This is a genomic window from Streptomyces sp. NPDC107575, from assembly GCF_055657265.1.
In genome coordinates this window covers 112,756-225,674 of sequence record NZ_JBVKBG010000006.1, presented here as the reverse complement: position 1 = coordinate 225,674, position 112,919 = coordinate 112,756, and the positions used below count along the sequence as shown (strand labels likewise).

The following is a 112,919-nucleotide window of genomic DNA, read 5'->3' as shown; positions in this document are numbered from 1 at the left end:
GTCCGGTCCGGTCCCCGCTCCCGGTGAAGCCGGGCACCGGCCGGCTCCTCGTCCTCGCCGGAGTCTTCGTCTGCGCGGCCTGCGGTCTGGTCTACGAGCTCGAACTGGTGGCGCTCGCCTCGTACTTGATGGGCGACTCGGTCACCCAGGCCTCCGTCGTGCTCTCCGTCATGGTCTTCGCGATGGGCCTCGGTTCGCTCGCCGCCAAGCGGCTGCGGCTGCGTGCCGCGGTCGGCTTCGGGATGATCGAGGCGCTGCTCGCGCTCGTCGGCGGCTGCAGCGCCATGGCGCTGTACGCGGTGTTCGCGTGGACCGGGGACTGGGGCGGGGCGTGGGCGGACGGGCCGCGCTGGCTGCTCGTCGGGTTCTCGCTGGCCATCGGGGTGCTGATCGGGGCGGAAGTGCCGCTGTTGATGGTGCTGATCCAGCGGATCCGGCGGCAGGACGCGGGCGGGGCGGTCGCCGATCTGTTCGCGGCGGACTATGTGGGCGCGCTGGTGGGAGGCCTGGCCTTTCCCTTCCTTCTGCTGCCGCTGCTCGGGCAGTTGACCGGGGCGCTGCTCACCGGGGCGGTCAACGCGGTGGCGGGGGCGGTGCTCGTCCTCGGGCTGTTCCGGCGGGACCTGAGCCGGCGGGCCCGGTGGCTGCTGATCGTCGCGAACGTCGCGGTGCTCGGCGTGCTCGCCACGTCCTGGGTGCTCGTCGACGACTTCGAGCGGGCGGCGCGGCACGCGCTGTTCGGGGCGGATGTGCGGGTCGCGGTGCAGACCGGGGTGCAGGAGGTCGTGCTCACCGGCGGTGGGCGGCGTCCCCCGTCGCTCTTCCTCGACGGGCGGCTGCGGGCGGACGGGCAGGAGCGGGGGCGCCCCTACCGGCAGTTCGTCGGGCCCGCGCTGCACGGGGGGCCGCGGGCGCGGGTCCTGATCCTCGGCGGGGGCGACGGGCTCGCCGCGCGTGAGGCGTTGCGCGCCCGCGGGGTGCGCAGGGTCGACGTCGTCGACCCCGACCCGGAGGTGGTGCGCCTCGCCCGGACCGATCCGGGACTGCGCGAGCTGAACGGGCGGTCGCTCGGGGACCCGCGGGTGCGGGTGGTGACGGGGGACGTGTTCGCGTGGCTGCGGAGCGCTCCGCGGGCGGTGCCGTACGACGTGGTGGTGTGCGATCTGCCCGACCCCGGCAGCACGGCGAGCACGAAGCTGTACTCGCAGGAGTTCTACGGGTTGGTGGGGCGGGTTCTCGCGGACCGGGGGCGAGTGGTGGCGCGGGTGGGCGGTGGGGCGGGGCCGCTGGGGACGGCCGCCGCGACGGTGCGCTCCGCGGGGTTGCGGGTGGTGGCGTATCGCGGCGAAGGGGGTGTGGGGTTCGTGCTGGCGGGCTGGTCCCGGCCGGGGCCTCCGGCGGGTGAGCGGATGGTGCGGACGGGGTCCGGCTTTGCCCCGTCGACGCTGGTGCATCCCCGCTTCTCCGACTGACGTCTGGCGGGTGTGTTGTTGCGCGGCGGCGGGGGTGTGGGGCGGTGCCGGGGGCGGCGCCTGCGGTGTCGGTTCGCGGGGACGGGGTTGTGGGGCGGTGCCGGGGCGGCGCCTGCGGTGCCCGGTTCGCGGCGTCGTGGCTGCTCCGGCTGCGCCGGGCTTCGCTGGTCTCCCACCCGCCCGCCCCCTCCGGGGGCTTCGGCCTCCCGGGGTGAGTCGGCCGGGCGGTGTTCGGCCCCCGGGCGTCGAGGTGGGCGTACGGCGGGGCTCAGCCCTCGGCGCCGAAGCAGGCACGGCACCGTGTTCGGCCCCCGGCGTCGAAGCAGGCACGCCACGGGGCTCGCCCCCCCGGCGTCGAAGCAGCCACGCCACCGTGTTCGGCCCCCGGCATGGAAGCAGTGCCCCGTCACGGTGACCCGGGCCGGGGCAGGGCGCAGGCGTGGAGTGGTAGCACAAGGAGGGCGGAGTACGCCGGAAAGTCGAAAGGTGGGGCGTGAAGGGGGTACACGTGAGCGATGGGGTCGCTAGGCTCGGCGGCATGGAGCATGAGGTGTTCGTTCCGGTTCCGGCGGAGTCCCTGCGGGCGGTGCTCTGCGATTCCCAACGTGTCGACCGGGCCCTGCCCGGCTACCAGCGTGACGCCACCGGCGGCGGAGGCCGCCTGAAGGTACGGATCGGCGGGCACACCATCACGTACCGCGGCAGCGTCACCGTGGCGCAGTCGGCGGACGGGTCGTTCGCCGTGACGGGTGACGGCAGCGAGGCCCGCGGCGCGGGCGGCGTGAAGTTCGCCCTGACCGCCCGGGTCGCCGCGGTGGCGGGCGGCTCCTCGGTCACCTTCTCCGGCACGGGATCCGGCGACGGCCGGGTCGCGGAGCTGCCGCGCGAGGCCGTGGAATCGGCGGCCCACCGCCTGCTGAACCGTTTCGCGGAGAACCTGGGAGCGACCGGCCAGGAGCCCGGCTCGGACCCCGATGAGGACGCCCACGACGCCCAGGACGGCGAGAGCGACGGGAGCGGTGAGGACGTCGGCGCGGCCGCGGGGCCCGTCGATGACACCGTCGGGGGAGCGGGGAGCAGCCCGGTCGGCGATCCCGCCGACGTCGACCCCCGCGAAGGCGGGGAGGAGGAGGCCCACGTCGCCCCCGACCACTCCTCCGTCTTCGACACCGAGATTCCGCCGCCGTCCCTCGACCCCGCCGCCGGAGCCGAGACCGAGCTCCCGGCGGAGCCGGTCGCCGCGCACGCCCGGCGCACGATGATCGGCCGCAGCGCGGAGGAGGTCGACCACGCGCCGCCGCGCGGCCGGTACGCCCCCGTTCCCGCCCCCGAGGGCGTCACGACCAGCGCCACCCTGCGCTGGGCCGCCCCCGCGGCCGCCGTCGCGCTCGCCTCCGCGATCGTCGTCGGCCGGGCCCTGCGCAGGCGCCGGTAGCACCACCCCGCATAGGCTCAGGACCCGTGACGACACAGGAAACGACGCTGACCGCGGGCGACGCGGAAGTGACCGTGGCGCCGGGCAACGGCTGCCGTATCAGCAGCCTGAAGATCTCCGGCACAGAGCTGCTGCGGCAGGGCGAGAAGTACGGCTGCTTCCCGATGGTGCCGTGGTGCGGACGCATCAGGGAGGGACAGTTCCGCAACGGCGGCCACGTCCACCGGATGCCGCTGAACTCCCCGCCGCACGCCATCCACGGCTTCGGCCGGAACGCCGAGTGGACCACCGCGCGCGAGACCCGCACCGAGGCCGCCTTCACGTACGACCTCACCGACCCCTGGCCGTACAGCGGACGCGTCACGCAGCTCGTCTCGCTCTCCGAGGACTCGCTGACGCTGTCGCTGGGCATCGAGACGTACGGCGACTCGTTCCCCGCGCAGGCCGGCTGGCACCCCTGGTTCAACCGGACCGTCACCGACGGCGGCAGCAGCGTGCAGATCGCCTTCGACCCGGCCTGGCAGGAGGAGCGCGGCGCGGACCACCTGCCGACCGGCAAGCGCATCGAGGCCACCCCGGGGCCGTGGGACGACTGCTTCGGGATGCCCGACGGCGTCGACGTCACGCTGAACTGGCCGGGCGCCCTCCAGGTCGAGGTGACCAGCCCCGAGCAGTGGGTCGTCGTCTACGACGAGCAGGACGTGGCCGTCTGCGTCGAACCTCAGACCGGTCCGCCGAACGGGCTGAACACGGCGCCGCGCCTGGTCACCCCGGTCGAGCCGCTCGAAGCCAGCACCACCTGGACCTGGCGCCACCTGTAAAACGCGCCCTTTAAGCTCGTAGGCATGACGACGAACGACGTGCGCGACGCGCTGCTGACGCAGATCAAGAACAAGGCCGTGGTGCACGGCAAGGTGACGCTGTCCTCCGGCATCGAGGCCGACTACTACGTCGACCTGCGCCGCGTCACCCTCGACGGCGAGGCCGCCCCGCTGGTCGGCCAGGTCCTGCTGGACCTGACCAGTCAGCACGGCCTTGAGTTCGACGCGGTCGGCGGTCTCACCATGGGCGCCGACCCGGTCGCCGGCGCGATGCTGCACGCGTCGGCCGCGCGCGGCGAGCGCCTCGACGCGTTCGTCGTCCGCAAGGCCGCCAAGGCGCACGGCATGCAGAAGCGCGTGGAGGGCCCGGAGATCAAGGGCCGTCGCGTGGTCGTCGTCGAGGACACGTCCACGACCGGCGGCTCCCCGCTGGAGGCCGTGCAGGCGGTGCGCGAGGCTGGGGCCGAGGTCGTCGCCGTCGTGACCATCGTGGACCGGGCCACCGGCGCCGCCGAGAAGATCACCGAGGGCGCCGGGGTCCCGTACCTCTTCGCGTTCTCGAAGGACGAGCTGGGCCTGGACTGACCCCTTCGGCCACCGGGCTGGAGCATTCGCACAAGTCTGGAAAGATGGGGTCGACGATGATGTCACCCCTTGACGCTTGGTGAGGGTCACGAGAACGACACCCGAGCCCCCGCAACCCGCGCTTTACGAGGAGACGGCAGATGGCCATCGCAACCCCGGACCAGTACAACGAGATGCTCGACCGGGCCAAGGCGGGGAAGTTCGCCTACCCGGCCATCAACGTCTCGTCGACGCAGACCCTGAACGCCGCGCTGCAGGGCTTCGCCGAGGCCGAGTCCGACGGCATCATCCAGATCTCCACCGGTGGCGCCGAGTACCTCTCGGGCCAGGGCGTGAAGGACATGGTCGTGGGCGCCGAGGCGCTCGCCGAGTTCGCGCACGTCGCGGCCGCCCGCTACGGCAACAAGATCGCGCTGCACACCGACCACTGCCCCAAGGGCAAGCTGGACGGCTACGTGCGCCCGCTGCTCGCGATCTCGCAGAAGCGCGTCGAGGCCGGTGGCCTGCCGCTCTTCCAGTCGCACATGTGGGACGGCTCGGCCGAGACGCTGACCGACAACCTGGAGATCGCGCAGGAGCTGCTCGCCAAGGCCAAGGCCGCGAACATCATCCTCGAGATCGAGATCACGCCGACCGGTGGCGAGGAGGACGGCGTCTCGCACGAGATCAACGACAACCTCTACACCACGGTCGACGACGCGCTGCGCACCGCCGAGGCCCTCGGCCTGGGCGAGAAGGGCCGCTACCTCCTCGCCGCGTCCTTCGGCAACGTCCACGGCGTCTACAAGCCGGGCAACGTCGTGCTCCGCCCCGACCTGCTCAAGGAGCTGAACGAGGGCGTCGCCGCGAAGTACGGTCAGCCGGCCGGCTCGAAGCCGTTCGACTTCGTCTTCCACGGCGGCTCCGGCTCCACGGTCGAGGAGATCACGACCGCGCTGGAGAACGGCGTCGTGAAGATGAACCTCGACACCGACACCCAGTACGCCTTCACGCGCCCGATCGCCGGCCACATGTTCGAGAACTACGACGGCGTCCTGAAGGTCGACGGCGAGGTCGGCAACAAGAAGACGTACGACCCGCGCGTGTGGGGCAAGAAGGCCGAGGCGAGCATGACCGCCCGCATCGTCCAGGCCTGCGAGAACCTGCGCTCGACGGGTACGCGCATCAAGTAGGGCGCAACGCACCGAGCAGGCGCGACGCGTCAACGCAGGCGACGGGCCCGGCTCCCTTCGGGGAACCGGGCCCGTCGCATGTCGTGACCGCGTACCGCCGCGGCAGGACCTACCGCTTCAGCGTCGTGTACGCCTCTTCGCTGCTGTCCTGGAGGAACTGCCAGCACCGCTCGGTCTCGTCCTTCTCGTCGATCGCGCCGGCGGCGCGGGCGAGGGCGGCCAGGCAGCGCAGGAACCCGCGGTTGGCCTGGTGGCTCCACGGGATGGGGCCGTGCCCCTTCCAGCCGGCCCGGCGCAGGGAGTCGAGCCCGCGGTGGTAGCCGGTGCGCGCGTACGCGTACGACTCGACCACGCGCCCCGCCTCGAAGGCGTCGTCGGCGAGCATGGCCCAGGCGAGCGAGAAGGTCGGGTACCTGGCCACGACGTCGACCGGGGCCTGGGACTCCTCGCCCAGAAGCCGGTACGCCTCTTCGTTCTCCGGCAGGTACGTCGGGTCCGGTCCACCCAGCAGGTTCTTGTGCGTCGTCATGCCGCCAGTCTGCCACTTGTGGCCGGCTGACCGAGACGGACGGATGCCGGGCGGAAGCCGGGCCCCGTGCGTCACTCGGGGACGGGGCTCAGCTCGTCCCGAGCCGCCTGCATCGCCTCCACCAGCGTCCCGAAAATGCGGAACCGGCCCGCCGTCCCCGTCACCGACAACCGCCGGTCCACATGGAAATCCAGCGGCCCGGCCAGCCACGGAAAGGGCTGGGCCCGCCGTCCCGGCAGCAGCAGGGCACTCAGGGTCCCGCCGCCCATGTACGTCACGCCGGACAGGTCGACGACGACCTGCTTGCCCGTGCTCTCGCCCGACCGCACCGCCCGGTCCACGAGATCTGCTTCCTCCGTCTCGTCCAACGCCCCTTTCAGGAGCACCAGGACGAGGTGCGATCCCTCCGTCACCACCTACACCGAACTCTTCCGCGGAGCATCCGGCATGCCGCTTCGACCTTCCGTACTGTGCTTCCTTGCACGGCAAGTCTGTGCGGTGGGGTGCGGGCCGGACGTCGGTAGGACGACCCATCTTCCGTACCCAATTCGGGCACGGGCCACCGAAACGGGATACGGATACGCTCCTCCGTATGCGGACATGGTGAACAGGCGGGCCTTGCCGTTTGCGGGGACGATTGCGGAGGATGCACGTGGGGACCGGGGCCCCGTGTCGGTAACGGCAGGGCGGACCGCTACCCGGAGTACAAAACAGGAGACAGCGATGTCCCACGACGCGGATCACCGGTCGGGTCGCGACACGGAGGCACCCGACGCACCGCATCTCGACTTCGCGGGCACCACGCCCTACGAGGACTACGTCCAGGCCGACGTCCTCACCCACCTCCAGCACCTTCGCTCGGACGATCCCGGCGAGATGGTCTTCCTGGTCACCACCCAGGTGATGGAGCTGTGGTTCACCGTCATCGTGCACGAGTGGGAGACGGCGGCCCGCGCGCTCGGCACGGACGACGTGCCGACCGCCGTGGCCGCGCTGAAACGGTCCGTCAGGGAACTGGACGCGCTCAACGCCTCGTGGCGGCCGCTCGGTCAGCTCACCCCGGGCCAGTTCAACTCGTACCGCTCCGCGCTCGGCGAGGGCAGCGGCTTCCAGTCGGCGATGTACCGGCGCATGGAGTTCCTGCTCGGCGAGAAGTCGGCGTCGATGCTGGTGCCGCACCGCGGAGCGCCGCGGGTCCACGCCGAGCTGGAGAAGGCGCTGCACGAGCCGAGCCTGTACGACGAGGTGCTGCGGCTGCTGGCCCGGCGCGGACACCCGGTGCCGCGCGCCGTCCTCGACCGCGACGTGTCGCAGAAGTACGTGCCGTCGCCGGAGGTCGAGGCGGTGTGGACGCGCCTGTACGCGGGCGACGAGAACGACGAACTCGCGCGCCTGGGCGAGGCGTTGACGGACGTCGCCGAGCTGGTGTGGCGCTGGCGCAACGACCATCTGGTGGCCACGCGGCGCGCGATGGGCGCGAAGGCGGGCACGGGTGGCTCCGCCGGTGTGGCGTGGCTGGAGAAGCGCGCGCAGAAGAACGTGTTCCCCGAGCTGTGGACGGCGAGGTCCCATGTCTGACCTGTACGAGCGGGCGAAGGAACTGGACGCCGCCGATCAACTCGGCGGTGTGCGGGACGAGTTCGTACTTGGCGACGACGGTGGCGTCTACCTCGACGGGAACTCGCTGGGCGCGCTGCCCGCGAACGTGCCGGGGCGGGTCGAGGACGTCGTGCGGCGGCAGTGGGGCGAGCTGCGGATCAGGTCCTGGACCGAGTCGGGGTGGTGGACGGCGCCCGAGCGGATCGGGGATCTGATCGCTCCGCTCGTCGGCGCGGACAGTGGCCAGGTCGTGGTCGGCGACTCCACAAGTGTCAATGTTTTCAAGGCACTTGTGGGTGCGGTGCGGCTCGCGGGCGGTCCTGAGGCCGGGCGGGACGAGATCCTGGTCGACGCGGCGACGTTCCCGACGGACGGGTACATCGCCGCCTCCGCGGCCCGGATGACGGGCTGTTCGGTGCGGGCCGTGGAACCGGGGGAGGTGCCGGGCGCGCTGTCGTCGCGTACGGCGGCGGTGCTCCTGAACCACGTCGACTACCGCAGTGGCCGGCTGCACGATCTGCCGGGGCTTACGGCGGCGATCCGTGCGGCGGGGGCGGTCTCGGTGTGGGACCTGTGCCACAGCGCGGGTGCGCTGCCGGTCGGGCTCGACGCGCACGGGGTCGACCTCGCGGTCGGCTGCACGTACAAGTTCCTGAACGGGGGGCCGGGTTCGCCGGCGTACCTGTACGTGCGCAGGGACCATCAAGCGGCCTTCGACTCGCCGCTGCCGGGGTGGAACTCGCATGCCGAGCCGTTCGGGATGCGGTCCGAGTACGAGGCGGCGGACGGGGTCGTGCGGGGGCGGGTCGGGACGCCGGACATCCTGTCGATGCTGGCGCTTGAGGCGGCGCTCGAGGTGTGGGCGCGGCCCGACGTCTCGGTCGACGCCGTGCGGGCCAAGTCCCTCGCGCTGACGGACTTCTTCCTGGAGTGCGTCGAGGCGTACGTTCCCGGGGGCCGGGTCGAGGTCGTGACGCCGGTCGGGCACGGGGAGCGGGGGAGCCAGGTGGCGTTGCGGTGCGCGGACGCGGGGGACGTGATGGGGCGGCTGATCGGGGCCGGGGTCGTCGGTGACTTCCGGGCGCCGGACGTCCTGCGGTTCGGGTTCACGCCGCTGTATCTGTCCTTCGCGGATGTGGAGCGGGCGGGGTCGGTGCTGGCGCGGGAACTGTCCTCTTAGCGGCGGCCGTTCTTGGCGGATGTGGGGGCGGGTGGCCGGGTCGGCGCGGTTGTCGCCGCCGCCGACTCGGTCGACCGGCTCCTGGGGGGCTTTGCGGGGGTGCCGGGCTTGGCGCCCGTGGTGACGGGTGCGCGGCACCGGTGCTGTGCCGGCTGCGCCGTTGCCCGCTCATCTCCCACCCACCCGCCCCCTCCGGGGGCGTAGGCCCCCCGGGGCCCGGGGCTGTGCCGGGCTTGGCGCCTGCGGTGATGGGCACGCGCCACCGTCGCCTCGCCGCCTGCGCCGCCCTTGGCTGATCTCCCATCCGTCAGCAGGTCCGGGGTTCGGGGCCGTGCCGGCTGTGCGGCACCGGTGTCTTACCGGCTGTGCCGATGCCCGCTCGTCTCCCACTGCCCGCCCCCTCCAGGGGCTCCGGTTATCCGGGCCCCGGCCGCTCTGCCGTGGCCGGGGCCGTCGTGAGCGTTGCGCGGCACCGGGGGCCGCCTTGCCGACCCTGCCGCCCGGTGGGGTCTCCCCGGCTCGGAGCTTGTCGCAGAGCTTGGGGAAGGCAGATTGCCCAAGTCGGGTCGGGTCGTCGTTACGGGTGGGGAGCCTGGCCTGGGCGGCAGATCGCCTTCGGCAGTGGGCCGGTCGTTACGGCCGCGGTGCGGGCCGAGGCAGCCGGGTCCGGAGGCCTCGGGGCTGGAGCCCCCGGAGGGGGCGGGTGGGTGGGAGATGGGCGGGCAAACGGCCCGACCGGCGGCTCACTCGGCGATCCGGTCGAGAGGCGATCCGCTCGAGAAGCCATCCGGTCGAGAGGCCATCCGGTCGAGGGGCCGCCCGCCCCCTCACCCCGCAAAAACCCCCGCCATCCCCGCCGCCACGGCCGCCGCTGCCGCGCGGTCCGCGTCGGATGGGGACGGGGCCGTGCCCGAGGTCAGCAGGCGGTAGTACAGCGGCGCGGAAACGGAACGGACGACCTCCGCCGGGTCCGTGTCGCGCGGCAACTCGCCGCGGGTCACCGCCTGTTCCACGCAGGGGGCCCACTCGGCCACCCGGACCTCGTAGAAGCGGGCGAGGGCCGAGGCCGTGCGCGGGTCGCAGGCGGCCGCGGCGATCACCGCGCGGAAGAGGGGGCCCTGCCGGGGGTCCGCCAAGGTGCGTTGCACGAGGTGGGCGTTGGCGGTCAGGTCGCCGTGCAGCGTGCCCGTCTCGGTGCGGGGGACGGACTCCTGGGCCATCTGGTCGAGGAGGTCGGCGACCAGGCCCGTGGGCGAGCCCCACCGCCGGTACACGGTCGTCTTGCCGACGTCCGCGCGCCGCGCGATGTCGCCCAGGTCGAGCCGGTCGAAGCCGTGCTCGGCGAGGACGTCGCCCGCCGCCTGAAGCACCGCCGCGCGGACACGGGCCGTGCGCCCGCCGGGACGGAGCGTGCCGGGTTCGTGCGCTTCGGTCGGGTTACCGGTCATGACCGCCAGGGTAACGGTACGAACGAACCGTTTGTGTGGTCACTGTACGTGTTGACGCACGTCACGGGCCTGGTAGCGTCCGCATACCCGCGACTCATCGGCTGTCCGCCGGTTCGCTCGCATTTCATCAAGTTCCGCACGATGTCGAGAGGTTGGAGCATGCCAGACCCCGACAAGTCCGGCGCCACCCGCGAGGAGGCGGAGGAGGCGTCGGCCTTCTCGCATCCTGCCGTGCCGCCGGACGTCAGCGCCGCGTACGGCGATCACCCGGACCAGGTCGTCGACTTCTACGCCCCGAGGGACGGTTCGACCGCGGCCCCGCTGGTCGTGGTCCTGCACGGCGGGGCGTGGCGAGGGCCGTACGACCGGCAGTACCTGACCCCGTTCTGCGACTTCCTCGCGCGGCGCGGGTTCGCCGTCGCCAACGTCGAGTACCGGCGTGGCAGTTCCGTGCCGCACCAGGGGGTTGAAGGGCCCGTCGCCGGGCGCTGGCCCGAGACCTTCGACGACGTGGCGGCCGCGCTCGACGCGATGCCCGCGCTCGCCGCCGAGCACCTGCCCTCGGCCGACCCGCGCCGCACCATCGTGACCGGGCACTCGGCGGGCGGTCAGCTCGCGCTGTGGGCGGGGGCCCGGCACGTGCTGCCGGAGGGCGCGCCGTGGCGCACGCCGAACTCGGCGGCGCTGCGCGGCGTCGTCGCCATCGCCCCGGTCGTGGGCTTCGTGCTCGCAGAGGAGCTGGGTGTCTGCGACGGCGCGTGCGTCCAGCTCCTGGGCGGCATGCGGGAGCTGTTCGACGAGCGCCGGCCGTACGTGGACCCGGTGGAGCTCCTGCCGACCGGTGTCGCGACGACCGTGGTCCAGGGGCGTACGGACACGACCGTGCCGTTCGAGCTGGCCGAGGCGTACGCGGACGCGGCGGCGAAGGCGGGCGAGGTCGTGGGTGTCACGTTCCTGGAGGAGGTCGGCCACTTCCCGGTGATCGACCCGGCGGCGGACGCCTGCGCGGTGGTCGCGGAGGAGATCGCGCAACTGGCCTGGTGAATCCGTGCGGCAGGGACGCGTAGTCCTTGCGACGGACGCCGTCGAACCCTCCTCCGTGCGGACGCGGGGCACCACCCCCGCGACCTACCGTGAATGCCATGACCGACACGACCATCGTCCAGGGCCCGCGGGAACACAGCCCTGAGATAAATCTGGCCAAGGCGGCGCTGCGGGGGCTGCGCGAGGACCTGTTCCGGGACGTCCTCGCGTACCGGCCGATGCCGCGCGCCGGTACCGACGGGCCCTGGGCCCGGCAGTTCCCCGGGCGATTCCGCCGGCGTCTGGGACTTCTGCCGCACGCCGTCGTCCTCGGCCTCGCCGGGCTCACACTGATCACGGGCATGGCGAGCTACGGCGCCCTCGACGACGGCTTCTTCGCGCTCGTCGCCGGGCTGATGGCCTCGGTCCCCGTGGCGCTCACCCTGCTCCGCCCGGTCCTCGCCTTCTGGCTCTCGCTGGGCGCCGCCCCGCTCCTGGTGTGGGCGACGAGCGACGACCTCTACCCGTGGTCGGGCGGCAGCATCCTGGGCCACACGGTCGTGATGATGGTGGTCGCGGCGCGCACCCGGCCGCGTACGGCGGCCTGGATGTGGGTCCTGTCCACGCTGTACTCGCTGCTGTCCGCGGCGGTCTTCGGCGGCCTGAACGGCGGCATCGCCGTCCCCATGACGGTGCTCTCCGGCATGGGGGTCGGGATCGTCGCGCTCGTCCAGGTCAACCGCAACGCCCGGCGCGAGGTCGTCCAGGAGCGCACGGTCACCGCCGTCGAGCGGGACCGGCGCACGCTCCTGGAGGAGCGCACGAACATCGCGCGCGAGCTGCACGACGTGGTGGCGCACCACATGTCGGTGGTCGCGATCCAGGCGGAGGCCGCGCCGTACCGCGTCGAGAACCCGCCGCCCGAGCTGGAGCAGGCGTTCGTCACGATCCGGGAGAACGCGGTGGCGGCGCTCACCGAGCTGCGCCGGGTCCTCGGCGTCGTACGGGCCGAGGACTACGAGGCGCCCGACGCCCCGCAGCCCACGCTCGCCGACCTCGACAGGCTCCTGGAGAACGTGCGGGAGGCGGGCCTGACCGTGACGCGGACGGTGACGGGCGCGGCCCGTGAACTCCCGCAGGGCGTCGAGCTGTCGGCGTACCGGATCGTGCAGGAGGCGCTGAGCAACGCGCTGCGGCACGCCCCGGGCGCGCAGGCCGCCGTCGAGGTGTCGTACGTCCTCGGGGGCCTGGGCCTGAGGATCGTCAACGGCCCGTCGACCGGGCTGGTGAAGCCGAGTCCGGGCGCCGGACACGGTCTCACCGGTATGCGCGAGCGCGTGTCGATGCTGGACGGCGAGATGACGGCGGAGGGGACCGCCGACGGCGGGTACGAGGTGACGGTGTTCATCCCCGTCGCCCGTGCCGCGGCCACCGGGACGGAGGACGAGGCGTGATCAGGGTCCTGGTCGCCGACGACCAGATGATGGTCCGCGAGGGCTTCTCGGTCCTGCTGAACGCCATGCCGGACTTCGAGGTCGTCGGCGAGGCGGTCAACGGCGTGGAGGCCATCGCCAAGGTCCGCGAGCTGCGCCCCGACGTCGTCCTGATGGACATCCGGATGCCGGAGCTGAACGGCATCGAGGCGACCCGCGAGATCGTCGCGGCGGACGCGGGCACGAAGGTGCTCGTCCTGACCACCTTCGATCTGGACGAGTACGTGTACCAGGCGCTGCGGGCCGGGGCCTCCGGCTTCCTCCTCAAGGACGCCTCCGCGCGCGAACTCGCCGACGGCGTGCGGGTGGTGGCGAGCGGCGAGGCCCTCCTCGCGCCGACCGTGACCCGCCGCTTGATCACGGAGTTCGCCAAGCTGGCCGAGGCCTCGCCGGTTCCGGCGGGGCGGCAGCCGGGGGCGTACGGGGAGCTGACCGAGCGCGAGACGGAGGTGCTCGTCCTGATCGCGCAGGGGCTGTCGAACATCGAGATCGCCGAGCGGCTCGTGGTCGCCGAGTCGACGATCAAGACGCATGTGAGCCGGGTCCTGGTGAAGCTGGGCCTGCGCGACCGGACGCAGGCGGCGGTCTTCGCGTACGAGGCACGTCTGGTCACGCCGGGGTGAGCGGGGCTAGCGTCCGGCCATGGACGCGTTCGTGGAGAAGTTCGATCCCTGGTCCCCGGCCTTCGTCAGCGACCCGTACCCCGCCTACGGGGCCCTGCGCGAGTCCGGCCGGGTGCACTGGTTCGAGCCCTCGAACCAGTACCTGATCCCGCACCACGCGGACGTCTCGGCGCTCCTGCGCGACCGCCGCCTGGGCCGCACCTATCAACACCGCTACGCCCACGAGGACTTCGGCCGCACGGCCCCGCCGCCCGAGCACGAGCCGTTCCACACCCTCAACGACCACGGCATGCTCGACCTGGAGCCCCCGGACCACACGCGCATCCGCCGCCTGGTCTCGAAGGCGTTCACGCCGGGTACGGTGCGTCAACTCCAGCCGTACGTCGAGAAGTTGGCGGACGAGCTCGTGTCAGGGCTCGTCGCCGACGGCGGCGGGGACCTGCTCACGGCCGTCGCCGAACCGCTGCCCGTGGCCGTCATCGCGGAGATGCTCGGCATCCCCGAGTCGGACCGCGCGCCGCTGCGGCCGTGGTCGGCGGCGATCTGCGGGATGTACGAGCTGAACCCGTCGCAGGAGACGGCGCGGGCCGCGGTCACCGCGTCCCTCGAATTCACCGAGTATCTGCGGGAGTTGATCGCGCGGCGCCGGGCGCGCCCCGCCGACGACCTGATCTCGGGGCTCATCGCCGCCCACGACGACGAGGGCGGCACGGACGGCGCAGGACCCGCCCGCCTCACCGAGCAGGAGATGATCTCCACCTGCGTCCTGCTCCTCAACGCGGGGCACGAGGCCACGGTCAACGCGACCGTGAACGGCTGGTGGGCCCTGTTCCGGCACCCCGAGCAGCTGGCGGCCCTGCGCGCGGACCACTCCCTGGTGCCCTCCGCGATCGAGGAGCTGATGCGCTACGACACCCCGCTCCAGCTGTTCGAACGCTGGGTGCTCGACGAGATCGAGGTGGCGGGCACCACGATCCCGGCCGGCTCGGAGGTGGCCCTGCTGTTCGGCTCGGCCAACCACGATCCGGCGGTCTTCACCGCCCCGGAGAGGCTGGACCTGACGCGCGCCGACAACCCGCACATCTCGTTCTCCGCGGGCATCCACTACTGCATCGGCGCCCCGCTCGCCCGCATCGAACTCGCCGCGTCCATGCGGGCGTTGCTGACACGGGCGCCGACGCTGCGGCTCGCGGCGGAGCCGGAGCGCAAGCCGAACTTCGTCATCCGGGGGCTTGAGGGGCTTGCCGTGGAGTTGTGAGCGCGGGTCAGTTGGACATGTCCCGCCGCCGCAGGCCGACCAGGCCCACGGCGACGAACACCGCGGCGAGCAGCACCTCCACGAGCACCGGGCCCCACGTCATCTCCCCGCCCGGCAGCTTCGGCAGGTGCCCGAACGGCGAGACGTCCATGACGGCCTGCGGCAGCTTGAGCGCCGGGCCGATCCAGCCGATGAGGAGCGCCGCGCCCGCCGCCGCCCACGCGGCGACGGCCGCCCGCGGCAGCAGCCCGTACAGCAGCACGGCCACCCCGCCGAGCGTCCAGATCGCGGCGAGCTGGACCAGGCAGGCGCCGACGACGGGGCCGAACTCCTTGCCGTAGCCGAGCGCGAGCCCGATCCCGCCGAGCAGCATGATCAGCGCGGCGCCCGCGAAGGCGATGACCAGGTGGCCGCCGGCCCAGGCGGTGCGGCCGACCGCGTTCGCGAGGATCGGTTCGGCGCGCTGCGAGGTCTCCTCGCCGCTGAGCCGGAGCACCGCCTGCACGATGTAGAGCGCGGCGACCATCCCGAGCATGCCGACCATCGTGGCGAGGAAGGCGTCGGTGATGCCGGAGTGGCCGCCCATCCGCTCGATGATCTCCACGGTGTTCTCGCTGTCGCCGACCAGGTCGGCCGCTCCCTCGGTCATCCCGCCGAAGACGACACCGGCCGCGAGGAACCCGATCGACCAGCCGATCACGCTGCCGCGCTGGAGCCGCCAGGCCAGCGCACCGGCCGTGCCGAGGCGCCCGTTCGCGGGCCCCGGCCGGGTCGGCAGGAAGCTCATGCCGATGTCGCGCCGCCCGGCGAGTTCGTAGCCGATCACGCCCTGGACCAGGACGGCCGCGAGGAACAGCCCGAGCACCCACCACCGCTCGTCGGCGAAGGCGCGGGTGTTCTCGACCCAGCCGATCGGCGAGATCCAGGTCAGCGGCGAGGAGCCGTCGTTCGTTCCGGAGTCGCCCGCCGCCCGCAGGACGAAGGCGACGCCGAGCACCGCCGATGTGGCGCCGCGCGCGAGCCGGGCGCTCTCCGTGAACTGGGCGACGATCGCCGCCATCGTCGCGAACACCATCCCGCAGCCGCCGATCGCGAGCCCGAGGGCCAGGGCCCCCGCGCCGCCCTGGGCGGCGAGGCCGCCCGCGACCAGCAGCGCCAGCACACCGTTGGCGACGAGGGCCGTGAGCAGCGCGGCGGTCAGCGGCGCGCGCCGCCCCACCATCGCCGACGAGACCAGCTCCTGCCGCCCGCTCTCCTCCTCGTCACGGGTGTGCCGCACGACGATGAGCAGGCTCATGATCGCGGCGAAGACCGCGGCGAACGTGCCCGCGCGCCAGGCCGTGAGCGCGCCGAGCGAGTCCCCGAAGACGGGCCCGTACATGGCGCGCATCGAGCTGTTGGTGTTCATGGAGGCCGCGATGTCGGCGCGCTCGGCGGCCGTGGGCCACACGGACTTCAGCGAGTTCGGCATCGACACGACCATCACGGTGGTGATGGCGACCCATACGGGCATCATCACGCGGTCGCGCCGCAGCGCGAGCCTGAGCAGTGTCCCGGTGCCCGCGAGGTGCCGCGCGCCGCCGGACCGGGAGACGTAGCGGTTGTCGCTCACGAGGGTGGTCATCGCGACACCGCCGCCTCGGGAGTGCGGACGTCCTCCTGGTAGTGCCGCATGAACAGCTCTTCCAGGGTGGGCGGGGTGCTGGTCAGCGAGCGCACACCGGACCCGGCGAGCGAGCGGAGCACGGCGTCGAGCTTGTCGGTGTCGACCTGAAGCTTGACGCGTTTGCCCTGTACGTCGAGGTCGTGCACCCCGGGGAGATCGCTCAACCCGCCCGGCTCACCGGCGAGTTCCGCGGTGACGCTGGTCCGGGTCAGGTGCCGCAGGTCGGCCAGCGAACCGCTCTCCACGGTCACGCCCTTGCGGATGATGCTGACCCGGTCGCAGAGCTCCTCGACCTCGCTGAGGATGTGCGAGGACAGCAGCACCGTGCGCCCGTGCTCGCGCGCGGCCTCCTCGACGTAGGACTGGAAGACGTCCTCCATCAGCGGGTCGAGCCCGGAGGTCGGCTCGTCGAGGATCAGCACGTCGATGTCGACGGCGGCGAACGCGGCGACGAGGGCGACCTTCTGCCGGTTGCCCTTGGAGTACGTGCGGCCCTTCTTGGTCGGGTCGAGTTCGAAGCGCTCGATGAGCTCGGCCTTGCGCTTCTTGTCGAGCCCGCCGCGCAGCCGCCCGTAGAGGTCGATGACCTCGCCGCCGCTGAGGTTGCGCCACAGCGTCACATCACCCGGCACGTACGCGACCTTGCGGTGCAGCTCCACGGCGTCGGCCCAGGGGTCGCGGCCGAGCAGCTGGACGGCGCCGGAGTCCGCGCGGAGCAGGCCGAGCAGGACGCGGATGGTGGTGGACTTCCCCGCGCCGTTCGGGCCGAGGAAGCCGTGCACCTCTCCGGCCTCGACATCCAGGTCGAGACCGTCGAGGGCATGGGTCTTGCCGAACGACTTGTGCAGTCCGGAGACCGTGATTGCCTTCGTCATGGTTCTGAAGCTACGCGCACTTCACAAATTTGTGAAGTTAAGGAAACGTATAAACTGGCGTCGCAGACCGGGCAAGGGGAGAGGATCGGGACATGGGTACGCAGGGCATGGACGAGACGCGGGCACGGGCGGCCGAGGAGGCCCGCTCCCGGTTTGTCGAACGTTTCGCCGCCCAGCTCGTCGAGGCCGGCATGACCCGGATGCCCGCCCGCATCTTCTCGGCCCTCCTCGCCTCCGATTCCGGCGCCCTCACCTCCGCCGAACTCGGCAAGCAGCTCCAGGTCAGCCCGGCCGCGGTGTCCGGGGCGGTGCGCTATCTGACCCAGCAGCACATGGTCACGCGCGAGCGCGAGCCCGGGACGCGGCGCGACCTCTTCCGGGTGCGCAGCAACCAGTGGTACGAGGCGCTGACCAACCGCGACAGCATCATGAAGCGCTGGGAGGACGCGCTGCGCGAGGGCGTCGACAGCCTCGGCGCGGACACCCCCGCGGGCCGCCGCATCGGCGAGACGCTCGCGTTCTTCGAGTTCGTCCAGGTGGAACTGGCGGAACTGATGGACCGCTGGCGCGAACACCGCAAGACCCTGGGCTTCTCGGACAACTGAGCACATCAAGCCCCTGCGCCGCGTGAACCGCGCAAATCGGGCCTCTCGGCGCATGAGTCGCGAAAATCAAGCCCTGCCGGCGATTGAGGCGCGGGGTCCGGGGCAGAGCCCCGAGACCTCAGCCACGGTGCCGGGTACCGCTCACGGCAACGCCAACCGCCACGCTCCGGCCCGCACCGACCACGTCCGCCTCCGCACCGGCCCCCCGATCCGCACCTGATCCGCCCGATACCGGAAATCCGCCCCGGTCACGGTGACCGTGTGCGCCCGCACGGAGACCGCCGCCCCCGCGGCCCCCCGCACCTCCACCCGCGCGAGCCCGTCCCCCGCACAGGGCGTCACCGAGACGCCCCGCACCGGCTCGTCGAGGTCGACGAGCGTCGCCCCGTCCGCCTCGATCCGCAGCCGCGCGGGCTGCGCCTCACCCGCCTCCGCACCCCGCGGCGAGCGCACCGCGAGGCTGCGCACGAGCGAGCCGCACGTCCGCCACCAGGCCCGGCCGCCCCCGGCCCCCGAGCCCGGGGGATCGGCGATCGGCGGGATGCACAGGCCGCCGAGCACCACCCCGTCGCTGTCGTCCACCAGCAGATCGAGCCGCCGCGGCGCCCCGTCGAGCGCGGCCCGCGCCGCCTCGACCGTGCCCCCGGGCACTCCGAGCGAATGGGCGAGCGACACCGCCGACCCCACCGGCACCATCGAGAACACCGCGTCCGCCAGCTCCCGCTCCCGGTGCAGCAGCGACACCGCGCGCAGCAGCGCCCGGTCGTCGCCGACCACGACCGGCCGTCGTACACCCCGCTTGGCCAGCGCTTTCGCAAAATCGGCGGGTCCCTCCGGCAGGCACACCTTCGCCGTCGAACCCGCGCACAACACGTCCTTGGCGATGCGCACGGACTCCCCGTCGGCGCGCATCGCGAGCGGATCGACGATCACCAGAAGCTGCCGCGACAGCCCCTCGCTCGCGTCGTCCGTACGGTCAGATGGATGGTCCAAAGCCGCCACCTCGGCCTTGCCTCGCTTCCTCGGGTAGCATCTTTGTGCAAGAGCCCCTTGCGCTATTGCGCCAGGGGCTTCGTCTATTCCGGGGCACCCCAAGGCTCACGAAGGCACGCCGCAAAGCCGCGGCCACAGCCCCTGACCTTGGACATGCCCCGCCCGGAAGGGGTGTACGCCTGTGCCCGCACTTGTGCTGCTCGGTGCTCAGTGGGGTGACGAAGGCAAGGGAAAGGCCACCGACCTGCTCGGTGGATCCGTGGACTATGTAGTGCGCTACCAGGGCGGCAACAACGCCGGCCACACGGTTGTCGTAGGCGACCAGAAGTACGCGCTGCATCTCCTCCCTTCCGGAATCCTCTCGCCGGAGTGCACGCCGGTCATTGGAAACGGTGTCGTCGTCGACCCGTCGGTCCTGCTCTCCGAGCTGAGCGGTCTGAACGAGCGCGGCGTCGACACGTCGAAGCTCCTGCTCAGCGGTAACGCGCACATCATCACGCCCTACAACGTGACGGTGGACAAGGTGACGGAACGCTTCCTCGGGAAGCGGAAGATCGGCACCACCGGCCGCGGCATCGGCCCGACGTACGCGGACAAGATCAACCGCGTCGGCATCCGCGTCCAGGACCTCTACGACGAGTCGATCCTCACCCAGAAGGTCGAGGCGGCCCTCGAGGTCAAGAACCAGCTCCTGACGAAGCTCTACAACCGCCGCGCCATCGAGGCGCAGCAGGTGGTCGAGGAGCTGCTGGGCTACGCCGACAAGATCAAGGGCTACGTCGCCGACACCACGCTGGTGATCAACGACGCGCTCGACGAGGACAAGGTCGTGCTGTTCGAGGGCGGCCAGGGCACGCTCCTCGACATCGACCACGGCACGTACCCCTTCGTCACCTCCTCGAACCCGACCGCGGGCGGCGCCTGCACGGGTGCGGGCGTCGGCCCGACGAAGATCAGCCGCGTCATCGGCATCCTCAAGGCCTACACGACGCGGGTCGGCGCGGGCCCGTTCCCGACCGAGCTGTTCGACCAGGACGGCGAGGACCTGCGCCGCATCGGTGGCGAGCGCGGTGTCACCACCGGCCGTGACCGTCGCTGCGGCTGGTTCGACGCGGTGATCGCCCGTTACGCGACGCGCGTCAACGGCCTCACCGACTTCTTCCTGACGAAGCTCGACGTGCTCACCGGCTGGGAGCAGATCCCGGTCTGCGTCGCGTACGAGATCGACGGCAAGCGCGTCGAGGAGCTCCCGTACTCCCAGACCGACTTCCACCACGCGAAGCCGGTCTACGAGTACCTGCCGGGCTGGTCGGAGGACATCACGAAGGCCAAGACCTTCGCGGACCTCCCCAAGAACGCGCAGGCGTACGTGAAGGCGCTGGAGGAGATGTCCGGCGCCCCGATCTCCGCGATCGGCGTCGGCCCTGGCCGCGACGAGACGATCCAGGTCAACTCGTTCCTGTAGGCCCTTTCCGGCCTTGTGCGCCCCGGTCCGCCTCGGCGGGCCGGGGCGTCGTCGTTGACAGGCCCTCAGCCCCGCCTGTCGTACGTCACCGGTGCCTCGCCGCCCGACATGACGCGCTCCAGGCGGCCGGTCGACGTGAGGGTGATCGTGCTCGGTTCGCCCGGGCTGCAGGCGTCGGTGGGCCGGGCCGTCGTCGGGTCGGTGGGGCCGATGCGGACCGTGGAGGACGTCGCCGACTCCAGCCGGCCCTGGAAGACGCAGTGGTAGGGCTCGCCGTTCTTCTGGTAGCCGTCCGCCGTCAGGGAGAAGACCGTGTCGCCCGACGCGCCCTGCTGGAGCGTGATGCTGCGCGGGTGGTGGCCGTTGGCGTTGTCGATCGCGCCCTCCCATGTGCCGAGGAAGCCGATCGGTATGTCGCCCGCGGCGGACTGCGGGGACTCCTCCTGGGTGGTCGTCTCCTGACCCGGAGAGCTCGGAGAGACCGAGGAGCCCGGGGAGCCGGGGGCGGGGGAGAGCGGGGCGGACGTGGCGGACGTGGGGGAGACCTTGTCGTCGGCCCGGCCGGACGGCTTGTCCTCGCCGTTCATCAGCGCGTACACCGAACCGCCCGCGCCGAGCGCGACGATCAGCGCGACCGCGATGAGCGCCGGGGTGGAGCGGTTGCGGCGCGGCGGCTCGGGAGGCGGCGGACCGTACGGCGGGGTCCGGCCCCACGGGTGGCCGTACCCCGGCGCGGGCGGGGGCGCGGGCGGCGGGGTCGCAGGTGCTTCGTGGGAGACCACGGTCGGCAGGTGGTTCAGCGAGGCCGCGCCGGGCGTGCCGGGCGGCGGGGGCGCGGCCGGTTCGGGGGCGGGCGGCGGTGCGGGCGCGGGTGCCGGGGCCGGGGTCGCGGTCGTGCGCTCCGGGTTCTCCGTGTCGAGCAACTTCGCGGCGTGCCGGGCCAGTTGGGCGACGAGGGCGCCCGGAAGCCACGGGTCACGGGTGCGCCCGCCGTCGCCCAACGCGTCGTCCACGCCGGTCCGTTCGAGTATCTCGTCGAGCGTGGGACGGTCCCCCGGCTGCTTGTGCAGACAGTCGCGGACGAGATCCTGGAGGCCCTCCGGCAGCTCCGCCAGATCGGGCGGCTCCTCCGCGATCCGGAACATCAGGGCGTGCACCCCGCTGTTGGTCGTGCGGAACGGCAGCTTCCCCGACGCCGCGTAGGCGAGCACCGATCCCAGGCAGAACACGTCGCACGCCGGGGTGATCCCGTCGCCGCGGACCTGCTCGGGCGCCATGAATCCGGGCGAGCCGACCAGCGCCCCGGTACGGGTCAGCCCGCCGTCGGTGACCGTCTCCAGGGCGCGCGCGATGCCGAAGTCGATGACGCGCGGCCCGTCGATGGTGATCAGCACGTTCGACGGCTTCAGGTCGCGGTGCACGATGCCCGCCGCGTGGATGTCCTTCAGCGCGTGCGCGAGGCCGCCCGCGAGGATGCGCACCGAACGCTCGGGCAGCGCGCCGTAGTCGTGCGAGACCACCTGCTGGAGGCTGGGCCCCGCCACGTACCCGGTCGCCACCCAGGGGAGCTCCGCGTCCGTGTCCGCGTCGAGCACCGGAGCCGTCCACGCGCCGCCGACCCGCCGCGCGGCCGCCACCTCCTGCCGGAACCGGTGCCTGAACTCCTCCTGCTCCGCGAGCTCTTCGCGGATCACCTTCACCGCGACCGTGCGACCCCGCTCCGAGCGCGCGAGATACACCTCGCCCATGCCGCCCGCGCCGAGCCGGCCGAGCAGCCGGTACGCGCCGATGCTCTGCATACCCTCCATGTCGCGCCACCCTCCCCCGATATGTGTGCAACGAACTGAGAATAATGCGGACATACGACAGAGAGGGCCCCCGCGGGCCGAGCGGTTCCGTTCGTCGTCCTGTGTTGACGCGGATCGTGGCGCCGATCGTTAACCGTCACCAAGCGCGGCCTTAACCCGGCCGTTCGTAGCGTCATGGGCATGGACAACCTCCCACCGGCGGCGGAGCTCGGCGCCCACCTCGGCCTCGATCTGCTCGCCGTGACCCTGCTGACCTTCGGCATCTTCTATCCGCGGCATCGCAGGCGCGAGCTCGTGCCCGCGTATCTCGCGCTGAACGTCGCCCTGTTCGCGGTCGTCGCCGCGCTCGGCGAGGTCGGCAAGGGCGGCGGGCTCGCCCTCGGGTTCGGCCTGTTCGGCGTGCTGTCCATCGTGCGGCTGCGCTCCGACGCGCTGCGGCACCAGGAAGTCGCGTACTACTTCGTGACGCTGGTCCTCGGGCTGCTGTGCGGCCTTCGCGCACTCGGCCTCGGCGTCACCGCCGCGCTCGCCGCGCTGCTCCTCGCGGTCGTCTACGTCGCCGACCACCCGCGCCTGTACGCCCGGGACCGCCGGGCCGTCGTCACCCTCGACTCCGTGCACGTCGACGAGGACGCGCTGCGGGCCGAACTGGCGAGGCGCGTGGGGCGGCCGCATGGTTGGACCGTGCAGGAGATCGACTACGTGCGCGACCTGATGGTCGTGGAAGTTCGATTCCGGCAGCCGGAGGCCCGGGAACGATCGGAGGCGCCCATACGTACCTCTCGTACCCACAGGGGTGCTCATGACCGTCATGAGTCTCGCAGTACGACGAAGACCGCAGCCGCCTATCACCAGGAGACCGTGTGATCCCCGCCGTACGCGCCATCGGGCGCGCCGCACTCGCCGCCAAGCCGTTGTCGCTCGATGAACTGAACAACAGGGCAGAGCTGTTGGCCCGCTACGACAACAGCTATCTGGTGCCGGTGGAGGTCTTCGAGGACTTCGCCGCGCTGCTGACCGACCCGCGGCGCCCCGAGGGCCCCTTCCGCTCGCTCTCGGTGAACGGCCGGCGCTGGTTCTCGTACAGATCGACCTACTACGACACCGCCGACCTGCGCACCTATCACGACCACCGGCAGGGGCGCCGGCTCCGGTACAAGATCCGCGAGCGGCTCTACCAGGACACGGGGGAGCGGCAGTTCGAGATCAAGCTCAAGAACGGGCGGGGCGAGACCGTCAAGCACCGTCGCCGCCTGGAGGGCGAGGAGCGGCCGCTCGACGCCGCGCAGCAGGGCTTCCTCGCCGGTGTGCTCGGCGGGGCGTACGGCATCGAGGCGCCGGAGGACCTCGAACCCTCGCTGGTCACGGACTACCAGCGCGCCACGTTCGTCGCCGACGGGCAGCGGATCACGTGCGACGCCGGGCTCGTGGTGCGGGACCTCTCCGACGGGCGGACGGTCCGGGCGGACGGGGGCCTCGTCCTCGTCGAGACCAAGACGCGCGGCCAGCTGACCGAGGCGGACCGGGTGCTCCACCGCTTCGGCGTCCGCACGGCCGAGTTCACGAAGTACTGCGGCGGATTCGCCGCGCTGCGGCCGGAGTTGGGCATCAACCGGTGGGCCCGGGCGGTGCGGGAGGCGTTCCCCCGGGTCGGCTCAGCGGCGGCTTGAGCAATTCAAGCCCCGCCGGCGATTGAGGCGCGGGGTCCGGGGCAGAGCCCCGAGACCCGCAACATCGGTGCAGGTCAACCCCACCGGAGCGTGACCACCGCTCCGCTCTCCGACGAGCCGAAGGAGACCGTCCCCCCGGTCTCCTCGGCCGTCCGGCGGACGATCGAGAGGCCGAGGCCCGTGGAGCCGCCCCCGCTGGCGCCACGCGTCTCGGCCTCCGCCGGAAGACCGGGCCCGTCGTCCGCGACGACCAGCTCCGAGGCGGAGCCGTCCGCCCGGACCGTGACCCGGAACCCGACCCCTTGCGGCGTGTGGTCCAGTACGTTCCCGATCAACGCGTCGAGCGCCGCGACCAGCTCGTCCTCCGGCACGGGCACCGCCACCGCGACCTGGGGCACCGACACCTCCAGGTCCCGCCCCTGGTCCGTGGCGAGCGGCTCCCAGAAGTCCGCCCGCTCCCGGGCGACCGCCGCGAGATCCGCCCCCGCCACCCCGCGGAGCGGCTTGCGCGCCTTGCGGATGACGTCGTCCACGCCCAGTTCGAGCGCCGCGACCCCCGCCGCGATCCGCTCGGCCTCCTCCGCGTCCCGCAGCCCCTCCGCGTCCAGACGCAGTGCCGCGACGGGCGTGCGCAGCCGGTGCGCGAGGTCGGCCGCGTTCTCCCGCTCGGCGGTGAGCAGCTCGTCGATGCGGGCCGCGAGATGGTTCAGCTCCGCGGCCACGGAACGCAGCTCCGGCGGCCCCTGCGGCTCTGCGCGGGCGGTCAGGTCGCCGCCCGCGAGCCGGTCCGCCGTCCCGGCCAGCGCCCGCGTCGCCCCGACGAGCCGCGCCCCGAGCCGGTCCGCGAGCAGCAGCCCGATGAGCACGAGGCCGAGCCCGATACCGGCCAGCGTCAGCCACGACGAGAGCATCCCGTCGTACAGCTGCCTGCCGGTCAGGCTCACCTGGACGACGGCCGTGCCGCCCTCCGCGCCCTGCACCGGCACCAGGACCTGGCGGCCCCCGCCCGGCGGCTCGTACGTGAAGGCGCGCCCCGCCCGCGCGAGGCGCACCGCGTCGGTGACGGCGGCCGGGGCGCCGATGACCTTGCCGTCGGCGAAGATCAACGAAGTGTCCGGCTGATCACCGGAGTTGACGCTCTCCACGGCCTGTTCGGCACCGGCCCGCTCGTCCGGGCTGTGCAGCGTGGGGCCCATCGCGGCGGCCACCCACTGGGCGCGGGCGGTCGCCTCCGCGGTCGTCCGGTCCGCGGCGTGGCTGCGGGTGAGCAGGGTCAGCGGGACGAGCAGCGCCGTCAGGACGAGGGCGGTGGTGGCCGCGGTGAGCAGCAGCAGCGTGCGGCGCACTACGCCTCCGCCCGCTCGTCGGGCGCCTGCAGCTTCACACCCACCGTGCGTACGGTGTGCAGATAGCGCGGCGCCTGCGCCGACTCGCCCAACTTCCTTCTCAGCCAGGACAGATGGACGTCGACGGTCTTGTCGGCGCCGCCCAGCGGCTGCTGCCACACCTCGGCGAGCAGCTCGCGGCGCGAGACGACCTGCCCCGGCCGGTGGGCGAGATGCGCGAGCAGGTCGAACTCGCGGGGCGTCAGATCGAGCGGCCGCCCGTCGAGCGTGACCTCGCGGGACGCGGGCGTGATCACGAGCCCGCCGACCGTGAGCGGCTCGTCGGCGTCCTCGGGCAGCCCGAGGCGGCGCAGCACCGCCTTGATCCGGGCGTCCAACTGGGCCGCGCCGAACGGTTTCACGATGTAGTCGTCGGCCCCGTCCCCGAGCACCGCGACCATCTCGCCCTCCTCGTCGCGGGCCGTCGCCACGATCACCGGTACGTCGCTCACCGCGCGCAGCATCCGGAGTATTCGGGCGCCGTCCACATCGGGCAGGCCCAGATCGAGGACGACCAGGTCGGGCCGGTCGGTGACAGCGGCGTCGAGGCCGGCCATGCCGGTGGCGGCGGTGGCGACGGCGTGGCCCCGGTCGCGCAGGGCGCGGACCAGGGCGTTCCGCAGGGCGGGATCATCTTCGACGACCAGGAGGTGTGGCATTTGATCACCGTATGTGTGGGGCGCCTGCGGGCCCCGGCGGGGTCCTGCCGACGTCAGTCGTCGTCATCGTCGTCGGGGACCAGTACGGCCCGGGGTGTGCCCGAGCCGGCCGAACACCGGATCTCGTAGTGCCGGTCGGGGCTGTCGTCGTCCGACGGCTCCGCCTCCAGGCGGGCCACGCGCCCCGGGCCGCGTACGACGTCGTCGTCGATCTCGTAGCCGTCGGCCGGGCTCCACGCCACCAGGTACACGCTGCCGTCCGTCCCGCACTCGACCGTCGCGGAGCCGCCCGTGAAGCGGAGCGTGCGGCGCTGGTCGGCGGGGGCAGGGGCGGCGGACGAGCTGTCGGCGCGGGGGGTCGAGGCCTGCGCGGACGCCAGGGCGCGGTGCACCGCCGCGTCGTCGAGCGGATGGCCGTGCGTGCCGGTTCCGGCGTTCGCGTCGGAGCCCGCGAGCTGCCAGGCGCCGAGCGCGCCCGCGACCGTGCCCACGGCGACCCAGGCCGCGGTCACGGCGACATTGCGCCAGCGGCGCGCGTTCGGCTTGGTCATGCGGACAACACTGCCCGACGGTTTCCTAACGCCACGCTAAAAGCAGCTCAGGACGGGGCCGGGAACCGGGGGCGACAGACTGTCGGGTTCGACGGCGTCCCACAGACAGGACGCCGATGGTGTGCCGGTGCATCGCGCATTTACCCTCGGCCCCATGACCCCTCAGCCGAATCCCCAGGTCGGCGCCGCCGTGAAGGCCGCGGACCGCAAGCACGTCTTCCACTCCTGGTCGGCACAGGAGCTGATCGACCCGCTGGCCGTCGCCGGCGCCGAAGGCTCCTACTTCTGGGACTACGAAGGAAACCGCTACCTCGACTTCACCTCCGGACTCGTCTACACGAACATCGGGTACCAGCACCCGAAGGTCGTCGCGGCGATCCAGGAGCAGGCCGGGAAGATGACGACCTTCGCCCCCGCCTTCGCCATCGAGTCGCGCTCCGAGGCCGCACGCCTCATCGCCGAGCGCACCCCCGGCGACCTGGACAAGATCTTCTTCACCAACGGTGGCGCCGACGCCGTCGAGCACGCCCTGCGGATGGCCCGCCTGCACACGGGCCGCCCGAAGGTGCTCTCCGCGTACCGCTCGTACCACGGCGGCACCCAGCAGGCCATCAACGTCACGGGCGACCCGCGCCGCTGGGCCAGCGACACCGGCACGGCGGGTGTGGCCCGCTTCTGGGCCCCCTTCCTCTACCGCTCGCGCTTCTACGCGGAGACGGAGGAGCAGGAGTGCGAGCGCGCGCTCGAGCACCTCGAATCGACGATCCAGTTCGAGGGCCCGTCGACGATCGCCGCGATCATCCTGGAGACGGTCCCGGGCACGGCGGGCATCATGCTCCCGCCGAAGGGCTACCTGGCGGGCGTCCGTGAGCTCTGCGACCGCTACGGCATCGTCTTCGTCCTGGACGAGGTCATGGCGGGCTTCGGGCGTACGGGCAAGTGGTTCGCGGCCGACCTCTACGACGTGACGCCGGACCTCATGACCTTCGCGAAGGGCGTGAACTCGGGTTACGTCCCGCTGGGCGGCGTAGCGATCTCGGGCGCGATCGCGGAAACGTTCGCGAAGCGCCCCTACCCGGGCGGCCTGACCTACTCCGGCCACCCGCTGGCCTGCGCGGCCGCGGTCGCCACCATCAACGTGATGGAGGAGGAGGGCATCGTCGAGCACGCCGCGAAGCTCGGCTCCGAGGTCATCGAGCCGGCCCTCCGCGACCTCGCGGAGCGGCACCCCTCGGTGGGCGAGGTGCGCGGCGTCGGCATGTTCTGGGCGCTTGAGCTCGTACGGGACCGCTCCACGCGGGAGCCGCTGGTGCCGTACAACGCGGCCGGTGAGGCGAACGCCCCGATGGCCGCGTTCGGCGCCGCCGCCAAGGGGGCCGGCCTGTGGCCCTTCATCAACATGAACCGCACCCACGTGGTCCCGGCCCTCAACATCACGGAGGCGGAGGCCAAGGAGGGCCTCTCGGCGCTGGACGCTGCGCTGGCGGTGGCGGACACCCACGTGGCGTGATCCCACGGGGACCGGGGGCTGACCGGGTGGCCGGGGACCGGGGCCTGGCCGGGTGGCCGGGGGCTGGGGCTGGTCGGGTGGCCGGGAGCCGGGGTTCGACCGGGGGAGCGGGCGCCGGGGTGTGGCCGGGAGCCGGGGCGGAGTGGTCGTGACCGGGGGTTGTCCGCGTGCGGCCGCGCCCCGGGGCTCGGCCCCGTTCCCCCGCCTCTCTCCCGCCCGCCCCCTCCGGGGGCTTCGGTTAGAGCCCCCGGGCCCGGTTCCTGTCTCCGGCGTCGGGTGTGCGGTGGGGGCTGTGTCCTGAGGCCCTGGTCTCCCGGGGTTCGGCCCGTTTCCCCGCCCTGCTCCCGCCCGCCCCCTCCGGGGGCTTCGGTTAGAGCCCCGGGCCCGGTTCCTGTCTCCGGCGTCGGGTGTGCGGTGGGGGCTGCGCCCTGACCCCTGGTCTCCCGGGCTTGGCCCGTTCCCGCGCCCTTCTCCCACCCGCCCGCCCCGTCCGGAGGCTTCGGTCAGGAGTCACCGGGGTCGGTTCCTGTCTCCGGCGCCGGGTTTGGGTCGTGAGGGCTGTGCCCTGAGGCCGTGGTCTCCCGGGGGTTGGCCCCGTTCCCTCCGCCTCTCTCCCGCCCGCCCCTCCGGGGGCTACGGTCGTGCGCCCCAGGGGTCGGTTCCTGTCTCTGGCGCCGGGTTTGGGTCGTGGGGGCTGTGCCCTGAAGCCCTGGTCGCCCGAGGCTCGGCCCGTTCCCCCGCCTCTCTCCTACCGGGCCCCCCCGGGGGGCTTCGGTCAGGTGCCCCCGGGCCCGGCTGAGGGCTGCGCCTTGGGCCATCGGCCCTGCACAGAGCTCGCCCTGCGGGGCTCGGCCCCGTTACCGCGCCCTTCTCTCACCGGCACCGGGTGTGAGTCGTGAGGGCGCGCCCTCAACCGTCTTGTCGCCGCAGGGCCGGCCCTACTGCCCGGGGCCCCGCCCCGCTTCAGGTAATCCGTCGCCGAGCGCGGCTTCCGGTGGCCCACCGCTCGGCACGCGCCCCTCATTCACGCCCAACCGGGGCTCCGGACCGACCGGTGGGCCGACCCGTCTCGCCCCTCGGTGCGGCTGCAAGCAGGCGTACGGCACGGCGCAACAGGTATTGCCCCGGCCGGGGCTGGAGCCCCCGGAGGGGGCGGGCGGGTGGGAGGTGAGCGGGGCGGCGCAGCCGGAGGAGGCGCGTGCCGAGTGACTGTCACGAGGGCGTCGGCCTCGACGGGCCCCGGGGCCCGGTGCGGCGTATCGATGTCGGTCGGCGTCGAGTTCGGCACGGTTCAAGGCCCCGGTGCGGCGCAATGGGCACTGCCCGGGTCGGGGCTGGAGCCCCCGGAGGGGGCGGGCGGGTGGGAGATGGGCGGGGCCCGGCGCAGCCGGAGACGGGAGGCGCCGCGCACCCGTTGTGGGAGGCGCCGACCCGGAGGAGCTCCGAAACCCCGTTGCGGCGCACAAGCGCCGACCTCGACCACCACGTGAACCCCGCCGCCGCACAACCAACACCACACCCGCCACCCCGCCCCCGCACACCGTTACCGCCCGGCACCGCCCCGGGGCCCCGCCCCCCGCCCACGGAAACCGTCCGACGCCGCCCCGGCCCCGTCCCTGCACCCCGCCCCCGCCCACCCTCCCGAGACCAGGACCCCACCCCCGCCCCACCCCCCGCAGGCGTAACCTGACCAGCCACGCCAGACCACCCACCCACCCACCCACGCCAGCCGAACCGGGGGACCCGACCCGTGCCCGCTCCAGACGGCCCCGCCGTCACCCGCTCCACCCTGCGCCAGCAGATCGCGGACGCGCTGCGCGACGAGATCCTGGCGGGACGCCTCAGTCCCGGCCAGGAATTCACCGTCAAGGAGATCGCCGAGGGCTACGGGGTGTCGGCCACCCCCGTCCGCGAGGCCCTCGTCGACCTGTCCGCCCAGGGCCTCCTCGACTCCGCGCAGCACCGCGGCTTCCGCGTCCACGAGTACTCGCTCCCGGACTACCGGGCGATGATCGAGGCCCGCAGCCTCGTCGCGGACGGAATCTTCCGCGGCCTCTCCGCCGACCCGTCCCGCGCCCCGCAGACCGCCGACGCCCTCTCCGGCGTCCGCCGCCGCGGCGAGGAGGCGGCCCGTGCGGCCCGGGGCGGCGACCTGAACGTCCTCATCGGCTACGACCTGCGTTTCTGGCGAGAGCTCTCCGCCCTCTTCGGCAACCCGTACCTCTCCGACTTCTTCCACCGCCTGCGCGTCCAGTCCTGGATGTGCGCGGTCCCGCACCTGCGCGCCGCGGGCGACCTGCGGGGCCGGCTGTGGTCGGGCCACTGCGAATTGGTCGACGCGCTCGTGAACCGCGACCCCGATGCCGCGCAGGCGCTCATCGACGCGTACAACGACGACTCGCTGTCCTTGATCGAGGCTCTGACAGGCGCGTGAGCGGGTACTTCGGGGAGAACGGGTACGCGCAAGACAGGTCAACCCTGCCCCGCGTCCCACTACCCTGATGACGACGCCGATACCGTCCACCGCGCCGGAGCACTCCGGAGCACTGAGGAGCCCCCTTGGCCTGTGACCTGTGGCTCGTCCCCCTGGTCGACGTGCTGTGCCACAGCCCCGACAATCCGTTCGCCGATGAACTCGCGCTCTACGACAAGGCGTTGAACGAGGCAGGACTGCCACCGGTGCCGGTCCACGCGTACATGCCGGGCCTGTCCGGGGACGTGGCCCCGATCGCGGGCTTCGACTACGACGCGCTGCACTTCCTGCGCCGGGCGTACCTGTTGCAGATCTGCGGCCTCGCGGTGACGCCGGTCGATGAACTGGGCGGTGACTACGAGCAGTTGCTGGAGATGTTCGAGTCGACGGCCCAGAGTTCCCATCTGGTCTGGCATTACGACCACGCGGGCGCGTACGTTCCCGTGGACTTTCCCGAGCCGCTGTCCAATGAGGAACTCCTGGCAGGGGGCGGGCCGTTGGGGTCGTCGCACGCGTTGCTGCGGGAGCTGGAGTTCGTGGCCCCGGCGATTGGGATCGATCCGGCCAATCCGCCGCAGCCGCCGGCTCCGCCGGTTGCGCCGACGTCCCTGGAGGAACCGGCTGCGGCCGTGCCTCTGGACGACAATCCGTTCGCCCGGGAGCGGCACGTGTGGCTCGGCCTGCACCAGGCGGCGACCCGGAGTCTGGCCCAGAGCTCCATGCTCATCTTCAGCTGACCGGACCTGTTACGGCCGACCGTCCCGCCGCCCCGGGGCTCCGCCCCGGACCCCGCGCCTCAATCGCCGGCGGGGCTTGATTTTGCCCACCCACCGCCGCGCAAGGGGAGCGAGGGCCCTACCGCGGCTCCGGAGGCCGTTGCCGCGGCATGTTCGGCCTGGTCCCCGGCGGCAGCGGAAAGCGGCTGCTCGGCTGGTCCGCCGGGCGGGCCGCCGGGACGGACGCCTGCATGGTCAGCGGCGCGGGGCCGGACTTGAACTCCACCATCCAGTCCGCCGTCTCCGCGCGCACCAGCTCCGTCACGTCGTCCGAGAACCGCCGCAGCACCCCGAGGCACCGCTCGGCCGCCTCGCTGGCCGTCCCCTCGGTGGGCCCGAGGACCTCCCGTACGTTCTCCGAGGCCCAGTCGAACTGCAGCACCTGCAACCGCCGCTGCACGGCCTGCGCCGTGGCCACGTCCCGTATCCAGCCGGACGTCAGCCCGAAGTAGCGGTCGCACGCGACGCACGCCACCGCAAGGAGCAGCGACAGATATCCCCAGGGGGCCGCGCCGCCGAGGACGCCCGTCAGGTCGAGCAGCGGCAGCACCCCGCCGCAGACCGCGCCGAGCACCGTGCCCGCGCGCAGCGCCCGCGCGCCCCGCCGCTTCCACACCCGGTCGGAGAGGTACCAGTCCGCCGTGTTCAGGGCGCCCTTCTCGACCCAGCGGTACAGCTCGTCGAGGCGCTCGGCCGGTTCGCCCCAGTCGCCGAGCGGGAGCGCGCGGCCGGTGAGATCGCCCTGCCGGGGAACCTGTTTGCCGCGGCTGCCCCGGTCGCCGTCCTCGCCCGCCCCCTCCTGGGGTGCACCTTCGGGCTGCATCTCCGGCTGACTCACCCGGAACTCCCTCGACAGATCACGGCTGGGCGAGGCCCCGCACGGGTCGTCGGGGCCTGATGTGCAGCATCTTCCTACCGCCCAATGGGTGGCCGAACCCCAGTTTTCACCGGATCTCCGCCCGGAAGTGGTCCCGCATCAGGTATAGAAAGCAACCCATCTCACTCGAAAGAGTGCAGACCGGAAATGAGGCCCCGCATGCCCCGGGAGGCTTCAGGTCACCGGGGCGGGCGGCCCCCCGACCACGTAGGCTCGGATCCAGGGGCACCGGCGGACAACCGCAGACATACGCCCCGCCCCGTCGACGTGCAACGGACCGGAAGCGGACCGGAACAGGAGCTGATCGTGATCCCCGGTGGTGGCCAGCCCAATATGCAGCAGCTGCTCCAGCAGGCCCAGAAGATGCAGCAGGACCTCGCGCAGGCTCAGGAGGAGCTGGCGCAGACCGAGGTCGAGGGCCAGGCCGGCGGCGGTCTCGTCAAGGCGACGGTGACGGGCGGCGGCGAGCTGCGCAATCTCGTGATCGACCCGAAGGCGGTCGACCCCGAGGACACCGAGACCCTCGCCGACCTGGTGGTCGCGGCGGTCCAGGCGGCGAACGAGAACGCGCAGACGCTCCAGCAGCAGAAGCTCGGCCCGCTCGCCCAGGGACTCGGCGGCGGTGGCGGCATTCCGGGTCTCCCCTTCTGACCCCGCCGCCAACTACCGTACGTACCAAGCGACAACCGTAAGCAGCAGGAAGGCAATCCGTGTACGAAGGCGTGGTCCAGGACCTCATCGACGAGCTGGGCAGGCTGCCCGGCGTCGGTCCCAAGAGCGCGCAGCGGATCGCCTTCCACGTGCTGCAGGCGGAGCCCACCGACGTACGGCGGCTCGCGCAGGCCCTGATGGAGGTCAAGGCGAAGGTCCGCTTCTGCGCGACGTGCGGCAACGTCGCGCAGGAGGAGCTCTGCAACATCTGCCGCGACCAGCGGCGGGACGGTTCCGTGATCTGTGTCGTGGAGGAGCCCAAGGACGTCGTGGCGATCGAGCGCACCCGTGAGTTCCGCGGGCGGTACCACGTGCTCGGCGGCGCGATCAGCCCGATCGAGGGCGTGGGCCCCGACGATCTGCGGATACGGGAGCTGCTCGCCCGCCTCGCGGACGGCACGGTCACCGAGCTCATCCTCGCCACCGACCCGAACCTCGAGGGCGAGGCCACAGCGACGTACCTCGCCCGCATGATCAAGCCCATGGGCCTGAAGGTCACCCGCCTGGCCAGCGGCCTCCCCGTCGGGGGCGACCTGGAGTACGCGGACGAGGTGACCCTCGGCCGCGCCTTCGAGGGGAGAAGACTCCTAGATGTCTAAGACGCCACAGCAGTCGCCGACGAAGGCGCCGACGGCCCAGCAGCCGTCGACGCCCGACGCGGTCACGCTGCACTCCACGACCCAGGACCCCGACGACTTCGCCGTCCAGATCTCGGATCAGATCGAGTCGTTCATCGTGGCCGTGACAGAGATCGCCAAGGGCGACGAGCCGGACTCGGCGGTGCCGTTCCTGCTGCTCGAGGTCTCCCAACTGCTGCTCGCGGGCGGCCGGTTGGGCGCGCACGAGGACATCCTTCCGGACGAGCGCTACGAGCCGGACCTGGGCGCCGAGCCGGACATGGACGACCTGCGGGAGCGGCTCGCCGCGATGCTCGACCCGGTCGACGTGTACTCCGAGGTCTTCGACCCGTACGAGCCGCGCAAGGCGCCGGTCGCCGCGCGGATCTCGGACGACCTGGCGGACGTCGTCTCCGATCTGCGGCACGGCATGGCCCACTACCGGGCGGGCCGGATCACCGAGGCGCTGTGGTGGTGGCAGTTCTCGTACTTCTCCAACTGGGGCTCGACGGCCTCGGCGACGCTCCGCGCCCTGCAGTCCCTGGTGGCCCACGTCCGCCTCAACCAACCCCTCGAGGACCTCGACGGCCTGGACACGGACGAGGACCTCTCGACGGCCGAGGGCACCCTGGAGGAGGAGGCGGGCCAGGTCATGGCAGAGGAGATCGCGGGCCCCTTGGGACTCCGCCCAGTGAAGTGATTTTGGGGGCGCGGGGAACTGCGCAACCGCAACCCCGTCGCCCGCGCCAAGAGTGTGACCCGCCCCACTTCCCCGGTTACCCCGGCAGGGGACGGGCATGCGACTGTCCGGAGCGGCCGGAGATCGGCAAACGGAAACCTGGTGATCAAGTCGTGGGCGGGACATCTCACGGAGTGATACGGCCGGGGCGGATTTCGGCCGCTCGTTAAACTGAGCCGACCGCAGTGCGCATACGTACATGCGGTGACAGACGGACTGAGCGAGGAGCGCACGTGGGCCTTGTCGTGCAGAAGTACGGAGGCTCCTCCGTTGCAGATGCCGAGGGCATCAAGCGGGTCGCCAAGCGCATCGTCGACGCCAAGAAGAACGGCAACCAGGTTGTCGTTGTGGTGTCCGCGATGGGCGACACGACGGATGAGTTGATCGATCTCGCCGGACAGGTATCTCCGATTCCTGCCGGGCGCGAATTCGACATGCTGCTGACCGCCGGAGAGCGGATCTCCATGGCCTTGCTGGCGATGGCGATCAAAAACCTGGGCCACGAGGCCCAGTCGTTCACGGGCAGTCAGGCCGGTGTCATCACCGACTCGGTCCACAACAAAGCACGGATCATCGACGTCACGCCGGGCCGCATCCGGACTTCGATCGACGAGGGCAACATCGCCATCGTCGCCGGGTTCCAGGGTGTCAGCCAGGAGGGCAAGAACATCACGACCCTGGGTCGTGGTGGGTCCGACACCACCGCTGTCGCCCTCGCCGCCGCGCTCGACGCCGAGGTCTGCGAGATCTACACGGACGTCGACGGCGTGTTCACCGCCGACCCGCGCGTCGTGAAGAAGGCGCGGAAGATCGACTGGATCTCCTTCGAGGACATGCTGGAGCTCGCCAGCTCCGGGTCGAAGGTGCTGCTCCACCGCTGCGTGGAGTACGCCCGTCGGTACAACATCCCGATCCACGTCCGCTCCAGCTTCAGTGGGCTGAAGGGCACGTGGGTCAGCAACGAGCCGATCGAGAAGAACCAGCAAGGGGAAAAGGGCGTGGAGCAGGCCATCATCTCCGGTGTCGCGCACGACACCTCCGAGGCGAAGATCACCGTCGTCGGGGTTCCGGACAAGCCGGGCGAGGCCGCGAAGCTCTTCCGGGCCGTCGCGGACGCCCAGATCAACCTCGACATGATCGTGCAGAACGTGTCGGCCGCGTCGACCGGTCTGACCGACATCTCCTTCACGCTCCCCAAGACCGAGGGCCGCAAGGCCATCGACGCCCTGGAGAAGCAGAAGGCCAACGTCGGCTTCGACTCGCTGCGCTACGACGACCAGATCGCCAAGATCTCCCTCGTCGGCGCCGGCATGAAGACGAACCCGGGCGTCACGGCCGGCTTCTTCGAGGCGCTCACCGACGCGGGCGTGAACATCGAGCTGATCTCGACCTCCGAGATCCGCATCTCGGTCGTCACGCGTGAGGACGACGTGAACGAGGCCGTGCGCGCCGTGCACTCCGCCTTCGGTCTCGACTCGGACTCCGACGAGGCCGTGGTCTACGGAGGCACCGGCCGCTGATGGCCGAAGTCTCCGCCAGGCGTCCGACGCTCGCGGTCGTGGGAGCGACCGGGAGCGTCGGCGCCGTTCTGCTGCAGATCCTTTCGCAGCACGCGGACATCTGGGGCGAGATCCGGCTCGTGGCCTCCCCGCGCTCGGCGGGGCGCAAGCTCACCCTGCGCGGTGAGGAGGTCGAGGTCGTCGCCCTGACGGAGTCCGTCTTCGACGGGGTCGACGTCGCGATGTTCGACGTCCCCGACGCCGTGGCCGCGCAGTGGGCGCCGATCGCCGCCGCCAAGGGCGTCGTCGTGGTGGACAACTCGCCGGCCTTCCGGATGGACCCGGATGTACCGCTCGTCGTCCCCGAGGTGAATCCGCACGCCGCGCGCGTGCGGCCGCGCGGCATCATCGCCAACCCCAACTGCACGACGCTGTCGATGATCGTGGCGATCGGGGCGCTGCACGCCGAGTTCGGGCTGCGCGAGCTGGTCGCGTCCAGCTATCAGGCGGTGAGCGGGGCGGGCCGCGCCGGGGTCGAGACGCTGCGCGCGCAGCTCTCCCTCGTGGCGGGCTCGGAGCTCGGGACCACGCCCGGCGATCTGCGCCGGGCCGTCGGCGACCGTACGGGTCCGTTCCCCGAGCCCGTCGCCCTCAACGTCGTGCCGTGGTCGGGCGAGCTGTGCGAGGACGGCTGGTCGTCGGAGGAGATGAAGGTGCGGGACGAGTCCCGCAAGATCCTCGGCCTCCCCGACCTGAAGGTCGCGGTCACCTGTGTGCAGGTGCCCGTCGTCACCACGCACTCCCTGACCGTGCACGCCCGCTTCCAGAGCGAGGTCACCGTCGACCGGGCGCGCGAGATCATCGCGACCGCGCCGGGCGTCGTGCTCTTCGACAATCCGGCCGCCGGTGAATTCCCCACGCCGGCCGACGCGGTGGGCACCGATCCGACGTGGGTGGGCCGCGTGCGGCGTTCGCTCGACGATCCGACCGGGCTCGAACTCTTCGTGTGCGGGGACAATCTGCGCAAAGGCGCGGCTTTGAACACCGCGCAGATCGCCGAGCTGGTGGCGGCCGAGCTCGCCGCGATGTGAGCTGCGGCTCTTTCGGTGCCCGTGATGCGGGCATCCTCTTCCCATTCGTGCATCCGCCCATAAGATTCTGTGTGAGTTTTGTGTAAGGCGTTTTCCCTCCCCGTCCTGCAACCGCGCGCAGGGCGGGGAGCGTCTTTGCGGTCGCCCCACTGAGGCGTCGACCGGCATCGGGCATACGGGGCATAGGGGAAGAGTGGTGCGCATGTCGGCAATCGAGGCGGCGTCATCGGTGGGGATGACGGGGTCCGTCGCAAATGGGGCGCCTGACGCGTACAACCTTGACGGGGGGAAGCTTGTCCAACAGGCGTGGCAGAAGTACTGGACTTCACAGCGGTACGGGCGACGGGCGCGGCCCTGCAACCGCCCCTGGGGCCCCTCGCACCCCTTGGAACCCGGCGTGTCCGGGCGGCCGGCGGCATGCCGGTGATCGCCCCCATGCCCGCGGCGCGCCCGGCGCGCGTTCCAGCACAGGGTGCTGACGAGTCGATGACGCAGGCCGGTACCTCCGTCGACCATCTCACCGAGACCTATCGCGCCCATTACCGCTCCCTGTTGGGGCTCGCGGCGCTGCTTCTCGACGACACGGCCTCCTGCGAGGACGTCGTGCAGGAGGCGTTCATCCGCGTGCACTCGGCGCGCAAGCGCGTCCGGGACCCGCAGAAGACGCTCGCCTATCTGCGGCAGACCGTCGTCAACCTGTCGCGGTCCACGCTGCGCCGGCGCATCCTCGGCCTGAAGCTGCTCACCAAGCCGATGCCGGACATGGCGAGCGCGGAGGAGGGCGCGTACGACCTCCTGGAGCGGGACGCCCTGAAGAAGGCGCTGCGGGGGCTGCAGCGACGCCAGCGCGAGGTCCTCGTCCTGCGATACTTCGCGGACATGACGGAGGCGCAGGTGGCCGAGTCCCTCGGGATATCGCTCGGTTCGGTCAAGGCGTACGGATCGCGCGGGATCGCGGCGCTGCGCGTCGCCATGGAGGAGCCAGCATGAACCACCATCTCGACGGCGGCCCGGGCCGGGCGGCCGACGAAGTGAGTGAGGAAGACCGGCACTCCCCGGACTCCGCCGACACCTCGGACGCCACCGACACCTCGGGCCCCGCCGATGCCGGAGGGTTCGGTGACGACGAGCTCGCGGTGCGGCGGATGATGCGGCAGGCCGTCGCGGACCTCGAACCCTCGGAGCAGGCGCTCGACGAGCTGCACCGCGCCGTCCCCGCCCGCCGCGCGCGCAAGCGGCAGGCCGCGGTGGGTGCGATCGCCGTGGGCGTGTTCGCGGCGATGGCGGTGCCCGCGGTGCTGCACGTGACGAACCCCGACTCCTCCGGCGACCGGCCGTCCATCGCGGGCAACAGCAGCGACGCGACGCGCGGCGGGGCGACCTCGGGCGCGGCGTCCGGCGGCGCGGGTCAGGGCGACTCGGGCAAGCCCTCGCACGCCAAGGACAAGGACAAGGGCGCCAAGAAGGACAAGAAGGGCGACGGGCGCAGGGCGTCGGGCGGCGCCACCGCGGGGGCCGACCCCGCCTCCACGGCGGCCGCCACCTCGCCCACGTGCGAGGCGAGCGAGCTGGGCAATCCGCAGGCCACCGTCGGCGCGCCCGACGGGACCGGCAAGGTGTACGGCACGTTCCGCGTCTCGAACGTCTCGGGCTCCAACTGCACGGTGGACAGCGCAGGGTCCGTGGTCACCGTCGCGCAGGGCGCGGCCGATCCGGCGAAGGTGAGCGTCGTCGACCACACCTCGGGGGACGGCTCGGGGCTGCCCGATCCGTCGACCGAGCCGAGCCAGGTGATCCTCGAACCGGGCAAGGCGTACGAGGTGCGGTTCGCGTGGGTGCCGTCCGGGTCCTGCTCGGCGACGGGTGGGAGCAGCGGTGGCAGTGGTGGCGGTGACCCGTCGCCCTCGCCGACGCCGACCGGCGACGCGTCGAACGGTGGGGATGCCACGACCGGTACGGAGCCGCAGACGACGACGCAGCTCGGGTCCGACGGTGGCCAAGAGGGCAGCGTGGCCGTGTCCCACACGGCGGAACCGGGCGCCCCTGTGGCCGCCACAACCATCTCGAACGCGTGCGAGGGCACGGTCTACCGGACGGGTCTGTTGCCGGCGTCCTAGTTCACCGTGAGCAATCCGCCGCTCTCGGGGCTCTGCCCCGGACCCCGCGCCTCAATCGCCGGCGGGGCTTGGATTGGGCATTATTAAGCCCCTGCGGCGATTGAGCAGCGGGGTCCGGGGCGGAGCCCCGAGGCGTTCACGCCGGTTCGGCGATACCCAGTTCCGCATCGCGAAGCGCCTCCGCCTCGCGGCGCACCAGGCGGAACCACATGAACACCACGAACCCGGCGAACACGAACCACTCACCCGTGTACCCGAGGTTCTGGAACGCCTTGAGGTCGAGCCCGCTGCCCTCCGGCGCGGAGGCCGGCACCGCGGTCATCCCGGAGTCCGCCTTGTCGAGCGTGACCCACCCGTCGTACACGTCGTACGGCACCAGGTTCACAAGCGACGCCGCGCTGATCACGCCGACCTGCCCGGCCGGCAGGCCACCCGCGGTGGTCACCCCGCTGGACGTCGGGGACTCCGAGGCCTGGAGCGCGCCGACGACCGTGACCTTCCCCTTCGGCGCGGCCGGCGCCTTCGCCGCGGACGCCTTGCCGGGCATCCAGCCGCGCACCACCGGCAGCGCCTTCCCCGTGCCCTCGACCTTGAGGAGCGTCACGACGTAGAAGCCGGCGCGCTCGCCGAGGTCCCGCTGGGGCACCAGGAGCTGCTTGCCGTAGTGGCCGGTCGCCGTGGCCCGCTTCCCGGACGTCTTCTGGTCCACGGGCAGCAGCGAGCCGAGCGGCTGGGGCGCCGCCTTCTCGTTGACCCGCGACTGCTCGGCCGCGGACTGGTGGTCCTGCACCCGGCCCTCGAAACGACTGAGCTGCCACGAGCCCATGAAGATGCACACGGGGATCGCGAGCAGGACGAAGATGTTGATCCCCCACCAGCGCGGGGTCAGGAGGAACCGGTACACACCCCCACGGTACGGCTCCGCCGCGAGAACCCGGCCACCGCCCCCGGCCTACCGGTGCCGGCCCCCGTCACCGGCACCGGCCCCCGCTCACGGGGCTCCGCCCCGGACCCCGCTGCTCAATCGCCGCAGGGGCTTGGAAGAGGCAAGTGGCGCTTCGCGAAGTCCAGTTCGAGCGCGACCTGCTTGATGCGCTCCTCGACGACGAGCGAGCCGTGCCCCGCGTCGTACCGGTACACCTCGTGCACCGCGTCGCGCGCCGCGAGCCGGTCCACGTAGTTGTCGATCTGCTGGAGCGGGCACCGCGGGTCGTTGACCCCCGCCGAGATGTAGACCGGCGCCTTCACATCGTCCACGTACGTGATCGGGGACGAGACGCGGAACCGCTCGGGCACCTCCTCCGGGGAGCCGCCGAACAGCGTGCGGTCGAGGGCCTTGAGCGCCTCCATCTCGTCCTCGTACGCCGTCACGTAGTCCGCGACCGGCACCGCGGCGAGGCCCACCGCCCACGCGCCGGGCTGCGTGCCGACGCCGAGCAGCGTCAGATAGCCGCCCCAGGAGCCGCCCGCGAGGACGAGGCGGTCCGGGTCGGCGAGCCCGGAGGAGACGGCCCACTCGCGCACGGCCGCGATGTCCTCCAGCTCGATCAGGCCGACGCGGTGCTTGAGCGCGTCCGTCCACTCACGGCCGTACCCGGTCGAGCCCCGGTAGTTGACCCGCACCACCGCGTACCCGTGATCGACCCAGGCCGCCGGACCCGCCGCGAACGCGTCGGAGTCGTGCCAGGTCGGCCCGCCGTGGATCTCGAAGACGGTGGGCAGCGGCCCGCTCGCGCCCGCAGGCTTCTGTACGAGGGCGTGGATGCGGCCGCCGGGGCCCTCCACCCACACGTCCTCGACGGGCACGGAGGCCGGGGCCTTCATGCCGGGCGGGTCGAGGACGACCTCGCCCGTGGTGGAGCGGACGACCGACGGCTCGGCGGCCGACGACCACAGGTACTCGACGCTGCCGTCGGGCCGCGCGGAGGCGCCCGAGACCGAGCCGACCGGCGTGTCGACCTTCGTCAGCGCGCCCGTCGCGAACTCGTAGCGCCACAGCTCGCCGCGGGCCTCGAATTCGTGCACGACGAGGAGCGCCGAGCCGTCCGGGTACCACTCCGCCGACACGTCGCCCGGCAGGTCGAGCGCCAGGTCGGTCTCCTCGCCGGTCGCGACGTCCCAGACCATCGGCTCCCAGCGGCCGCGCCGCTGGTGCCCGACGAGCAGCCGGGTGTCGCCGGTCACGGGCGCGAAGCCGAGCACTTCGAGGCCGAGCTCCTCGGTACCGCCCTTGGAGTCGTCGAGCTCCGCGACGGTCGAACCGTCGAGCCGGAGCACGCGCAGCGCCCCGTGCATCGCGTCGCCGTGCTCGGTGTGCTCGATCGCGATCAGCGTCCCGTCGTGCGACAGGTCGCCGACGCCCGCGGACTCGCGGTGCCGGTAGATCTCGGCGGGCTCGTCGGCGCCGGGGCGCACGACGTGGATCGTCGTGCCGTCCTCGTCCGTGGAGCAGCCGATCACCGCCGTGTGCCCGTCGCGGCCGAGGGCGAGGCCCGCCGGGTAGGACGGCGCGAGGCCGGGGACCGCCTCGACGTCCTCGCCGCCCGCGAAGGGCTGGCGCAGCCAGGTCCCGAACTCGTCCCCGTCCGTGTCGTTGAACCACCAGATCCATGCGCCGTCGGGCGTGAGCACGCCGTCCGTCGTCCCGTTCGCCCGGTTCGTCGCGCGGCGCTGCTCGCCCGTGGACCGGTCCCAGGCGTACAGCTCGTACGTCCCCGTCGCGTTCGACACGAACAGGGAGCGGTCCGGCGCGTCCTCCGCCCAGTCGGGCAGGGAGACGCGCGGTGCCCGGAACCGCTTCTCCCAGTCGGGCATGGACTCGGTGGCGGGCGGCGTGACCCCGTTGCTCTCAGTCATGGCCCCAGTGTGCCTGCCCGCGCCGACAATCCGCCGGGGAGCGGACGCGGCCCGACCGGAGTGGTGCATTCCGAGGGGAGCGGCCGGGCCGGCCTTCGCAGGTGCTCCCGCTGCAGTGCGCCTGCACGCCGTCTTCGACAGCGCCCGGGCGTGGGATGAAGAGCACCGACGCAATTCATCCGCGCGACCGTGCGTGCGCCGACGGTGAAGCGAATGTACGCCTGAGTGCCCCGGCCCGGAACAGCCTTCGCGCATATCTGTGCGAGTGGTTTCGGCGGCCGCGCCCGGGGGCCCCGGCCGCCGGAATCCCCTGCCCCTACTTGAGCCCGTGCCTCCTGGCCACCATGCGTTCGGCCGCCGCGCGGGGCAGCGCCCGGCGCAGCGCGAACACGAGGGGAGCGCCGCTGCCGACGGCGTACAGCGGCCTCGGCCGCCCGGCCTCGATCGCGGTGACGATCTTCGCGGCGACCTTCTCGGCCGAGATCCCGCGCGCCTCATTGGAGTTGAGGGCGGCGAGCATCGTGTCGTAGGCGGCGCGGAACGGCGAGTCCTTCGCCACGTACTGGGTGCGCCGCTCGCTGATGCCGGTGGCGATGGAGCCCGGCTCGACCGTCGTGATGCCGACGCCGTACGGGGCGTACTCGCGCCGCGCCGCGCTCGCGAAGCCCTTGATCGCGGCCTTCGACGCGACGTAGGAGGAGCGGTACGCGAGCGGGAAGCTGGCCAGCATCGAGCCGACCATCACGACCCGGCCGCGCCGACGCTCCCGCATCCCCGGCAGCAGCAGCTGGCTGAGGCGCACCGCCCCGAACACGTTGAGCTGGAACAGCCGCCGCACCGCGTCCATCGGCAGCTCCTCGAACGGGCCGCTCTGCGATTCCCCGGCGTTGTTGACGAGCACGTCGACCTCGCCGACCGACCGCGCGAGGGTCTCGATGCTCTCCTCGTCCGCGAGGTCGAGCGGCAGATACTCCACGCCCGGCACCGGCGAGGCGATCTTCCGGGGGTCCCGGCTGGTCCCGTACACCTTGTAGCCGCGCTTCAGGAGCGCCGCGGCGACCGCCGCCCCGATGCCCGATGAGGCCCCCGTCACCAGGGCCGTGCACCGCGTACTCATGCCAGGCTCCTGGCCAGCGCGCGGCCCGCGGCCCGCCCGGAGAAGATGCAGCCGCCGAGGAAGGTCCCCTCCAGCGCGTTGTACCCGTGCACGCCGCCGCCGCCGAACCCGGCGACCTCCCCGGCCGCGTACAGCCCTTCGAAGACGGACTTGTCGGGCCGCACGACCTGCGAGTCGAGGTTGGTCTCCAGGCCGCCGAGCGTCTTGCGGGTGAGGACGTGCAGGCGCACGGCGATCAGCGGGCCCTGCGCCGGGTCGAGGAGGCGGTGCGGCTTGGCGACGCGGGTGAGGCGGTCGAAGAGGTACGAGCGGGCGTTGCGGATCGCCATCATCTGGAGGTCCTTGGAGTACCCGTTGGCCACCTCGCGGTCGCGGGCGACGATCTCGCGCTCCACCTGCTCGTAGGAGACGGGGGTGTCGGGCGTCAGCTCGTTCATCCCGGCGACGAGGTCCTTCAGGTTCCGCCGGACGACGAAGTCCTCGCCCTTGTCGAGGAAGGCCTGGATCGGGCCCGGGGCGCCCTTCTTCACGCGCTGCAGGACCAGCTTGAGGTCCTTGCCGGTGATGTCGGGGTTCTGCTCGGATCCGGAGAGCGCGAACTCCTTCTCCACGATGGCGCGGGTCAGGATGAACCACGTGTGGTCGTGTCCTGTCCCGGTGATGTGCTTGAGCGTGGCGAGGGTGTCGTGGCCGGGGAAGAGCGGCGCGGGCAGCCGCTTGCCCTCCGCGTCCAGCCACAGCGAGGACGGGCCCGGGATGATCCGGATGCCGTGGCCCGGCCAGATCGGGTCCCAGTTCTTGAGGCCCTCGGTGTAGTGCCACATGCGGTCGCGGTTCACGAGGGACGCGCCGGCGCCCTCGGCGATCTCCAGCATGCGCCCGTCGACGTACGCGGGGACGCCGGTGACCATGGACTCGGGGGCGGCGCCCATGCGCTCAACCGGCCAGTTCTTCTTGACCAGTTCGTGGTTGGCTCCGATGCCGCCCGAGGTCACGACGACGGCCTTGGCGCGCAGTTCGAAGTCGCCGACGGTTTCACGGGACGAGGCGACGCCGCGCGCCGCGTCGGAGGGTTCGAGCAGCGAGCCGCGCACGCCGACGGCGGCGCCGTCCTCCACGATCAACTCGTCGACCTGGTGCCGGTACTTGAAGTCGACGAGCCCCCGCTCGGCGGCCGCGAGCACCGGCTCGCGGAAGACGCGCACGACCTCGGGGCCCGTCCCCCACGTGATGTGGAAGCGCGGCACGGAGTTCCCGTGCCCGGTCGCGGTCCCGGAGCCGCGCTCGGCCCACCCCACGTTCGGGGTCACCTTCAGGCCGAGCCCGAGGAGGTAGTCCCGCTTCTCCTCGGCGGCGAACCGCACATACGCCTCGGCCCACTTGCGCGGCCAGTGGTCCTCGTCCTCGCGGTCGAAGCCGGCGGAGCCGAGCCAGTCGGCGAGGGCCAGCTCGTAGGAGTCCTTGATGCCCATGCGCCGCTGCTCGGGGCTGTCGACGAGGAAGAGCCCGCCGAGCGACCAGAACGCCTGGCCCCCGAGGTTCGCCTCGTTCTCCTGGTCGACCAGCACGACGCGCTTGCCCGCGCGAGTGAGTTCGTACGTCGCGACGAGCCCGGCGAGGCCGGCCCCCACGACGATGACATCGGCGGTGGTGTCACTCATGCGCTCTCCAACGGTGTGCTGTAGGCGTCCAGTACGTTCATGAAGAGAGCCTCGCGACGGGCCCGTACGGCCGCGTCGTCCGGCTGCAGCAGGACCTGCACGGTGGTCCCGTCGTGCACGGCCACCAGGGCGTCGCCCAGGGCCCGTTCGTCGGTGACCCGGCGGCCGAGCCGGCCGAGCGCGGCCACGAACACCGGCAGGATCGCGTCGCGGATGGCCTCCTCGCGGGCGGCCATCACGCGGCGCAGGCCCGGATTGCGCAGCGCGTGCGCGGTGAACTCGGCGGTGATCCGGAACCAGGCGTCGTCGACGGGGGTGGCGTCGATCGCGGCCCGCACCGCGGTCTCGGGATCATCCGGGTCGACACCGGCGAGGGCAGCCCGCACATCCTCGAGCATCCGCGCGGACCGCTCCTCCCACAAGGCGAGAAACAGCTCGTCGAGCGAGGAGAAATTCGAGTAGAAAGCGCCGCGGGTGAATCCCGCGCGCTCACAGACCTGTTCGACCGTGGAGCGCCCGAAGCCCTCCTCGGCGAACACGTCGAGCGCGGCGTCCAGCAGCCGCTGCCGCGTCCGCGCACGCCGCTTGGTGACGGGCATCCTCGCCTCCCCGGTTGGATACGCGAACGTATTCGATACGTTCGTGTATCCACAAGGGGTCTGCGGGGGCCGGTGCGCGGGCCGTGCGTCAGCCGGTGAACACCTCGACGAACGACCAGATGGCCAGCGCGAGCATGCAGAAGCCGCCCACCCGCTGAACGGTCTTGAGCGGCACCCGCTTGGCGATGAACCGCCCGGCGACCAGGGCGAGCGCGGACACGGACATCAGGGCCGCCCACGAGCCGATCGCGGTCGACCAGGTGCCGTTCGTGGCGGCCAGGTTGGCGGTGGTGATCTGGGTGAGGTCGCCCCACTCGCTGATGAACACGGCCATGAACGCGGTGCCGAAGACCGGCCAGAAACCGGTGACGGTCTTGGGGCCCGCCGCGTCCTCGTCGTCCTCGTCGTCGCCGCCCTTGAGGAGCATGAACGCGCCGAAGAGGAACATCAGGCCGGAGACGACCTTCACGATCCAGCCGGGCAGCAGACCGAGCAGCGAGCCCGCGCCGACGGCGATGGCGACGTGCACGAGGAACGCGGCGGACGTGCCGAACCAGACGTACAGGGGCTTCATCCGGGTGCCCATGGCCAGTGAGGCGAACATGGTCTTGTCCGGGAGTTCGGCGAGGAAGATCAGCCCGAAGGCGGTGACGATCGTCAGGGGATCGAGATCCATGGGGACGCTTTCTGTGCGGGCCGGACCGGCGCGGTCCCCGCTCCGCTGCGTAGGGAGGACCACTCGACCCGGCAGCGGACACACGTATGCGTGGTTGCGTACGTGTGCTGTGTTCTGCCTGGTCGAAGGTCTCGCCCACCCGTCCCGCCGAGGCGGTCCGAGCCCGGCCACCGGGAACCCGGGGGTTCCAGTGTGTCGACGACCGGTTCGCGGGGCTACTCCCCTTCGCTTGCACGTCAAGGGTACACGCGGCCGGGGATGGCTGTCAGCGCCATCCTTCTTGGCCCGAACAGGTGGAACCACCCTTTCCGCCCGTGAATGTGCCGTTCGTCACATAAGCATTGTGTGAGCGTCGTGCCGTTCCGACTACTTTCCGTTACGGAGGCGGCCGATGGGCGGCGCGAGAACCTGGTTCCGACGAGGGCGGGTGCCGCGTCGCGTGCCCGCGGCGGGCGTGGTGCTCGGCGCCGTCCTCGCCGTGGTGGCGGGGCCGCTGCCGGTGGTGGAGGCGAGCGCGGCGCAGTCTGCCGCGCCGCAGGGGAGGGCGGCCGCCGCGACCCCGGAGGAGCCGACGGAGGTCTACAGGGAGGGCTTCGAGAACCTGTCCGGGGACCCGGTCCTGCTCCCGGACTACACCGGCGCCGCTCCGCGGAACATGACGTACTCGGCGGACCCGGGCTGGCTCAAGGGCTGCAACGGCTGGGTGCTGAACAAGGCCGACTCGGCCGGCTTCGCGCCCGGCACGGCCGACTGCGGCTCGTGGTGGAACTCGACCCGCGATCTGGCGAGCGCGCTCGGCCAGGTGAACGGGACGGCGGACCCGGACGACAACCACGCGGTGGCCGCCTTCACCGTCACGGCCCCCGCGGCGAACTCGGTGCAGTTCGAGACGGAGCGGCCCATCGACGTCACCCCCGGCCGCTTCTACACGTTCGGTGTCTCCTCGGCCGCCTTCAACTGCCATGTCTCGGGGCCCCAGTTGAAGTTCTCCCTGATGGACGGGGCGACGGCGGTCCCCACGTCGTCGAGGGCCATCAACCCGTGCACCGACGGCGAGGCGCGGACCGTCACCGTCGGCGGCCGCAGTGCGAAGGCGGTGCACACCACCAGCGACGCGCCCGTGCTGTTCGACGGCAGCACGCTGGGCGTCCGCATGGTGAACGGCAACGGGAGCAACGCGGGCAACGACGCCGCGTTCGACGACATCCAGGTCCTGGACGTCACCCCGCGCGTGGAGAAGTCGTTCACCCCGCCGGTCGCCGAGTCGGGCGGCACGTCCAGGCTGACGTTCACCGTCACCAACACCTCGGACCTGCGGGCCAAGAAGGGCTGGTCGTTCGAGGACAGCCTGCCCGCGGGCCTCACCGTCGCCGACCCGGCGGCCACCGGGACGACCTGCGCCAACGGCTCGGTCGACGCGTCCTCGGGCGGTGAATCCGTCGCGCTCAAGGGCGATCTGACGGAGGGCCAGTCCTCCTGCACGCTGAGTGTGGACGTGACGGCGGCCAAGGGCGAGTACAAGAACTGCCCGGACAACATGGGCGAGCTGTCCGGCATGAAGCGGCCCACCGCGTGTGCCACCGTGCGGTTCGCCGACCCCGGCTACAAGATCACCAAGACCTCCTCCCCGGCCTCCGGCAGCGAGGCGAAGCCGGGGGACAAGGTCACGTACGAGGTGACCGTGGAGAACACCGGGCCCGCCCCCATGAAGGCGCCCGTCACCGACGACCTCACGGACGTGCTCGACGACGCGACGTACAACGACGACGCGAAGGGCTCGGCCGGCACGCCCGACTACGCGGCCGGGAAGCTCAGTTGGTCGCCGACGCTGGACGCGGGCGAGAAGGCCACGCTCACCTACTCGGTGACGCTGAACGACCCCGCCACCGGCAACGGCACGGCGAAGAACGTCGTCACGGGATCGAGCGACTCGAACTGCGTCACCGGCGCGGAGAAGGGCTGCACGACGGAGGTCACCGTCCCGCGGCTCGACATCGCCAAGTCCTCCGACAGGACCGACGCCACGCCGGGCGACAAGGTCACCTACACCGTGACCGTCCACAACCCGGGGCGGACGGCGTACAAGGACGCGACCGTCACGGACGATCTCACCGGCGTCCTCGACGACGCCCGGTACGACGAGGACGCGGACGCCACCTCCGGCGCCGTCTCCTACAAGAGGCCGAAGCTGTCCTGGAAGGGCGATGTCGCGGCCGGGAAGACGGTGAGGATCACGTACTCCGTCACCGTCGACGACCCGGACACCGGCGACAAGGTGCTCGGCAACGTCGTGACAGGACCGCCGGGCTCCGACTGCTCCGACGGCTGCACGACCGAGACCCCGGTCGCGACGCTCCACATCGAGAAGACCTCGGACGCGGCCACGGCCAGGGCCGGCGACAAGGTGACCTACACGGTCACCGTCACCAACACCGGCAAGGCCGCCTACAAGGACGCGAGGACCGAGGACGACCTCACCGGCGTCCTCGACGACGCGACCTACGACGAGGACGCGGCCGCCACCTCGGGCGCCGTCTCCTACAAGAGGCCGAAGCTGTCCTGGAAGGGCGACGTCGCGGCCGGGAAGACCGTGCGGATCACGTACTCCGTCACCGTCGACACCCCGCCCGGCGGCGACAAGGAGCTGACCAACACCGTGGTCTCGCAGGGCCCCGGCAGCAACTGCCCGAAGGGCTCCGACGATCCGGACTGCGGCACGGACGTCGGCATCCCCTCCCTGAAGATCAAGAAGACGGCCTCGCCGAGGAACCCGAAGGAGGGCGACACCCTCAGCTACAAGGTCGTCGTCACGAACGACGGCCAGGCCGACTACCCCGACGCCACGTTCACCGACGACCTCACCAGGGTCCTCGACGACGCGACGTACAACGGGGACGCGGACTCCGACTCCGGCCGTGTCTCCTACGCCGCGCCGAAGCTGACCTGGACCGGTGACCTGGCCAAGGGCGAAACGGCGACCGTGACGTACACGTTCACCGTGACCGACGCGGGCGACGGCAGGTTCGTGAACGGTGTCGCCGGGCCGCCCGACTCCAACTGCCCCGAGAGCAGCACGGATCCGGACTGCACGACGGTGCTCCCCGCTCCCGATTACGACTTCGGTGACGCCCCGGACACGTACAAGACGCGACGGGCCAGCGGCGGGGCGTTCCACGAGATGGTGGACGGGCTGCGCATCGGCCGGTCGGTCCAGCCGGAGCGGGACGGCGATCCGCACGCCCGCGCCGGTGACGACAAGGACGACGACGGCTTCAGGACCGTGACGCTCCAGCAGCACCAGGGGAGTCACACGGCGAAGGTGCCCGTCACCAACACCACCGGCAGGGCCGCCACGCTGGCGGGCTGGATCGACATCGACGAGGACGGCACCTTCGGCCGCGACGAGGTGGCCACCGCCGACGTGCCGGACGGCGCCACCGAGGCCACGCTCACGTGGGACGGGCTGCAGGACATGAAGCCCGGCGAGACGTTCGCGCGGCTGCGGCTGTTCGGCGACGAGGAGGTGTCGGCGGCCAAACGCGCAGGGCGCGCCCTGCGCGCCGTCACGGCGACCGGCTTCGGCGGTCCCGGTGAGGTCGAGGACCACATGGTCCGCATCGAACCGGTCCACCTGGAGCTCGCCAAGTCCGTCTCCACCAGCGAGCCGAAGCCGGGCGACACCGTCGTCTACACGGTGACCGTGGCCGGCAGCGGCGACGCGGAGTACCGGGGCGCCGGGTTCACCGACGACCTCAGCAAGGTGCTCGACGACGCCGCGTACAACGAGGACGCCGTGGCCACCACCGGTTCCGTCACCTACGACCGGCCGAAGCTGAGCTGGTCCGGGACGGTCCCGGCCGGGGAGAAGGTGACCGTCACCTACTCGGTCACCGTCGACGACCCGGTCACCGGCGACCGGACGCTGGCCAACGCCGTCACGGGGCCGCCCGACGCCACCTGCGCGAACGGCTGCACCACGACGGCCAAGGTGCCGCCGGTGCCGCTCGTCGCGACCCCGACGCCGAGCGGGCCGACGCCCCCGGGCAACCCGGACAACCCGCCGGCCGAGCCCGGCGGGGGGCAGCTCTCCGACACCGGAGCGGCCGGCGACACCCTCGTCCTGGGCACGGCGGCGGCGCTGGTCCTCGGACTCGGCGCGCTGATCCTGGTCGTCGTCCGCAGGGGCCGCCGCGGCAGCCAGTGATCAACTGTCCACCTCCGCAACGGCCGTGGGGCCGGTCCACCGGGACCGGCCCCACGGCCGTTCCCGGATCGGTGCGTGTAGTGCGTCCGATGGACCCTGGGCGGGCGACACGGGCCCCCACCGTCATCCGGCTTGTCCTTTTTGCGACATTCAGTCGATGCGATGTACACGACGGAACGGGAACGGGACGCGGCGTACGGCGAAGGCGGCCTGCGTGGCCGCGGCGGTCGCCGCGCTCCTCGGCGCGGGTGTCGGTCGGGCCTCCGCGCACGACGACGGTCCCGGCCTCGGACGGCTCTCGGTCCGCGCCGAGCACCTCATACAGGAGGCGTCGAAGGCCGTCGCCGCGCACGAGAAGGCGCGGGCCGCCGCGCGCAAAGGGGAACGCAGGCTCGCCGAGGTCACCGAGCGGCAGGCCGCCGAGCAGCGCCGCCTCGACGCGCTGAGGTCCACCCTCGGCCGCCGGGCGCGCAGCGAGTACCAGGGCTCGTCGGGGCTCGGCACGATGCTGCCGCTGCTCACCTCGTCCTCCCCGCAGCGCGCCCTCGACGCCGCCGTCCGCGCGGGCCGGGGCGACCGCGCCGCCCGCCAGCTCACCGACCGGGCGACGGAGTCCAGGGACCGGATCGCCGACCGGCGCGCCGAGTCCGCGCGCCTCGTGCAGGGGCTGAAGGCGCAGGAGAAGCGCCGCTCGGCCGCCCGCGACGACATCGAGGCGAAGCTGGAGCGGGCCGAGGCGGAGGTGCGGCGGGCGCGGGCCAAGGTCCTCGCGGCCGGGCCGCCGATGCCGTCCGGGGGCGGGGCGTGCGGGCGCGGTGACATGGGCGGGCACGAGCGGGCCGGCAAGGGCCGGACCTGGGTGAAGCCCGTGAGCCCCGCCCCGTTGTCGGCGGGCTTCGGCTCCGGCGGCCGCCTGTGGTCGCACACGCACACCGGGCAGGACTTCGCCGTGCCCACCGGGACGCCGGTGCGGGCGGTCGGCGCGGGCACCGTCGTCTTCACGGGCTGCGGCGACGGCTTCGGCAACCAGGTGGTCCTCCGGCACGCCGACGGCTACTACACGCAGTACGCCCACCTGTCCCGGATCGGCGTACGGGTCGGCGACCGCCTCGCCGCGGGCCAGACCCTGGCCCTGTCCGGCGCGACCGGCAACGTCAGCGGCCCGCACCTGCACTTCGAGGTCCGCGTCACGCCGCAGTTCGGCTCGGGCATCGATCCCCTGCCGTGGTTGCGGGCGCGGGGGTTGAATCTCTGACCCGCTCCCGTCGGGGCGCACGTCGCCCCACCGGGCCTGTAATGGCGCAGTAACGGCCGCTTCCTAGGTTCCGGGCACCCCCGTACCCTCCCCGAGGAGTGCCCGATGCCTCTGCCTCAACCGCCCGGGCGCAGACGCGCCGCGTGGGCGGCGGCCGCACTGACCGCGGCCGCCGCCCTGCTGGCCGGCGCGATACCCGCCGTCGCCGATTCCGCGCAGGCGGGCTCCGCGACGGCGGACAAGGTCGACTCCGCGCTCACGAAGGCCGTTTCCGACGGCGGCGACGCGACCTTCCTCGTCGTCCTCAAGGACAAGGCCGACCTGACCACGGCGAAGAAGCAGCGCACGCACGCGAAGGCCGCGACCGCGGCGTACAAGGCGCTGAAGACCCACGCGGCCGACAGCCAGAAGTCGCTCAACGCCTTCCTCGACAAGGAGAAGGTCGGGCACCAGGACTTCTGGATCGCCAACGCCGTCAAGGTGACCGGTGACCAGGACCTGGTGAAGGAGCTCGCCGAGCGCTCCGACGTCAAGGAGATCGTCAAGGAGCGGACGTTCACGCTCGACGACATGGAGACGTCCGACGCCAAGGTGGCCGGGGCCCGCTCCGGCGTCGCGACGTCCGCCGACGGCACGGACACCCCCACGTGGGGCGTCGCCGACATCAAGGCCGACCAGGTCTGGAAGCAGTACGACGACCGCGGCGAGGGCATCACCATCGCCAACGTCGACACCGGTGTGCAGTACGACCACCCGGACCTGGTGAAGCAGTACCGCGGCAACAACGGCGACGGCACCTTCACCAACGACTACAACTTCTACGACCCGACCGGGAACTGCCCCTCCGACGGCACCCCGTGCGACAACAACGGCCACGGCACCCACACCATGGGCACGATGGTCGGCAAGAACGGCATCGGTGTCGCGCCGAACGCCAAGTGGATCGCCGCCAAGGGCTGCGAGTCCAGCCAGTGCACGGACGGCTACCTGCTCGCCGCCGGCCAGTGGATCCTCGCGCCGACCGACCACAACGGGCAGAACCCGCGCCCGGACCTCGCCCCGGACATCGTCAACAACTCGTGGGGCCAGAAGGACGGCGTCGACCCGTTCTACGAGGACATCGTCGACGCCTGGAACTCCGCCGGCATCTTCGAGGCGTTCGCGGCCGGCAACTTCGGTGACGGCGAGACCTGCTCGACGACCGACCCGCCCGCCGCGCAGGCCGACGTCTACGGTGTCGGCGCCTACAACTCCTCCGGCGCCATCTCCGACTTCAGCGGTTTCGGCCCCTCGCGGATCGACGGCTCGATGAAGCCGAACATCACCGCGCCTGGCGTCGACATCGAGTCCGCGTGGCCCGGTTCCTCGTACAACACCATCGACGGCACGTCGATGGCGACGCCGCACGTCGCCGGCGCGGTGGCCCTGCTGTGGTCGGCCGCCCCGTCGCTGGTCGGCAACATCGACGAGACCCGCAAGGCCCTCGACGAGGGCGCGACCGACGTCGACGACACGCACTGCGGTGGCACCGCCGACGCCAACAACGTGTGGGGCAACGGCAAGCTCGACATCCTCTCCTCCATCGAAAAGGCCCCGCACACCGCGGTCACCGTGTCCGGAACGATCACCGACAAGGCGAGCGGCAAGGGTCTGGCCGACGCCACCGTCGAGGCCGCGAACGACGCCACGTCCCGCACCGTGACCACCGGCGCCGACGGCTCCTTCCGGATGTCGCTGCCCCCGGGCACGTTCGACTTCTCCATCAGCGCCTACGGTTACGCGACCGGCACCGTCTCCGGCGTCGAGCTGACCACCGGTGAGCCGCTGACGCAGGACGTCGCGCTCACCCCGGTCCCCCGGCACGCCGTCACCGGCACCGTCCTCGACGTCACCGGCAAGCCGCTCGCCAAGGCCACCGTCTCGCTGCCCGGCAACCCGGTCGACGCGGTGACCACCGACGCCCAGGGCAGGTTCAGCCTGCCGAAGGTCGCCGAGGGCACGTACACGCTGCGGGCCGCCCCCGCCGCGCCGGTCGTGTGCAACGGCACCCACAACGGTGAACTCAAGGTCGACGGCGACGAGACCGCCGATGTGAAGCTGCCCAACCGCACCGACGCCGGCGGCACGTACTCCTGCGCTCCCGTCACCGCCTCCTGGATCAAGGGCTCCACGACCACCGGCCTGACCGGTGACGAGGACGCCAAGACGATCGGCCTGCCGTTCCCGGTGACGTACTACGGCGTCCGCTACACCAGCGCGTCCGTCACCACCAACGGCCTGGTCAACTTCCTGCAGCCGCGCCTGGGCGACTACGCCAACACCGCGCTTCCGGCCGCCGCCCAGCCCAACGGTGTCGTCGCGGCCTTCTGGGACGACCTCGTCCTGGACAAGCGCTCCAGCGTGCAGACCGCCGTCACCGGCAAGAGCGGTGACCGGAAGTTCGCGATCGTCTGGAACAACGCGGCCTTCGCCTCCGACACCTCGGTGCGGATCTCCTTCGAGGCCGTCTTCGACGAGGCCACCGGCGCCGTCACCCTGCAGTACAAGGGCATCGGCGACAGCGCGCTGCGGCGCGGCGGCTCGGCGACCACCGGCATCGAGAACCAGGCCGGCACCGACGGCCTCGGCCACTCCTACAACGAGACCGTCCTGAGCGACGCCACCGCCATCCGCTTCACCCCGAAGGGCGCCTGATGAGAAACATCCACCGACGGGGCCTGCGCCTGGCCTCCGTACTGATCGCCTCCGGGCTCGCGCTCAGCGCGTCCCCGGCGGTGCAGGCCGACGACAGCGGCGTACTGACGCTCACCGAGAGCCAGGCGGCGAAGCTGGCGCGGCAGGTCACGCCCGACATCTACGGCGACGGACGCGACCTCGGCGACCCTCGGCAGGCCGCCCAGGACGCACAGGACGCCGCCGAGGACGCCTCGTCGACCACCGACGGCGCCACGTCCGACAGCGGCGCGTCCACCACCGCCACCACGAGCAAGTGGAAGCTGACGAAGAAGTCCGGCATCGAGGGCGCCCAGGGCATGGCCGCCACCTTCCCGGTCGGCGGCTCGAAGGGCGACTACTTCTCGGTCAACTCGCTCAGCCCGATCCAGCGCGTCGGCGCCGACGGCAAGCAGCTGTGGTCGCGCGACTCCACGTCCCTCGACCACGACTGGCAGGTCACCCCGCTGCCCCGGGGCAGCAAGGAGCCCTACCCGGCCGCCGTCGTGATGGGCTTCAACGCGATCAGCCCGTTCAGCATGTCCTCCGACGACGGCGTCGACACCGGCGACCTGACCGGCGACGGCGTGGACGACATCGTCTTCACCGCCGAGTCCGGCGTGCTGCCCTACCGCCCGTTCACCTCGCCGGGCTCCACGCTGCCCAACGGCACCTTCGTCACGGTCCTCGACGGTGCCACCGGCAGGACACTGTGGTCGAAGCTGTACGCCGCCGCGTACAACGTGAAGCTCGTCGGCAAGACTCTCGTCGTCGCGGACTCGGCGTTCGCCAACATGAATTCCCCGGCCGACGCCAAGTCCACGCTGACCGGCATCCGCTTCGGCTACGCCGACGGCAGGCTCACCCCGTCGGACACCTGGACGTACGACGCGGGCGCCTACGCCGGCGTCCAGTGGGGCTCGCTGCAGCCGCTCGGCGACGGACTGCTCGCCGCCTCCTGGAACCAGAACCGCGAGTACACCTCCGACAAGAAGCCCAGCGGCCACACCCTGGTGATCGACACCAAGGACGGCAGCCTCACGTGGGCCAAGTCCGGCAGCCTCTACGTGCGTCAGCTGCGGCTCGACGCGGCTCGCGACCGGATCGTGGCGCTCGAGCAGTCGGACTACACCGAGGGCGTGAAGTACGAGATCTCCGCGTACGCCCTCGCCGACGGCGACCGCACCGGCTTCGGCGAGCGGATCAACGCGCTTCCGCTCGCGCTCGAGGTCGGCGACATCCAGGGCGACGCCAAGCCGGAGTACACGGTCAGCGAGTCCACGGTCACCCCGAGCCCCGGCAGCGCCATCCCTGCGATGAACAGCAACAGCGTCCGTGCGCTCGACGGCGACGACGCGAGCCTGCTGTGGGCACGCACCGTCAAGAGGTCGGGCGACCTCGGCGACTCCGAGGTCGCCTGGGGCCTGAAGGCCGTGGACGGCAACATCGCCGCCTCGTACATCGACAACAGCGACCGGTCCGCCGCGGAGAACCGAGGCTCGAACCACTACGCCCGGATCACGCTGCTCAACGGCAGCAAGGGCGCAGTGAAGTGGGAGAAGAGCGGCACCGTCGGCTCGGTGCTGTACGCCCAGCCGTTCGCCAAGGACGGCGGCTGGCGGCTGCGCACCGTCGACACCGATCAGAACGTGCGGGTCTACAACGCCGGCAGCGGCAAGCAGGAGAGCCTGCAGCCGCTGGAGGGCACCCCCTTCACCGCCGCGGCCACCGACATCAACGGCGACAAGAAGAACGACGTCGTCCTCGGCGGCTCCTCCAACGGCCTGTTCGCCTACGACGGCGCGTCGCTGGTGTCCGGCGAGCCCAAGCGGCTGTGGACGGCGACCCTGCCCGGCCGGGTGGTCCAGGTGACCAAGGCCGACACCACCGGCGACGGCCGCGACGAGCTGATCGTCGCCGCCAGCACGGCGGCCGCGATCGTCGACGCCCGTACCGGCAAGGTGCTCACCGTCATCGACGCCGCCAAGGGCGAGTACGTGCGCAACGTCGTCGCCTCCGACCTCGACGGCGACGGCGCCGCCGAGGTGGCCGTGGCGACCGACAAGGTCCGCGCCTACGAGGGCGACGGCTCGCTGAAGTGGGAGTACGCGGTCCCGTCGGAGATCGGCACCCCGGCCTTCGCGGACCTGTCCGCGGCCGACGGCACGGTCTACGCCCAGTACCAGACCCGCGGCAAGAACCCCGGCAACCCGGTCGACGTGGGCGGTGTCGCGCTCAACGGCAAGACCGGCTCGGCCAACTGGTCGTTCACCCCGAAGGCGCCCGCCACCAGCCAGGGCGACGTCCTCGGCATCCCGCTGCGGGCCGGCACCTTCGCCTCGCCGGGCATCCCCTACGCCGACGGGCACGCGGTGGTCTTCACCTACGTGGTGCGCGGCAACTCCGAGCAGCTGCCGCCCAACCAGCTGACCAACATGGTCCAGATCCGCGACGGCCGCACCGGAAAGCTGCTGCACGAGGCCGAGGCGGGCGGCTACGCCACGCTCGCGAACTGGACGACGGGACCCGAGGGCCTGGTGGAGAACAGCCTCGCCTCACTGCGCACGTACGGCGCCGACGGCGTCGACGGCCACGCGCGCGCCACCTCCGAGATCCGCGGCGGCTCCTTCGCCAAGGGCCCGGACGGCGCCCGGATCCTGGTCCGCAGCGGCGAGACGTTCGTCGAGCTCTACGACCCGGTGGTGCTGAAGGCCGACATCGAGCCGCACCAGAACGGCGACAGCGGCTACTTCGCCTGGGGCGCCCGCGAGAACTTCGTGGCCGACCTCGACGGCGACGGCAAGGACGAGGTCATGACGCTCCCCTTCGACGCCTACGGTGCCGACCGTTCGGCGGGCCTCGTCGACAACGCCGTCGTGGGTTCGTACACGGCGATCCGCTCGGCGATCACCCTGACCATCGACAAGGCCTGACACCCGCTCCCTGAACCCGGTGGGCCCGCGACGGCGCGGGTCCACCGGCATCGACCCCCTGGGCCACCGCCCAGGGGGTCCTCGACGTGCTCGGTTACGCTGTCGCCCTCATGGACGCAGCACGCACGGACGACGCCACCGACCCCGGCGCCCCGCTGCTGCGGCTGCACCTTTTCGGCGGCTTCCGGGTGACTCGTGACCGCGGCCCCGCGCCCGCCGAACGCTGGTCGCGGCCCAGCGCCAGGACCCTGGTGAAGCTGCTCGCCGTCACCCCCGGCCACCGCCTCCACCGCGAACAGGCCATGGACATCTGCTGGCCCGATGCCGACCCGCAGTCCGCCGCGGGCAGCCTGCGCGTCGCCCTGCACGCCGCCCGGCACGCACTGGAACCCGAACTCGCGCCGCGCGCCTCCTCCTCGTACCTCATCTCCGACGGCGGGATGCTCTCCCTCGATCCGGCGACCGTGCGGATCGACGCCGACGTCGCGGAGACCGCGGCGGAGGAGGCGCTCACCGGCGCCGAAGTGGCCGAACTGGCCGCCGCGCTCGGCCTGTTCACCGGCGAACTGCTCCCCGAGGACCGCTACGCGAACTGGGCCGACGAGCGCCGCGAGCGGCTCGCCCTGCTGCGGGAGCGGCTGCTGCTCGGCCTCGCCGAGGCGCACCTGGCGGCCGGTGCGGCGGCGGACGCGGCCGCCGCCGCGGAACAGGTCCTCGCCACCAGCCCCGCGGAGGAGTTGGCCCACCGCGTCCTCATGGACGCCTCCCTGCGCCAGGGCCTGCGGCGGCGCGCGCTGCACCAGTACCACGTCTGCCGCGAGGCGCTCGACGCGGAACTCGGCGTCCGGCCCGGGCCCGAGACGGAGCGGCTGCACCGCGCGGCCCTCGCGGCGGCGCCCGCCCCGGTCCCCGTGACGACAACGTTGCCAGCGCTGCTCCGGGCCGCACCCGCCACCCCGCTGCACGGCCGCGACGCGGTGCTCGACCGGCTCCTCACCGCCGAGGGGCCGCCGGTCACGCTGCTCACCGGCGAGGCGGGCGTCGGCAAGACGCGCCTGGTGGGCGAGGTGGCGCGGCGGGCCGCCGCGTCCGGCACGGCCGTGCTGTGGGGCGGCGGCCAGGACGCGGAGGGGCGCACGCCGTACGGGGCGTTCGCCGAGGCGCTCGACGGGTGGCTGGCCGAGCACGACGCGGCGCAGCGCGCGCGGATCGGCGCCGAGTACCCCGAACTCGCGGCGTTCCTGCCGTCGTTGGGGCAGGTGCGCACGCCGGGGGAGCGCAGCCCCGAGGAGGAGCGCGACCGGCTGTTCCGGGCGGGCGCCGCCCTGCTCGGCGACCTGGCAGGCGCCCGCCCGGTGCTCGCGGTCCTCGACGACCTGCACGCGGCCGACACCGGTTCGTACCAGCTCATGAGCCATCTGGCCCGGCGGGCGGCGGACCGCGGGATCCGGCTGCGGTTCCTGGTGACGTACCGCGAGGAGGAGCTCCCGGAGGGCGACGCGCGGCGCTCCATCCTCAGCTTCCTGGTGCGCCAACGACTCGCCGTACGGGAGGAGTTGGGGCTGCTGGACCGGGAGGCGTGCCTCGCGGTCGCGCGCGACGCGGCGTCCCGCCCCGGGCAGGAGCACCGGGTGTGGGAACTCTCCCTCGGCAACCCGCTGTTCGCCCTCGAACTCGCCCGCGACCTGGCCGAGGGCCCTGCCGGCGCGGGGGCACCCCAGGGCGTACGGGAACTGGTCGCGGACCGGCTCGTACGCCTCGACCCCGACGCGCGCCGCCTGGTCGAGGCGCTGTCCGTGGCCGGGGGAGAGGCCGCCCTGTCCGAACTCCTCGACGTCGCCGAGCACGGACTGCACCCGCCGGTCACCGGCGCCGCGGCCGCCGACGGCGTCGAACGGGCCATCGGGGCCGCTCTGGTGGAGGAGCGGCAGGTCGTGGTCGCCGGGCGGCCCGAACCGGGGCTCGCCTTCCGGCACCCGCTGGTCCGCCTCACCTGCTACGAGCGGCTGACCGCGGTCCGCCGCAGGCAGCTGCACGGCGCGTTCGCGCAGGCCGTCCTCGCCCGCCGCCCCGACGCGGTCGACGCGCTCGCCTCGCACTTCGCCCGCGCCGACGACCCGCGCGCCGCCGAGTACCTGCGCCGCGCCGCCGAACGCGCCGCCGCCCTCTACGCCAACGACACCGCCGACCGCTACTACCGCGACCTCGTCGCCCGCCTCGACGTCGACGCGGCCCGCGCCCGCCTGGCCCACAGCCAAGTACTGGCCAGAATGGGCCACTTCGAGGAGGCGGCCGAGGCGCTGCGGCAGGCCCTCGCCGAGTTCGTCCGGCGCGGCGCCCACGACGACGCGGTGCTCACGGCGGCCCGCCTCGCCGAGTCCCTCGTCCGCACCGGCGCCCTGGACGCCGCGGCCGACGCGCTCCGCGCCCACCCGGCCGCCCCGGAAACCGCCCCCGAGCCCCTCGCCGTCCACCACCTGTCCCACGCCATGCTGCACAGCGTCAGGGGCGCGTACGAGGACGGGTACGCGGCCGCCCGCCGGGCCCTGGACGCCGCGCGCCCGGTCCCCGGAGCGCGCGGACAGGGCCTCCTCGCCCGCTCCTACGCCCTCCAGGCCACCAACCTGGGCCTCTCGGGGCGGCTCACCGAGGCCCGCGAGGCCGGCGACCGCGCGCTCGCGCCGGCCGAGGCGTACGGCGACCCGACGCTGCTCGGCGGGGTCCTGTCCACGCTGCGGGAGAACGCGCGCCGCCGCGGCCGGCTGCGCGAGGCGGTCGAGACCGGCGAACGCGCCCTCGACCTCGCCGACCGCTCGGGCAACCCGACAGCGGCGTCGTTCGAACGCCTGAACCTGGCCGAACTCCACCTTCTCCTTGAGGAGTTCGACGAGGCCACCGCCCTCGCCGAGGCCTCCGTGACGCTCGCGGAGGGCGACGGCGCCTGGTGCCTGCCGTACGCGCTCGCGACACTGGCGCTGGTCCGGCTGCGCACCGGGGACACGGCCGCGGCCGCCGACCTCCTCGACCGGGCCGCCCCCGCCGCCGACCACCTCGGGGACCGCCAGGCCCGCCACGAGGTCGGCACCGCCCGCGCCGAACTCGCCCTGCGCACCGGCCACCCCGAGGCCGCCCTGCGCGCCCTCGCCGACTGCCCCGACGCCGCGCCGTCCCTGACCGCCTGGGCCCAGCTCGGCGCGGGCCGCCCCCAACTGGCCCTGGAACTAGCGGCGGCGGAAGCCACCCGAGCCGAACAGACCGGCGAACGCCTGGCCGAGGTGGACGCCCGCCTGGCCCACGCGGCAGCCCTCTCCCACCTGACCTCCCCCACGAGGGCCGCCCAGTCCCTGACCCACGCCACCCACCTGGCCCACTCCCTCCCATACCCCTCGGCCCTCCGCAGAGCAGAAGAACTCCGCACCAATCAAGCCCCCTTCGGCAATCGAACGGCTGGCCCCGGAAAATCAAGCCTCTCGGGTGATCGAGCGGCTGGCCCCGGAAAATCAAGCCCCTCGGGTGATCGAACGGCTGGGCCCGGAAATCAAGCCCCTGCGGCGATTGAGCAGCGGGGTCCGGGGCAGAGCCCCGAGACGTAGGCAACGACGACCGCACCGATGCGACGCCCGGTCGAACGATTGGCCCTCACGGGTGGGCGCCCCGCAACCCCCGTATCCGCCCCCACCCACCCACCGTTAACCGGTCATGATCTCAACTCGACGCGCCCTCACCGCCGTCCTCCTCGCCGTCGGCGCCGCCGCAGCCGCCACCCCCGCGGCCCAGGCCGTGGAACCCATCTCCCCCACCGGCACCATCGACTCGCTCTCCACGATGGCGCTCCCGGAGGACCAGCAGGCACAGCTGCCCAGCACCGCCGAGCAGCTCTCCGGGCTCAACGACCTCAACAAGCTGAACGAGCTGCACCAGCTCACCGACCTCGTGGCCCCGGTCACCGGCCTGGTCCCCGCGATCCAGTAGCGAGAACGCACGACGAAGGCGGTGGACCGGAAGAGGTCCACCGCCTTCGTCGTGCGTGGCGTACGGGATGCCGTACGGAGAAGGGCGGTCGCGCGTCCCGGCGACCGCCCCTCAGCCGGCTCAGTGGTTGCCGGCGCCGTTCCCCGCGAGGACCGGGATGTCGCTGAGGATGTGCGACAGCGGCTCGTCACCCTTGGCCTGGGTGGAGTTCTCGGTGCACTGCTGGTTCTGCGGCGCCGACAGGACCGGGATGTCCTGGACGGAGACCGGCACGACACCGACGAGCGAGCCGACGTTGGCCTTGGCCGGCAGGCCGATGCAGGGCTTGTTCAGGGAGCCCTGGACGAGGCCGAGCTGCGGGCTCATGTCGCCCTTGGTGGCGGAGTTGCCGTACGTCTGCGACGAACCGTTGCCGCTGGTGGACGTGGTGCCCGTGTCGTCGCCGATGGCGAGCGCCGACGGGGCGGCAACGGCCGAAAGGCCGGCGACGGAGGCAGCGATCGTGGCGGCTGCGAAGAGCTTCTTCATGGGGTGGTTCCCTTTCGATACGCGCGCTCCGGATACGGAGCTACGTGTGGTCAACTGGATTGCATTCCGGGCAGTTGCGGACCGAAACCCGTTCGGACCATTCCCGCGCGAGCCAATCGCAGGAAATTCGGCACTGTGCGCGACCTCCCGAACATCCGGACGCAGCGGATCAAAAGGCTCGTACAGCTACCTGAATTTCAGGCCGGGGCCGGAACAGCGGACCGGGCCGCCGGCGCGGCGGCCCGAATCACACAACGGGTTCTCAGTCGTTGCCGACGCCGTTGCCGGACAGGACCGGGATGTCGTCCAGGACGTGCGACAGCGGCTCGTCGCCCTTGGCCTGGGTGGAGTTCTCGGTGCACTGCTGGTTCTGCGGGGCCGACAGGATCGGGATGTCCTGGACGGAGACCGGGACGACACCGACGAGCGAGCCGACGTTGGCCTTGGCGGGCAGGCCGATGCAGGGCTTGTTCAGGGAGCCCTGGATCAGCGCCATCTGCGGGCTCATGTTGCCGTACGTGGCGGAGTTGCCGTACGTCTGCGAGGCGTTGTTGCCGCTCTCGGACGTGGTCCCGCCGTCGTTGCCGACAGCCAGGGCCTGCGGGGCGGCGGCGGCCGCGATACCGACGAGAGAAGCGGTGGCCGCCGCGGCGGCCATGGCCTTCTTCAGCATGAGGAAATTCCCCTTCTTTTTCCGTCTGGGAGCACTTGTATCAACTCCCCAGCTCGCCATCGGTTGCTCACGTTCACTCGGACGGGGACCCGATCGATTCCGATTCCGGGCCGGGTTCGATGAAATGAAAATCTCGCCGGAGCGGACTGCGTGGCGGGGGCACGGGTGATCGAGAGGTTTTCGATCCCTGTCCGATCGGGTGTATATGCGGAACCATTTCCGTTCTCTGGAGTTGCGCTCAGTGCAGTAACCGGTGCCCGTCCACAAAAGGAAAAAGAACCATGCTCAAGAAGGCCATGGCCGCCGCAGCGGTCGCCGTCTCCGTCGTCGGCGTCTCCGCCGCTGCCGCCCCGCAGGCGCTCGCCATCGGCGACGACCAGGGCACGACGTCGACGAGCGGCAACGGCGCGTCGCAGACGTACGGCAACTCCGCGACCAAGGGCGACCTCAGCCCGCAGCTCGGCCTCGTTCAGGGCTCCCTGAACAAGCCCTGCGTCGCCCTGCCCGTGAAGGGCAACGTCGGTTCGCTCGTCGGCCTCGTGCCGGTCGCGGTCCAGGACGTGCCGATCCTGTCGGCGCCGCAGAACCAGCAGTGCACCGAGAACTCCACCCAGGCCAAGGGCGACGAGCCGCTGTCGCACGTCCTGGACGACATCCCGGTGCTCTCCGGCAACGGTGTGCAGAACGGCTGATCAGCCGCAGGCAACACGGCTCGGGCCGCCGGCTTTCCTCATGCCGGCGGCCCGAGCTCTGTCATGGGGCGCCGGGCCGGAGGAGTCACGGGGCGCCCGGGGCGGGGTCCGCCCTCCCAACGGCGTGGAGCCGACGGCTGACAGGAAGACGGCGCGGCCTGTCTCATGACGGCCCCCAGTGGACCACCGGCCCCTCGCCCCGGAAGAACCGGTTCACCCGTTCGCTCACGACGTCACCCCAAAGGGGCCGCCGCGGGGGTCAGTCACCCGTTCGGAGCCGCAACCCCGTGCGCGGCCGTCCCGTTGCACCACGTGCCAGGCACCCGCGCTGGCCAACAGAACGACCCCCAAGGAGCATGCTTCATGTCGCGTACCGCGAAGGCAGTCGTCTTTTCCGCAATGGCCGCCGCTGCCATGGCCGGCTCGGCCGGCGTCGCCGCCGCCGACTCCGGCGCGCAGGGCGCTGCCACCAACTCCCCCGGCGTGGTCTCGGGCAACAACGTGCAGGTTCCGGTCCACGTGCCGGTCAACGCCTGCGGCAACACCGTCGACGTCATCGGCCTGCTGAACCCGGCGTTCGGCAACACCTGCGCCAACGACTGACGGCTACGGCCCGACTCTTCCGCAGCCGCCTCTCTTCGTGAGGGGCGGCTGCTCCGTTGTGTGCGGCTCCTTTGCGTGCGGCTCCTTCGGGGTTTTGGCCCGATTGCGGCACACCCCCTGGTCGAGACGCTCGTTGAGCAATCAGAAGCGAATTTTCCAACCGACGGCGCAGGTCGTCGAGGGAAGGCATAAACAATGAAGGTTCTGAAGACCGCTGCCGTTGTCGCCGGATCCATGGCGATTGTCGGTGCCGCCGCTCCGGCATTTGCCTCGGACCTCACTCCGATGAGCCTGAACGGTGCGGTGAACACGATCACCAGCCAGCCGACGCTCGATGTCGCGCCGGTGGACAGCAACCTTCTCGACCCGAAGAACGACGGGGGCGCCGTCAGCACCGTCTCGGGCGCCGTCAACGGGCTGAACGAGAGCGGCTCGGGCGCCGGCAGCCTGCTCGGCGGGCTCCCCGCAGGTCAGTAGCGGTCGGTCGGTTCGTACGGCGGGCCACGCGTCGAAGGCTGGTTCGGGACTTCGGGTTCCCGGGTCAGCCTTCGGTATTTCGTCCACGGAATGCGTTCCGCCATGCGAGTGAACGACGGCCGGTGCGCCGATCGCGGCTGGCTAGGCTCCTTGGGTGACTTCAACAGTGAGCAGTGGACCCGCATTTCGAGCAGCCGATCTGGGAACTCTGGCGGTCATCGCCTGGAGTGGCGAAGGGCCCGACGGGAATGGCGACGTGCCTTTTCTCCTCGCGTACTCCATGGGCGATTCCCCGGCGGGACCCGAGGCCGCGGAGGAGGCCGTGCGAGGTCTCCTGGAGACCAACGGCCTCACGGTGGGCACCACCGTCCACGACGCGGCGGACCGGCCCCGGTTCCCCGTGTCCCTGCTGGTCGAGGCGGGCCAGGCCGTCGTCACCATGCCGCTCCTGAACGCCCAGTGCACCGTGCCGCCCGAGTGGCTGGCGGCGGCGGAGGCCCGTAAGAGCGCGTACTTCATGTTCACCACGCGCGTGTGGCCCACCGCGACGCCGGGTTCGCCGGTGAGCGAGAAGGAGCTTGAGGAGTTCGTGGGCGCCGAGGAGACCCTGCTGGCCGCCGCGCACTGCCTGCTGCCGATCCGGCGTGTGCGCGCGTGACGGACACGCCCCCTGATGGCTCAATTCTCCCGTTTTCAGACGTTTTGACGGTGTGATTGGCGCGTCATATTGCCTCACCTCTCAAGGGAGCAACGATGCGTCTTCGCACCTTCGCGGCCGCGGCCGTGCTGGCCGGGACCGCTGTCATGGGATCCGCCGCCATGGCCTCCGCCGTGGACGGCCCGGACGGCGCCAGCGCCACCGGTGTGGCCCAGAACAGCCCTGGCGTGCTGTCCGGGAACAACATCCAGATTCCGATCGATGTCCCGATCAACGCCTGTGGCAACTCGCTGAACCTGATCGCCGCGCTCAACCCGGCGGGCGGCAACACCTGCGTCAACGGCTGAGCATCAGGCTTCGCCGTACCAACGGTGCCCGGGACGGCTTCGGCCGTCCCGGGCACCGTGCTTTCCACGCCCCGGGCGCTCGCTCAGGAATCGTCGCCCGGCGCCAACTCCCGCAGCGCACGGTCGATGAGCCCTTCGAGGCGCCCCTCGCGCTCCGGCAGCATCCGCTCCGTACGGTCGAGGAACAGGCTCAACGCGTCGTGCGTCAGGACGATCTGGGGCGCGCCGGGTGCGCTGCGCAGGTCCACGATGACCAGCCGGTCGCGTCCGGGCATGCGATACGGCGCGATGCGTACGTCGCCGTCGCCCGCGGCGCCCTCGAGCCCGGCCCGCTGCCGCCCGACGTGGAGCACACCCTGCTGCGGCTCGCGCAGGAAGCGGTGTCCAACGCCCTGTGGCACGCGCGGCCGCACCAGGTCACCGTCACGCTGACCTACGAGCCGCAGGAGGTGACCATGACCGTCAGGGGCGACGGCCGGGGCTTCGACCCCGCCGGCCGGCACGGCCTGCGCTCCCTGCGCCACCGCGTCGAGGGCCTCGGCGGCACGCTCACGGTGGTGTCGTGCCGCGGCTCGGGCTCGGAACTGCGCGCCGGTCTGCGCCGCGCTCCGGCCGGTGGGGACGTACATGAGTGACGTCCTGGACGGCATGCCCGAGGCGGCCCCCGCCCGGCCCGACGACGGCATCCGGCTCGTCCGCGAGCTGCGCGCACTGGACCCCGCGCCCGCCGTCCTGGTCCTCAGCGCCTACGTCACCGCGCAGACGGTGACCTCCGCGCTGCGGGCCGGCGCCACCGGATTCCTCGGCAAGGAGGCCTCCGCCGAATCGCTGCTCGCCGCGGTCCGCGCGGCCGCCCGCGGCGAGACGGTCCTCGGCCCCGGTGTCGCCCGCCACGCCCTGCCGGGCCCCCAGGGCAGCGTCCCGGTGCTCACATCCCGCGAGGCCGAACTGGTCCGGCTCGTGGCGGCCGGCCTCTCCAACCGCGAGATCGCGGCCCGCCGGGGCATCAGCCCCAGCACGGTCAAGAGCGCCCTCAGCGCCGTCTACACCAAGCTCGGCGCGGACAGCCGGGCGGCGGCGGTCGCCACGGCGTCCCGGCAGGGGCTGCTGACCGGCCCGCCACCCCCGCTTTCCGGGGGAAGGCCTGTCGCTCGATAGAGGGCGAGTGGGCCCGTTCGACGGACCCGGAGGGCGGCGGCGGTCAGAACAAGATCACGGTGCTCCACGACAGGGAGCACCGTTTTCCTGTCTCCCGGAGGTACTCGCTCGTGGCCATCGCCATCGTCGTCGCCGCGCTCGCCCTGATCGCGGGGCTCGCGGCCAACAAATATCTGCGGCCGAGGCTGCTGACCGAGGACGACGACAGCGGAATGGCGGTCAAGGACCTCGTCGGCCCGCTGCTCACCCTGACCGTCCTGCTGCTGGCCTTCGTCCTGGTCACGGCCAACGGCTCGTACGGAAAGGCCGAGGTGGCCTCCCGGGGCGAGGCGCGCGCCCTGGACCAGCTCGTCGAGACCGCCGAGTACGCCGACGGAAAGCAGCGGGCGGCGATCCAGTCCGACGCCGTCTGTTACGCGCGCGCCGTCCGCGTCCAGGAGTGGCCCGCGATGGCCGACGGGAACGGGGACGGCTCCAAGGCGCCCAGCGTGTGGTCCACCGACATGCGCCACAACTTCCGTCCCCTGGAGGGCGAACCGGCCTTCGGCATGCTGGTCAGCGCCGACACCAAGCGCTCCGAGGAGCGCTCGGAACGCCTCACCCAGGCGACCGCCAGCATCCCCAGCGCCATCTTCTGGTTCCTGCTGGCCGTCCTCGCCGTGACGGTGGTCTCGCTCGGTATCTGCCTGCCGCGCAAGCACAACCGCGGCCAGCTGATCGCGCTCACCCTGATCACGGTGCTGCTGACGGCCACCTTGTGCATCATCCGCGACGTCGACCGCCCCTTCGGCGGCATCGTCGACGTGAAACCCACGGCCATCTCCGACGTCGAGAAGCAGGCCTCCCGCGACCTCCGCGCCCACGACAAGAACGCGGACCTCCCCTGCGACGCGGACGGAAACCCCGCCACGGGGCAGACCAACGGCTGAGCCCCGCAACCCCGCAAAAACAGGCGAGGCGCCCACCGTTTCCGGTAGGCGCCTCACCTGCTGTTTTGGCTGTCGGGGTGGCGGGATTTGAACCCACGACCTCTTCGTCCCGAACGAAGCGCGCTGCCAAGCTGCGCCACACCCCGATGTCGTTGTTCCGTTTCCTGCTCTGCAGGTCGCGGCGACGTCGTTTACTTTAGCGGACTGTCGGCCTGAGACGAAATCCGGTTTTCGGCAGCCCGCTGCGCAGGGGCTCAGGGGGCCGCGGGAGCCAGGGTCAGCAGGGTCGCCTCGGGCGGGCAGGCGAAGCGGACCGGGGTGTAGCGGTTGGTGCCGCAGCCCGCCGAGACGTGGAGGTAGGACGTGTTGCCCGCCGCCTCGTGCGTGGACAGGCCCTTCACGCGGTCCGTGTCCAGGTCGCAGTTGGTGACGAGGGCCCCGTAGAAGGGGATGCAGAGCTGGCCGCCGTGCGTGTGGCCCGCGAGGACCAGCGGGTAGCCGTCCGCGGTGAAGGCGTCCAGGGCGCGCAGGTACGGGGCGTGCACGACGCCCATCGAGAAGTCGGGGCCGGAGAGCGGGCCGCCGGCGACCTCCGCGTAACGGTCGCGCTTGATGTGCGGGTCGTCGAGGCCGGTGAGGCCGATCTCCACGCCGGCGACCTTCAGGGAGCCCCGCGTGTTCGTGAGGTTCAGCCAGCCGGCCGCGTCGAAGCCGTCGCGCAGCTCCTCCCACGGGTTGTGGATGGCGCCGACGACGGGGGCGTTGCCGTTCAGCCCGTGCCTGCCCGAGATCTGCTGCTTCAGGTAGCGGGCGGGGTTGAGGAGCTTGGGGCCGTAGTAGTCGTTGGACCCGAAGACGTACGCGCCGGGGAACTCCATCAGCGGGCCGAGGGCGTCGAGGACCTCGGGGACGCCCTCCGTGTCGGACAGGTTGTCGCCCGTGTTGATGACGAAGTCGGGGCGAAGGCCTGCCAGGGACTGCAGCCAGCGGCGCTTCTTGTTCTGACCGCCGACCATGTGGATGTCGGAGACCTGGAGCACCCGCATCGGGCGCATTCCCGCAGGCAGTACGGGGATCGTGACCCGTCGCAGGCGGAAGGAGCGGGCCTCGAAGCCCGCCGAGTAGATCAGCCCGGCGGCGCCCGCCGCCGCGATGCCTGCCGTCACCTTCAGGGAGGTCTTCAGGGGAGTCCCGTATCGAGCGCGCATGCTCACCATCGTGTCAGACCGGCACCGCCCCGGAAATCGGCGGGCGTTGGGGCTCGGGCACCTGCGACAATCAAGTCATGACCACGCTCAAGTCCAAGCTGCAGGACGACCTCAACGCCGCGATCAGGGAGCGTGACGAGCTGCGCTCCTCGACGCTCCGGCTGACCCTCTCCGCGATCACCAACCAGGAAGTCGCGGGCACCGAGAAGCGTGAGCTGACGGACGACGAGGTGCAGAAGGTGATCGCCAAGGAGGCGAAGAAGCGCCGCGAGGCGGCCGAGGCCTTCGAGAAGGCGGGTCGCGCCGAGTCCGCGAGCCGCGAGGTGGCGGAGGGCGAGCTGCTCGCCGAGTACCTGCCGCAGCAGCTGTCCGACGCCGAGCTCGAGCAGATCGTCGCGCAGGCGGTCGAGGAGGCGAAGGCGGCCGGCGCCGAGGGCCCGAAGGCCATGGGCCAGGTCATGAAGATCGTGAAGCCGAAGGTCGCGGACCGCGCCGAGGGCGGCCGGGTGGCCTCCACGGTCAAGCGGCTGCTCGCGGGCTGACCGCACCGACCGGAACGGTGAAGAGGGCGCACCCCACGCGGGGTGCGCCCTCTTCGTCGTTCGCAGCGGTGGTCAGTGGCGGCCCCAGCCGCCCCCGTTCCCGTTCCCGTTCCCGCCGATCAGGTCCGGCGGGATCGAGATGTCGGGCAGCGGGTCGGTGTCGCCGTTGCCCCCGTCGTCACCGGGCTGAGGCTTGTCGCCCTTGTCCTTGCCCTTGTCCTTCTTCTTGTCCGGGTCCGGGATGTTCACCTTGTTGAAGGTGGGCGCTTCCTTGCCGGACAGCGCGCCGGTCATCGCGTCGCGCCAGATCGGGCCCGGGGTGTCGGCGCCGAAGACCTTGTCGTGGTACTGGCCACCGATCGTGATGTCGGTCATCTCGACGGCCTGCGAGGCGCTGCCGACCCAGACGGCACCGGACAGGTTCGGCGTGTAGCCGGCGAACCACGCGTTCTTGCGGGCGTCGGTGGTACCGGTCTTACCCGCGTTGTCCCGGCCGGAGAGCCCGGCCGCCTTGCCCGTACCGGAGTCGATCACGCCGCTGAGCAGCGTATTGATCTTGTCGGCGGTCGACTCCGACATCGCGCGCGAGCACTTCGACTTCGGCACATTGAGCGCCTTGCCGTTGGGGTCGGTGATCGACTCGATGGCGACGGGCGTGCAGTACGTGCCGCGGTTGGCGAACGCCGCGTACGCGGAGGCCATCGTCAGCGGCGACAGGCCCGTCGAGCCGAGGGTCATGGACGAGGGGACCTCGTCGACCTTCTTGCCGTTGCCCTGGACGACGCCCAGCTTGTCGGTCATCTTCACGACCGGGCACATGCCGATGTCGCCGATCATCTGCACGAAGTACGTGTTGATGGACTTGGCCATCGCCTCCTTGAGGCGATAGGGGCCGACCTCCGACTCGTTCTCGTTCTCCAGCTTGTAGCCGCCGTCGTTGACCCACGGCTTGCCGCTGCACGTCTGGACGCGGCTCGGGTACGGCATCTGGTACGGCGCCGGGTACTGCTTCGTCACCGACGTGCCCTTCTCCAGGGCCGCGGCCGCCACGAACGGCTTGAACGTCGAACCGGTCGGGAAGCCGAGGTTGGAGCCGCCGTCCCGGTAGTTGACCGAGTAGTTCATCTCGGACTCGTTCTTGCTCGCGTCCGAGCCGTACGGCTTCGACTGGCCCATGGCGAGCACCTTGCCGGTGCCCGGCTCGACGAACGCGCCCGCGGCGTCGACCTTGTCCGACTGGTAGACGTGCCGCTTCATGGAGTCCTGCACCGACTCCTGCGCCTGCGGGTCGAGCGTCGTCTTCACCGTCAGGCCGCCGCGGTTCCAGATCTTGGTGCGCTCCTCCGCGGTCTTGCCGAAGGCCGGGTTGTTCTTGAAGGCCTGCTCGACGTACTTGCAGAAGAACGCCGCGCCGTGCTCCGCGGTGATGCAGCCGTTCTGCGGCCTGCTGACCTTCAGGCCGATCGGGGTCTTCTTGGCCTTCTCGGCCTCGGCCTGCGTGATGTCGTGCGTCTCGGCCATCCGCTGCAGCACGATGTTGCGCCGCTTCTTCGCCTCGGCCTCGTCGTTGACGGGGTCGTAGCGGCTGGGGGACTGCACGATGCCGGCGAGCATCGCCGACTCCTGGATGTTCAGGTCCTTGGCCGGCTTGGAGAAGTAGCGCTGGGCCGCGGCCTCGACGCCGTAGGCCTGCTGCCCGAAGTACGTGATGTTCAGGTAGTTGTTGAGGATCTTCTTCTTGCCGACCTCGTTCTCCACCTGGATCGCGTACTTCAGCTCCTTGACCTTGCGGCCGATGGTCTGCTGAGTCGCCTGCGCCAGCTTGGTCGGGTCGTCGCCCGCCTCTTCCATGAAGACGTTCTTCACGTACTGCTGGGTGAGGGTGGAGGCGCCCTGCGAGACGCCGCCGTTCTGCGCGTTGGCGTTGATCGCGCGCAGGATGCCCTTGGCGTCGACGGCGCCGTGCTCGTAGAACCGCGAGTCCTCGATCGCGACGATCGCCTTCTGCATGTACGGCGAGATGTCGTCGAGCTTCACGACGGTGCGGTCGCGCGAGTACGTGGTCGCGATCTTCCCGCCCTGGTTGTCCAGGATCGTGGTGCGCTGGCTCAGCGGCGGGGTCTTCAACGTCGCCGGGATCTCGTCGAATCCCTCGACCGAGCCCTTGGCCGCGAGGCCGAGCGCGCCTGCCGCGGGCAGGGCGATCCCTGCCAGCACGGCTCCGGCGAGCACGCTGACTCCGAGGAACTTGGCGGCCTGTTGGGCCGGCGACGTGCCGCCGCCACCGCCCGAGCGCTTCTTTCCCATACGGGGCAGCCTACGTGTCGATTCTCCGGACAGGCGTATATGCCTTGGCCTAAGCTGCACTCAACTGTCACAGCAGTGCGGTCTCGTATCAAGATGCGGGACGACCCCGAATCGTTCCCGGTACGTATGAAGTGCCTCTTGTAGTCATTCCCGGGCCCTTTCGCGCAGCTTCGCGTAGGGCTCAGGGGGTGTCCGAATCCGCCTTGTGTGTCACTCGACGCCCGTTGTGACTCAAGTGAACTGTCCCGTTTTGCCGGGGTTATTACGCATGTCCTCCGGTCACTCCGTCGGGTGATCTGCCGCTTACGCATAGTCCGTTCGGGCCATTCAAGATTGGGCCCGAAGGGGGTGTTGCGCTGTGCCCACCTTCCGTAACGTCCTCAACTGGCGGCGGTGAATATGCCGCTGCCGCCGTGGGGGAGCCTCGATTCGGGAGAGGACGGCGCCGGTATGGGCTGGGTAGTCGACTGGAGTGCGCAGGCGGCCTGCCGCACTACCGATCCGGACGAACTGTTCGTTCAAGGAGCAGCGCAGAACCGGGCGAAGGCGGTGTGCACGGGATGCCCCGTGCGGACCGAGTGCCTGGCGGACGCGCTGGACAATCGCGTCGAGTTCGGCGTGTGGGGTGGCATGACGGAGCGGGAGCGCCGCGCGTTGCTGCGCAGGCGTCCGACGGTCACCTCGTGGCGCAGGTTGCTCGAGACGGCGCGTACGGAGTACGAGCGCGGCGCGGGCCTGCTGCCCGTGGAACTGGAGAACGACGAGACGTACGAGAGGTACGCGGCCGTCGGATAGACGGATCGCCGCGCAGCACCGGTCACATCGACCACGTACGGCTCATGAAGCTGCTCCGGCCGGAGTGCCACCGGCCGCGAGCCGTTCTCCGATGTCCCTCAGGCCTGCCAGGTCGTGCACGTCACCGGGCAGGGCCGCGACCTCGGTCACGGCGACCTCGGGATGCAGCGCGGTGAAGCGGTCACGCGTGCGCTGTTCGCGCGCGACCACCTGCATGCGCTCGGCGTGCAACCGCAGGAGCCCCGCGGTCAGTTGTTCCATGCTGGGCTCGGCCGTGGGGTCGGAACCTGATGTTTCGGGGGATGCCTCGATGGGCGCTTCGGATGCCTCGGGGGGTGCCTCGGGAGTGGCACGACCCTCTTCCTTCCCGCCCGTCTGATCCACAATGCGGCGCTCGTCAAGATTTTCTGCGGCGGCAAGCGCCCGCTCGGCGGACAGCCGGCTCGCGCCGCTGCCGTGCACCCGGTTCAGTACGAGCCCGGCCAGCGGCATCTTCTCGGCGGCCAGGCGCTCCACGAAGTACGCGGCCTCGCGCAGCGCGTCCCGCTCGGGCGCGGCGACCACGAGGAACGCGGTGCCGGGCGCCTGCAGCAGCTTGTACGTGGCGTCCGCGCGGGTGCGGAAGCCGCCGAACGTCGTGTCCATCGCGGCCACGAACGTCTGCACGTCGCGCAGGAGTTGACCGCCGAGCAGCTTGCCGAGGGTGCCGGTCATCATCGACATCCCGACGTTCAGGAACTTCATCCCCGCGCGCCCGCCGACCTTCGCGGGCGCCATGAGCAGCCGGATGAGCTTTCCGTCGAGGAAGGAGCCGAGCCGGGTCGGCGCGTCCAGGAAGTCGAGCGCGGAGCGCGAGGGCGGGGTGTCGACGACGATCAGGTCCCACTCGTCGCGGGACCTGAGCTGCCCCAGCTTCTCCATCGCCATGTACTCCTGCGTGCCCGCGAAGCCCGCCGAGAGCGACTGGTAGAAGGGGTTGGAGAGGATCGCCTTCGCGCGCTCCTCGTCCGCGTGCGCCTCGACGATCTCGTCGAACGTGCGCTTCATGTCGAGCATCATCGCGTGCAGCTCGCCGCCCGAGCCGTTGTCGATGTCCTTCACCCGGCGCGGGGTGTTGTCCAGCGAGTCGATGCCCATGGACTGGGCGAGCCTGCGGGCCGGGTCGATGGTGAGGACGACGACCTTGCGGCCGCGCTCGGCGGCGCGCAGGCCGAGGGCGGCGGCCGTGGTGGTCTTGCCGACCCCGCCGCTGCCGCAGCACACCACGATGCGGGTGGCCGGGTCGTCGAGCAGCGGGTCGACATCGAGCGAGGCACGCGGATCCAGCGTCATCGAAACGGTCCCCTAAATCCCTTGCTGTCGCAGTTCCTCGGCGAGCGTGTAGAGCCCGGAGAGGTCCATGCCCTCGGTGAGCAAGGGCAGTTCGTGCAGCGGGAGGCCCGCCGCGGCGAGCTGGTCGCGCTGGGCGCGCTCCAGGGCGTAGCGCTCGGCGTACTCCCCGGCCTGCGCGAGCAGCGGGCCGACGAGCCGCTTGGCGCTGCCGAGCCCGGCGGCCGCGAGGGCCTCGGTGACCGCGGGACGGACCTCGCCGTCGGAGGTCAGCGCCAGGGCGGGTTCCCCGAGAAGCGCGGGTCGCACCATGTTCACCATGATCCGTCCCACCGGGAGCTTCGCGGCGCGCAGTTCGGCGACCCCGTCGAGGGTCTCCTGCACCGGCATCTCCTCCAGGAGGGTCACCAGGTGCACCGCGGTCTCGCGGGACTTGAGGACGCGCATCACGGCCTGCGCCTGATTGTGTATCGGGCCCATCTTGGCGAGCCCGGCCACCTCGTCGTTCACGTTCAGGAACCGGGTGATGCGGCCCGTGGGCGGCGCGTCCATCACCACGTAGTCGTACACGTACCGGCCCTGCTTGTCCTTGCGGCGGACGGCCTCGCAGGCCTTGCCGGTCAGGAGCACGTCCCGCAGTCCTGGCGCGATGGTGGTCGCGAAGTCGATCGCGCCCAGCTTCTTCAGGGCGCGGCCCGCGCCGCCCAGCTTGTAGAACATCTGGAGGTAGTCGAGCAGCGCCAGTTCGGGATCGATGGCGAGGGCGAAGACCTCCCCGCCGTCCGGCGCGACGGCGATCTTGCGCTCCTCGTAGGGGAGCGCCTCCGTCTCGAAGAGCTGTGCGATCCCTTGTCTGCCCTCGACCTCCACGAGGAGAGTGCGCTTGCCCTCGGTCGCGAGGGCGAGCGCGAGCGCGGCGGCGACCGTGGTCTTTCCGGTCCCGCCCTTGCCGCTGACGACCTGGAGCCTGCTCACGTATTCGAGCCTAACCAGAACGTCCGACATCCACGCAGCAGCCTCCGGAACGTCTCGGCCACGCGCGGCGGATACAGTCGGGCCCATGGCAAAGAAGTGGGAATACGCGACCGTGCCGCTCCTCGTGCACGCGACGAAGCAGATCCTGGACACCTGGGGCGAGGACGGCTGGGAGCTGGTCCAGGTCGTGCCGGGGCCGAACAACCCCGAGCAGCTGGTGGCGTACCTGAAGCGCGAGAAGCAAGCATGAGCGGCGTCGTCGACGCGCGGCTCGCTGAGCTGGGCCTGACCCTGCCGCCCGTCGTTCCGCCGGTCGCCGCGTACCAGCCGGCCGTGCAGTCCGGCGTGTACGTGTACACGGCGGGTCAGCTGCCCATGGTCGACGGCAAGCTGCCGCTGACCGGCAAGGTCGGCGACGAGGTCACCGACGAGCAGGCCAAGGACCTGGCCCGCACCTGCGCGCTGAACGCGCTGGCGGCGGTGAAGTCCGTCGCCGGTGACCTGGACCGCATCGCGCGTGTCGTGAAGGTCGTCGGCTTCGTGGCCTCCGCCACCGACTTCACCGGTCAGCCCGGCGTCATCAACGGCGCGAGCGAGCTGCTCGGCGAGGTCCTCGGCGACAAGGGCGTGCACGCGCGCAGCGCCGTCGGCGTGGCCGTGCTGCCGCTGGACGCGCCGGTCGAGGTCGAGATCCAGGTGGAGCTCACCGAGGCGTGAGCCGCTGATGTGCGCCTACGCGCGTGTGCGTGCGCGTAGGCCGTGTTTCCGGGAGGCCGTCCGATCTTGGTTTCGGGCGGCCTCTCGAACATCCTGGCGTCACCGGTTAGCCTCCGGCCATGGCAAATGGGCAGTGGTATCCCCCCGAGTGGCCGGAACGCATCCGTGCCCTCACCGACGGCACGCTCACGCCCGCGACGCCGCGCAGGGCGGCGACCGTGATGCTGCTCAGAGACGCCGAAGGCGTCGAGGTGCACATGCTCCGCAGACGTACGTCGATGAAGTTCGCGGCCGGTGCCTACGCGTATCCGGGCGGCGGCGTCGACCCCCGCGACGACGACAGGCTCGTCCGCTGGGCGGGACCCACGCGCGCGGAGTGGGCCGAGCGGCTCGGGGTGCCGGAGCCGGAGGCCCAGGCGATCGTCTGCGCCGCCGTGCGGGAGACCTTCGAGGAGGCGGGCGTGCTGCTCGCCGGGCCCACCCCGGACACCGTCGTCGACGACACGACGGGTGAGCGGTGGCAGGCCGACCGGCAGGCGCTGATCGACCGGGACCTGTCCTTCGCCGAGTTCCTGGACAGCCGCGGCCTGGTGCTGCGCTCCGACCTGCTCGGTGCGTGGGCCCGCTGGATCACCCCCGAGTTCGAACCGCGCCGCTACGACACGTGGTTCTTCGTGGCCGCGCTCCCGGCGGGCCAGCGCACCAGCGACGACTCCTCCGAGGCCGACCGCACGGTGTGGATCAGGCCGGGGCGGGCCGCGGCCGAGTACGACCGGGGCGAGCTGACGATGATGCCGCCGACGATCGCGACGCTGCGCACGCTCGCCGAGTACGCGCGCGTGGGCGACGCCCTGGGCGGGGCGGCGGGGCGTGATCTCACCCCCGTGCTCGCGCAGGCGCGCATGGAGGACGACGAGCTGGTGCTGTCCTGGCCGGGGCACGACGAGTTCACCAAGCACATCCCGACCGGGAAGAGCGAAAGCAACGGGGGAGCCTCCTCATGACCGAAGCCGCGGCCCTGCCAGGACAGCCCCGCGGTGGGGTCCTCTCGGGCCCCGCCACCGCCCGCGCGATCAACGTGCTGGCGCCCAACCCGTCCGCGATGACCCTCGACGGCACCAACACCTGGATCGTCGCCGAACCGGACAGCGACCTCGCCGTCGTGATCGACCCCGGCCCGCTGGACGACGAGCACCTGCGCGCCGTCATGGACGTCGCCGAGAAGGCGGGCAAGCGGGTCGCGCTCACGCTCCTCACGCACGGCCACCCGGACCACGCCGAAGGGGCGGGCCGGTTCGCCGAGTTGACCGGGACGAAGGTGCGGGCGCTCGACCCGGCGCTGCGGCTCGGCGACGAGGGGCTGGCCGCCGGTGACGTGATCAGAACGGGCGGCCTGGAGCTGCGCGTCGTACCGACGCCAGGACACACCGCGGACTCGCTGTGCTTCCATCTCCCGGCCGATCAGGCCGTGTTGACCGGGGACACCGTCCTCGGCCGCGGCACGACCGTGGTGGCCCATCCGGACGGCCGCCTGGGCGACTATCTGGACTCGCTGCGCCGGCTGCGGTCGCTGACGGTCGACGACGGGGTGCACACGGTGCTGCCCGGCCACGGTCCCGTGCTGGAGGACGCGCAGGGCGTGGTCGAGTTCTACCTGGCGCACCGCGCGGGCCGGCTCGCCCAGGTGGAGACGGCCGTCGAGGACGGGTACGTGTCCGCGCCCGACGTCGTGGCGCACGTGTACGCGGACGTGGACCGCTCGCTGTGGCCCGCGGCCGAGCTGAGCGTGCGGGCCCAGCTCGAGTACCTGCGCGAACACGGGCTGATTTAGGTCCCGTCCGGCCGGTCGGTCCAGGAGCCCTCGGTCTCCTGCGGCCATGTGATGTCGAGGGCGGCCAGGCGCGGCGGGTCCGCGATGATGTCGACGCCGGTGACCCTGCCGCCGCGGAACGTGAAGGCGAGCACCGCGACGACCTGGCCGCGGGGCGCCTGCACGATGCCGAGCCCGTCGCCGACGAACGCCGGGTACGCGGCCTGTGCCAGCTTTCCGTAGAACGCGGCCTGCTTGGCCACCGCGAGGCTGCCGCGCAGCAGTCCGGAGGCGGTGCCGGGGCCCGCGTCGACGCGCAACAGGACGTCCGGGTCGAGGAGTTCGAGCAGCGCCTCGAAGTCGCCCACGCGCGTGGCGGCCAGCCAGGCGTCGACGACCTCGCGCTGGCGGGCCACGGAGGTGTCGGGCGGCACGGTCGCGCCCTGCACCCGACGGCGCGCCCTGCTCGCCATCTGCCGGGTCGCGGCGGGGGTGCGCTCCACGATGGGCGCGAGCTCCTCGAACGGCACGGAGAACATGTCGTGCAGCACGAACGCGAGGCGTTCGGCGGGCGCGAGGGTGTCGAGCACGACGAGCAGCGCGAGCCCCACGGAGTCCGCGAGTTCGGCCTCGTGGACGGGGTCGGCGGGGCGGACCACCGGGTCGGGGACGTGGGTCTCGCCGGAGCCGTCCTCCAGAGGGTCCTCGCGGCGTGCCGTGCGGGTGCGCAGCATGTCCAGGCAGATCCGCCCGACGACGGTGGTCAGCCAGCCGCTCAGGTTCCGTACGTCGTCCGTCTCGGCGCGCTGCAGCCGCAGCCAGCCCTCCTGCACGGCGTCCTCGGCCTCGCTGAGCGAACCGAGCATCCGGTACGCCACCGAGCGCAGCCGCCCGCGCTCCTCCTCGAAACGGGTGACGAGCAGTTCGGCCGACTGTGTCATCGAGGGCTCCCCTTGGTACGGCGACGGGCCCCGCCACGAGGTGTGGCGGGACCCGTACACGTAGGCATGGTGCTTGGTCAGCGCGAGCGCTTCGCGAGGCGCTCCACGTCCAGGAGGATCACGGCGCGGGCCTCCAGGCGGAGCCAGCCGCGGCCCGCGAAGTCCGCGAGCGCCTTGTTGACCGTCTCGCGGGAGGCGCCGACCAGCTGGGCCAGCTCTTCCTGCGTCAGGTCGTGCACGACGTGGATGCCCTCCTCGGACTGCACGCCGAAGCGGCGCGACAGGTCGAGGAGCGCACGGGCCACACGGCCGGGCACATCGGAGAAGACCAGGTCGGACATCTGGTCGTTGGTCTTGCGCAGGCGCCGGGCGACGGCGCGCAGCAGCGCCGTGGCCACCTCGGGGCGGGCGCTCAGCCAGGGCTGGAGGTCGCCGTGGCCGAGGCCGAGCAGCTTGACCTCGGTGAGGGCGCTGGCGGTGGCGGTGCGCGGTCCCGGGTCGAACAGCGAGAGCTCGCCGATCAGCTCGCCGGGGCCGAGGACGGCGAGCATGTTCTCGCGCCCGTCGGGGGAAGTGCGGTGGAGCTTCACCTTGCCCTCGGTGACCACGTACAGGCGGTCTCCGGGGTCGCCCTCGTGGAACAGGGCGTCGCCGCGTGCGAGGGTCACCTCACTCATGGAGGCGCGGAGCTCCGCGGCCTGCTCGTCATCGAGCGCCGCGAAGAGCGGGGCGCGCCGCAGAACGTCGTCCACGAGTTTCTCTCCTATGTCGCCTGCATCGGGACCGGACCCGATCGAATCGACCGGATCGCCCCGGTTGTCGATCATTTCCACTGCCCATTTTGCCGGACGGTCCAAACAGTGTGATCAGTCACTCGTACACAAGTCTGCCGCACCCGCGCCACAACCCGAGGGGGAGGGGGCCAATCGTGGAGCGATCCGGCGGCTTCGGGGCGGATGTCAGTGCCGGGCTTTAGGCTGGCCGAGTGTTCAAAATGCCGGTGAGAGCGCAGGCGAAGGGGGTTGTGACGGTGGCGAGCGATCACGATTCCGCTGTGGGCGAACAGGCGCAGAAAGGTGCCCCCGAGGCCGTGACCAGGGGGCTGACCGCGGCCCCGGTGAGCGTGATCGGGACCGCGCCCGTACTCAAGTCCGTGTCCGTACAGGGGAAGGCCGCCTAGCCGATGTCCGCGCCCGCGAAGAAGACCGCCGCGAAGAAGACGGCTGCCCCGAAGAAGCCGGCTGCGAAGAAGGCCGCCGCACGGCCCGAGACGCACACCGGGCTCGTCCGGCGTGCCCGGAAGATCAACCGGGAGCTCGCGGAGGTGTACCCGTACGCCCACCCGGAGCTGGACTTCGAGAACCCCTTCCAGCTCCTGGTGGCGACGGTGATGTCGGCCCAGACCACGGACCTGCGGGTGAACCAGACGACGCCGGCCCTGTTCGCGAAGTACCCGACCCCCGAGGACCTGGCCGCGGCCAACCCGGAGGAGGTCGAGGAGCTGATCCGGCCGACCGGCTTCTTCCGCGCGAAGACGCGCTCGATCATGGGCCTGGCCAAGGCGCTGAGCGAGGACTTCGGCGGCGAGGTGCCCGGCCGCCTCGAGGACCTGGTCAAGCTGCCCGGCGTGGGCCGCAAGACGGCCTTCGTGGTGTTGGGGAACGCGTTCGGGAGGCCCGGCATCACCGTCGACACGCACTTCGGCCGCCTGGTGCGCCGCTGGAAGTGGACCGAGGAGACGGACCCCGACAAGGTCGAGGCGGCCGTCGGCGCGCTCTTCCCGAAGAGCGACTGGACCCAGCTCAGCCACAACGTGATCTTCCACGGCCGCCGCATCTGCCACGCCCGCAAGCCGGCCTGCGGCGCCTGCCCGATCGCCCCGCTCTGCCCGGCGTACGGGGAGGGCGAGACGGACCCGCAGAAGGCGGAGAAGCTGCTCAAGTACGAGAAGGGCGGCTTCCCCGGACAGCGCCTCAAGCCCCCGCAGTCCTACCTGGACGCGGGCGGCCTCCCGGCACCGCCCCTGTCCGGCCGGGAGGCATGACGGACCGCATCGGAGGGCAGCTTGGCCCAGCAGACCGCGAGGGGGCGGCGATGAAGCACGTGAGCGAGATCGGCGGGATGAGCGGCGGGGCGGAGGGGACGACAGGGGCGCACGGCGGCCCGCCCCCCTTCGACGTGACGCTCCGCACCGAGGGGCTGCCCGGCTGGCTGGACCCCGTGGCGCACGCCGCCGCCACCGTCCGCGGTGAGCAGCTCAGCCGCTTCCTGCCGCCCGAGAGCGGGGCGGGCCGGCAGTCCGCCGTGCTGATCCTGTTCGGCGAGGGGGAGCGCGGGCCCGAGCTGCTGCTCATGGAGCGCTCCGGCTCGCTCAGATCGCATGCCGGCCAGCCCTCCTTCCCCGGCGGCGCCCTCGACCCGCAGGACGGCGACCCGCTCGCCGACGGGCCGCTGCACGCGGCCCTGCGGGAGGCGTGGGAGGAGACAGGGCTCGACCCGGGCGGCGTCCAGCTCTTCGGCGTGCTGCCGAAGCTGTACATCCCGGTGAGCAGCTTCGTCGTCACGCCCGTACTGGGTTGGTGGCGGGTGCCCTCACCCGTCGCCGCGGTCGACCCGGCGGAGACGGCGCGCGTCTTCACGGTCCCCGTGGCGGATCTCACCGACCCGGCGAACCGGGCGACGACGGTCCACCCGAGCGGCCACAAGGGCCCGGCCTTCCTGGTGGAGTCGGCCCTGGTCTGGGGGTTCACCGCGGGCGTGATCGACCGGCTGCTGCACTACGCGGGGTGGGAGCGCCCCTGGGACCGATCGAAGACGGTCCCACTCGATTGGCGGTCGTGACAGGGTGGGCGCCGTGAATCAGGAGCACAGGCGGGCAGGGGCGGGGCGAGATGCAAGGCGGGGCGTGAATCGGTGAACGTGCTGGACTTCCTGCTGCTCGCCGCGGGCGCCTGGTTCGCGATCGTCGGCTACCGCCAGGGATTCGTCGTCGGCATCCTGTCGGTGATCGGCTTCCTCGGCGGCGGTCTCGTCGCGGTCTACGCGCTGCCTCTCCTGTGGGACGCGATCACCAGTGACGCGGAGGTCACCACGACCGCGGCGGTCGTCGCCGTCGTCGTCGTGATCGTCTGCGCCTCCGTCGGGCAGGCCTTCACCACGCACTTGGGCAACAAGCTGCGCAGATACATCACTTGGTCCCCGGCCCGCGCGCTCGACGCGACGGGCGGCGCGGTGGTCAACGTGGCGGCGATGCTCCTGGTCGCCTGGCTCATAGGCTCGGCCCTGGCCGGCACGACGCTGCCCACGCTCGGCAAGGAAGTACGCAGCTCGAAGGTGCTGCTGGGCGTCTCGCAGGCGCTGCCCACACAGGCGGACACCTGGTTCGCCGACTTCTCCTCGACCCTCGCGCAGAACGGGTTCCCGCAGGTCTTCAGCCCGTTCGCGAACGAGCCGATCGCCGACGTGAAGCCGCCGGACCCGGCGCTGGCGAACAGCCGGGTGGCGCTCAACGCGAAGCGTTCCATCGTCAAGGTCGTGGGCCAGGCGCCCAGTTGCGGCAAGGTCCTGGAGGGCACCGGCTTCGTCTTCTCCGACCGCCGCGTGATGACGAACGCGCATGTGGTCGGCGGCGTCGACGAACCCACCGTCCAGATAGGCGGCGAGGGCGTGAAGTACGACGCGAAGGTCGTGCTCTACGACTGGAAGCGCGACATCGCGGTCCTGGACGTGCCGGCCCTGAAGGCGCCCCCGCTCCAGTTCACGCAGACCGACGCGCAGCGCGGCGGCGGCGCGATCGTCGCGGGCTTCCCGGAGAACGGCGCGTACGACGTGCGCGCCGCGCGCGTACGCGGCCGCATCACGGCGAACGGCCCGGACATCTACCACCGCGGCACCGTGCGCCGCGACGTGTACTCGCTGTTCTCGACGGTCCGTCAGGGCAACTCCGGCGGACCGCTGCTCACCCCGAGCGGCCAGGTCTACGGCGTGGTGTTCGCCAAGTCCCTGGACGACTCCGAGACGGGTTACGCGCTGTCCGGGGACGAGATCCGCACCGACATCGCGCGGGGCCGTGCGGCGAACCAGCAGGTCGACACGGACGCCTGCGCGCTCTGACGGGTGCCGGGCTCAGCCCCGGCTGCCGTGCCGGATCCGCGCGGACACCCACCGGGCGCGGCGCCGCAGAATACGAGGAATGCCCAGCCGGGGATCGTGCGCCGACCAGCCGTCCGGCGCCCCCCTCTGGGGAGAGCCCAGCGTCATCGCTGGGCGGCGATTGCGTGCTGCGTCACTGTAGTCGTGCGTCCAGCCCATACCCCGACGTGTGCCCCTGCCCCATGGTCGGTAACCGCCCTCACGCTCCCCAAAATGGCGTATGCGCCGGGCAATTGGCCGTTCGAAGCACAGGTGTTCCCCCTGTCGTAACCGCAACAAACAGGGCTCACCGGTCCGGTTCGGGATCCTTCAGCCAGTTGACCAGTTCCTTGGAGAACGCGGCCGGATCCTCTTCGTGCGGGAAGTGGCCGAGGCCGTCGAAGAGGCGCCAGCGGTAGGGGGCCTCCACGTACTCGCCCGAGCCCGCCGCGCTGCGGGTGCGCATCACCGGGTCGAGGGAGCCGTGCACATGGAGCGTCGGCACCCGCACGGGGCGCTTCATCCGCCGGTTGAACTGGATCCCGTCGGGGCGCGCGAGGGAGCGCACCATCCACCGGTACGGCTCGATCGAGCAGTGCGCGGTCGACGGGATGCACATGGCCTGCCGATACGTCCGCACGGTGGCGTCGTCGGGCTGGTGCGGCCCCGACCAGTCGCGGACCAGCTTGCCCACCAACTCGCCGTCGTTCGCGAGGAGCTGCCGCTCGGGCAGCCAGGGGCGCTGGAACCCCCAGACGTACGAGCCGGAGCGCGACTGCCGGTAGTCCGCCAGCATCGCCGAGCGCCACCGGCGCGGATGCGGCATCGAGGAGACCACGAGCCGGCGCACCAGCTTGGGGCGCATCACGGCCGCGGTCCACGCGAGGTAGCCGCCGAGGTCGTGGCCGACGAGCGCCGCGTCGGGCTCACCGAGCGAGCGCACCACTCCCGTGATGTCGAGCGCGAGGTTCGCCGGGTCGTACCCCCGCGGCGTACGGTCGCTGCCGCCCACCCCGCGCAGGTCCATCGCCACGGCCCGGAAGCCCGCGTCGGCGAGCGCGGCGAGCTGGTGCCGCCACGTCCACCAGAACTGCGGGAAGCCGTGCAGCAGCAGGACCAGCGGCCCGTCGCCCATCTCCGCGATGTGGAAGCGCGCGCCGTTCGCCGCGACGTCCCGGTGGGTCAGCTTGTGCTCACCGGGGACGTCGAGGAGCACGAAGGATGCGGGCGGCTGGGCCGATGGAGTGGCAGGGTCCGTCATGAAGACGAGCGTGCCACAGCCTCGATGGCCTTCGTGTCACGGCCGTCCGCGGTCACCTCACGGGGGTGCGGCTTGGCGTTCTGCAGTACGCCCGCCGACTCCTTGAACGAGGCGGCGGTCTTCTGCGGCCCCTTGCCCTTCGCGGCCTTCTTGGCGAAGGCGACGCCGACGAGCGCGAGCAGCAGCGCGATGACCACGCTGGCGGCGAACGACAGCAGGAAGCACCAGGCCATGTTCCAGCCGCCGTCGCCGTTGAACCCGCCGGTCCACGCGTTGATCCCGTACGCGAGCGCGAAGCTCAGCATCGGCAGCGAGAAGGTGAGGACCACCCCCGCGGCCGCGAGTGCGCCGCCGCTGACGGCACCCCGCTTCACGTCCCGCTTCAGCTGCGCCTTGGCCAGCGCGATCTCGTCGTGCACCAGCGCGGACATCTCGGCCGTCGCCGATGCGAACAGCTGGCCGATGCTGCGTTCGGCGCCGACCGGGTTGTCGTCGGGTGCGCTCATCGCGTACTCCCCTGTTCTTCTGTGGCTGCTTCTTGTGCGCGCACTGTTCGTGCGCGTACCGGGCGGACTCTCCGTCAGATCATGCCGGACGCTCGTCCTCGCCGCCTGCCCCGGCCGCCACTTGCGCAAGCCTGCGGTGTTCCGCGGCCTTCTTCTCGTAGATCTCGGCCATCCGGAGGTGGTACTCCGGTTGCCCCTCTTCGTAGATGTCGGGGACGCCGGAGAGGTCCTCGTCCCGGTTCTCGGCCTCGTACAGGGTCCGGTACTTGGCGTTCCGGATCTTCAGGAGCACGCTGGAGATCACCGCCGCGATCAGCGAGCCCATGAGGACGGACGCCTTGATCTCGTCGGTCAGCAAGGGGTCGTCGGTGAAGGCGAGTTCCCCGATGAGCAGCGAGACCGTGAAGCCGATGCCGGCGAGCGAGGCCACCGCGAACACATCGGGCCAGGCCAGCTCGTCGGAGAGCGAGGCCTTGGTGAACCGGGCCGTCAGCCAGGTGCCGCCGAAGATGCCGAGCGCCTTGCCGACGACGAGACCGAGCACCACGCCGAGCGTCTCCGGCTGGCTGAACACATCGCCCAGCGCGCCGCCCGACACCGCGACCCCGGCACTGAACAGCGCGAACAGCGGCACCGCGAGCCCCGCCGAGAGCGGCCGCACCAGGTGCTCGATGTGCTCGCCGGGGGAGTGCTCCTCGCCGTCCTCGCGGTGGCAGCGCAGCATCAGGCCCATGGCGACACCGGCGATGGTGGCGTGCACGCCGCTGTTGTACATCAGCCCCCAGATGACCAGGGCCAGCGGTACGTAGATGTACCAGCCGCGCACCCGCTTCCTGAGCAGCAGCCAGAAGACGGCGAGGCCGAGGAACGCGCCGCCGAGCGCGGCGAAGTTCAGGTCGTCCGTGAAGAAGATCGCGATGATCAGGATCGCGAAGAGGTCGTCGACGACCGCGAGGGTCAGCAGGAACGCCCGCAGAGCGCTCGGCAGCGAGGTGCCGATGACGGCGAGGACGGCGAGCGCGAAGGCGATGTCGGTGGCGGTCGGCACCGCCCAGCCGGACATCGAGCCGCCGCCGAACGCGTTGACGACCACGTACACGAGCGCCGGTGTCGCCATTCCGCAGAGCGCGGCGATGACGGGCAGCGCGGCGGCCTTGGGGTCGCGCAGGTCGCCCGCGACGAGCTCGCGCTTGAGTTCCATGCCGGCGACGAAGAAGAAGATCGCGAGCAGTCCGTCGGCGGCCCAGTGCTCGATGGAGAGGTTCAGGCCGAGGGCGCTCGGGCCGATGTGGAAGTCGCTGACGGCCTCGTAGCTGTGGTGCAGGGCCGGGATGTTGGACCAGACGAGCGCGACGATCGCGGCCACGAGGAGCAGCACACCGCCGACGGTCTCCGTGCGCAGCGCGTCGGCGACGAAGGTGCGCTCGGGCAGGGAGAGCCGGCCGAGTGCCTTGCGGCCGGGCTTGTTCTTGGGCGCGCTCACGGGGGAAGACCTCCAGTCGGGTACGGCTGACTGCGTTGCCGACCAGACTTCCCGGCGCACCTGTTGGATCTTTGTCGCGTCCTTGACGCCACATTTACCCTACAGGGTGCTCCGGCCTGCTTGGTGATCATCACCTTATGCACGAAACGGGCACCCGGCGCGCTCGCCGGATGCCCGTCCCTGTGACCGCGTGGGTCGTCCGCGGATCAGTCCTCGCTGGACGCCGAGGGCAGTTCCGCCTGGATCAGGTCCATCACGGAGGAGTCGGCGAGCGTCGTGACGTCGCCCACCGCCCGGTTCTCCGCGACGTCGCGCAGCAGGCGGCGCATGATCTTTCCGGAGCGGGTCTTGGGCAGCTCGGCGACCGGCAGGATGCGCTTCGGCTTGGCGATCGGGCCGAGGGAGGTGCCCACGTGGTTGCGCAGGTCGGCCACCAGCGACTCGTCCTCCGCGTTCGCGCTGCCGCGCAGGATCACGAAGGCGACGATCGCCTGGCCGGTCGTCTCGTCGGCGGCGCCGACCACGGCGGCCTCGGCGACGGCCGGGTGCGAGACGAGCGCCGACTCGACCTCGGTGGTCGAGATGTTGTGCCCGGAGACGAGCATGACGTCGTCGACCCGGCCGAGCAGCCAGATGTCGCCGTCCTCGTCCTTCTTGGCGCCGTCACCGGCGAAGTACTTGCCCTCGAAGCGGGACCAGTACGTGTCGATGAACCGTTGGTCGTCGCCCCAGATGGTGCGCAGCATCGACGGCCACGGCTCGGTGAGGACCAGGTAGCCGCCGCCCCCGTTCGGCACCTCGTTCGCCTCGTCGTCGACGACCGTCGCCGAGATGCCCGGCAGCGCGCGCTGGGCGGAGCCCGGCTTGGCCTCGGTGACGCCCGGCAGCGGCGAGATCATGATCGCGCCGGTCTCGGTCTGCCACCAGGTGTCCACGACGGGGCACTTGTCGGCGCCGATGTTCTTCCGGTACCAGACCCAGGCCTCGGGGTTGATCGGCTCGCCCACGGAACCGAGCACCCGCAGGCTGCTCAGGTCGTACTTCGCGGGGATCTCGTCGCCCCACTTCATGAACGTGCGGATCGCGGTCGGCGCCGTGTAGAGGATCGAGACGCCGTACTTCTGCACGATCTCCCAGAAGCGGCCCTGGTGCGGGGTGTCCGGGGTGCCCTCGTAGATGACCTGCGTCGCGCCGTTCGAGAGCGGGCCGTACGTGATGTACGAGTGGCCGGTGACCCAGCCGATGTCGGCCGTGCACCAGTAGACGTCGGTCTCCGGCTTGAGGTCGAAGACGGCGTGGTGCGTGTAGCTGGCCTGCGTCAGGTAGCCGCCTGAGGTGTGCAGGATGCCCTTCGGCTTACCCGTCGTGCCCGACGTGTACAGGATGAAGAGCGGCTGCTCGGCGTCGAAGGCCTGCGGCGCGTGCTCGGTGGACTGGCGCCCGACCGTCTCGTGCCACCACAGGTCGCGGCCCTCGGTCCACGCCACGTCCTGCTTGGTGCGCTGCACGACGAGGACCTTCTCGACGGACACACGGGTCAGCGCCTCGTCGACCGCGGGCTTGAGCGCGGACGGCTTGCCGCGCCGGTAGCCGCCGTCGGAGGTGATGACGACCTTGGCGTCGGCGTCCTCGATGCGCTTGGCGATGGCGTCGGCCGAGAAGCCGCCGAAGACGACGGAGTGCGCGGCGCCGATGCGCGCGCAGGCGAGCATCGAGATGACGGCTTCCGGGATCATCGGCAGGTAGACGGCGACCCGGTCACCGGCCTGGACGCCCAGCTCCGTCAGGGCGTTCGCGGCCCGGCTGACCTCGTCCTTGAGCTCGGCGTAGGTGATCGCGCGGCTGTCGCCGGGCTCGCCCTCGAAGTGGATCGCGACCCGGTCGCCGTTCCCGGCCTCCACGTGCCGGTCGACGCAGTTGTACGCGACGTTGAGCTTGCCGTCCTTGAACCACTTGGCGAACGGCGGGTTCGTCCAGTCGAGGGTCTCGGTCGGCTCGGTGTCCCAGCTGAGGCGGCGGGCCTGCTCGGCCCAGAAGCCGAGCCGGTCAGCCTTGGCCTGCTCGTACGCCTCGGCCGTGACGTTGGCGTTCGCGGCCAGGTCAGCGGGCGGCGCGAAGCGTCGCTCCTCCTTAAGAAGGTTGGCCAGGCTTTCGTTGCTCACGACGCTTCTCCCATGCAGTGTTTGTGTCGGAGGCGACCGTTGTGTCCCAGGCCACAGCTCATCAGACCGCGCCCCCTGGTGACAAGGGGGGTCCGCGAACTGGTTTAGACCTGTACGCGTAGGGCTCCCGACCTGGTCGGGAGCCCTACGGTCTCATCTGTTGCACGGAGGCGGGGCCGGGTTGGTTCAGGCCCGCGTGGCGCTGCCCTCGTCGAGGCCGCCGTCGAGGGCGCCGTCCGCGACCTGCCCGAAGACGGGGTCGGTCTCCGCGAGCAGGTACGCCTGCGCCTCCCCGACATGGAAGTACATGCCGTGCAGTTCGAGCGCGCCCCGCTCCAGGGCGCGCGCCACGCACTCGTGCTCCCGCAGGTGCTCCAACTGCTGGACGACATTGGTCAGGCAGAGCTGCTCGGCCGCGTCGGCGGGCGCCCGCCCGGCGAGCCGGGCCCACGGCAGGACCGAGTCGGACATCCGCTCCAGGCTGGGCACGCCGTGCCGCAGCCAGCGCTTGAGCGGGGTCTGCGCGCCCGCGTGGGGCGGCGTGCTCAACAGCGCCTGCATCGCCCCGCATCCGGAGTGCCCGCACACGGTGATCGACTGCACCTTGAGCACGTCCACGGCGTACTCGATGGCGGCGGCCACCGAGTCGTCCCCGCTCTCGGCGCCGGGCAGGGGCACGAGGTTGCCGACGTTACGGACGACGAAGAGATCGCCGGGGCCGCTGGACGTGATCATCGAGGTGACCAGCCGGGAGTCGGCGCACGTCAGGAAGAGCTGCGTGGGCTTCTGTCCCTCGCGCGCGAGCCGCGCCAGCTCCTCGCGCACCAGCGGCGCCGTATTGCGCTGGAACGCGCTGATCCCGGTGGCCAGTTGATGGCTCCCGGCGCGCCGCGGCTCGGCGGCCTCGGCCTCCGGCGGGGTGTGCGAGGGCCGGTCGCAGTGGTGGTTGCGCCACGGCGTCCAGGGGCGGCAGCAGGTGTGGCTCGCGCGCGCGGGTTCGGCGATCCTGGCCCCGCCGCGCCCGGCGACCTCGACCCCGCCGCCCTGCGCGGTGTGCGACTTCTGCCAGTCCTGCAGCGCCTCGTACGCGGCGTGGTCCATGAAGGACCCGTCCAGCTCCACGACGCAGTCCGCGCCGTGCGGCACCTGGTGCAGGGTCCGGCTGAGCCGGGGCACCGCGAGGAACGTCAACTGCCCTCGTACGCGCACGTGGTGGACGCCGCGGGAATCCACCTCGTGCGTGATCCGGGTGCGCGCGAGGCGGTGCAGGGCGACGCCGACGGCGACCGCGACACCGAGCCCCACGCCTTCGAGCACGCCGAAGACGACGACGCCGAGGGTGGTGACCGCGTAGACCAGGACCTCACGGTGGCGGGTGACCGTGCGGATGTGGTTCAGGGACACCATCTGGACGCCGACCGCCATCACCAGGGCGGCGAGCGCGGCGAGCGGGATCAGCTCCAGGACGGGGACCAGGAGCAGTGTGGCGGCTACTACCCAAACGCCGTGCAGGATCGAGGAGTTCCCGCTCACGGCGCCCGAGTTCACATTGGCCGTGCTGCGCACCGCGACCCCGGCGACGGGCAGCCCGCCGAGCGAGCCGGAGACGATGTTCGAGGCGCCCTGGGCGAGCAGCTCCCGGTCCAGGTTCGAGCGGCGCATCGAGGGCGGCAGATCGGACCGCTTGGCGGTCATCTTGTCCACGGCGACCGCCCCGAGCAGCGACTGCACGCTGCACACGAGCGTGGTGGTCAGGACGGCGGCGACGAGGCCGAGCACGGGCCCCTCCGGAAGCCCGGCGAGCGCGTGGCTGCTCCAGGAGGGCAGGTCGACCTCGGGCAGGCTGAGCCCGAGCAGGGCGGCGGTCACGCTCGCGGCGGTCACGGCGATGAGCGCGGCAGGCACCTTGCGCGCGATGCGGCCGATCCGGCCCGGGATGCGCGGCCAGGTGAGCAGGACGGTGAGCGTGAGCGCGCTGACGCCGAGGGCGGCGGGCTGTGCGTCGGCCAACTGGCCCGGCAGGGAAGCCACGTTGGCGAGCACGGAGCTGTCGGGGTTGCCGCCGAGCACGATGTGCAGCTGGGCGACGGCGATGGTGACGCCGATACCGGCGAGCATGCCGTGCACGACGGCGGGGCTGACGGCGAGGGCGGTGCGGGCCACCCGCAGGCAGCCGAGGCCGAGCTGGGCGATTCCGGCGAGGACGGTGACGGCGCAGGTGGTCCGCCATCCGTAGCGCTGGATCAGCTCGGCGGTGACGACGGTGAGGCCCGCGGCGGGCCCGCTGACCTGGAGCGGCGCGCCGCCCACGCAGCCGGCGACGATGCCGCCGACGGCGGCGGCGACAAGCCCCGATTCGAGGGGTGCGCCGGTCGCGAGGGCGATGCCCAGGGAGAGCGGCAGGGCGATGAGGAAGACCGCGACGGACGCGGAGAGGTCGGCTCCCGCGATGCGGAAGCGGCGGGGCGTGGGCGGTGGACTGTGCGCGGTACGAGCGGCGCCCGAGGGCTCGCCCGGCCGGTCGGAGTCACTGGTGCGGGTGGGTACGCAGGCTGACATGGTTCCCGTCTCCTCCGGGGTGCAGCGCGGTCGCGGAATGTGGGGTGACCCCTGAGCGGTGGGTGGGGTCGATCGCGGCCGTGGTTCACGGCGTGCAGCGGCGGGATGAAATCAACGCTCGGTAAATGAATCGTAATGCAGAGTAAAGGTTGTGGACGGATTAAAGGGGCAAATGGGTCAGCTTTTCACGCTCAGTAGTGAATAAGAATCCTGGTCGGCTTGTCGGACTAATCCGGTCCGGCTCTCGTGCCACGGTGACGGCGATGCCCGTACATAACGGGCATTTCTCTCATTCCACCGCCACACAGCCGACTCCAGGAAGAAGGTGGGCGGAAGATGGCCGCCACCCACAGGACCGCCGCCAAGCGGCTCGCCGCGGGCATCACCGCCGCCGCGGCGTGCGCCGCGGCACTCGCCGGATGCGCCACCGGGGAAACCGGCGGATCCGCTGAGCACCGGGCAGAGAAGACCAAGCCCCGCCAGGGCGCCCCCGGCCCGAAGAAGGCCAAGCCGGGCAGCGCGATCAAGCTCATCGGCGACGGCTCGACCGCGTACACCGGGCGGCAGCCGAACCTGCCACGGGCCGAGCGGCTCAGACCGGGCCAGAAGCCGCCGCAGTTCGTGGTCTTCTCCTGGGACGGCGCGGGCGAGGACAGCCAGAAGCTCTTCTCGCACTTCCGCAAGGTCGCGAAGGCGAACGACGCGACCATGACGTACTTCCTGAGCGGCGTGTACCTGCTCCCGCAGGACAAGGCCGGCAAGTACCACGCGCCGCAGCACTCGGCCGGCCGCTCGGACATCGGCTTCAACGACGCCAAGGGAATCAAGGACACCGTCGAGCAACTGCGCGGGGCGTGGCTCGAGGGCAACGAGATCGGCACCCACTTCAACGGCCACTTCTGCGGGAAGAACGGCGGCGTCGGCCAGTGGTCGGTGGCCGAGTGGAAGAGCGAGATCCAGCAGGCCAAGTCGTTCGTGAAGGGCTGGAAGACCAACTCGGGCCTGAACCGGTCCGCGCCGCTGCCCTTCGACTACGACAAGGAGCTCATCGGCGCCCGCACCCCCTGCCTCGAGGGCAAGGACAACTTCACGCGCGCCGCGAGCGAGCTCGGCTTCCGCTACGACACCAGCGGCGTCAACAACCAGGTCTGGCCCAAGAAGAAGAACGGCCTGTGGGACCTGTCGATGCAGCTCGTCCCGTTCAGGGGCCACTCCTACGAGCAGCTGACCATGGACTACAACTTCATGGTCAACCAGTCCGGTTCGGCGACCCAGGGCGACCCCGGCAAGCGCGAGTACTGGGGCGACCAGATGCGCGACAGCCTGCTCGCGGGCTTCGACCGCGCCTACAAGGGCAACCGCGCGCCGCTCGTCATCGGCAACCACTTCGAGTCCTGGAACGGCGGCACCTACATGCGCGCCGTCGAGGAGACGGTCGAGCGGGTCTGTACGAAGCCGGAGGTCCGCTGCGTCTCCTTCAGGCAGCTCGCCGACTGGCTCGACGCCCAGGACCCGAAGACCCTGAAGAAGCTCAGGGGCCTCGGCGTGGGCGAGGTCCCGAAGCGGGGCTGGGCCTCCTACCTCGGCGCCGAGCGGGCCCCGGCCCCGAAGGGGGTACCGGGAGCCCCGGCCGCCAAGTCGTAGGCCCGGTGCGGTACTTGTTCAGGCAGTAGCCGCGACGCTCTCCCGCAGGACGAAGTCGGGGTCGACCTGGGACGCCAGGTCGGCCCCGGTCTTCTCGTTGCCCCAGCTCTGCGCGTTCTTCAGGTGGAAGTGGACCATCTGGCGCGTGTAGCGCTCCCAGTCGCGCGCCTCGTACGTGGCGTCGGCCGCGGACTGAAGTGCCCGCAGGGACGCCTTGTTGGGCTCCTCCAGGAGCTCGAAACGCGGCGGGCGCCCCTTCTCCATGGCGCGCACCCAGTCCGAGTGCCCGACGGTGACGAGCAGGTCGTCGCCGACCTCGGAGCGCAGGAAGTCCAGGTCGTCCGCGTCCCGCACCTTGTTGCCCACGACCTTCAACTCGATCCCGAAGTCCCGCGCGTACTCCTTGTACTGGCGGTAGACCGAGATCCCCTTGCGGGTCGGCTCGGCGACCAGGAACGTCATGTCGAAGCGGGTGAACATGCCCGAGGCGAAGGAGTCGGAGCCCGCGGTCATGTCGACCACCACGTACTCGCCCCGGCCGTCGACGAGGTGGTTCAGGCACAGCTCCACCGCTCCGGTCTTGGAGTGGTAGCAGGCCACCCCGAGGTCGGCCTCGGTGAAGGGCCCGGTGACCATCAAACGCACGGGCCCGCCGTCGAGTTCCACATCGCGGGCGCAGGCGTCGTACACCGGATTGTTCTCGCGCACCCGGAGCAGCCGGGAGCCCTCGCCGGGCGGCGTCGTCTTGATCATCGTGTCGGCCGAGGCGATCCGCGGGTTCGAGCCGCGCAGATAGTCCTTGATCAGGGGCAGCCGGGCCCCCAGCGCGGGCAGCTCGCCCGCGACTCCCTCGTCGAGCCCGAGCGCGGCCCCGAGGTGCTGATTGATGTCGGCGTCGACGGCGATGACCGGCGAGCCGGTGCCGGCGAGGTGGCGGATGAACAGTGAGGACAGCGTGGTCTTGCCACTGCCGCCCTTCCCCACGAAAGCGATCTTCATGTTCACGAAGGGTATCGGTACGGTCGCTGTACGTGTCGACGTGGCGTGAAGAAGACCACTCCTTCGTGGGGCGGCGCCGCACGGCCCGTAGTGTCGTACTCATGAGTACGACAGCCGACCCCCTCGCCGCCCTGGCCGACCTGCCGGGCGTGGCCGATTCCGTGGACTCCGTGCGCAAGGCTGTGGACCGGGTCTACGGGCACCGGGTCATGCGCCGTCGCAGCAACGAGATCACCGCCGAGGCGGCGCTGCGCGGCGCGCGCGGCAGTGCGGCGCTCTGCGGTGCCGACTGGCCGCTCGAAGAGGTGCGCAGGCGCACCGACTTCAGTGGCGCCGACGGCGACAAGGAGGCGCCCACGGTCGGCGCGGCCCTGCGGCTGACCGCGGAGGCCGGTCAACTGCTCTCCATCTGGCGGCAGTCGCCCCTGCGAGTGCTCGCGCGCCTCCACCTGGTCGCGGCGGCAGACAAGAGCGACGCGGTGGGGCGCCCCCGGCTCGCGGGCGAGCCCGTCGACGAGCCGCTCGTCGAGCTCCCGGTGCCGGACGCCGACGAGGTCGCGGGCCGCCTGGAGGGGCTCTCGCAGCTGATCATCGCCGAGAGCGCGGCACCGGCCCTGGTGAACGCCGCCATCGTGCATGGCGAGCTGCTCGCCCTGCGCCCCTTCGGCTCGCACAACGGCCTGGTCGCGCGGGCCGCCGAACGCATCGTCCTGGTGGGCAGCGGCCTCGACCCGAAGTCCGTCTGCCCGGCGGAGCTGGGCCACGCCGAACTCGGCCGTGCCGCCTACGCGGCCGCGCTCGACGGCTATGCCTCCGGTACGCCGGAGGGGATGGCGGCCTGGATCAACCACTGCGGCAAGGCGATCGAGCTGGGCGTCAGGGAGTCGACGGCCGTCTGCGAGGCGCTGCAGCGGGGTGCCGCGTAGCGGGAGAAGTCCCGAGAAACGGGTTGCGGCGGTACGAATACTCGTACCGCCGCTGGCATGTCCACTGGGTTACCAAGCGTCCTCGAAGTGTTGCCCATCAGGTCGGGTTCTTTGCCCGTCGCCTGGTGCGGCTGGCCCGTAATCGACGGGTCGACGTCGCGTGGGTGCCCGGTGTTCATGCATCGGTCCGTGGGGCCTGATTGCGGTTGAAGGTGTTCCTCTCGGATGTCCTTGGTCTCGCGGGCCGTTGAATCCTTTGTACTCCTCCCCAGGGGCAAGCGGAAGCCCTGGCCGCACTTCTTTACTTTTAGGTTCAAACAGGACGAACCGGCGGCCTCGATGGGGCGGAGTCAGAGGGCGCCCGACGTCGCGCGCCGCCGGCTCGCGTACCAGACCAGACCTGCCGTGACCGCCGCCGCTCCGACCCCGGCCGCCGCGAGCAGCGCGGGCCGCGAGGGCGCGGACAGATGGGGCAGGCGCTGCTTGAGCCGGACCGGCTTGTGGAAGTCGAGGATCGGCCACTCGCGCGCGAGCGCCTCGCGGCGCAGCGCCCGGTCCGGATTGACGGCGTGCGGATGCCCGACCGAGCTGAGCATCGGCAGATCCGTCGCCGAGTCGCTGTACGCGTAGCAGCGCGCGAGGTCGTACCCCTCGGTGCGCGCCAGCTCCTTGATGGCCTCCGCCTTCGTCGGCCCGTACGCGTAGTACTCCACCTCGCCCGTGAAGCAGCCGTCGTCGCCCACGACCATGCGGGTGGCGACCACCCGGTCCGCGCCGAGGAGTTCGCCGATCGGCTCGACGACCTCGGCGCCCGAAGTGGAGACGATCACCACATCGCGCCCGGCGGTGTGGTGCTCCTCGATGAGGGATGCCGCCTCGTCGTAGATGATCGGGTCGATCAGGTCGTGCAGGGTCTCGGCGACGATCTCCTTCACCTGCCGCACGTTCCAGCCGCGGCAGAGCGCCGAGAGGTACTCGCGCATCCGCTCCATCTGATCGTGGTCGGCGCCGCCGGCGAGGAAGACGAACTGCGCGTACGCGGTGCGCAGTACGGCCCTCCGGTTGATCAGCCCGCCTTGGTAGAACGACTTGCTGAACGTGAGTGTGCTCGACTTAGCGATGACCGTCTTGTCCAGGTCAAAGAACGCGGCTGTACGGGGCGCGGAGTGAGGCAAGGAGTGGTTTTCCACGAGGCCGAGCATAGGCGCCAACCATTCGGCGTAAGCTGTGGCGCGTGGGTTTGCTTGAGAAGGCTCTCGGGTACACCATGGAAGTCACGGATCGTTCGCGACCGTGCTAACCCGGTCTGGCTCCTCCCCCCCCGAGTCGGACCGTGGGGACGACCCCCGCTCTCCCCCCCGGCGGGGGTCGTCGCATGTCCGGACCCGTTTTCGGGTCCTTTTTTCATGCCCGGACGGGGGGTTTCGAAGGCTCTCGCGCCTCGGCCCGCGCCCTGCGGGCTCCTCACGCTGTGTGACCGTCGGGCTGCTCTGCGGACAGTTTCATGCCGAGTTCACAGTGTCACTGGTATGGGTGACGGGGATATTCACAAGCCTTCTCGCGTCCACAGTTATTGACCAAGATCCCCACGATTTCCGGGATCGCTGCACGGTGATTCCGCACGCGAAGTCCGGGTCCGTGTTCATGGCCGGTTTGTTATGGCCGTGCCGTGGCGGATGGGCGGTATTCGGCGCCTTGGGCACCGGCGTCTTCACGTGTGGAACGGATCGTCCGCAGGGGCGGGCGAGCGCGGCGAGAGGGGGACCGGACCATGACGGAAGTCATCGAGTGCGACGCGCGGGACGTGCGACGCGCCCCGTTGATCGTGACGGAGGACGTGGAACTGCTGGACGACCTGCTGCGGCTGTGCGCGGCGGCGGGAGTGCGGCCCGAGGTCGGGCACGGGGCGCCGGCGGGCAGAGCGGGCTGGGGCGGCTGGGAATCGGCGCCCCTCGTACTGGTCGGGGACGATGCCGCGCGGCGGCTGCGCGGGGTTTCCCGACGGCATGGCGTGATCTTGGTTGGGCGTGATCAGGACGATTCCGGGGTGTGGCGGCGGGCCGTGGAGATCGGCGCCGACCATGTCCTGGTCCTGCCGGACGGCGAGCAGTGGCTGATGGACCGGATCGCCGACGTCGCGGAGGGAGTGGGGCGGCCCGCCCTGACCGTCGGGGTGCTCGGCGGGTGCGGCGGGGCCGGGGCCTCCACGCTCGCCTGCGCGCTGGCGGTGGCGTCCGCGCGCTCGGGGCGGCGCACGCTCCTGGTCGACGCGGACCCGCTCGGCGGCGGGCTCGATGTGCTGCTCGGCGGCGAGGCGGTGGACGGGCTGCGCTGGCCGGCCTTCGCCGAGTCGCGGGGGCGGGTCGGCGGCGCGGCCCTGGAGGAGTCGCTGCCCCGGCTGCACGATCTGCGGGTGCTCAGCTGGGACCGCGGGGATCTCACGGCGGTGCCGTCGGAGGCGGTGCGGGCGGTGCTCGCGGCCGGGCGGCGCAGGGGCGGGGTCGTCGTGGTGGACCTGCCGCGCCGGGTCGACGCCGGATCCGTCGAGGCCCTGGCCCAGCTCGACCTGGGGCTGCTCGTCGTGCCACCGGAGCTGCGGGCCGTGGCGGCGGCGCGCCGGATGGCGGGGGCGGCGGGGATGGTGCTGCGGGACCTGCGGGTGATGACGACGCGCGCGGGCGGCGCGGGAGGCCTCGCGGCGGACGAGGTGGCGCGGCTCGTCGGGCTGCCGTTCGCCGGCGAGCTGCCGGCGGACGCCGAGGTGGTGAAGGGCGGTCCGCTGGGGCGGTTCTGCGGGGCGTTCTGGGAGCGGATGCCGGTGGCGGCGGTGGAGGGGGACGCGGCGTGAACCGGCGGCATGGGGAGCCGGGCGCGGCTCGGCAGCTTGTGGAGGGCGCGGTGGTGGTCGGTGTGCGGACGGTCGAGCAGCGGGTGCGGGGAGGGGTGTCATGAGCGCGGTGGTCGGGGCGCGGATGCTGGACGGCGTACGGCAGTGGCTCGCTGAGAACGGGTCGGAGGCGACACCCGCGCGCGTGGCCGAGGCGTTGCGGGCGCAGGGCCGGATCCTGGGCGACGCCGAAGTGCTGGGCGCGGCGGGCAGGCTGAGGTCGGAGCTGGTGGGCGCGGGGCCGTTGGAGCCGCTGCTCGCCGACCCTTCGGTGACGGACGTCCTGGTGTCGGCGCCGGACGAGGTGTGGGTCGACCGGGGGAGCGGTCTGGAGCGGGCCGACGTGGCCTTCGAGAGCGCCGCCGACGTACGGAGGTTGGCCCAGCGGCTCGCGGCCGTCGTGGGGCGCCGCCTGGACGACGCGCGGCCGTGGGTGGACGCCCGACTGCCCGACGGGACGCGGCTGCACGCGGTGCTGCCACCAATCGCGGCGGGCTGCACCTGCCTGTCCCTGCGGGTCGTGCGGCCCCGGGCGTTCACGTTGGAGGAGTTGACGGCGGCGGGGACGGTGCCGCCGGGCGGCGACCGGGTGCTGCGGGCCCTGCTCGAAGCGCGGCTGTCCTTCCTGATCAGCGGCGGTACGGGCACGGGGAAGACGACGCTGCTGAGCGCTCTGCTCGGCCTGGTGGGGCCGCGGGAGCGGATCGTCCTGGCCGAGGACTCCGCCGAGCTGAGGCCGGACCACCCCCATGTCGTCCGCCTCGAATCGCGCCCCGCCAACCAGGAGGGCGCGGGGGCCGTCGGCCTGGACGACCTGGTCAGGCAGGCGCTGCGGATGCGGCCCGACCGGCTCGTGGTGGGCGAGGTGCGCGGCGCCGAGGTGGTCTCGCTCCTGGCCGCCCTGAACACCGGCCATGAAGGGGGCGGCGGGACCGTCCACGCCAATGCGGCGAGCGATGTCCCGGTGCGGCTGGAGGCGCTGGGGACGGCGGCGGGGCTCGACCGGGCGGCGCTGCACAGCCAGTTGGCGGCGGCGCTGTCCGTGGTGCTGCATCTCGTACGGGACCGGGGCGGGCGGCGGCGCATCGCCCAGGTCCAGGTGCTGGAGCGGGACGCGGAGGGCTGGGTGCGGGCGGTGCCGGCGCTGGAGTGGGGCGAGCGGGGATTTGTGGAGGGGGTGGGGTGGGCGCGGCTCGGGGGGTTGCTGGGGGTGCGGTTGGGGTGATGGCGGGGCGTGGGCGGTGGGGGTGTGGGTCGGCGGCGGCTGTCGGCGGGCTCCCGGGGTCGGGGGCCGGGCGTGGGCGGCTTGCGGTTGGTGTGGTGGTCGGAGGTGCGCGGGTCGGTGAGATCAGTGGGTCCGGTGAGTTCGGTGAGTTCGGTGAGTTCGGTGGGATCGATGAGATCAGTGAGATCGGTGGGTTCCGTGGAGCTGGTGGAGCTGGTGGAGAGGGGTGCGTGGGGGTGAGCGGTGGGGTCTTCGGTGGCGGTGCCGGTGTGGTGGTGGCCGGGTTGGGGGCCGTGGGCGTGATGCGGGCGGTGCGGGTACGGGAGTTGGAGGTGCGGCGGGATCGGCGGGTGCTCGGTGGCGGGGCGGATCTCGGGGTGCTGTCCGGGTGGTCGGTCCTGGTGGAGCGGTGGTGGGCGTGGGTGCGGGCGCGGCCCGAATGGTGGTGTGCGGTCGGCGGGTTGGTGGTCGGGATCGTCGGGGCCTCGGTGCTGCCGGTCGTGCTCGGGGTGTGCGCGGTGCCCGGAGCGGGGCGATTGCGCCGGGCGCGGGCGGCGCGGCGGGGAAAGGAGCGGCGTGGGGAGGCGGTGATCCGGCTGTGCGGGCTGCTGGCCGGTGAGGTGCGGGCCGGGCGGCAGCCGGGGGAGGCGCTGGTGGTGGCGGTACGGGGATCGGGGGCGTTGACCGGGGCGGGGAGAGCGGCCGTGGTGGCGGCGGCCCGGTTCGGCGGGGATGTGCCCTGTGCCCTGGGAGCGGCGGCGCGGGAGCCGGGGGCGGAGGGACTGAGCGGGCTCGCGGCGTGCTGGCGGGTGGCGGTGGACCGGGGCGCGGGGCTCGCGTCCGGGCTCGAACGGCTCGCGGACGCGCTGCGGGCGGAGCGGGATCAACGGGCGGACTTCAGAGCCCAGTTGGCGGGACCCACGTCGACCACGGTGATGCTCGCCTGCCTGCCGGTGTGCGCGCTGCTGCTCGGGGCGGGCATGGGGGCGCGGCCCCTGCGGGTGCTGCTGCACACGTGGCCCGGGATCGGGTGCCTGGTGGTGGGCGGGGCGTTGGAGGCGGCCGGGCTGTGGTGGGCGATGCGGATCGTACGAGGGGCGCAGGGGTGAGGGTCGATGGAAGTTGTCCACAGGCTGGGGGCGGCGCTGTGCGTCGCGGCGGCGGTGATGTGGCTGGTGCGGGAGATCGCGGCGCGGCGGGCCGAGCGGGTGTTGCGGCGGCGGGTGCGGCTGGTGCTGCGGGTGGCTGTGGAGCAGTCGGCGCGGCGGACCGTGGGGCTGCCGGACGGAGCGCGGCGGTGGGTGCCGGTCGCGGGGGCGGTGTGCGCCGGGTTCGTGCTGGTGGGCGGGGTGGCCGGGGTCGTGGTCGGGGTGGCCGGTGGTGTGGGGGTGTGGCGTTGGTGGCGGAGCCGGGAGGCCGACGCGAGAGCCGGGGCTAGCGCACGGGGAGCCGCTGTGCGGCAACTGCCCTTGGCGTCCGACCTGTTGGCCTCGTGCCTCGCGGCGGGAGCCGGGCCCGTGGAGGCGGCGCGGGCCGTCGGCGAGGCGCTGGGCGGGCCCGTCGGGCAGGGGTTGGAGCGGGGAGCCGCGCAGGTGCGGCTCGGTGGCGAACTGGGTGTGGCGTGGCGGGAGTTGGCGGCCGTGCCGGGCGCTGATGGCCTGGTCCGGCTGCTGGAGCGGGCGGGCGAGTCCGGGGCCCCGGCGGCGGCGCCGGTGGCGCGGTTCGCGGCGGAGTGCCGGGCCGAGCGGGCCCGCCACGCGACGACGGCGGCACGCCGCGCCGCGGTGACGATCGCGGCACCCGTGGGCCTGTGCTTCCTGCCGGCGTTCCTGGTGGTCGGGGTGGTGCCGGTGGTGATCGGGCTGGGAGACGGGGTCTTCGGAGGGAGGTGAACGGCGGGCTCCGGAAGCCGGGGCGGCAGGACGGTCCAAGGCGGAGGCGTGACGGGTCCACAGCGGAACGGCAAGACGGTCCAAGGCATAACGGCATGACGGGGCCAAGGCGGAGGGCGTGACGGGCCCACAGCGGAACTGGATGACGCGACCGAGGCAGAACAGCGTGACGAATCAAGGGAGTTGGCATGGGCGGAATGCGGGCAGGTCGGGCGTACGGGTGGCTGCGCGGAGGCGTGCTGCGATGGGCGCGGGCGGTGCGGTCCGGGCGGCGGGACGCCGGGATGGTGAGCGCCGAGTACGCGGTGGGGCTGATCGCGGCGGTGGGCTTCGCCGGGGTGCTGTTCCAGGTGGTGACGAGCGACGTCGTGCAGTCGGCGCTGCAGTCCTTGGTGGCGAAGGCGCTCCATGGGTCGTTCTGAGCCCCGGCGCGGCGACCGCGGGTTCGTGACGGCGGAGGCGGCCGTGGTGCTGCCGGTGCTCGTCACGTTCACGATGACGCTGGTCTGGGTGGTGCTCGCGGCGTCGGCGCAGATCAGGTGCGTGGACGCCGCGCGGGCCGGGGCCAGGGCGGTGGCCCGGCAGGAGCCCAGGAGCGCCGCGCTGGCGGCGGCGCGGGAGGCCGCGCCGCCGGGCGCGCGGGTCCTGGTGGGCCGGGAGGGCGACCTGGTGCGGGTGACGGTGCGGGCGAGGGCCGTGGGACCGGGAGCGCTCGGGGTGGACCTGGGCGCGCAGGCCGTGGCGGCGGCGGAGGAGACGACGTGAGGGGGCGGGACGACCGCGGCTCGGCGACGGTGTGGGTCGCGATGGCGATGGCCGCGGTGGGCGTGGTGTTCGGGGCGGTGCTGGCCATGGCGCATGCGGTCGAGGCACGCCACCGCGCGGGCTCGGCGGCCGACCTGGCGGCACTCGCCGCGGCGGACCACTGGATGGACGGCAGAGCGAAGGCGTGCGCGCTGGCATCCCGGGTGGCGCGGGCCCAGGAGGCGACGGTGGTGCACTGCGCGGTCCACGGCGAGGAGTCCTCCGTGACGGCAACGGCAGGCCACGGCACGTTCCAAGCGGAGGTAAAAGCCCGGGCAGGCCCTTCATTCGGTGGAGTGTCGGTGCCGACAAATCAAGCCCCTGCGGCGATTGAGCAGCGGGGTCCGGGGCGGAGCCCCGAGACGTAGGAGCGGCCGACCGCAACGAAACGGGTGACCCCGCCAACCGACCCGCCCACTACCCCACCGCATCCCGCAACAGAACGGAGAGCAACCGCACGGCCCCCCGCTTGTGCAACGGCTCGTTGCCGTTGCCGCACTTGGGGGACTGGATGCAGGAGGGGCAACCGGCCTCGCACTCGCAGGAGGCGATGGCCTCACGGGTGGCGGTCAGCCACTCGCGGGCGGTGTGGAAGGCGCGCTCGGCGAAGCCCGCGCCGCCCGGATGACCGTCGTAGACGAAGACCGTGGGGAGGAGCGTGTCCGGGTGGAGCGGGATCGAGACGCCGCCGATGTCCCAGCGGTCGCACGTGGCGAAGAGCGGAAGGAGGCCGATGGAGGCGTGTTCGGCGGCGTGCAGGGCGCCGCCGAGGATCTCGGGGTTCACGCGGGCCGCGTCGAGCTGGTCCTCCGTGACCGTCCACCACACCGCGCGGGTGCGCAGCGTACGGGGAGGGAGGTCGAGTTTGGTCTCGCCGAGGACCTCGCCGGTGATGAGGCGGCGGCGGAGATAGCCGACGACCTGGTTCGTGACCTCGACCGAGCCGTAGCACAACCGGCCGTCGCCCCAAGGGACTTCGACGTCGGTCTCCAGGATGGAGATGGCCGTGGTGTCGCGGGCGGTGGTCGAGTAGGTGGGGTTCGCGGTCTCGACCAGGGCGACGTTGTCGTCGAGGTCCAGCTTCTTCACCACGTACGTGCGGCCCTGGTGGAGGTGGACCGCGCCGTCGTGGACGGAGGTGTGGGCGGAGCCCGCGTCGACCGTGCCGAGCAGCCGGCCCGTGCCGGTCTCGACGATCTGGACGGGAGAGCCGCCCTCGCCGCGGATGTCGGCGAGGTCCGCGGCGGACTCGCGGCGCGTCCAGTGCCAGGCCTTCGTGGCGGCGCGGCGCCGCAGCAGCTTCGCGGCCTCCAGCTGCGGCAGCAGGTCGAGGGTCGCCGGGCCGAACAGGTCCAGGTCCGGTTCGGTCAGGGGAATCTCCTGCGCCGCGGCGCACAGGTGCGGGGCCAGGACGTACGGGTTGTCGGGGTCGAGGACCGTCGACTCGACCGGCTGGTCGAAGAGGGCCTCCGGGTGGTGCACCAGATAGGTGTCCAGGGGATCGTCGCGGGCGACGAGGACCGCGAGCGCGCCCTGTCCCGAGCGCCCGGCGCGTCCCGCCTGCTGCCACAGGGACGCCCGCGTGCCCGGATAGCCGGAGATCAGTACGGCGTCCAACCCCGAGACGTCGATGCCGAGTTCGAGGGCGGTGGTGGCGGCGAGGCCGAGGAGTTCGCCGGAGTGCAGGGCCGCTTCGAGGGCGCGGCGTTCCTCGGAGAGATAGCCGCCGCGGTAGGCCGCGACCCGCCGGGCGAGTGAGCGGTCGACCTCGGCGAGCCGCTCCTGCGCGATCACCGAGATCAGCTCGGCGCCGCGCCGGGAGCGTACGAAGGCGACCGAGCGCACGCCCTGGACGGCGAGGTCGGTCAGGAGGTCCGCCGTCTCGGCGGTCGCCGTGCGCCGTACCGGCGCGCCCTTCTCGCCCTGCATCTCCGTCAGCGGGGGTTCCCAGAGCGCGAAGACCAGTTCGCCGCGCGGCGAGGCGTCGTCCGCGACCTCGACGACCGGAAGGCCCGTCAACCGCTGGGCGGAGGCGGCCGGTTCGGCCGAGGTGGCCGAGGCCAGCAGGAAGACGGGATCGGATCCGTAGCGGGCACATATGCGGCGCAGTCTGCGCAGCACCTGCGCCACGTGCGAGCCGAAGACGCCGCGGTACGTGTGGCACTCGTCGATCACGACGTACTTGAGCGCCTTGAGGAAGGAGGACCAGCGCGGGTGCGAGGGCAGGATGCCCCGGTGCAGCATGTCCGGGTTGGTGAGGACGTAGTTGCCGTACTGGCGTACCCACTCCCGTTCCTCGAACGGGGTGTCCCCGTCGTAGACCGCGGGGCGAATCGCCGTACCGAGCGGTTGTGAAAGTTCCTTCACCGATCGGCACTGGTCCGCCGCGAGCGCCTTCGTCGGGGCGAGGTAGAGCGTGGTCGCGCCGCGCCCGTTCGGCGCCTCGGATCCGTCGAGCAGGGTCGACAGGACCGGGACCAGATAGGCGAGCGACTTGCCGGAGGCGGTCCCGGTGGCGACGACCACCGAATCGCCGTCCAGTGCGTGCTCCGCCGCGCGTGCCTGGTGGGCCCAGGGATGTGCGATTCCGGCGGTCTGCACGGCCGCGATGACCTCGGCACGGATCCGATCGGGCCAGACGGCATGACGGCCCGGGCGAGGGGGCAAGTGCTCCGTATGGGTGATGCGCGCAGCCCTGCTCCGACCCGAGGCGAGCCGCTCCAGGACCGCACCGGGAGAGGGGCGGTCTGGGGCGGATGGCGAGGGTCGTTCGGATCGGTGATTCTTGGCCATCGGCACCGAGTGTGTCACTGGCGTGACGGACAATGCTCTCAAGGCGTCGTGCACGCCTGCCGGTAAGTGATTGAATGCCATCGCGGCTGGCGAACCGTCCCGGGGGATCAAGCCGAGGTGTCCCCGAGGGGCGACCGCTCGATAGCAAGGTGCTGGAGGATCCGTGGACCTGTCCCTGTCGACCCGTACCGTCGGCGATCGTACGGTCGTCGAGGTCGGTGGCGAAATTGATGTGTATACCGCGCCCAAGCTGCGCGAGCAGCTGGTCGAGCTGGTGAATGACGGCAGTTTCCACCTTGTCGTCGACATGGAGGGCGTGGACTTCCTCGACTCCACCGGGCTCGGCGTGCTGGTCGGCGGTCTGAAGCGCGTGCGTGCCCATGAGGGCTCGCTGCGCCTGGTGTGCAACCAGGAGCGCATTCTCAAGATCTTCCGTATCACCGGACTGACCAAGGTGTTCCCGATCCACACCTCGGTCGAGGAAGCCGTCTCGGCGACCGACTGATCCGGTTGATGCCGGTGGCGACACCGGCGGAGACAAGGGGATCGGGCGGCCGAGGCCGGCCGATCCCCGGGAGCACGCTCGTACAACCGTGGGCCCGTCTGTCCGAGGGGGATGCATGGCCACTGTCGAACTCCGCTTCAGCCCTCTGCCCGAGCACGTCAGGACGGCCCGCCTGGTGGCGGCCGCCGTGGCGCGCAGGTCGGGCGTGGACGAGGCCGTGCTCGACGAGGTCAGGCTCGCCGTCGGTGAGGCATGCAGCCGCGCGGTCGGGCTGCACCAGAGCAGCGGCATCTCGGCGCCGGTGCGGGTGGCCCTGATCGAGGAGGAGAAGCAGTTCTCCATCGAGGTCGGGGACGAGGCGCCGCGCACGGTGCCTCCCTCGGCGGCCGACGGCGCGGGCTCCGCGGACGACCTGGAGGCGGAGGGTGAGGACGAGATGGGTCTCGCCGTCATCAGCGGTCTCGTGGACGATGTCGAGGTCACCGCGGACACGGACGGCGGACTCATTCGGATGAGTTGGCCGACCCTGCCTGCGACGCTTCCCTAGCGCGCCGAGCGCTTCGCGCGCTGCCCGGAGATCTTTCGAAGAGGCCCGGTTCACCAGACGGTGATCCGGGCCTCTTCGGTATTTCCTGAGGTCGATCAACCAATCGGCCAATAAAGGATCTTCGCTAATGCCTTCAGGGGGTTAGTAATTCCGTCGCCGCCTGCCGAGCGAGGTTCACCGAACATTTGCTGGGTAGGAAACAATTCCGTTTGCCGCGCCCTGTTTTGATCAGGGTCCGCTCCCTACAATCCGTCCACATCTTGAGCTCAGTCCAAGCGTCAAGGAGGACGAATGGCGGAGCCCTCTACCCCTGCTACGTTCGCAGCCGCAGTTCTGACCGACGACAACAGATTGATCGTCGTCGTGATCGCCGTCGTCGCGCTCGCGGCGCTCGCCGTCGCCGGGGTCCTGGTGCGCCAGGTACTCGCGGCCGGCGAGGGCACGGACTCGATGAAGGAGATCGCGGGCGCGGTCCAGGAAGGCGCGAAAGCCTATCTGGGCCGACAGCTGCGAACCCTCGGCGTATTCGCCGTCGTGGTGTTCTTCCTGCTCATGCTGCTTCCGGCGGACGACTGGAATCAGCGAGCGGGCCGGTCGATCTTCTTCTTGATCGGCGCGGTGTTCTCGGCCGTCACCGGCTATATCGGAATGTGGCTCGCGGTGCGCAGCAATGTGCGCGTCGCCGCCGCAGCAAGAGAAGCGACCCCGGCGGAGGGCGAGCCGGAAAAGGATCTCACCAGCGTTTCGCACCATGCCATGAAGATCGCTTTCCGTACGGGCGGCGTCGTCGGCATGTTCACGGTGGGACTCGGCCTGCTCGGCGCCTCCTGCGTCGTGCTCGTCTACGCGGCCGACGCGCCCAAGGTCCTGGAGGGCTTCGGGCTCGGTGCGGCACTGATCGCGATGTTCATGCGTGTCGGAGGCGGCATCTTCACCAAGGCCGCCGACGTCGGCGCCGACCTGGTCGGCAAGGTCGAGCAGGGCATTCCGGAGGACGATCCGCGCAATGCCGCGACCATCGCCGACAACGTGGGCGACAACGTCGGAGACTGTGCGGGAATGGCCGCCGACCTCTTCGAGTCGTACGCCGTCACGCTGGTCGCCGCGCTGATCCTCGGCAAGGCGGCCTTCGGCGACGCGGGCCTCGCGTTCCCGCTGATCGTGCCCGCGATCGGTGTGATCACGGCGATGATCGGCATCTTCGCCGTCGCGCCGCGCCGCTCCGACCGCTCCGGGATGAGCGCCATCAACCGCGGGTTCTTCATCTCCGCGGTGATCTCGATCGTGCTGGTGGCCATCGCCGTCTTCACGTATCTGCCGGGGAAGTACGCCGACCTCGACGGTGTGACGGACGCGGCGATCAGCGGCAAGGCGGGCGACCCGCGGATCCTCGCGGTCGTCGCCGTGGCGATCGGCATCGTGCTCGCGGCCCTCATCCAGCAGCTCACCGGCTACTTCACCGAGACGACCCGGCGCCCGGTCCGCGACATCGGCAAGACGTCGCTGACGGGCCCCGCGACCGTCGTGCTCGCCGGCATCTCCATCGGCCTGGAGTCGGCCGTCTACACGGCGGTGCTGATCGGGCTCGGCGTGTACGGGGCGTTCCTGCTCGGCGGTACGTCGATCATGCTGGCCCTGTTCGCGGTCGCGCTGGCCGGTACGGGGCTGCTGACCACGGTCGGCGTCATCGTCGCCATGGACACCTTCGGGCCGGTCTCCGACAACGCGCAGGGCATCGCCGAGATGTCCGGCGACGTCGAGGGCGCGGGCGCGCAGGTGCTCACCGACCTGGACGCCGTCGGCAACACGACGAAGGCCATCACCAAGGGCATCGCCATCGCGACGGCCGTGCTCGCGGCCGCCGCGCTGTTCGGCTCGTACCGGGACGCGATCGTCACGGCGGCGCGGGACGTCGGCGAGAAGGTCGGCGGCGGCGGGCCCATGAACCTGGTCATGGACATCTCCCAGCCCAACAACCTGGTCGGGCTCATCGCGGGCGCCGCGGTCGTCTTCCTCTTCTCCGGACTCGCCATCAACGCCGTCTCGCGCTCGGCGGGTTCGGTGGTCTACGAGGTGCGCAGGCAGTTCCGCGAGCACCCCGGGATCATGGACTACACGGAGAAGCCCGAGTACGGACGCGTGGTCGACATCTGCACGAAGGACGCGCTGCGGGAGCTCGCCACGCCCGGGCTGCTCGCCGTCATGGCGCCGATCGCGGTCGGCTTCACGCTCGGCGTCGGCGCGCTCGGGGCGTATCTCGCGGGGGCGATCGGGACGGGCACGCTGATGGCCGTCTTCCTCGCCAACTCCGGCGGCGCGTGGGACAACGCGAAGAAGCTGGTGGAGGACGGGCACCACGGCGGCAAGGGCAGTGAGGCGCACGCCGCCACCGTCATCGGTGACACCGTCGGTGACCCCTTCAAGGACACCGCGGGCCCCGCCATCAACCCGCTCCTCAAGGTGATGAACCTCGTGGCGCTGCTCATCGCGCCCGCGATCGTGAAGTTCAGCTACGGGGACGACGCGAGCGTGGGCGTGCGGATCGCGGTGGCCGTCGTGGCGCTCGCCGTGATCGTCGGCGCCGTGTACATGTCCAAGCGGCGCGGCATCGCGGTCGGCGGGGACGAGGACGGGAACCCCGAAGGGGCCGGACGGGTGCCGGAGCAGTCGGATCCTGCCGTGGTCTCCACGACACGTACGTGAGGAACATGCGTACGTGACCTGAGTGCACGTCAGAGTGACAACAGGTGGGCGGACAGCCTCTTTTGACGGGCTGTCCGCCCATCGGTCTGTTCTGGCGTAGTTTTCTTACGTCTGCGGGGCGGGCCCTTCCGGTTTCAGTGAGCCTTATCTCTCTTGGTGCAAATGGCTGCTAAAGGTCAATAAAGTGGTCGTATAGGACACCCGGCGTGCGATTGTCGTGTGCGTGGCGTGTAAGTTCCGGGGCCGAGAGCCATGGAAGGGACCAATCCGGTGAACAAGAAGCTTGCTGCCGCACTGTCCGGCGGTGCGGTACTGGTACTGGCGTTGTCGGGCTGCAGCGACGACAGCAACGAGAAGCTCGACTCCTGGGCCAAGCAGGTCTGCGACAAGGTCCAGCCGCAGGCCAAGAAGATCGAGGCCGCGAACACCGCGATCCAGAAGCAGACCTCGGACAACAGCGAACCCGAGCAGGTCCAGAAGACCGACTCGCAGGCGTTCCAGGACATGTCCGACGCGTACAAGGCGATCGGTGACGCGGTCGACAAGGCGGGAGCCCCGCCGGTCGACGGCGGTGACAAGAAGCAGCAGAACGCCGTCAAGGAGCTCGACAAGATCTCGACGTCGTACGCCGACCTGAAGAAGAAGGTCGACAAGCTCGACACGGGCGACCAGGCGAAGTTCGCCGACGGGCTCAAGGACATCGCCGGCCAGCTGGACACGCTGAGCCAGGACGGCAGTGACGCGCTCAAGAACCTTGAGGAGGGGGACGTGGGCAAGGCGATGGCGAAGCAGGAGAGCTGCAAGAGCGCTTCCGCTACGCCTTCGGGGTCCTAGGTTCCGGGTGACCTTTCGCGCCCCCGGTGTTGCGCCATTGCCGCGCTGCACCGGGGGCGCTGTCGTGTTTGCGTGACGCTGCACCGGGGGCTGTGCCCACCCGTTCCGCCGTGCGGAACGCCTGCCCACAGCGGGGCGGAGCGGCTGCCCATAGCGGTGGGAGCGTCACAATGGACGGGTGAGTTCTTCCGCGTTTGTATCGCTGCCCAACGTTGACCGAAACGACGTCGCCCAGTCCCTGCGTGACGCGCTTGTTTCTGCCGAGTTCACCGCCGATGGGCTGCTCGAGCTGCTCGGGGCGTCCGCCTATGCGGCGCTTGCGCGCAGTGAGACCGTGCCTGCCCTGCGGGCCACCAGGGGCGAGCGGCCCCTGGAGACGCTCGTACGGCTGTTCCTGTTGCAGCAGCCCGCGCCGCGGGAGCGGGTCGCCGGGGTGCTGCCGCTCGACGCGTGCCTGGAGAGCGGGTGGCTGCGGGCCGTCGGGGGCGACGAGGTCGCGGCGAGCGTCGACGTACGCCCGTATGGCGGTCCCGAGGGCGAGGACTGGTTCATCGTGTCGGACCTCGGGTGCGCGGTCGGCGGCGCCGGGGGCATCGGCAGCAGCGAGGAAGGCGTCGTGCTCGGGGTCGGCGGGGCGTCCACCACGCTCGCCGGGATCACCGTGCGGACGCCCGTCGGCTCGGCCCTCGACCTCGGCACCGGATCCGGGATCCAGGCGCTGCACGCGGCGCGGCACGCCACGCGGGTGACCGCGACCGACCTGAACCCGCGCGCGCTGCACATGACGGCGCTGACGCTTGCCCTGTCGGGCGTGCAGGCGGCCGAGCTGCGGGAAGGCTCGCTGTACGAGCCCGTGGGCGACGCCACGTACGACCTGGTCGTCTCCAACCCGCCGTTCGTGATCTCGCCGGGGGCCCGACTGACCTACAGGGACGGCGGGATGAGCGGGGACGATCTGTGCCGCTCGGTCGTTCAGGGGGCGGGGGAGCACCTGAACGACGGGGGGTACGCGCAGTTCCTCGCCAACTGGCAGCACGTGGAGGGGGAGGAGTGGACCGAGCGGCTGCGCTCCTGGGTGCCGCGCGGCTGTGACGCGTGGATCGTGCAGCGCGAGGTGCAGGACGTCGCGCAATACGCCGAGTTGTGGCTGCGGGACGCCGGTGACCACCGCGGCGACCCGGCCGAGTACGCGGCGCGGTACGACGCGTGGCTCGACGAGTTCGAGGCGCGCAAGGTGCGGGCCGTCGGCTTCGGCTGGATCACGCTGAGGAAGACCGACGCGGCCGAGCCGTCCGTCGTCGTCGAGGAGTGGCCGCACCCCGTCGAGCAGCCGCTCGGCGACACCGTGCGCGGGCACTTCGAGCGGGTCGACTGGCTGCGGGCGCACGACGACGCGGCGCTGCTCGGCGCGCACTTCAAGCTGGCCGCCGAGGTCGTGCAGGAGCAGGTCGGGCTGCCGGGCGCCGAGGACCCGGAGCACGTCGTGCTGCGGCAGGGCCGCGGGATGCGCCGGGCGACGAAGGTGGACACGGTCGGGGCCGGGTTCGCCGGCGTGTGCGACGGCTCGCTGAGCGCAGGGACGATCCTGGACGCCATCGCCCAACTCATGGGCGAGGACCCGGTGTCGCTGCGCGACCGCACGCCCGCGCAGATCCGGACGCTGGTCGAGCAGGGGTTCCTGGAGCCGTTCACGCCCGTCGACTGAAGCCGGTCGGCCGCTCTTCGCCTTGTGGCGCCCGGGAGTTCATCCGGGGTTCGGCTGCCCGTGTCAGCGTCGCCCGCCTGGGTACCGGAATCGGTCCGTAGCTGGGGGAGGCAAGGCGATGGAGAGTGTTCCCGCGGTGTTCGCAGGCGCGGTGTTCGGATTGTTCGGGGCGGGCCTGCTGACGTGGACCGGGGCGCGCGCGGCGCACCGTGAGCCGGTGGCGTACGGTGCGCGCCCTGTGACGTCGGTGGTGATCGCCGGGGCGGCCGGGGCGGGGGCCCTGGCGCTCGCCGTGTGGTGTTTCGGCCAGGTCTAGGTCAGGTCCAGAGCGCGTTGCGCAGGATCGCCCAGGCCACCGCCCCGGTCAGGATCGCGGCCGCGCCGCGAACCCCGACCGGCGGTGTCCAGCGGCGGCCGCGCAGCCCCTCGTACGTCCAACACCCCAGCAGGGCAAGGGCGAAGGGGGCGGCGAGCAGCAGCGCGCCGTTGTCGTGCCAGGCCATGGCGTACCGGCCGTGCATCAGGTCGTAGACCATCCGCGTCCCGCCGCACGCCGGGCAGAGCAGCCCCGTGGCGAGGCGGAAGGGGCAGCCGGGCAGGACGTGGCCCGGCTCGTGCGGGTCCGTGCCGTACAGGTACAGCGCCGCCGCGGCCCCTGCCGCGAGTACCCCGAGCGGGGCGGCCGCGGGGGCGCCGAGGGCGCTCCTGAGGCGGGCCGTGGGGGACGCGGCGCGGGGCACGGGTCAGGAGTCCCGCAGCATGCGGCCCTGGGCGTCGGTGGCGTTGCCGCCGGCGAGCATCATGATGCCGTCGATCAGGCCCCAGACGCTGCCGACTCCGCAGGTCACGATCGACACGATGAGCTGGGCGACGGCGATGCCGGTGTGGCCGGTGTAGAAGCGGCCCGCGCCGAAGAAGCCGAGGAAGATGCCGAGGAGACCCGCGGCGAGCTTCGTCTTGTCCGAGTACGGACGGCCGTACGGGTCGTAGCCGTAGGGCGCGGCCGGGTCGTAGGGCATGCCCATGCCGGGGCCCATGCCGGGAGCTCCCATGCCAGGAGCGCCCATGCCGGGGCCGGGCGGGGGCGGGTACGCGCCGCCGCCGGCCGGGGCGGAGCCGGGGTAGGGGTAGCCGTAGCCGGGCTGACCGGGCTGGCCCTGCGGCGGCTGGCCGGGCTGGCCGGGAGGCGGCGTGCCGTAGCCGGGCTGCGAGCCCTGCTGCGGGTATCCGTACGGCTGGCCCGGCTGGTCGGCCGGGGGCTGGTTGTACGGGTTCCCGCCCGACGGGTCCTTGGGGGGCTGGCCGTACGGGTTGCTGTCGGACATGTCCGGAAGCTCCTGGATAGTGATGCTGAGGGGACGAGCCGGAGGCTTCCCGCGGGCTCCCCCAGCCGTCCGCCATCTTGTCAGGAAGGGATAAACGGGCGGGTCCGAGGGCACGGGACCGCTGTGCGACAGGGCACGGGACCGCCGTGCAATGGGGAGGGGCCTTGCCGGTCCGGGGGCAGGATCACGAGGAGTCGGGTTACCGTTCCGAGTGGCTGCTGCGTGCTTTTCCCGTTTGACACACCGGCGGGAGGTACCGTCACACTCCGCAGCAGTACCGCGGAAACGGCACGATCCCGCGGGAGCAAGCCATCGACACGGCCCCGAACCGCCGACCGGAGAGAAGAGCGAAGTTGTCCCCGACCAGCGAGACCGCACAGGGCGGCCGCCGACTCGTCATCGTCGAGTCGCCCGCCAAGGCGAAGACGATCAAGGGCTATCTCGGCCCCGGATACGTCGTCGAAGCGAGCGTCGGGCACATCCGCGACCTCCCGAACGGCGCGGCCGAAGTGCCGGACAAGTACACCGGCGAGGTGCGCCGCCTCGGAGTGGACGTCGAGCACGACTTCCAGCCCATCTATGTCGTGAACAGCGACAAGAAGGCGCAGGTCAAGAAGCTCAAGGACCTCATGAAGGAGTCCGACGAGCTCTTCCTCGCAACCGATGAGGACCGCGAGGGCGAGGCCATCGCGTGGCACCTCCAGGAAGTCCTCAAGCCGAAGATCCCGGTCCACCGGATGGTCTTCCACGAGATCACCAAGGACGCGATCCGGTCCGCCGTCGCGAACCCCCGTGAGCTGAACAAGAAGCTGGTCGACGCCCAGGAGACCCGCCGCATCCTCGACCGCCTGTACGGCTACGAGGTCTCGCCGGTCCTGTGGAAGAAGGTCATGCCGCGCCTGTCGGCGGGCCGTGTCCAGTCCGTCGCCACCCGCCTCGTCGTCGAGCGCGAGCGCGACCGCATCGCCTTCCGCTCGGCCGAGTACTGGGACCTGACCGGCACGTTCGGCACCGGCCGCGCCGGTGACCCGTCCGACCCGTCGACGCTGACCGCCCGGCTCTCCGCCGTCGACGGCAAGCGCATCGCGCAGGGCCGCGACTTCGACTCGCTCGGCCAGCTGAAGGCCGGCTCGGCGAACACCCTGCACCTGGACGAGGCGAACGCGCGTGCGCTCGCCGCCGCCCTGGAGCAGACCCAGTTCTCCGTACGCTCGGTCGAGTCCAAGCCGTACCGCCGCTCGCCGTACGCCCCCTTCCGTACGACGACGATGCAGCAGGAGGCCTCGCGCAAGCTGGGCTTCGGCGCGAAGGCGACCATGCAGGTCGCCCAGAAGCTGTACGAGAACGGCTTCATCACCTACATGCGTACGGACTCCACGACGCTGTCGGACACGGCCGTCGCGGCCGCCCGTTCGCAGGTCACGCAGCTCTACGGCAGCGACTACCTGCCGGACAAGCCGCGCACGTACGCCGGCAAGGTCAAGAACGCGCAGGAGGCGCACGAGGCGATCCGTCCGTCGGGCGACCGCTTCCGCACGCCCGCCGAGACCGGCCTGACCGGCGACCAGTTCAAGCTGTACGAGCTGATCTGGAAGCGCACCGTCGCCTCCCAGATGAAGGACGCCGTCGGCAACAGCGTCACGGTCAAGATCGGTGGCACGTCCGCCGACGGCCGCGACGCCGAGTTCAGCGCGTCCGGCAAGACGATCACCTTCCACGGCTTCCTGAAGGCCTACGTGGAGGGCGCCGACGACCCGAACGCGGAGCTGGACGACCGCGAGCGCCGCCTCCCGCAGGTCGCCGAGGGCGACGCCCTGTCCGCCGAGGAGATCTCGGTCGACGGCCACGCCACGAAGCCGCCCGCGCGCTACACCGAGGCCTCGCTCGTCAAGGAGCTCGAAGAGCGCGAGATCGGCCGTCCGTCCACGTACGCGTCCATCATCGGGACGATTCTGGACCGCGGTTATGTCTTCAAGAAGGGGACGGCGCTCGTGCCCTCCTTCTTGTCCTTCGCCGTCGTCAACCTGCTGGAGAAGCACTTCGGCCGGCTGGTCGACTACAGCTTCACCGCCTCCATGGAGGACGACCTCGACCGCATCGCGCGCGGTGAGGCGCAGGCCGTGCCGTGGCTGCGGCGCTTCTACTTCGGTGAGGGCGCCGACGGCCAGGGCGGCGCCGCGGACGCAGGGAACGGCGACGGGGACCACCTCGGCGGCCTCAAGGAGCTCGTGACCGACCTGGGCGCGATCGACGCCCGCGAGGTCTCCTCGTTCCCCGTCGGCAACGACATCGTGCTGCGCGTCGGCCGCTACGGCCCGTACATCGAGCGCGGCGAGCGCGACTCCGAGAACCACCAGCGCGCCGACGTCCCCGAGGACCTCGCCCCGGACGAGCTGTCCGTGGAGTACGCCGAGGAGCTGCTCGCCAAGCCGAGCGGCGACTTCGAGCTGGGCGCCGACCCGGAGACCGGCCGCCAGATCATCGCCAAGGACGGCCGCTACGGCCCGTACGTCACCGAGGTGCTCCCCGAGGGCACCCCGAAGACCGGGAAGAACGCGGTGAAGCCGCGCACGGCCTCGCTCTTCAAGTCCATGGCGCTCGACACGGTGACGCTGGCCGACGCCCTGAA

Annotated in this window: 101 protein-coding genes and 1 tRNA gene (2 of these 102 only partly in view); 64 read left to right on the top strand and 38 right to left on the bottom strand. The window is 71.7% G+C overall.

Annotation, left to right across the window (positions count from 1 at the left end; all coding sequences use genetic code 11):
• The 5 genes from ACZ7L4_RS30520 to fbaA form a co-directional block, all read left to right on the top strand.
• On the top strand, positions 1–1,472 hold the 3' portion of the coding sequence (locus ACZ7L4_RS30520; protein WP_472107677.1) for a polyamine aminopropyltransferase. It extends 52 nt beyond the left edge of the window; the window shows 1,472 of its 1,524 coding nt (coding positions 53–1,524); its start codon lies beyond the left edge, outside the window; it ends in the stop codon at positions 1,470–1,472.
• Between the two features lie 538 nt (positions 1,473–2,010).
• Positions 2,011–2,907 carry an SRPBCC family protein gene (locus ACZ7L4_RS30515; RefSeq protein WP_472107675.1) on the top strand — a complete coding sequence of 299 codons (897 nt, stop codon included), beginning with the start codon at positions 2,011–2,013 and terminating at the stop codon, positions 2,905–2,907.
• A 26-nt stretch (positions 2,908–2,933) separates the two neighbouring features.
• Complete coding sequence (locus ACZ7L4_RS30510) at positions 2,934–3,728, top strand: aldose epimerase family protein (RefSeq protein WP_472107673.1); 795 nt, start codon at positions 2,934–2,936, stop codon at positions 3,726–3,728.
• 24 nt (positions 3,729–3,752) lie between these two features.
• Positions 3,753–4,313: an orotate phosphoribosyltransferase gene (gene pyrE / locus ACZ7L4_RS30505; RefSeq protein ID WP_422408202.1), complete on the top strand. Its 561-nt coding sequence runs from the start codon at positions 3,753–3,755 to the stop codon at positions 4,311–4,313.
• Between the two features lie 140 nt (positions 4,314–4,453).
• Complete coding sequence (gene fbaA, locus ACZ7L4_RS30500) at positions 4,454–5,485, top strand: class II fructose-bisphosphate aldolase (RefSeq protein WP_450816193.1); 1,032 nt, start codon at positions 4,454–4,456, stop codon at positions 5,483–5,485.
• 109 nt (positions 5,486–5,594) lie between these two features.
• Here the strand turns inward: fbaA and ACZ7L4_RS30495 are convergent, their stop codons facing one another.
• Together ACZ7L4_RS30495 and ACZ7L4_RS30490 are read right to left on the bottom strand one after the other, a co-directional pair.
• Positions 5,595–6,014: a DUF3151 domain-containing protein gene (locus ACZ7L4_RS30495; protein WP_472107671.1), complete on the bottom strand. Its 420-nt coding sequence runs from the start codon at positions 6,012–6,014 to the stop codon at positions 5,595–5,597.
• A 71-nt stretch (positions 6,015–6,085) separates the two neighbouring features.
• Positions 6,086–6,427: an STAS domain-containing protein gene (locus tag ACZ7L4_RS30490; protein ID WP_472107669.1), complete on the bottom strand. Its 342-nt coding sequence runs from the start codon at positions 6,425–6,427 to the stop codon at positions 6,086–6,088.
• A gap of 310 nt (positions 6,428–6,737) precedes the next feature.
• On the opposite strand from ACZ7L4_RS30490, the gene ACZ7L4_RS30485 reads away from it, so the two are divergent.
• Positions 6,738–7,592, top strand: coding sequence for a tryptophan 2,3-dioxygenase family protein (locus ACZ7L4_RS30485; protein ID WP_472107667.1), 855 nt, complete (start codon positions 6,738–6,740; stop codon positions 7,590–7,592).
• A complete protein-coding gene (gene kynU, locus ACZ7L4_RS30480; RefSeq protein WP_472107665.1) occupies positions 7,585–8,793 on the top strand; it encodes a kynureninase in 1,209 nt (402 codons plus the stop codon). The genes ACZ7L4_RS30485 and kynU overlap by 8 nt, the downstream gene beginning before the upstream one ends.
• A gap of 827 nt (positions 8,794–9,620) precedes the next feature.
• On the opposite strand, the gene ACZ7L4_RS30475 is transcribed toward kynU, so the two are convergent.
• The gene (locus tag ACZ7L4_RS30475) at positions 9,621–10,241 is read right to left on the bottom strand and encodes a TetR/AcrR family transcriptional regulator (RefSeq protein ID WP_472107663.1); all 621 of its coding nucleotides are present in this window, start codon (positions 10,239–10,241) and stop codon (positions 9,621–9,623) included.
• A 159-nt stretch (positions 10,242–10,400) separates the two neighbouring features.
• Between ACZ7L4_RS30475 and ACZ7L4_RS30470 the strand changes: the two genes are divergently transcribed.
• The 4 genes from ACZ7L4_RS30470 to ACZ7L4_RS30455 all read left to right on the top strand — a co-directional run bounded on the left by ACZ7L4_RS30470 (position 10,401) and on the right by ACZ7L4_RS30455 (position 14,638).
• Positions 10,401–11,285 carry an alpha/beta hydrolase gene (locus ACZ7L4_RS30470; protein ID WP_472107661.1) on the top strand — a complete coding sequence of 295 codons (885 nt, stop codon included), beginning with the start codon at positions 10,401–10,403 and terminating at the stop codon, positions 11,283–11,285.
• A 98-nt stretch (positions 11,286–11,383) separates the two neighbouring features.
• Positions 11,384–12,718, top strand: a complete 1,335-nt coding sequence (locus tag ACZ7L4_RS30465; protein ID WP_472107659.1) for a sensor histidine kinase — start codon at positions 11,384–11,386, stop codon at positions 12,716–12,718.
• Positions 12,715–13,380, top strand: coding sequence for a response regulator (locus ACZ7L4_RS30460; protein ID WP_472107658.1), 666 nt, complete (start codon positions 12,715–12,717; stop codon positions 13,378–13,380). The genes ACZ7L4_RS30465 and ACZ7L4_RS30460 overlap by 4 nt, the downstream gene beginning before the upstream one ends.
• A 19-nt stretch (positions 13,381–13,399) precedes the next feature.
• Positions 13,400–14,638 carry a cytochrome P450 gene (locus ACZ7L4_RS30455; protein WP_472107656.1) on the top strand — a complete coding sequence of 413 codons (1,239 nt, stop codon included), beginning with the start codon at positions 13,400–13,402 and terminating at the stop codon, positions 14,636–14,638.
• Positions 14,639–14,645: 7 nt separating this feature from the next.
• Here ACZ7L4_RS30455 and ACZ7L4_RS30450 read toward each other — a convergent pair whose 3' ends face one another.
• Both ACZ7L4_RS30450 and ACZ7L4_RS30445 read right to left on the bottom strand, forming a co-directional pair.
• A complete protein-coding gene (locus ACZ7L4_RS30450) occupies positions 14,646–16,262 on the bottom strand; it encodes an ABC transporter permease (protein ID WP_472107654.1) in 1,617 nt (538 codons plus the stop codon).
• Positions 16,259–17,179: an ABC transporter ATP-binding protein gene (locus ACZ7L4_RS30445; protein WP_472107652.1), complete on the bottom strand. Its 921-nt coding sequence runs from the start codon at positions 17,177–17,179 to the stop codon at positions 16,259–16,261. The genes ACZ7L4_RS30450 and ACZ7L4_RS30445 overlap by 4 nt, the downstream gene beginning before the upstream one ends.
• A gap of 92 nt (positions 17,180–17,271) precedes the next feature.
• On the opposite strand from ACZ7L4_RS30445, the gene ACZ7L4_RS30440 reads away from it, so the two are divergent.
• On the top strand, positions 17,272–17,784 hold the full coding sequence (locus ACZ7L4_RS30440) for a GbsR/MarR family transcriptional regulator (protein ID WP_472107650.1): 513 nt from the start codon (positions 17,272–17,274) through the stop codon (positions 17,782–17,784).
• Between the two features lie 141 nt (positions 17,785–17,925).
• Here the strand turns inward: ACZ7L4_RS30440 and ACZ7L4_RS30435 are convergent, their stop codons facing one another.
• Positions 17,926–18,786: a diacylglycerol kinase family protein gene (locus ACZ7L4_RS30435; protein ID WP_472107648.1), complete on the bottom strand. Its 861-nt coding sequence runs from the start codon at positions 18,784–18,786 to the stop codon at positions 17,926–17,928.
• A gap of 172 nt (positions 18,787–18,958) precedes the next feature.
• On the opposite strand from ACZ7L4_RS30435, the gene ACZ7L4_RS30430 reads away from it, so the two are divergent.
• Complete coding sequence (locus ACZ7L4_RS30430; RefSeq protein ID WP_266711597.1) at positions 18,959–20,242, top strand: adenylosuccinate synthase; 1,284 nt, start codon at positions 18,959–18,961, stop codon at positions 20,240–20,242.
• Positions 20,243–20,307: 65 nt separating this feature from the next.
• On the opposite strand, the gene ACZ7L4_RS30425 is transcribed toward ACZ7L4_RS30430, so the two are convergent.
• Positions 20,308–22,041 carry a serine/threonine-protein kinase gene (locus tag ACZ7L4_RS30425; RefSeq protein ID WP_472108149.1) on the bottom strand — a complete coding sequence of 578 codons (1,734 nt, stop codon included), beginning with the start codon at positions 22,039–22,041 and terminating at the stop codon, positions 20,308–20,310.
• A gap of 189 nt (positions 22,042–22,230) precedes the next feature.
• On the opposite strand from ACZ7L4_RS30425, the gene ACZ7L4_RS30420 reads away from it, so the two are divergent.
• The gene (locus ACZ7L4_RS30420; RefSeq protein WP_472107646.1) at positions 22,231–22,917 is read left to right on the top strand and encodes a DUF4956 domain-containing protein; all 687 of its coding nucleotides are present in this window, start codon (positions 22,231–22,233) and stop codon (positions 22,915–22,917) included.
• Positions 22,914–23,720 carry a polyphosphate polymerase domain-containing protein gene (locus ACZ7L4_RS30415; RefSeq protein ID WP_472107644.1) on the top strand — a complete coding sequence of 269 codons (807 nt, stop codon included), beginning with the start codon at positions 22,914–22,916 and terminating at the stop codon, positions 23,718–23,720. The genes ACZ7L4_RS30420 and ACZ7L4_RS30415 overlap by 4 nt, the downstream gene beginning before the upstream one ends.
• 74 nt (positions 23,721–23,794) lie before the next feature.
• Here ACZ7L4_RS30415 and ACZ7L4_RS30410 read toward each other — a convergent pair whose 3' ends face one another.
• From ACZ7L4_RS30410 to ACZ7L4_RS30400, 3 genes are read right to left on the bottom strand one after another with little or no spacing between them, the layout of a single operon-like run.
• Entirely contained in the window at positions 23,795–25,066 is a 1,272-nt protein-coding gene (locus ACZ7L4_RS30410; RefSeq protein ID WP_472107642.1) for a sensor histidine kinase, read from the bottom strand.
• Positions 25,066–25,764 (bottom strand): response regulator transcription factor, encoded by a 699-nt coding sequence (locus ACZ7L4_RS30405; RefSeq protein WP_472107641.1) that lies wholly within the window; start codon positions 25,762–25,764, stop codon positions 25,066–25,068. Before ACZ7L4_RS30405 ends, ACZ7L4_RS30410 begins: the two co-directional genes overlap by 1 nt.
• 53 nt (positions 25,765–25,817) lie before the next feature.
• Positions 25,818–26,315 (bottom strand): hypothetical protein, encoded by a 498-nt coding sequence (locus ACZ7L4_RS30400; RefSeq protein ID WP_472107639.1) that lies wholly within the window; start codon positions 26,313–26,315, stop codon positions 25,818–25,820.
• A 154-nt stretch (positions 26,316–26,469) separates the two neighbouring features.
• On the opposite strand from ACZ7L4_RS30400, the gene ACZ7L4_RS30395 reads away from it, so the two are divergent.
• The 3 genes from ACZ7L4_RS30395 to ACZ7L4_RS30385 all read left to right on the top strand — a co-directional run bounded on the left by ACZ7L4_RS30395 (position 26,470) and on the right by ACZ7L4_RS30385 (position 31,035).
• Entirely contained in the window at positions 26,470–27,825 is a 1,356-nt protein-coding gene (locus ACZ7L4_RS30395; RefSeq protein ID WP_472107638.1) for an aminotransferase class III-fold pyridoxal phosphate-dependent enzyme, read from the top strand.
• A gap of 1,750 nt (positions 27,826–29,575) precedes the next feature.
• A complete protein-coding gene (locus ACZ7L4_RS30390; protein ID WP_472107636.1) occupies positions 29,576–30,259 on the top strand; it encodes a GntR family transcriptional regulator in 684 nt (227 codons plus the stop codon).
• A 125-nt stretch (positions 30,260–30,384) separates the two neighbouring features.
• Positions 30,385–31,035: a hypothetical protein gene (locus ACZ7L4_RS30385; RefSeq protein ID WP_472107634.1), complete on the top strand. Its 651-nt coding sequence runs from the start codon at positions 30,385–30,387 to the stop codon at positions 31,033–31,035.
• 118 nt (positions 31,036–31,153) lie between these two features.
• On the opposite strand, the gene ACZ7L4_RS30380 is transcribed toward ACZ7L4_RS30385, so the two are convergent.
• Positions 31,154–31,912, bottom strand: a complete 759-nt coding sequence (locus ACZ7L4_RS30380) for an SLATT domain-containing protein (protein ID WP_472107632.1) — start codon at positions 31,910–31,912, stop codon at positions 31,154–31,156.
• Positions 31,913–32,257: 345 nt separating this feature from the next.
• On the opposite strand from ACZ7L4_RS30380, the gene ACZ7L4_RS30375 reads away from it, so the two are divergent.
• The 7 genes from ACZ7L4_RS30375 (at position 32,258) to ACZ7L4_RS30345 (ending at position 38,725) form a co-directional block, all read left to right on the top strand.
• Positions 32,258–32,602 (top strand): YbaB/EbfC family nucleoid-associated protein, encoded by a 345-nt coding sequence (locus ACZ7L4_RS30375; protein WP_450810207.1) that lies wholly within the window; start codon positions 32,258–32,260, stop codon positions 32,600–32,602.
• 59 nt (positions 32,603–32,661) lie between these two features.
• A complete protein-coding gene (recR, locus tag ACZ7L4_RS30370) occupies positions 32,662–33,261 on the top strand; it encodes a recombination mediator RecR (protein ID WP_306318459.1) in 600 nt (199 codons plus the stop codon).
• On the top strand, positions 33,254–33,979 hold the full coding sequence (locus tag ACZ7L4_RS30365; RefSeq protein WP_472107630.1) for a DUF5063 domain-containing protein: 726 nt from the start codon (positions 33,254–33,256) through the stop codon (positions 33,977–33,979). The genes recR and ACZ7L4_RS30365 overlap by 8 nt, the downstream gene beginning before the upstream one ends.
• Before the next feature lie 272 nt (positions 33,980–34,251).
• Positions 34,252–35,538 carry an aspartate kinase gene (locus ACZ7L4_RS30360; protein ID WP_472107628.1) on the top strand — a complete coding sequence of 429 codons (1,287 nt, stop codon included), beginning with the start codon at positions 34,252–34,254 and terminating at the stop codon, positions 35,536–35,538.
• Complete coding sequence (locus tag ACZ7L4_RS30355; protein WP_472107626.1) at positions 35,538–36,608, top strand: aspartate-semialdehyde dehydrogenase; 1,071 nt, start codon at positions 35,538–35,540, stop codon at positions 36,606–36,608. The genes ACZ7L4_RS30360 and ACZ7L4_RS30355 overlap by 1 nt, the downstream gene beginning before the upstream one ends.
• A 306-nt stretch (positions 36,609–36,914) precedes the next feature.
• Positions 36,915–37,598 carry a SigE family RNA polymerase sigma factor gene (locus ACZ7L4_RS30350; RefSeq protein ID WP_422408177.1) on the top strand — a complete coding sequence of 228 codons (684 nt, stop codon included), beginning with the start codon at positions 36,915–36,917 and terminating at the stop codon, positions 37,596–37,598.
• The gene (locus tag ACZ7L4_RS30345; protein ID WP_472107624.1) at positions 37,595–38,725 is read left to right on the top strand and encodes a hypothetical protein; all 1,131 of its coding nucleotides are present in this window, start codon (positions 37,595–37,597) and stop codon (positions 38,723–38,725) included. Before ACZ7L4_RS30350 ends, ACZ7L4_RS30345 begins: the two co-directional genes overlap by 4 nt.
• 136 nt (positions 38,726–38,861) lie before the next feature.
• Here ACZ7L4_RS30345 and ACZ7L4_RS30340 read toward each other — a convergent pair whose 3' ends face one another.
• From ACZ7L4_RS30340 to ACZ7L4_RS30315, 6 genes are all read right to left on the bottom strand, one after another.
• Positions 38,862–39,629, bottom strand: coding sequence for an SURF1 family protein (locus tag ACZ7L4_RS30340; RefSeq protein WP_472107623.1), 768 nt, complete (start codon positions 39,627–39,629; stop codon positions 38,862–38,864).
• 116 nt (positions 39,630–39,745) lie between these two features.
• Complete coding sequence (locus ACZ7L4_RS30335) at positions 39,746–41,581, bottom strand: S9 family peptidase (protein WP_472107621.1); 1,836 nt, start codon at positions 41,579–41,581, stop codon at positions 39,746–39,748.
• A gap of 316 nt (positions 41,582–41,897) precedes the next feature.
• Positions 41,898–42,698, bottom strand: coding sequence for an SDR family oxidoreductase (locus tag ACZ7L4_RS30330; RefSeq protein ID WP_472107619.1), 801 nt, complete (start codon positions 42,696–42,698; stop codon positions 41,898–41,900).
• Positions 42,695–44,359 carry an FAD-binding dehydrogenase gene (locus ACZ7L4_RS30325; RefSeq protein ID WP_472107617.1) on the bottom strand — a complete coding sequence of 555 codons (1,665 nt, stop codon included), beginning with the start codon at positions 44,357–44,359 and terminating at the stop codon, positions 42,695–42,697. The genes ACZ7L4_RS30330 and ACZ7L4_RS30325 overlap by 4 nt, the downstream gene beginning before the upstream one ends.
• Positions 44,356–44,958 carry a TetR/AcrR family transcriptional regulator gene (locus tag ACZ7L4_RS30320; RefSeq protein WP_472107615.1) on the bottom strand — a complete coding sequence of 201 codons (603 nt, stop codon included), beginning with the start codon at positions 44,956–44,958 and terminating at the stop codon, positions 44,356–44,358. Before ACZ7L4_RS30320 ends, ACZ7L4_RS30325 begins: the two co-directional genes overlap by 4 nt.
• An 88-nt stretch (positions 44,959–45,046) precedes the next feature.
• Positions 45,047–45,634, bottom strand: coding sequence for a TMEM165/GDT1 family protein (locus tag ACZ7L4_RS30315; RefSeq protein WP_472107613.1), 588 nt, complete (start codon positions 45,632–45,634; stop codon positions 45,047–45,049).
• A 391-nt stretch (positions 45,635–46,025) separates the two neighbouring features.
• Here ACZ7L4_RS30315 and ACZ7L4_RS30310 point away from each other — a divergent pair, with 391 nt between their 5' ends.
• The 6 genes from ACZ7L4_RS30310 (at position 46,026) to ACZ7L4_RS30285 (ending at position 60,710) form a co-directional block, all read left to right on the top strand.
• Positions 46,026–49,838, top strand: coding sequence for a DUF7927 domain-containing protein (locus ACZ7L4_RS30310; protein ID WP_472107611.1), 3,813 nt, complete (start codon positions 46,026–46,028; stop codon positions 49,836–49,838).
• 214 nt (positions 49,839–50,052) lie between these two features.
• On the top strand, positions 50,053–51,093 hold the full coding sequence (locus ACZ7L4_RS30305) for a M23 family metallopeptidase (RefSeq protein ID WP_472107609.1): 1,041 nt from the start codon (positions 50,053–50,055) through the stop codon (positions 51,091–51,093).
• Positions 51,094–51,198: 105 nt separating this feature from the next.
• Positions 51,199–53,787, top strand: coding sequence for a S8 family serine peptidase (locus tag ACZ7L4_RS30300; protein ID WP_472107607.1), 2,589 nt, complete (start codon positions 51,199–51,201; stop codon positions 53,785–53,787).
• Positions 53,787–56,738 (top strand): FG-GAP-like repeat-containing protein, encoded by a 2,952-nt coding sequence (locus ACZ7L4_RS30295; protein WP_472107605.1) that lies wholly within the window; start codon positions 53,787–53,789, stop codon positions 56,736–56,738. The genes ACZ7L4_RS30300 and ACZ7L4_RS30295 overlap by 1 nt, the downstream gene beginning before the upstream one ends.
• A 110-nt stretch (positions 56,739–56,848) precedes the next feature.
• The gene (locus ACZ7L4_RS30290) at positions 56,849–60,331 is read left to right on the top strand and encodes an ATP-binding protein (RefSeq protein ID WP_472107603.1); all 3,483 of its coding nucleotides are present in this window, start codon (positions 56,849–56,851) and stop codon (positions 60,329–60,331) included.
• 106 nt (positions 60,332–60,437) lie between these two features.
• Positions 60,438–60,710: a hypothetical protein gene (locus tag ACZ7L4_RS30285; RefSeq protein ID WP_472107601.1), complete on the top strand. Its 273-nt coding sequence runs from the start codon at positions 60,438–60,440 to the stop codon at positions 60,708–60,710.
• A gap of 120 nt (positions 60,711–60,830) precedes the next feature.
• Here the strand turns inward: ACZ7L4_RS30285 and ACZ7L4_RS30280 are convergent, their stop codons facing one another.
• Both ACZ7L4_RS30280 and ACZ7L4_RS30275 read right to left on the bottom strand, forming a co-directional pair.
• Positions 60,831–61,238: a rodlin gene (locus ACZ7L4_RS30280; RefSeq protein ID WP_472107600.1), complete on the bottom strand. Its 408-nt coding sequence runs from the start codon at positions 61,236–61,238 to the stop codon at positions 60,831–60,833.
• A gap of 262 nt (positions 61,239–61,500) precedes the next feature.
• Positions 61,501–61,911, bottom strand: a complete 411-nt coding sequence (locus ACZ7L4_RS30275) for a rodlin (protein ID WP_472107599.1) — start codon at positions 61,909–61,911, stop codon at positions 61,501–61,503.
• 281 nt (positions 61,912–62,192) lie between these two features.
• On the opposite strand from ACZ7L4_RS30275, the gene ACZ7L4_RS30270 reads away from it, so the two are divergent.
• The 5 genes from ACZ7L4_RS30270 (at position 62,193) to ACZ7L4_RS30250 (ending at position 64,688) form a co-directional block, all read left to right on the top strand.
• Positions 62,193–62,603, top strand: a complete 411-nt coding sequence (locus tag ACZ7L4_RS30270; RefSeq protein WP_450810225.1) for a rodlin — start codon at positions 62,193–62,195, stop codon at positions 62,601–62,603.
• A gap of 363 nt (positions 62,604–62,966) precedes the next feature.
• Positions 62,967–63,206: a chaplin gene (locus ACZ7L4_RS30265; RefSeq protein WP_399236810.1), complete on the top strand. Its 240-nt coding sequence runs from the start codon at positions 62,967–62,969 to the stop codon at positions 63,204–63,206.
• 195 nt (positions 63,207–63,401) lie between these two features.
• Positions 63,402–63,683, top strand: a complete 282-nt coding sequence (locus ACZ7L4_RS30260) for a hypothetical protein (protein ID WP_472107597.1) — start codon at positions 63,402–63,404, stop codon at positions 63,681–63,683.
• 154 nt (positions 63,684–63,837) lie between these two features.
• Complete coding sequence (locus ACZ7L4_RS30255) at positions 63,838–64,341, top strand: DUF5949 family protein (protein ID WP_472107595.1); 504 nt, start codon at positions 63,838–63,840, stop codon at positions 64,339–64,341.
• 95 nt (positions 64,342–64,436) lie between these two features.
• Positions 64,437–64,688: a chaplin gene (locus ACZ7L4_RS30250; protein WP_450810229.1), complete on the top strand. Its 252-nt coding sequence runs from the start codon at positions 64,437–64,439 to the stop codon at positions 64,686–64,688.
• Between the two features lie 83 nt (positions 64,689–64,771).
• Here ACZ7L4_RS30250 and ACZ7L4_RS30245 read toward each other — a convergent pair whose 3' ends face one another.
• Positions 64,772–65,089, bottom strand: coding sequence for an SsgA family sporulation/cell division regulator (locus ACZ7L4_RS30245; RefSeq protein ID WP_472107593.1), 318 nt, complete (start codon positions 65,087–65,089; stop codon positions 64,772–64,774).
• On the opposite strand from ACZ7L4_RS30245, the gene ACZ7L4_RS30240 reads away from it, so the two are divergent.
• The 3 genes from ACZ7L4_RS30240 (at position 65,069) to ACZ7L4_RS30230 (ending at position 66,775) form a co-directional block, all read left to right on the top strand.
• Entirely contained in the window at positions 65,069–65,323 is a 255-nt protein-coding gene (locus ACZ7L4_RS30240) for a sensor histidine kinase (protein ID WP_472107591.1), read from the top strand. The two genes, ACZ7L4_RS30245 and ACZ7L4_RS30240, sit on opposite strands and share 21 nt — an antisense overlap.
• On the top strand, positions 65,316–65,846 hold the full coding sequence (locus tag ACZ7L4_RS30235) for a LuxR C-terminal-related transcriptional regulator (protein ID WP_472107589.1): 531 nt from the start codon (positions 65,316–65,318) through the stop codon (positions 65,844–65,846). Before ACZ7L4_RS30240 ends, ACZ7L4_RS30235 begins: the two co-directional genes overlap by 8 nt.
• A 110-nt stretch (positions 65,847–65,956) precedes the next feature.
• Complete coding sequence (locus ACZ7L4_RS30230; protein ID WP_472107587.1) at positions 65,957–66,775, top strand: bestrophin-like domain; 819 nt, start codon at positions 65,957–65,959, stop codon at positions 66,773–66,775.
• Between the two features lie 72 nt (positions 66,776–66,847).
• Here ACZ7L4_RS30230 and ACZ7L4_RS30225 read toward each other — a convergent pair.
• Together ACZ7L4_RS30225 and ACZ7L4_RS30220 are read right to left on the bottom strand one after the other, a co-directional pair.
• Positions 66,848–66,921 (bottom strand) — tRNA-Pro (locus ACZ7L4_RS30225).
• 108 nt (positions 66,922–67,029) lie between these two features.
• Entirely contained in the window at positions 67,030–67,983 is a 954-nt protein-coding gene (locus tag ACZ7L4_RS30220; RefSeq protein WP_472107585.1) for a metallophosphoesterase, read from the bottom strand.
• A gap of 77 nt (positions 67,984–68,060) precedes the next feature.
• Between ACZ7L4_RS30220 and ACZ7L4_RS30215 the strand changes: the two genes are divergently transcribed.
• A complete protein-coding gene (locus ACZ7L4_RS30215; RefSeq protein ID WP_472107583.1) occupies positions 68,061–68,525 on the top strand; it encodes a GatB/YqeY domain-containing protein in 465 nt (154 codons plus the stop codon).
• A gap of 72 nt (positions 68,526–68,597) precedes the next feature.
• Here the strand turns inward: ACZ7L4_RS30215 and ACZ7L4_RS30210 are convergent, their stop codons facing one another.
• Positions 68,598–70,832, bottom strand: coding sequence for a transglycosylase domain-containing protein (locus ACZ7L4_RS30210; protein WP_472107581.1), 2,235 nt, complete (start codon positions 70,830–70,832; stop codon positions 68,598–68,600).
• Positions 70,833–71,282: 450 nt separating this feature from the next.
• Here ACZ7L4_RS30210 and ACZ7L4_RS30205 point away from each other — a divergent pair, with 450 nt between their 5' ends.
• Positions 71,283–71,627 (top strand): WhiB family transcriptional regulator, encoded by a 345-nt coding sequence (locus ACZ7L4_RS30205; protein WP_356387178.1) that lies wholly within the window; start codon positions 71,283–71,285, stop codon positions 71,625–71,627.
• 42 nt (positions 71,628–71,669) lie between these two features.
• Here the strand turns inward: ACZ7L4_RS30205 and bagB are convergent, their stop codons facing one another.
• The gene (gene bagB, locus ACZ7L4_RS30200) at positions 71,670–72,959 is read right to left on the bottom strand and encodes an ATPase BagB (RefSeq protein ID WP_472107579.1); all 1,290 of its coding nucleotides are present in this window, start codon (positions 72,957–72,959) and stop codon (positions 71,670–71,672) included.
• Positions 72,960–72,971: 12 nt separating this feature from the next.
• Positions 72,972–73,931 (bottom strand): ATPase BagA, encoded by a 960-nt coding sequence (gene bagA, locus ACZ7L4_RS30195; RefSeq protein WP_472107577.1) that lies wholly within the window; start codon positions 73,929–73,931, stop codon positions 72,972–72,974.
• 85 nt (positions 73,932–74,016) lie between these two features.
• Between bagA and ACZ7L4_RS30190 the strand changes: the two genes are divergently transcribed.
• From ACZ7L4_RS30190 to ACZ7L4_RS30175, 4 genes are all read left to right on the top strand, one after another.
• Positions 74,017–74,181 carry a DUF4177 domain-containing protein gene (locus ACZ7L4_RS30190; protein ID WP_073494871.1) on the top strand — a complete coding sequence of 55 codons (165 nt, stop codon included), beginning with the start codon at positions 74,017–74,019 and terminating at the stop codon, positions 74,179–74,181.
• Positions 74,178–74,648, top strand: coding sequence for a RidA family protein (locus ACZ7L4_RS30185; protein WP_356387189.1), 471 nt, complete (start codon positions 74,178–74,180; stop codon positions 74,646–74,648). The genes ACZ7L4_RS30190 and ACZ7L4_RS30185 overlap by 4 nt, the downstream gene beginning before the upstream one ends.
• A 119-nt stretch (positions 74,649–74,767) precedes the next feature.
• The gene (locus ACZ7L4_RS30180) at positions 74,768–75,652 is read left to right on the top strand and encodes an NUDIX hydrolase (RefSeq protein ID WP_472107575.1); all 885 of its coding nucleotides are present in this window, start codon (positions 74,768–74,770) and stop codon (positions 75,650–75,652) included.
• Entirely contained in the window at positions 75,649–76,479 is an 831-nt protein-coding gene (locus tag ACZ7L4_RS30175) for an MBL fold metallo-hydrolase (RefSeq protein ID WP_472107573.1), read from the top strand. Before ACZ7L4_RS30180 ends, ACZ7L4_RS30175 begins: the two co-directional genes overlap by 4 nt.
• Here ACZ7L4_RS30175 and ACZ7L4_RS30170 read toward each other — a convergent pair.
• Both ACZ7L4_RS30170 and ACZ7L4_RS30165 read right to left on the bottom strand, forming a co-directional pair.
• Positions 76,476–77,399, bottom strand: a complete 924-nt coding sequence (locus ACZ7L4_RS30170) for a sigma-70 family RNA polymerase sigma factor (protein WP_472107571.1) — start codon at positions 77,397–77,399, stop codon at positions 76,476–76,478. The genes ACZ7L4_RS30175 and ACZ7L4_RS30170 overlap by 4 nt on opposite strands.
• Positions 77,400–77,476: 77 nt before the next feature.
• Positions 77,477–78,151, bottom strand: a complete 675-nt coding sequence (locus ACZ7L4_RS30165; RefSeq protein WP_356387200.1) for a Crp/Fnr family transcriptional regulator — start codon at positions 78,149–78,151, stop codon at positions 77,477–77,479.
• Positions 78,152–78,582: 431 nt separating this feature from the next.
• Between ACZ7L4_RS30165 and nth the strand changes: the two genes are divergently transcribed.
• From nth to ACZ7L4_RS30150, 3 genes are all read left to right on the top strand, one after another.
• Positions 78,583–79,443 carry an endonuclease III gene (nth, locus tag ACZ7L4_RS30160; RefSeq protein WP_472107569.1) on the top strand — a complete coding sequence of 287 codons (861 nt, stop codon included), beginning with the start codon at positions 78,583–78,585 and terminating at the stop codon, positions 79,441–79,443.
• 50 nt (positions 79,444–79,493) lie between these two features.
• Complete coding sequence (locus ACZ7L4_RS30155) at positions 79,494–80,240, top strand: NUDIX hydrolase (protein WP_472107567.1); 747 nt, start codon at positions 79,494–79,496, stop codon at positions 80,238–80,240.
• 72 nt (positions 80,241–80,312) lie between these two features.
• A complete protein-coding gene (locus ACZ7L4_RS30150) occupies positions 80,313–81,512 on the top strand; it encodes a MarP family serine protease (protein ID WP_472107565.1) in 1,200 nt (399 codons plus the stop codon).
• Between the two features lie 12 nt (positions 81,513–81,524).
• On the opposite strand, the gene ACZ7L4_RS30145 is transcribed toward ACZ7L4_RS30150, so the two are convergent.
• The 6 genes from ACZ7L4_RS30145 to ACZ7L4_RS30120 form a co-directional block, all read right to left on the bottom strand.
• Positions 81,525–81,710: a hypothetical protein gene (locus tag ACZ7L4_RS30145; RefSeq protein ID WP_351334445.1), complete on the bottom strand. Its 186-nt coding sequence runs from the start codon at positions 81,708–81,710 to the stop codon at positions 81,525–81,527.
• Between the two features lie 127 nt (positions 81,711–81,837).
• The gene (locus ACZ7L4_RS30140; RefSeq protein ID WP_472107563.1) at positions 81,838–82,791 is read right to left on the bottom strand and encodes an alpha/beta fold hydrolase; all 954 of its coding nucleotides are present in this window, start codon (positions 82,789–82,791) and stop codon (positions 81,838–81,840) included.
• The gene (locus ACZ7L4_RS30135; protein WP_472107561.1) at positions 82,788–83,297 is read right to left on the bottom strand and encodes a phage holin family protein; all 510 of its coding nucleotides are present in this window, start codon (positions 83,295–83,297) and stop codon (positions 82,788–82,790) included. The genes ACZ7L4_RS30140 and ACZ7L4_RS30135 overlap by 4 nt, the downstream gene beginning before the upstream one ends.
• A gap of 79 nt (positions 83,298–83,376) precedes the next feature.
• Positions 83,377–84,780 (bottom strand): Na+/H+ antiporter NhaA, encoded by a 1,404-nt coding sequence (gene nhaA / locus ACZ7L4_RS30130; protein ID WP_472107559.1) that lies wholly within the window; start codon positions 84,778–84,780, stop codon positions 83,377–83,379.
• Positions 84,781–84,986: 206 nt separating this feature from the next.
• A complete protein-coding gene (gene acs, locus ACZ7L4_RS30125) occupies positions 84,987–86,942 on the bottom strand; it encodes an acetate--CoA ligase (RefSeq protein ID WP_472107557.1) in 1,956 nt (651 codons plus the stop codon).
• 186 nt (positions 86,943–87,128) lie between these two features.
• Entirely contained in the window at positions 87,129–89,501 is a 2,373-nt protein-coding gene (locus tag ACZ7L4_RS30120; RefSeq protein WP_472107555.1) for a bifunctional SulP family inorganic anion transporter/carbonic anhydrase, read from the bottom strand.
• A 336-nt stretch (positions 89,502–89,837) separates the two neighbouring features.
• Here ACZ7L4_RS30120 and ACZ7L4_RS30115 point away from each other — a divergent pair, with 336 nt between their 5' ends.
• The gene (locus tag ACZ7L4_RS30115) at positions 89,838–91,145 is read left to right on the top strand and encodes a polysaccharide deacetylase family protein (protein ID WP_472107553.1); all 1,308 of its coding nucleotides are present in this window, start codon (positions 89,838–89,840) and stop codon (positions 91,143–91,145) included.
• Between the two features lie 18 nt (positions 91,146–91,163).
• On the opposite strand, the gene ACZ7L4_RS30110 is transcribed toward ACZ7L4_RS30115, so the two are convergent.
• Positions 91,164–92,144 carry an ATP-binding protein gene (locus tag ACZ7L4_RS30110; RefSeq protein ID WP_472107551.1) on the bottom strand — a complete coding sequence of 327 codons (981 nt, stop codon included), beginning with the start codon at positions 92,142–92,144 and terminating at the stop codon, positions 91,164–91,166.
• A 101-nt stretch (positions 92,145–92,245) separates the two neighbouring features.
• Between ACZ7L4_RS30110 and ACZ7L4_RS30105 the strand changes: the two genes are divergently transcribed.
• Complete coding sequence (locus tag ACZ7L4_RS30105) at positions 92,246–93,070, top strand: Fic family protein (protein WP_472107550.1); 825 nt, start codon at positions 92,246–92,248, stop codon at positions 93,068–93,070.
• Positions 93,071–93,420: 350 nt separating this feature from the next.
• On the opposite strand, the gene ACZ7L4_RS30100 is transcribed toward ACZ7L4_RS30105, so the two are convergent.
• On the bottom strand, positions 93,421–94,272 hold the full coding sequence (locus tag ACZ7L4_RS30100) for an HAD family hydrolase (RefSeq protein WP_450810269.1): 852 nt from the start codon (positions 94,270–94,272) through the stop codon (positions 93,421–93,423).
• Between the two features lie 569 nt (positions 94,273–94,841).
• On the opposite strand from ACZ7L4_RS30100, the gene ssd reads away from it, so the two are divergent.
• The 7 genes from ssd (at position 94,842) to ACZ7L4_RS30065 (ending at position 100,246) form a co-directional block, all read left to right on the top strand.
• On the top strand, positions 94,842–95,918 hold the full coding sequence (gene ssd, locus ACZ7L4_RS30095; RefSeq protein ID WP_472107548.1) for a septum site-determining protein Ssd: 1,077 nt from the start codon (positions 94,842–94,844) through the stop codon (positions 95,916–95,918).
• 100 nt (positions 95,919–96,018) lie between these two features.
• Complete coding sequence (locus ACZ7L4_RS30090) at positions 96,019–97,182, top strand: TadA family conjugal transfer-associated ATPase (protein ID WP_472107546.1); 1,164 nt, start codon at positions 96,019–96,021, stop codon at positions 97,180–97,182.
• A gap of 302 nt (positions 97,183–97,484) precedes the next feature.
• The gene (locus ACZ7L4_RS30085) at positions 97,485–98,291 is read left to right on the top strand and encodes a type II secretion system F family protein (protein ID WP_472108147.1); all 807 of its coding nucleotides are present in this window, start codon (positions 97,485–97,487) and stop codon (positions 98,289–98,291) included.
• Between the two features lie 6 nt (positions 98,292–98,297).
• Positions 98,298–99,074, top strand: coding sequence for a type II secretion system F family protein (locus tag ACZ7L4_RS30080; protein ID WP_472107545.1), 777 nt, complete (start codon positions 98,298–98,300; stop codon positions 99,072–99,074).
• A gap of 188 nt (positions 99,075–99,262) precedes the next feature.
• Positions 99,263–99,496, top strand: coding sequence for a DUF4244 domain-containing protein (locus ACZ7L4_RS30075; RefSeq protein WP_472107544.1), 234 nt, complete (start codon positions 99,263–99,265; stop codon positions 99,494–99,496).
• The gene (locus tag ACZ7L4_RS30070) at positions 99,483–99,839 is read left to right on the top strand and encodes a TadE family type IV pilus minor pilin (protein WP_472107542.1); all 357 of its coding nucleotides are present in this window, start codon (positions 99,483–99,485) and stop codon (positions 99,837–99,839) included. Before ACZ7L4_RS30075 ends, ACZ7L4_RS30070 begins: the two co-directional genes overlap by 14 nt.
• A gap of 41 nt (positions 99,840–99,880) precedes the next feature.
• Entirely contained in the window at positions 99,881–100,246 is a 366-nt protein-coding gene (locus tag ACZ7L4_RS30065) for an Rv3654c family TadE-like protein (protein ID WP_472108145.1), read from the top strand.
• A 49-nt stretch (positions 100,247–100,295) separates the two neighbouring features.
• Here the strand turns inward: ACZ7L4_RS30065 and ACZ7L4_RS30060 are convergent, their stop codons facing one another.
• Entirely contained in the window at positions 100,296–102,752 is a 2,457-nt protein-coding gene (locus ACZ7L4_RS30060; RefSeq protein WP_472107540.1) for a DEAD/DEAH box helicase, read from the bottom strand.
• Positions 102,753–102,834: 82 nt separating this feature from the next.
• On the opposite strand from ACZ7L4_RS30060, the gene bldG reads away from it, so the two are divergent.
• The 6 genes from bldG (at position 102,835) to ACZ7L4_RS30030 (ending at position 109,281) form a co-directional block, all read left to right on the top strand.
• Entirely contained in the window at positions 102,835–103,176 is a 342-nt protein-coding gene (gene bldG / locus ACZ7L4_RS30055) for an anti-sigma factor antagonist BldG (protein WP_125514212.1), read from the top strand.
• Positions 103,177–103,291: 115 nt separating this feature from the next.
• Positions 103,292–103,723 carry an ATP-binding protein gene (locus tag ACZ7L4_RS30050; RefSeq protein ID WP_472107539.1) on the top strand — a complete coding sequence of 144 codons (432 nt, stop codon included), beginning with the start codon at positions 103,292–103,294 and terminating at the stop codon, positions 103,721–103,723.
• 291 nt (positions 103,724–104,014) lie between these two features.
• Positions 104,015–106,426: a sodium-translocating pyrophosphatase gene (locus ACZ7L4_RS30045; protein WP_472107537.1), complete on the top strand. Its 2,412-nt coding sequence runs from the start codon at positions 104,015–104,017 to the stop codon at positions 106,424–106,426.
• Positions 106,427–106,678: 252 nt separating this feature from the next.
• Positions 106,679–107,260: a small secreted protein gene (locus ACZ7L4_RS30040; RefSeq protein WP_472107536.1), complete on the top strand. Its 582-nt coding sequence runs from the start codon at positions 106,679–106,681 to the stop codon at positions 107,258–107,260.
• A 178-nt stretch (positions 107,261–107,438) separates the two neighbouring features.
• The gene (locus tag ACZ7L4_RS30035; RefSeq protein ID WP_472107534.1) at positions 107,439–108,965 is read left to right on the top strand and encodes a DUF7059 domain-containing protein; all 1,527 of its coding nucleotides are present in this window, start codon (positions 107,439–107,441) and stop codon (positions 108,963–108,965) included.
• 118 nt (positions 108,966–109,083) lie between these two features.
• Positions 109,084–109,281, top strand: a complete 198-nt coding sequence (locus ACZ7L4_RS30030) for a hypothetical protein (protein WP_472107532.1) — start codon at positions 109,084–109,086, stop codon at positions 109,279–109,281.
• Between the two features lies 1 nt (position 109,282).
• Here the strand turns inward: ACZ7L4_RS30030 and ACZ7L4_RS30025 are convergent, their stop codons facing one another.
• Both ACZ7L4_RS30025 and ACZ7L4_RS30020 read right to left on the bottom strand, forming a co-directional pair.
• Positions 109,283–109,705, bottom strand: a complete 423-nt coding sequence (locus tag ACZ7L4_RS30025) for a DUF2752 domain-containing protein (protein ID WP_472107530.1) — start codon at positions 109,703–109,705, stop codon at positions 109,283–109,285.
• 3 nt (positions 109,706–109,708) lie between these two features.
• Positions 109,709–110,290, bottom strand: coding sequence for a TM2 domain-containing protein (locus tag ACZ7L4_RS30020; protein WP_472107528.1), 582 nt, complete (start codon positions 110,288–110,290; stop codon positions 109,709–109,711).
• 353 nt (positions 110,291–110,643) lie between these two features.
• Between ACZ7L4_RS30020 and topA the strand changes: the two genes are divergently transcribed.
• Positions 110,644–112,919, top strand: partial view of a type I DNA topoisomerase gene (gene topA / locus ACZ7L4_RS30015; RefSeq protein ID WP_472107526.1) — the 5' portion only. 556 nt of this gene lie beyond the right edge of the window; 2,276 of the gene's 2,832 nt are visible here — the first part of the coding sequence; it begins with the start codon at positions 110,644–110,646; its stop codon lies off the right edge, out of view.

Coding starts and splice junctions, on each gene's coding strand:
- ACZ7L4_RS30515 (WP_472107675.1), top strand. CDS start 2,011: ATGGAGCATGAGGTGTTCGTTCCGGTTCCGGCGGAGTCCCTGCGGGCG.
- pyrE (WP_422408202.1), top strand. CDS start 3,753: ATGACGACGAACGACGTGCGCGACGCGCTGCTGACGCAGATCAAGAAC.
- fbaA (WP_450816193.1), top strand. CDS start 4,454: ATGGCCATCGCAACCCCGGACCAGTACAACGAGATGCTCGACCGGGCC.
- ACZ7L4_RS30495 (WP_472107671.1), bottom strand. CDS start 6,014: ATGACGACGCACAAGAACCTGCTGGGTGGACCGGACCCGACGTACCTG.
- ACZ7L4_RS30485 (WP_472107667.1), top strand. CDS start 6,738: ATGTCCCACGACGCGGATCACCGGTCGGGTCGCGACACGGAGGCACCC.
- kynU (WP_472107665.1), top strand. CDS start 7,585: ATGTCTGACCTGTACGAGCGGGCGAAGGAACTGGACGCCGCCGATCAA.
- ACZ7L4_RS30475 (WP_472107663.1), bottom strand. CDS start 10,241: ATGACCGGTAACCCGACCGAAGCGCACGAACCCGGCACGCTCCGTCCC.
- ACZ7L4_RS30470 (WP_472107661.1), top strand. CDS start 10,401: ATGCCAGACCCCGACAAGTCCGGCGCCACCCGCGAGGAGGCGGAGGAG.
- ACZ7L4_RS30465 (WP_472107659.1), top strand. CDS start 11,384: ATGACCGACACGACCATCGTCCAGGGCCCGCGGGAACACAGCCCTGAG.
- ACZ7L4_RS30455 (WP_472107656.1), top strand. CDS start 13,400: ATGGACGCGTTCGTGGAGAAGTTCGATCCCTGGTCCCCGGCCTTCGTC.
- ACZ7L4_RS30450 (WP_472107654.1), bottom strand. CDS start 16,262: ATGACCACCCTCGTGAGCGACAACCGCTACGTCTCCCGGTCCGGCGGC.
- ACZ7L4_RS30445 (WP_472107652.1), bottom strand. CDS start 17,179: ATGACGAAGGCAATCACGGTCTCCGGACTGCACAAGTCGTTCGGCAAG.
- ACZ7L4_RS30440 (WP_472107650.1), top strand. CDS start 17,272: ATGGGTACGCAGGGCATGGACGAGACGCGGGCACGGGCGGCCGAGGAG.
- ACZ7L4_RS30425 (WP_472108149.1), bottom strand. CDS start 22,041: ATGCAGAGCATCGGCGCGTACCGGCTGCTCGGCCGGCTCGGCGCGGGC.
- ACZ7L4_RS30420 (WP_472107646.1), top strand. CDS start 22,231: ATGGACAACCTCCCACCGGCGGCGGAGCTCGGCGCCCACCTCGGCCTC.
- ACZ7L4_RS30405 (WP_472107641.1), bottom strand. CDS start 25,764: ATGCCACACCTCCTGGTCGTCGAAGATGATCCCGCCCTGCGGAACGCC.
- ACZ7L4_RS30400 (WP_472107639.1), bottom strand. CDS start 26,315: ATGACCAAGCCGAACGCGCGCCGCTGGCGCAATGTCGCCGTGACCGCG.
- ACZ7L4_RS30395 (WP_472107638.1), top strand. CDS start 26,470: ATGACCCCTCAGCCGAATCCCCAGGTCGGCGCCGCCGTGAAGGCCGCG.
- ACZ7L4_RS30365 (WP_472107630.1), top strand. CDS start 33,254: ATGTCTAAGACGCCACAGCAGTCGCCGACGAAGGCGCCGACGGCCCAG.
- ACZ7L4_RS30355 (WP_472107626.1), top strand. CDS start 35,538: ATGGCCGAAGTCTCCGCCAGGCGTCCGACGCTCGCGGTCGTGGGAGCG.
- ACZ7L4_RS30345 (WP_472107624.1), top strand. CDS start 37,595: ATGAACCACCATCTCGACGGCGGCCCGGGCCGGGCGGCCGACGAAGTG.
- ACZ7L4_RS30335 (WP_472107621.1), bottom strand. CDS start 41,581: ATGACTGAGAGCAACGGGGTCACGCCGCCCGCCACCGAGTCCATGCCC.
- ACZ7L4_RS30330 (WP_472107619.1), bottom strand. CDS start 42,698: ATGAGTACGCGGTGCACGGCCCTGGTGACGGGGGCCTCATCGGGCATC.
- ACZ7L4_RS30325 (WP_472107617.1), bottom strand. CDS start 44,359: ATGAGTGACACCACCGCCGATGTCATCGTCGTGGGGGCCGGCCTCGCC.
- ACZ7L4_RS30320 (WP_472107615.1), bottom strand. CDS start 44,958: ATGCCCGTCACCAAGCGGCGTGCGCGGACGCGGCAGCGGCTGCTGGAC.
- ACZ7L4_RS30315 (WP_472107613.1), bottom strand. CDS start 45,634: ATGGATCTCGATCCCCTGACGATCGTCACCGCCTTCGGGCTGATCTTC.
- ACZ7L4_RS30310 (WP_472107611.1), top strand. CDS start 46,026: ATGGGCGGCGCGAGAACCTGGTTCCGACGAGGGCGGGTGCCGCGTCGC.
- ACZ7L4_RS30300 (WP_472107607.1), top strand. CDS start 51,199: ATGCCTCTGCCTCAACCGCCCGGGCGCAGACGCGCCGCGTGGGCGGCG.
- ACZ7L4_RS30295 (WP_472107605.1), top strand. CDS start 53,787: ATGAGAAACATCCACCGACGGGGCCTGCGCCTGGCCTCCGTACTGATC.
- ACZ7L4_RS30290 (WP_472107603.1), top strand. CDS start 56,849: ATGGACGCAGCACGCACGGACGACGCCACCGACCCCGGCGCCCCGCTG.
- ACZ7L4_RS30285 (WP_472107601.1), top strand. CDS start 60,438: ATGATCTCAACTCGACGCGCCCTCACCGCCGTCCTCCTCGCCGTCGGC.
- ACZ7L4_RS30280 (WP_472107600.1), bottom strand. CDS start 61,238: ATGAAGAAGCTCTTCGCAGCCGCCACGATCGCTGCCTCCGTCGCCGGC.
- ACZ7L4_RS30275 (WP_472107599.1), bottom strand. CDS start 61,911: ATGCTGAAGAAGGCCATGGCCGCCGCGGCGGCCACCGCTTCTCTCGTC.
- ACZ7L4_RS30270 (WP_450810225.1), top strand. CDS start 62,193: ATGCTCAAGAAGGCCATGGCCGCCGCAGCGGTCGCCGTCTCCGTCGTC.
- ACZ7L4_RS30265 (WP_399236810.1), top strand. CDS start 62,967: ATGTCGCGTACCGCGAAGGCAGTCGTCTTTTCCGCAATGGCCGCCGCT.
- ACZ7L4_RS30260 (WP_472107597.1), top strand. CDS start 63,402: ATGAAGGTTCTGAAGACCGCTGCCGTTGTCGCCGGATCCATGGCGATT.
- ACZ7L4_RS30250 (WP_450810229.1), top strand. CDS start 64,437: ATGCGTCTTCGCACCTTCGCGGCCGCGGCCGTGCTGGCCGGGACCGCT.
- ACZ7L4_RS30235 (WP_472107589.1), top strand. CDS start 65,316: ATGAGTGACGTCCTGGACGGCATGCCCGAGGCGGCCCCCGCCCGGCCC.
- ACZ7L4_RS30220 (WP_472107585.1), bottom strand. CDS start 67,983: ATGCGCGCTCGATACGGGACTCCCCTGAAGACCTCCCTGAAGGTGACG.
- ACZ7L4_RS30215 (WP_472107583.1), top strand. CDS start 68,061: ATGACCACGCTCAAGTCCAAGCTGCAGGACGACCTCAACGCCGCGATC.
- ACZ7L4_RS30210 (WP_472107581.1), bottom strand. CDS start 70,832: ATGGGAAAGAAGCGCTCGGGCGGTGGCGGCGGCACGTCGCCGGCCCAA.
- ACZ7L4_RS30205 (WP_356387178.1), top strand. CDS start 71,283: ATGGGCTGGGTAGTCGACTGGAGTGCGCAGGCGGCCTGCCGCACTACC.
- bagB (WP_472107579.1), bottom strand. CDS start 72,959: ATGACGCTGGATCCGCGTGCCTCGCTCGATGTCGACCCGCTGCTCGAC.
- ACZ7L4_RS30190 (WP_073494871.1), top strand. CDS start 74,017: ATGGCAAAGAAGTGGGAATACGCGACCGTGCCGCTCCTCGTGCACGCG.
- ACZ7L4_RS30185 (WP_356387189.1), top strand. CDS start 74,178: ATGAGCGGCGTCGTCGACGCGCGGCTCGCTGAGCTGGGCCTGACCCTG.
- ACZ7L4_RS30180 (WP_472107575.1), top strand. CDS start 74,768: ATGGCAAATGGGCAGTGGTATCCCCCCGAGTGGCCGGAACGCATCCGT.
- ACZ7L4_RS30175 (WP_472107573.1), top strand. CDS start 75,649: ATGACCGAAGCCGCGGCCCTGCCAGGACAGCCCCGCGGTGGGGTCCTC.
- ACZ7L4_RS30170 (WP_472107571.1), bottom strand. CDS start 77,399: ATGACACAGTCGGCCGAACTGCTCGTCACCCGTTTCGAGGAGGAGCGC.
- nth (WP_472107569.1), top strand. CDS start 78,583: ATGTCCGCGCCCGCGAAGAAGACCGCCGCGAAGAAGACGGCTGCCCCG.
- ACZ7L4_RS30155 (WP_472107567.1), top strand. CDS start 79,494: ATGAAGCACGTGAGCGAGATCGGCGGGATGAGCGGCGGGGCGGAGGGG.
- ACZ7L4_RS30145 (WP_351334445.1), bottom strand. CDS start 81,710: ATGGGCTGGACGCACGACTACAGTGACGCAGCACGCAATCGCCGCCCA.
- ACZ7L4_RS30140 (WP_472107563.1), bottom strand. CDS start 82,791: ATGACGGACCCTGCCACTCCATCGGCCCAGCCGCCCGCATCCTTCGTG.
- ACZ7L4_RS30135 (WP_472107561.1), bottom strand. CDS start 83,297: ATGAGCGCACCCGACGACAACCCGGTCGGCGCCGAACGCAGCATCGGC.
- ACZ7L4_RS30120 (WP_472107555.1), bottom strand. CDS start 89,501: ATGTCAGCCTGCGTACCCACCCGCACCAGTGACTCCGACCGGCCGGGC.
- ACZ7L4_RS30115 (WP_472107553.1), top strand. CDS start 89,838: ATGGCCGCCACCCACAGGACCGCCGCCAAGCGGCTCGCCGCGGGCATC.
- ACZ7L4_RS30110 (WP_472107551.1), bottom strand. CDS start 92,144: ATGAAGATCGCTTTCGTGGGGAAGGGCGGCAGTGGCAAGACCACGCTG.
- ACZ7L4_RS30105 (WP_472107550.1), top strand. CDS start 92,246: ATGAGTACGACAGCCGACCCCCTCGCCGCCCTGGCCGACCTGCCGGGC.
- ACZ7L4_RS30100 (WP_450810269.1), bottom strand. CDS start 94,272: ATGCTCGGCCTCGTGGAAAACCACTCCTTGCCTCACTCCGCGCCCCGT.
- ssd (WP_472107548.1), top strand. CDS start 94,842: ATGACGGAAGTCATCGAGTGCGACGCGCGGGACGTGCGACGCGCCCCG.
- ACZ7L4_RS30090 (WP_472107546.1), top strand. CDS start 96,019: ATGAGCGCGGTGGTCGGGGCGCGGATGCTGGACGGCGTACGGCAGTGG.
- ACZ7L4_RS30085 (WP_472108147.1), top strand. CDS start 97,485: ATGCGGGCGGTGCGGGTACGGGAGTTGGAGGTGCGGCGGGATCGGCGG.
- ACZ7L4_RS30080 (WP_472107545.1), top strand. CDS start 98,298: ATGGAAGTTGTCCACAGGCTGGGGGCGGCGCTGTGCGTCGCGGCGGCG.
- ACZ7L4_RS30075 (WP_472107544.1), top strand. CDS start 99,263: ATGGGCGGAATGCGGGCAGGTCGGGCGTACGGGTGGCTGCGCGGAGGC.
- ACZ7L4_RS30070 (WP_472107542.1), top strand. CDS start 99,483: ATGGGTCGTTCTGAGCCCCGGCGCGGCGACCGCGGGTTCGTGACGGCG.
- ACZ7L4_RS30065 (WP_472108145.1), top strand. CDS start 99,881: ATGGCGATGGCCGCGGTGGGCGTGGTGTTCGGGGCGGTGCTGGCCATG.
- ACZ7L4_RS30060 (WP_472107540.1), bottom strand. CDS start 102,752: ATGGCATTCAATCACTTACCGGCAGGCGTGCACGACGCCTTGAGAGCA.
- ACZ7L4_RS30050 (WP_472107539.1), top strand. CDS start 103,292: ATGGCCACTGTCGAACTCCGCTTCAGCCCTCTGCCCGAGCACGTCAGG.
- ACZ7L4_RS30045 (WP_472107537.1), top strand. CDS start 104,015: ATGGCGGAGCCCTCTACCCCTGCTACGTTCGCAGCCGCAGTTCTGACC.
- ACZ7L4_RS30040 (WP_472107536.1), top strand. CDS start 106,679: ATGGAAGGGACCAATCCGGTGAACAAGAAGCTTGCTGCCGCACTGTCC.
- ACZ7L4_RS30030 (WP_472107532.1), top strand. CDS start 109,084: ATGGAGAGTGTTCCCGCGGTGTTCGCAGGCGCGGTGTTCGGATTGTTC.
- ACZ7L4_RS30020 (WP_472107528.1), bottom strand. CDS start 110,290: ATGTCCGACAGCAACCCGTACGGCCAGCCCCCCAAGGACCCGTCGGGC.